The sequence below is a fragment of the Bacteroides sp. AF20-13LB genome (genome assembly GCF_003603065.1).
GTDB classification, from domain to species: Bacteria; Bacteroidota; Bacteroidia; order Bacteroidales; family Bacteroidaceae; genus Bacteroides; species Bacteroides uniformis.
The window spans coordinates 1-115,343 of sequence record NZ_QTMH01000006.1 but is presented as its reverse complement, the minus strand read 5'-3'; the positions used below and the strand labels follow the sequence as shown (position 1 = coordinate 115,343).

Here is a 115,343-nt window from a genome sequence, read left to right as displayed (position 1 = left end):
AGGGAAATGCACACACCGCCGTTTCTTCCATGTCGGGAACTTCAACGACAAGGCGGAGGCCGAAGCAGCATACAGGCATATCCCCTCCGGCTCCGTGGCTGAAATCACGAAAGCGGAACGCAAGGAAACCGTGCAGCAACCGCCGCTGCTCTACGACCTTACGGCACTCCAGAAGGACTGCAACGTGCATCTCGACCTGCCGGCGGACAAAACGCTGGACATCGCCCAGGCCCTGTACGAGAAGAAGCTGGTGTCCTATCCGAGGACGGGAAGCCGCCATATCCCGCAGGATGTCATGGCGCACATCCCGGAACTGCTGGAAAAGATTTCCGTCCTGCCGGAATTCCGGGAATACGGGAAGGCGTTCGACCTTTCCACCCTGAACACCCGCAGCGTGGACGACACGAAAGTGACCGACCATCACGCGCTGGTCACGACCGGTGTCACACCGGAGGGACTTTCCGAAGCGGAAACCGCCGTCTATACGCTGATAGCCGGACGGATGCTGGAAGCGTTCTCGCCACCCTGCGGGAAGGAGACACTGCGGATGGAGTGCCGTATCGGGGACATGGCTTTCCGCTCGAAGAGTTCCACGGTCACCAGTCCAGGCTGGCGCGGGGTGTTCGGCAGGAAAGAGGACAAGGAGGAGGACGAGGAAGGGCTGAACGACGGGGAAGCCGTCTTTGCCGTAGGGGACAGAGTCCCGGTATCGGGCCACGGACTGGTGCAGAAGAAGACCATGCCCAAGCCGCTCTATACCGAAGCCACGCTGCTTGCGGCCATGGAGACCTGCGGAAAGGACATCGCCGACGGACAGGCGCGTGAAGCCGTCAAGGATCTGGGGATCGGCACGCCCGCCACGAGAGCCGCCATCATCACCACCCTGTTCAAGAGGGACTATGTCGAGCGGAACGGGAAAAGCCTCGTGCCCACGGAAAAGGGACTTCTCCTCTACGGAGCCGTGAAAGACATGCTGGTGGCGGACGTGTCCCTGACCGGAAGCTGGGAAAACGCCCTGGCGCAGATAGAACGGCATACGCTCGACCCGGAAACGTTCATGGCGTCCATCAGGGACTATACCCGCAAGGCCACCGGGGAGATTCTGAAACTCTCCCTGCCGGCGGCTCCCGTCCGCACGTTCACCTGTCCCAAATGTAAGACGGGCCATGTCATCCTCAGGGGCAGGACGGCAAAATGCGACAATGAAGGCTGCGGCCTGCTCGTGTTCCGCAAGTTCCTGAACAAGGAACTGACGGACCAGCACCTGGAACAGCTTTTCTCTTCCGGCTCCACCCGGCTCATCAAAGGGTTCAAGGGCAAGAAAGGGATAGCCTTCGATGCGGCCCTGGCTTTTGACGCGGGTTTCAACCTGACCCTGTCGTTCCCGAAAAACGGGAACGGGAAGAAACAGAAGCGGTGAAGCCATTCCGGTTCACGGGGCGAAGGTCGCGGACCGCCTGTTTCCACCGGCAAGGCCGGGCCGCGGGCGGTTTCAGGGAAAAATCATCCTCGCCCGGAAGGGCTGCGGTATTTTTCCCGAAAGCCTTGCCCGTGGAGACGGTCCGCAGGAAGGCCCCGGAAACGGGAATGGCATTCCCTTAAAAACATGGAGATTATGAAAACGATAGAACGGATCAAGAAAATAACCGGCAACCGGTGGGCAAAGACTGCCGCACTGGCCGTCACGGCCGCCATTGTGTTCAGCTGGCTTTACTCGCACGGCATATCCCCCATATGGACCGCCGTGGCCATCGTATGTTTCAGAGGACTGTTCAGGTTCCTCTACCGGATAGCCTGTTTCCTCGTGGCTCTCGCCATCATCCTGTGCATCCTGAGTTTTCTGGTCTTCTAAGATCTGACAAAGTGGAACATAGCGGATTTTACATTTACAGTTATATAAGGAGCTGTCCAGATGAGGACGGCTCTTTTTTTATCGCCATGTCCGTTGCTCAGAAAAAATGGAAAGACAGGAATGGAAGACGCAGACATCGGCAGTCCGAGGAACTACAGGGCAAAGTTGGCGTATGCTTCTTGTCGGACGGCAAGGTCGAGCCGCAAGCGGTTTCGGAAAAAATCATCCTCGCCCGGAGGGCTGCGGTATTTTTCCCGAAAACCTTGCCTTTCCGGAAGCATTCGCCGCCGGGCCCTCGTAGTTCAACGGGCTGCCAAAGCCCGAGTATTCACAATTAAAACAATAAGGATCATGAGACAAGCGATCATCACAAGACAACCGTCACAGGCTCCGATGCGGATGCCAGTGGCAAGAAAACCCAGAGTGCAGGTGCCGGAACCGGCCATGAAGTTCCCGCCAAGAGGAAGCGGGCCGGTACATATCTCAGCCCTGCTGAACCCGATACTGGAAATCAGCCGGCATCCGGACAGGAACAGGCTGCTGGCGGAGTTTTTCAAGGACGCATGAAACCTATGTCTAATCATTTTAATACGAAAGATTATGTTCTTTACACAGTTCAACCAACTGATGACCGGAAGCGTGGACGTCACGATGGTCATCCGCAAATCAACCACGGGCATGACGGTATCCGTGCTGCCCAAGTCGAACGGTCTCAAGGACGAGGCCCAGAACCATATCGTGCCGCTGACCCTGTCCGGAACACCGGAAGAGCTTGACAACGGCTTCTTCCAGACCATCGCAAGACCCGTACAGAAAGTATCAGGCCTGCTGGCCAACATGGCAGAGTTCGAGAAGCAGGCGGACAAGGCAGCGAAAGACAGCAAGGCGGTCAAGGATATGAAAGCGAAAGAAACCAAGGAGGAGAAAGAGAAACGGGAAAAATATGAAAAACTGATGAAGAAGGCGGACGAGATGGTTGCGGCAAAGAACCACAAGGAGGCCGTGGCCGTACTCGGACAAGCCAAAGCGTATGCCAACCCTCAGCAGGTAAAGGAAATCGAGGAAAAGATCAAGGCGCAGACCGCTGAGCTCAACAAGGGCAGCCTGTTCGGCATGGAGGCCTTTGACCAACAGCCGGCTCCACAGCCGGTGTCACAGCAGCAGCCGCAACAGGTACCGCAATCCCGTCCGATACAAAGACCGGCTCCGGGAAACATTCCACAGCAGCCGCATCCGGCAAGCCAGGGACAGCAACCTGTCAGACAGCCGATACCGCCGCGACAGCCTGTACAGCAAACGTCTCCTTATCCCGGGCAACAGCCATACCACGCGCAGCCGTATCCCGGACAGGGAGGGCAATATCCGCAACCGGGCGCATACGGGCAGCATCCGGCTCCACAGCCATCGCAGCCGGTAGCATGCTTTGAGGAAAGCATGCCGCAGTACGACGGATATGCGGCGCAGGAAGACGGGCTGTCCGCTTATGGACAGGACGAGCCGGATTACAACCCGGAAGAGTATGCGGGATATCCCGACTTCCCGATGGAAATGCTGAAAGGCGGAAACAGATACCAGACTACCAACCCACAAATGTAAGATTATGGCACTCGAAGTAAAAGGAATGACACGCTCATTCAAGTTCAAGAAAGGAACGGAGTATGTGACTCTGGCTGACCCAGGCACGGATTTCACCCCGGATATGGTCATGAACTACTATTCCAACATGTACCCGGAACTGACCACGGCAACCGTGCACGGGCCACTCATCAAGGAAGATATGGTTGAGTACGAGTTCAAGACAACCATCGGAACAAAAGGATGACGGATATGGCAAAGGAAAATAAAAAAGGAAAGGAAGAATCATGCAGACTCTTAAGCGAATTTCAGATGGAGCAGCTTGCAAGGTTCATCATACAAGGAACCGGACAAGTCTACCATTACGGAACCGAAAAACGGAAAAGGATTGCGGCGCCCAGCGGTGCCGTAATCGTTTTTTGAATACGGTCTTCTCCAGCTGCGTGCCCGGATTCCTTGTAAAGGACTATGAGGGGAAACCGTTCAATATCCTGACGGAAGACAACTACGAATACCTGCTCGGCTCATACCTAAGATACGCGGAACTCACGGGGGTAAAAGCCCGGCATGTCCCCGGCAGGAATATCGGAGAAAGCATAGACCAGCTGGTCTATGACATGGAAACGCTGCTCAAGGACGATGTCGGTGTCAATATAGAACAACAGGGACAGCGCCTGTACTTTAACTTGTGGAAATGTCATGAGTGGGGAGAATATACGCTGTACTATTTCCCCGTGAAATTTGTGGAAGAACTGAACCCTGTACTGAGACGCATCGCCATATCGTTTATCAACGGTATGGCGAATGCCAACGGGATAACCACGATTCTGGACGGTGACGATACGGAAACGGTGCTTGACTGGATTGAAACGGATGACCGGGATGAACCGGAAGACGATACACGACGCAGGAATGCCATCGTCAGCTCATACAGGAACGGGAAAATCAGAAGGCTGCTGCAAAGGGTGGAAAGCACATCCTATTACAAGAACCTGCCAGCCGCCATACGGAGATATTCCCCGCAGGACGGATGGGAAGCGGTTTTGCTGGAACTGATGGAAGAGGGGCTGCAGTTCCTCTTCCCGGAAAAGCCGATCATGCGCTACTGTTATGACCCGTTCTTCGAGGAGGAACCGGATTACCGGCCGATGGATCTTGACAGGCAGATACGCATAGCTTATGACATCCATGACATTGTGACGGAAAGTCTTGAGGAACAATATAATTCCGAGAGGCTGGAGACATACGATCTGATTCCGATCACCACAATGGCCCTGTCTCCGGAAACGGACAGCCTGTTTAAAATGGAGGACGACTACCCTGAACGCTTTTTCAAATGGTCGGACAAATTCATAAACCATATATCAAATAATAAAGAAGATGGGAAAAAATGAACTTACGAATATGATACATGCCACCCTTTGTCCCCGTGCGGTACTGATAGCCTACACTTATGAAGGGGATAAAAAGTATTTCCTGGAACAGCGGTCCATTGACGGGAAAGGAAAGATGGGCGAAGGACATCCCGTAACGGTCGAGTTCATGAACGAGCTGGTACGGAACTATTCGGAGACACACGGTAGTACGCCATACGGCAGGCTGCCGTCCAATCTTCTGTATGCAGATTCCCGCAAAGGAAGCGAAAAATACATCTGGTATAATCCCCCGCAAAAACGGATGATGTATTTTGTCAGCGGCCTCGAAATCGAGAATGCGGAATACAACCTGCCGGGAATCATCTACGAAGCCAGGGAGTCGCAGCTGGACGTTTATGCCTACAAGGATGACCGGCCTGACAGGGAGACGGACCTTTATGCGGCACCTTTATTCAATGTGACAGGCTCAAGCGTATGCCTCGGTTCGGCCAGGATAGAAAAGCCACGGGACATGACTTACTTGAACCTGCTTGAATACTGGGAAAGAAAATTCTGGCTGACAGAGTTTTCCCACTTAGGGGGCCACGGGAATCCGACCAGATCAAATCTCGTGCTGGTGACAAAGGCAGCGAGGGACAAACCTTTCGACCTCGGAGAATTGAAATCATTACGAAATCTCAAACTTAAAGACATCCTGAAATGAAAAGAGTACACTACACAGACAGCTATCTCATCAACCCGCAGCATCCGGTGACGGTGAACCTCATCGGTGCGGGAGGGACAGGCTCGCAGGTGCTGACCTGCCTGGCAAGGCTTGATATAACGCTCCGGGGCCTCGGGCATCCCGGACTTTTCGTGACGCTCTATGATCCCGACATCGTGACGGAAAGCAATATCGGGCGCCAGCTCTTCAGCATTTCGGATGTGGGATTGAACAAGGCGCAATGCCTGATTACGCGGATAAACAACTTCTTCGGCAACGACTGGAAAGCCTTTCCGGACATCTATCCGGTAATACTGAAAGATACCAGGCGAGACAACCTGGCCAACATCACGATAACCTGCACGGACAACATCAAGTCACGCCTTAATCTGTGGAACATCCTGAAGGCGGTGCCGATATCGGAATACAGATCATACGACACACCCCTGTATTGGATGGATTTCGGGAACACGCAGGCATCCGGGCAGGTTGTCATGGGGACAATACCTAAAAAGATCAAACAGCCTGAATCCGGACTGTATGAGACAGTGGCTTCCCTGAAAGTCGTTACCCGTCTCGTGAAGTATGCGATGGTGAAAGAAAGCGATTCCGGTCCGAGTTGCTCTCTTGCAGAGGCCCTGGAAAAGCAGGACCTCTTCATAAATTCCACATTGGCACAGCTCGGCTGTAACATCCTTTGGAAGATGTTCCGTTACGGAATGATCGAGCACCACGGACTGTACCTTAATCTGGAAACGATGAAAGTCAATCCGATACCGATATAAACGTAGAGTGAAAATGTAAGTGAGTGCAGATGGAAGAATGTCAAATCCGTCATCTTCTATTTATATGAGAGTGTTCACAAAGTTTATTATCAACTATATTTTTTCTTTCTCAGGTAATAATTGCAAGATAAAATCCCTAAAAATAGGTATTGCCCGACAATTTCAAGCCCTACACCTTTGCAAAAGTAAAATCGAGAGCACTGTTCATTATAAATGCAAGTGCTGAAAAAAGACATACGGGGTCGTATATTGACAGTTGCCAGACAGCAATTTAAAAGGAAAGGACAATTCCATGACTTCCATGCGCGAAATAGCGGAGTTGACAGGTGTTGGCGTTGGAAACATCTACAACTACTTCACGAACAAAGATGAATTGTTCCGCAGGTGGTCTGTCCAGTTTTCCGTGCTTGGGAAGCCATGCTGCAGGAAGATCACGGTATACGGAACGAGGACATTATGATGATGCGGTTGGAAGAATATCTGAAAGCTTACATAGACGAATATGTTTCGTTGATAGACAAGTATCTTGTACTGATGGAAATCCTGCTGTTCCGCGCACAAGGTTCTTCGTTGGAACATTCTTCCATAGGGGCAATCCGAAGGTCTTGATTTTGTTATAAACTTGTCATTTTTGTTTCTTTACATAAATATAGGCTTTTTGGCCGTATTTCTGCAGAATTTATCCCCCCCCCAAAAAAAATGCCTCAGACAGCATTTATCCGCCTAGATTGACGCTGACGGAGGCTCGAACGACACTCATCCTGCCGGAGAAGCAGTGGCTGAGCCTCGGATGGGGAAAATCCGCTCCGATTGCCGTTGTCCCCCAGACGGACAGGTTTAAAGCGGATTTGGCATAATACCCAACATTGACTCCTAATATTATGCTAATTCCTGCCAATAAATGAGGAATGGCAGGAACTTTTTATTTTCGACTGTCATCGTATTGCCAAACGACAGTCGCTGTAAGCTATTCTCCAGTCAACTTTGTAAAGTCTTCATTTGTATATATGTTATTTTCCTTAAGACTGAATAACCAGAATCCCGGATAATTCTTACTGCGGGACACATATGTGCAGCTCATTACTTGCATAAACGCATCCGTTTCTCGAACCGGAAATATTCCTCCTTATACACTTCTGAATCTTGTTTGGTCTCTGGGGCTACATGGTATTTGCAGAAAAATTCCACAATGTGGAAACCGCATTTGTTCACGTAGAAGTGAATATTGCGTTTTTCGAAATAAGGTGTGACCAATTCCCACACTTCTGTTTCAGGATACATCCCTTCAATCATTTTCCATGCATGATATCCCAATCCCCGACCGTGAAACTCCGGATAAAGATAAAACAAATCCATGGAGTTGCGGTGGGTGACATCGTTTATGCGCAAAGCGACTCCTCCGGCTTTTTCGCCATTGGCGTAAATGTTGTAAACCGTTGCCTCTGGGTTGTGGAGAATCTCCATTACTTCTGCATCGGTAATAACTTCGCCATTTTCCGGTATGCCAAACTGTTCCACCACTGCTATGGATAATACGGCTTTGACATCGTTACAGAAGTTCTGTAACTCTTGCCCGGTTATGGATTGAAAAGAAATGTGCATAATTCTATTTCTGCTTTTAGTTCAACATTATCATTCGATAAGCAAAGTTAATGCTAAGTATGAGTAAATCCTATGCAATATCCGGTAAAACGATAAAAAACAAGTCTAAAATGTCTTATTCCCAAACTGAAACGGAATACATACAGACGTTTCAGTTCTGTTTTTTGACGCTTTAAGCCTGATTTAGAAGTTTTCATGCCGCCGGCATTTGGTGGAAATGGCAAAAGACGTTTATTTTGCAACTAAAAAAATGAGCAAAACGCGATACGACCATATACGCAACCGGTTGCCATTGGTGGGAGTGGTATTTATCATTACGTATCTCTTGTTCCTGCTGATAGACAAGAGTTACGCAGCATGGCTTCTTCAAAGCGATACCACGTTGGCAGATTATGTGATGGATGCGACTTGTACTTTGTTGGCCAGTTTCATATTGGTAGAATTGTCTGTTTTCTATAGCAGTTGGTCGTTCCGGCATTTGCCTTTTACACTGGCATCTTACAAAAAATTGATAGCCAATTCTTTCCTGTTGCTTTTGTTTAATAATCTGACGGCTTGGCTTTTCACTTCACTTGGGGTATGGCTTGGCGATGAAAATTCGTTTTTTCCTCAAGGACTTTACATCACCAGTGTCATCGCTACGTTTGTTTCTTTCCTTTATACAAACGCACGCTATCTGGAATCGTTTATCCTTGTGGAGAAACAGAAAAAAGAACTGGAGATAAATCTGCTCAGAGAAAAGGAACATGCGGCGCAAATGCAGTTTGAAGTATTGAAAGCTCAAATCAATCCGCATTTCATGTTCAATAACTTCAGTGTGCTTTCCGAATTGATTATGGAAGACCCGCTTCTGGCAGACAAGTTTCTGGAGAACCTTTCCAATGTCTATCGCTATGTCATTCAAAACCTGAAACATGACATCGTGGACTTGCGGGACGAAATCAAGCTCCTTTATTCTTATATTTACCTGATAAAAATACGTTACGAGGATGCTATACATATTGATATAGATGAAACGCTGGAACAGACGGCCGGGCAGATTCCGCCTATGTCTTTGCAACTGTTGGTAGAGAATGCCATCAAGCACAACCAATTCTCTGCCGACCATCCCTTGTCCATACATATTTTCCATGAAGAGCGCTACATTGTGGTGGAGAACGAGTTGCGGCCTTTGGCCTCAGAATTGGCATCAACCGGCATCGGGCATCACAACCTGACGGAGCGCTATTTCCTCCTGTGCAGGGCAACGCCGGTCATAGAGAAACGTGAAGATACTTATATCGTCAAACTCCCTATCATACACGACATACATCATGAACATATTGATTATAGAAGATGAGAAAAGAAACTACAATCGTCTGAAACGCTTGTTGGAGGAAATAGACGCGGCTTTCCACATAGAAGGACCGTTGGCCAGCATTGCCGAGTCTGTGGAGTGGTTGCAGACCCATCCCGCACCAGACTTGATATTGGCAGACATCCGCCTGTCCGACGGATTGAGTTTTGATGCTTTGCGGCAGACGGCTGTGTCTTCCCCCGTCATTTTCACCACGGCCTATGACGAATACGCTATACAGGCTTTCAAATTCAACAGTTTCGATTACCTGCTGAAACCCGTCAAAGGCGACGAACTGGCTTCTGCCATTGATAAAGTACGCCGCCAATACCTGACTGCGACCGGAGGAGAAGAGTTGCGCCAACTGCTGGAATATATGCGACAGAACAATTACCGCTACCGGGAACGCTTCTTGCTGCCATACCGTGACGGTTATGTTTCGGTACAGGTGAAAGACATCAGCCATATCGCACTGGACGAGCGAAGCACACGGCTGTATATGAACAACGGCACAGTGGAAACAGTGCGGTATTCATTGGACGAACTGGAAAAGCAGCTTAACCCCGATGAGTTTTTCCGCGCCAACCGACAGTTCCTCATCCGCATAGACAGTATATTGAGCGTAAACAACTGGTTTAACTCCAAGTTGAAGGTACACCTGAAAAAATATCCCGATGCGGAAATCATTGTAAGTCGCGAACGGGCAGCGGCACTGAAGGAGTGGCTGGACAGGTGAGAGCAAGCGGAATAAATAATCATTCCGTAGCCTCTCTTCGTTCCCGGTAATCTTTGTATTGCTCCTTGCTGAGGATGCGTTTCAATGCATCTTCGTATTCCTTACAGGAGGCTTCATATCTTGCTCTTTCCTCATCAGACATCCAGTCCTCATAACAGCACCCACCGTCATAATGGCGGCTGTCGTAATAGTCGGAACAGCACCCGTGGCGATGCCATCTTCTGCCGTATCTGCCTCTATGCCGGTACGTTTCGTGATGATAAGGGTAGTCGCCGCATTCAAGCAGCCAGACTTCATTGGCTTTTTGTAATTCCCTTTCTTGTTCATCTGTCAGCCCGTATTCGTAGGCCATGTGGGATGCCATACGTTCCGCCCGCGCTTTTACCCTTTTTTCCTGATGGGCAAAGCGGTTCTCCTGCGCCGTCAATGTTCCGGTTCCGAACAACAGGAAGGTTAAGATCAAAATCATTGTAATTCTCATAATGCTTATGGTTAAAATGTGATTATCATCAAGTAAAGTTAGCCAGAAGAGATTTCAAGCGCAATATCGGAATGCGTGAACCGGTAAAAACGCTGTGCGGAATGCAGTTTCGAAAGGATGAAGCGTGCCAAACAGAGATGCCTGTTCTCGCAAGACACATCGGGCTACAGCTTAAACGCACCTTTTCACACTTCAAGAGCATTTTTTACCATTTCATGCGTCCCGACCTTGTAAAAAGGGATTTTCGACCTTTTCTTTGCGAGAAAAAGACAACAAATATGGTAAATAAAATAGTAACAAATGCAATGAACAAGAAGATGATGTGCGTTTTCTCCGCTTTATGCATGATGTTTCTCTCCTCCTGCAAGGACGAAAAGACATCTGAAACGCATACCGCCTGTGAAGTAATGACGGTTGCCACGGGTTCAGTTGAAATCAAGGAATCTTATTCCGCCTCTATACAAGGAAGGCAGGACATTGACATCTATCCGCAAGTATCGGGACGGATTGTGAAACTTTGTATTACCGAGGGTCAACAGGTACACAAAGGGCAACTGTTGTTCATCATCGATCAAGTGCCCTATCAGGCGGCATGGCAAAAGGCGAAAGCGGATGTACGTGCCGCAGAAGCGCAGGCGAAGACCGCCCGACTGGAATGGGAAAGCAAGAAACAGTTGTTTTCCAAGCAGGTGGTATCGGAGTACGACCTTACCACCGCTCAAAATGCGTTGGACATGGCGGAAGCCACTTTGGAACAGATGAAGGCACTGGAACTGAATGCTCGCAACAATTTATCATACACCGAGGTAAGAAGCCCGGCAGACGGTGTTACAGGCACGTTGCCTTACCGCGAAGGAACACTGGTAAGTTCTTCCATGAGTACACCGTTGACAACCATTTCCGACAATTCTGAAATGTATGTCTATTTCTCCATGACGGAGAACAGCCTGCGTGCCCTGTTCCGGCAATATGGTTCGTCCGATGGGATTATCCGGCAAATGCCGCCACTTTCCCTTATGCTGAACGACGGCACACTATATACATGCCATGGACGCATCGAAAGCATAAGTGGTGTCATCAACCGGCAGACCGGTACGGTGTCCGTCCGCAGTGCCTTTCCGAATCCCGACCGTCTGTTGTTAAGCGGAGGTATTGGCAACATCATCCTTCCGCATAAGGAAGCCCAAGCCATTGTTATTCCACAAACCGCCACCACCGAATTGCAGGACAAGATACTTGCCTATAAGGTAGCGACAGATGCCCATTCAGGCAAAGCCACGGTCACATCCGTGGAATTGACTGTGGAGAAACTCAACGATGGCAAGACATATATCGTGCGTTCCGGACTCAACGCAGGAGATGTGATTGTGACCGAAGGCGCAGGACTGCTGCGGGACGGTATGCAGATAAAAGTAAAAAACAGTAAAACAGGAAAGGAGAACTAATCGTATGAATCTCAGATATTTCATAGACCGCCCGGTGCTTTCCATCGTCATTTCTGTCGTTATTGTGCTGATGGGGGTTATTTCATTATTCAGCCTTCCCGTAGAGCAATATCCCGATATCGCGCCGCCTACCATCAATGTGTTTACCAGCTATCCGGGTGCCAATGCCGAAACGGTACAGAAGGCGGTCGTCGTTCCGTTGGAAGAATCCATCAATGGAGTGGAAGACATGACCTATATCACTTCTACCGCTTCCAATAGCGGCGATGCCACCCTGAATATTTATTTCAAGCAAGGAAGTAATCCTGACATGGCAGCAGTGAATGTGCAGAACCGTGTGTCCACCGCCTTGAGTCTGTTACCTGCCGAGGTGACCAAAATCGGGGTCACAACGATGAAGCAACAGAACGCTGAACTGAAAACCTTTGCCCTTTATTCCGCAGATGGCAAATATGACCTTCAGTTCTTGAACAACTATATGAAAATTAATGTAGAGCCGCGAATCAAACGTATCGGAGGTGTGGGAAACATGATGCTTTTCGGTTCCAATTACAGTATGCGCATCTGGCTGAAACCCGATAAGATGGCACAATACAAGCTCATTCCGTCGGATGTTACCGCTGTATTGGAGAAGCAGAACATTGAAGCGGCTACCGGGGCGTTTGGAGAAAACCATGACAATGCTTTCCAATATACGATGAAATACCGCGGTCGTCATTCCACTCCCGAAGAATTCGGCGAACTGGTTATCCGCTCCTTGCCCGGCGGTGAGGTGCTCCGCCTGAAGGAAGTTGCGGACATCCAACTGGGAGATGAGGCTTACAATTATACGACCGAAATGAACGGAAAGCCTGCCGCCATGGCGTTGATTTACCAGAAGGCCGGATCCAATGCATCGGAAACCATCAACGAGATTGACAAGGTGCTCGAAGAGGTAAGCAAGGATTTGCCCGAAGGACTGGAGTTTGTTACATTGAATGATACAAACCTTTTTCTCAAAGCCTCCATCAAGGTCGTGCTCCATACGTTGCTCGAAGCCATTCTGCTGGTAGTATTGGTCGTGTACGTATTCTTGCAAGACATCCGTTCCACCTTCATACCTGCCATCAGCATTCTGGTGTCCATCGTCGGCACATTTGCCTTTATGTCGGTGGCTGGTTTCTCCATCAACCTGTTGACATTGTTTGCCTTGGTGCTTGCTATCGGTACAGTGGTAGATGATGCCATTATTGTGGTCGAAGCCGTGCAGGCCCGTTTTGATGTGGGCTATCGCTCTCCCTACATGGCTGCCAACGATGCCATGAAAGGCGTATCGTCGGCCATCCTTACTTCTACGTTGATTTTCATGGCGGTATTTATTCCCGTTTCCATGATGGGCGGCACGTCCGGCGAGTTCTACAAGCAGTTCGGCATCACTATGGCTGTGGCTGTAGGTATTTCAGCCATCAACGCATTCACGCTTTCTCCCGCACTTTGCGCCCTGATGCTTCGTCCTTACAAAGATGAACAAGGGCATGCAAAGGACAATTTTGCCGCACGCTTCCGCAAGGCATTCAATGCGGCCTTCGATGTACTTTCCGCACGCTACATGCGCTTGGTGTTGTTTTTCATCAGACGCAAATGGCTGATGTGGGGAACAATGGGGATAGCGATGCTGCTGCTTGTCTTTCTGATGCAGACCACCAAGAAAGGACTGATTCCTGACGAAGATACCGGTTCGGTCATGATCAGCATGGATACCAAACCGGGCACTTCCTTGCAGGAGAACCGGCGGGTAATGCAGGAGGTAAACAGGTATGTGGATAAAATACCGGGCATTGCATACAATGCCAATGTGACGGGATATTCATTCAACGGTTCCGGTCCGTCAATGGGCATGTTCTTCCTTTCGCTGAAGCATTGGGATGAACGGAAAGGAGAAGAACAGTCATCCCGCGCCATCATTGACAGCATCTATACCTTTGCCCCGCAAGTGCCCGATGCATCCCTATTTGCCATGGCTCCGCCCATGATTCCGGGCTACGGCATGGGCAGCGGTTTTGAACTTTATCTGCAAGACAAGCAGAGCGGTGATTTGAATCAGTTCAAGCAAGTAGCTGACAATTTTGTTGATGCCCTTAGCAAACGTCCTGAGATTGAAATGGCTTACTCTTCATTTGCTACCAATTATCCGCAATATTGGGTGGATATTGACGCAGCCCATTGCGAGCAAGCAGGTATCAGCACCAATGAAATCCTGCAAACGCTTTCCGACTACTACGGCGGAAGTTATGTTTCCAATTTCAACCGCTTCTCCAAATTGTACAGGGTGCAGATACAGGCCAGTCCCGAATACCGGGTCACGCCTGAATCGCTGAACCACATCTATGTCCGTGTGGGGGATGAAATGACTCCATTGGCCCAGTTTGTCCGCCTGACCAAGACATACGGCCCCCAGGATGTTTCGCGTTTCAACCTGTATAACTCCATTCCGGTCAGCGGTACGCCTGCCAAAGGCTATAGTTCGGGAGATGCGTTGAAAGCCATTCAGGAAACAGCAGAACAAGTATTGCCTGCCAATTATGGATATGAGTTTGGTGGCATTTCCCGTGAGGAAAGCCAGACAACCAACAACGTGGTAATTATCTTTGCTCTCTGCTTAGTACTGATTTACCTGATATTATGTGCACTGTATGAGAGTTTCCTCATCCCGTTCTCTGTCATACTTGCCGTGCCGTGCGGATTGCTGGGCAGCTTCCTGTTTGCGCAGCTGTTCGGATTGGAGAACAATATCTACATGCAGACGGGGCTTATCATGCTCATCGGGTTGTTGGCAAAAACGGCCATCCTCCAGACTGAATATGCCGTGAAGCGGCGGCAGGCAGGGATGAGCCTCGTACAAGCGGCTTACTTTGCAGCCAAAGACCGTCTGCGCCCCATCCTGATGACGGTATTGGCCATGATATTCGGCCTCCTTCCGCTGATGGCGGCTCACGGTGTCGGTGCCAATGGTTGCCGTTCGCTCGCATCCGGTGTTGTAGGTGGCATGTTGACGGGAACAGTAGCTTTACTTTTATTCGTCCCCGTGCTCTTCATCGTGTTCCAATACTGGCAAGAGAAAATAAAACCGGTACAGACCTCGAAGAAAGATGCGGATTGGGCGATACAAAGAGAATTGGAAAACCTTGAAGATAGAAAATAAAATGAAATCATTCATTTCGATATTATGTATAGGAGCAGTTTGCCTGATGGCAGGCTGTTCCATCTATAAGCCGTACATACGGCCCGAAATAAAAACTGATGTGGACAGTTTGTACCGGGATGTGGATAATCCGGACACGGTTTCCATAGCGACCCTGTCTTGGGACAAGCTATTCACCGACCCTTGCCTGCAAAAACTGATTGTGGAAGGGCTGGCACAAAATACAGACCTGCGCATCGCCCGTACAAAGGTAGAAGCTGCAGAGGCCGTACTGATGAATGCCCGGCTTTCCTATCTCCCGTCCGTATCTTTGACTCCGGAAGGCAGTATAAGCCATACAGAAGGGCAATCAGCATTGAAAACATACAATCTGGCAGCTTCTGCAAGCTGGGAAATCGACCTGTTCGGTAAAGTTACCAATGCCAAACGGGGAGCACGCGCCGCCCTTGAAGGCAGCCGTGCATACGAACAGGCCGTCCGTACCGGACTGATAGCCACGATTGCGGGCAGCTATTATACATTGCTGATGCTTGACAGGCAACTGGACATCAGCCAGCAGACTTTGGACAGTTGGGAAGAAATGGAACGGACGCTCGTTGCCTTGAAACAGTCCGGAAAGGCGAATGATGCGGCAGTGCTTCAGACACGGGCAAACCGTATGGCATTACAGGCATCCACCATATCCATCTTAAAGAATATACGCGAAACTGAAAACAGCTTGTCCGCATTGCTGGCCATGCCGTCAGGTGTCATAGAACGCAGGACATTGAATGGTCAGCATTTCCCAGACACCCTTTCAGTCGGTCTTCCCGTACAACTGCTTGCCAACCGTCCCGATGTACGACAGGCGGAATGGAATCTGGCACAAGCCTATTATGCTACCAACACCGCCCGTGCGGCATTTTATCCGAGCATTACACTTTCAGGCACTGCCGGATGGACCAACAATGCAGGCGGACTGATATCCAATCCCGGCAGTTGGCTGTTCAACGCTGTAAGTTCATTGGTGCAGCCCTTGTTCAATAGAGGAACGAATGTGGCCAACCTTCGTCAGGCAAGAGCCCGTCAGGAAGAAGCCCTGCTTTTGTTCCGGCAGTCCCTTCTGGATGCAGGCAAAGAAGTGAACAATGCCCTTAGCCGTTGGCAGACCGCGAGCATCCGCCTCAAATATGATTATGCTCAAATATCTGCCTTGCAGGAAGCAGTGCGAAAGACCGAACTATTGATGCGCCATTCTTCCGTCAATTACCTTGAAGTGCTGACCGCCCGTCAAGCCCTCTTGGAAGCCGAACTTACACAAGCACAAGATATGTTTGAGAAAATGCAGGGAGTCATCGACCTTTATCATGCCGTAGGCGGGGGCGGAAGGTGAAATTCAGGATAATCGGTGACAAAATAAAATGAAAAATGGTAAAAAGAATTGCTGATTTTCATATTGGCGAGGAACAATGAACGTTGAAGGAAAGCTGCGGGCGAAGATTACACTCGGATATATCGTGATACTTATTGTCGGAATAAGTATGGCTATACTTTTGTTACATGAACGTAAACGAATGCAACAGATAGAAACTGAAACCGAAGATATCCGTCATGTGCGTCTCGATATCAACACTGTCCACCATAGCATTGCAACACTTGCCATTTTGGGAGAGAGCATCATCGGATGGGAGAAAGCCGATAGCACACGTTACCGTGTCCTCCGCCTGCGCACCGACAGCCTGCTGCAAGCCCTGAAGCCCCATTGTCGGAACTATGTGCGCCCGGCACAGATAGACACCCTGCGTACCCTCTTGATGGAAAAGGAAACCCACCTGCTGCATCTGACAGAAATCCTTGCCCGTCAGGACGTGGCGGACAGTCTTTTGGTGAACCATCTGCCCGAAGTGGCGAAACGCGCCACGCGTGTCCGTACCGTGACGCAGAAAAAGAAAGGCATAGCCGGGGCTTTTGGCGGCAAGAAAACCGTGCAGATACTCCCCTCCGCCAAGGAACTGCACCAGTTCAGCGACAGTTTGATAGCCTTGCGACAACGGCAGACGGTGGAAATGGATGCCTACGCCGACAGCCTGCGCACCCGCAACCGGGCGTTGAACAAGGAACTAAATCGCCTCGTCAGCGACCTCGACACGAAAGCACAGACCGCCTTTACCGAACGTGAACAAAAGATAGCCGAAGCGCAGGTATTGTCCGTGCGGCTGTTCACCGCCACCATATCGGCCGCCATTGTCTTACTGTTCCTGTCCTACCTTATCATTGTTCGTGAACTGCGCCACCGTGACCGTGACCACAGGAGAATGGAAGATGCCTTAACACAGAACCGTAGTTTGTCTGACATGCGCAAAAAAATCATAATTACCCTGTCGCACGACATTCGAGGTCCACTGAACGCCATCAGCGGCAGTGCGGAACTGGCAATGGACACTAAGGATAGACGTCGGCGTAATACCTACATAGAGAACATTTTAGATGCCTCACGGCACATCCTGCGCCTTGCCAATAGCCTGCTCGATCTATCCCGACTGGACGAAGCTAAGGAAATCCTGAACCCCGTCCCGTTCAGACTTATTCCTTTCCTTGAAGGCATAGCGGATGAATATACGTGGCCTGCGAATGACAAGGGACTACTTTTCTCCAAAAGCATAAATGTTCCGAATATTACAGTTTTCGGTGATGCTGACCGTATAGAACAGATCATGGACAACCTTCTGTCAAACGCAATCAAGTTCACAAAGTCCGGTTCAGTAACTCTTTCCGCCATGTATGAAAAGGAGATGCTGACAGTCCGCATACAGGATACGGGAATAGGCATGGATAGTGCAACCGTAGAACGATTATTTCGGCCTTTTGAACGGGGCGCACCCGAAGTGGATGCCGAGGGGTTCGGGCTCGGCCTTGCGATAACTAGGGGACTTATCGGTCTGCTTAATGGAGAAATTTTCGTTTCCAGCTGTCCTGGAGAAGGTAGCTCCTTTAAAATACAGCTGCCGCTTCCCAAAACGGACAAATCGATAAAAGGCAACGATGTTTCAATTGAGGATAAACTTGTACTTCCCAATACTGTCATGGTAGTTGACGATGACCCGATACAGCTGCGCATTGTCGGGGAAATGCTGGAAAGGAACGGCGTGTCCTGCTGCAAGTGCCAGAATGCCCAGGCCGTGGTAAACGAACTGCGCCGGACCCGTTACGACATCATCTTGACAGATATACAGATGCGCGGCACGGGAGGTTTCGACCTGCTGTACCTGCTGCGGCACTCCAACATAGGCGACTCCAAAACGGTACCGATAGCTGCGATGACAGCCCGGAATGACGGGAACGACAGCCGCTATTGGGAAGCCGGCTTCTCCGGTTGTATCCGCAAGCCGTTTTCCATGAACGAACTGCTGGCGTTCCTGTCATCCATTACGGAGAAAAAGAAAGCCGTACCACCCATTTCGGCTGACTTCTCCGCATTGGCTGCCGACATCGAAGACAGGAAATGGATTCTGGAGACATTCATCAGGGAATCCCTCAAGAATAAGGCGGAGCTTCAGGAATCCCTTTCGGATATGGAAATGGATTTCGGACGGCTAAGAGAGACGCTCCACCGCATGTACCCGGTATGGGAGCAGCTGGGCATAACCCACGAACTGGAAGAATACAGTGAAATACTGCATGACGACGGCTCGGACGGGGACACAGTCCAAAGGCATACGGAGGAAATAATCGGCCGTATATGCGGACTGATTGCAGAAGCGGAAAGTCTGCTGTCGGAAATGGACAACAATAGAAAACGAAACATATAATGAAGCACAGAATACTTATCGTAGAAGACAATGTCATGCTGGCCGGCCAGCAGAAAAGGTGGCTTGAGAAGTCCGGCTACGGGGTTTCGACTACGATAGACGAGCAGGGTGCCAGGAAGCGGATAAAGTCGGAACACTTCGACCTGGTCCTTGCCGACGTGCGCTTGCCCGAGGGAAACGGGATATCCCTGCTCGAATGGCTCCGCAAAGAGAAAATCGACATCCCCTTCATCGTCATGACCGGTTATGCCTCCGTGCCCGACGCCGTGAGAGCCATCAAGCTTGGCGCGGACGACTATCTGGCAAAGCCCGTGCAGATGGATGAGCTTCTTGAATTGATCAAGGATATATTGCAGCCGAGTTCCCAGGTTTATGACAAAGACAAGAACCTTTTCCACAGGAACAGCCCGCAGATGCTTGAGGTGGAGAACCTTGCCCGGACTGTAGCCCCGTTTGACATCTCCGTGCTTATCCTCGGGCCTAACGGTGCAGGCAAGGAATCCGTCGCGCAACGCATACACTATTCCAGCGACCGCAAGGATAAGCCGCTGGTAGCGGTCAACTGCGCCGTCCTTCCCAAAGAACTGGCTGCGACACTCTTTTTCGGGCACATGAAAGGGACTTTCACCGGTGCGGACAGCAACAAGGAAGGATATTTCGACCAGGCGAAAGGCGGCACGCTGTTTCTGGACGAGATAGGCACATTGTCCCCTGAAGTGCAGGCCATGCTCCTGCGCGTCCTTCAGGAAGGGACCTATCTCCCGATCGGCGGCAACCGGGACAGGAAGGCCGACGTGCGGATAGTGGCCGCCACCAACGAGGATTTGCAGCAGGCCATCAGGGAAAAACGCTTCCGTGAGGACCTGTACCACAGGCTGTGCGAGTTTGAGATAATGATGCCTTCCCTTCATGAGTGCCCGGAAGACATCCTTCCGCTTGCGGAGCATTTCAGGAAGAAATTCTCCAAAGAGCTCAAACGGCAGACGGAAGGGTTCTCCCCCGAGGCCGGACAGCTGATGCTTTCCTACAGGTGGCCGGGCAACGTGCGTGAATTGCAGAACAAAGTCAAGAGGGCTGTGCTGATGGCCAGGCAGCCGGTGATAGAGGCGACGGAACTGAACATAAGGATGGAATCCCGGAGTACGGAAATCAATCTGTTCCCGCAGACGGAGGCGGAAGAGAAACAGTCCATACTCATGGCATTGGAGAAAAGCGGGGGACACCGCAGGAAAGCGGCCGGCATCCTGCATGTCGATCCGTCGACACTATACCGGAAAATGAAGAAATACGGCCTGCTTGACAAATGAAAAAGCCTCTTTTTCATTGTCGGGCGTAAGATATGAAGCAAAAGGCATTACAGAATGGAAGAAAATGCCTACCTTTGCACAAAGGCCGGGATTGTGTGCCGCACATGTCCCGGCCGTAACATACTGAACCGATGACGGCAAGGGCTGGAGTCCTGCCGTTTATCATACATAAGTCGCAAGACGTCTCGGATGGGAATCTGACAAATTCAAAAATACAGAGACTATTGCGTGAGGCTTATGCTATGCCTTATAGCGTGAGCCCATGCATGTTTCTGTATTGGGCTTTGTCAGAGCCTCCGTCCGAAGCTGCGTGGGTTTCACGCTACTTCATTTAAAGAGGATTAATAGACAAAGGCATGGCAAAGTTACAGGCAGTGATAGCAATGACATTGGACGGGGCCGTCCCACCGGAAGGCGAACCGTTGTTGGAGTGGGTAAAATCGGACAGGAAGGGCTTCCCGCACTGGCGGAAGCGTTCCACCATGCACCTGTTTCCCGGCTATCCCCTTGTCGAACTTATCTGTGAGAAAGACACTTCCGGACCTTCCACCGTCTTCCATGCGGAAATATACGATGAGAAAGGCGTGGAACTCCTGAGAGGGTTGTCGGTTTACCGGCTCATAGACGAGCTGGTCATCTTCCTTTTCCCTTCCGCCGGCGTTTCCCGTCTGTCCGTTTCCGCCCACTTCCCCTCGGGCAACTGGCGGCTTGTCAAATCCAGAACCTTCCGGAACGGCGTTTGTCTCCTGCATTATTGCAAGATGTTGCAATAGACCGTTGCAAGACATTGCAAATGCAATATGCCAGTCAGCCTCCATTTCGGAAGGCTGATTTTTTATTTCTATGGTATTCAGTGGTTTATGCTTTTTGAATATAATAATCTGCCGCGTTGGTCTATGATTTGGCCTTTATCATATTGAAACCTGTTGCGCAACAGTGTGAGAAACGAAGTATTCACGCACTAAAACAGAATTCAGTATGATACAAATAGACCGGGAGACATTCCAGATGATGCTCCACCAGATTATGGAACGCTTCGACAAGATAGAGGACAGGCTGGGCCGCATGAACCGGCAGACGGCCGCCCTTGAAGGCGACAAGCTGCTCGACAACCAGGACATGTGCGAACTGCTCGGCGTGACCAAGCGCACCCTTGCGCGTTACCGGCAGAAGAAGCTCGTGACCTACTACATGATTGACGGGCGTACCTATTACAAGGCATCCGAAGTACAGGAGTTCCTGAACCGGAAAGGGAAAGTGCTGCCCGCAAGAATCAAAAAGGAATTGGGTATTCAATCTTAATCAGAAGACGTATGGAAATAATATGTATAGACAAAAAGACTTTTGACGAGTTCCGGATCCGTTTCTGCGAACTTGAAAGCCGGCTTGCCCGGTTGTGCCGTTCAGGCAAGGACATGGGTTTGAAGAACTGGATGGACAACCAGGATGTATGCGACGTGCTTCACATATCGAAGAAGACATTGCAGGTGTACCGTGACAAGGGGCTTCTGCCTTTCACACGCATCAAGCACAAGATGTTCTACAAGCCTGAAGATGTGCAGAACCTGTTGGAATCAAGTTATCACCCCTTAAAAAGAAAGCCATGAGTTACCATTTCATAGAGAGGAAAGACCCTCACGTTGAAGTCCTTTTCCTGGGACTGGAGAATTTGGAAAGAATGTTGTCCGATATGGAAAAGACTCCCAAGCCGACGTTCAAGGGAGAACGTTTCCTGACGGACGAGGAACTGTCCGGCATACTCCGGATAAGCCGGCGGACCCTGCAGGAGTACCGCACGCTCGGTGTCATCCCTTATTACCTCCTTCAAGGAAAGGTGCTCTACAAGGAATCCGACATCCAGAAGATGCTGGAAGATGCCTACAAGAGATGCCGGGAAGAACAGAGGTGGGTATAGCATAAGACAGGAAAATGGAGAAACAGGCCGGGCTGCCGCTTCTCCATTTTTTTTCATCATCCGGCACGTTGCCGCCGTTTCCGCCTTTTCCCATCAAACTCTTCCTCATAAAGGAATGTTTCCCGGTTGACGGAAGAGTCCTTCAGTTTTTTCATGTCCTCCTCCACCTTTTTGTCGGTGACTTTCGCATAAATCTGCGTGGTCTCGATGCGCAGGTGTCCCATCATGCGGGCCACCGTCTCAATCGGGACACCCAATGAGAGCGTGATATGGGTACCGAAATTATGCCGGGCCTGGTGGAAGGTAAGCGGAAAGCCGTATGCTTTTCCCAGCTCCGTAACAAGTGTGAGGAAATACTTGCGGCAATAAAGGTTGAACACCTTGTCGCTGTTTCTTTGGTCTTTGTACTTCTCGATTATTTTCATCGGGATGTCCAGCAGCCGGACGGAAGACGGTGTGTCCGTCTTCTGTCTCCGATAGTGTATCCACCAAGTTCCGTCATCAGCCTGCGTGATGTCGTCCGTCTTCAGCCTTTTCAGGTCGGCAAACGCCAGTCCGGTGAATGTCGAGAAGATGAACATGTCCCTGACGAACTGAAGCTGAGGTTTCTCCACCGGAGTTTCCATCAGCTTTTTCAGGTCCTCCAGTTTCATGTGGCGGCTTTTGCGCCGGGGAAGTTCCGGGTGCAGTCGGCAATAGGGGTCCCTGCGGAGCGTTCCCTGGCTCACGGCCCGCATGGTCATCTTCTTCAGCCTGTACAGATGTTCATGTACCGTCTTGGGGCTCATGTCGCGGTCTGTGCGTAGAAAGACCTCAAAATCATCATAGAAAGCACGGTCAAGACTGCGCAATGTCACATCTTCTACACCTTTTTTCTCATGCACGAAGGCGGACAGGTGCTTGTATGACCGCATATAAGAATCGTAGGTCTCCTTGATTCGGTCAACTCCTATCCGTTTCCTGTATTCCTCGTTGTGTTCCCGGAAAAGGGCGAGCAGGGTAAGCGGCTTCTGCCCGATGCCCTTCACCGCATTCTTTACCAGTTCCGCCGTGATGAAGCCGAGGCTGTCCTTTATCCGCCTGTAATGTCCCTCAATTTCGGCGGTCAGGTCGTCTATGGCCCGATTCACGGTCACGGCGTTTGCGCTGCGGCCGTCGGCGCGTCCCTTTCCCGGGTTCCAGATGGCCGGATTGACTGATACCTTCGTGCCGATCTGCTCCCATTCGGCATCTATGCTGACCTTGCACAGCAGCTGGCAGGTCCCGTCCTTGCGGACTTTCGTACGGTTGATATAGAACAGTACCGCAAAGGTGCTGCGGTGTTTGATGTCGTTGTTCTCTGTATTCTTTTTCATATTACCAGTGTGTTTAAGTTGTTATATGACTACGGAGAAACGCTCCGCGATTCTTTCATTCAGGGCGTTCGTGTCAGAGTCTATCTTGTCGTCAGTCACTTTGGCATAAATCTGCGTGGTCTCTATCCGGCTGTGGCCGAGCATCCTGCTGACCGTTTCAAGCGGGACTCCGTGCGAGAGGGTGATCTCCGTGGCGTAGGTATGGCGCCCTGAATGGAAGACGAGCCTGCGGTCTATTCCGCAGATAACCGCAATGCGCTTCAGATAAAAATTCATTGTGCTGTTGGCATACATCGGCAACAGCCGGCCGTCCGGTGCGGTGTCGCGGTACTTTTCGATAATCCGCAGTGGAAGTTCTAGTAGAGGGATTTCAAACTCCACTCCCGTCTTTTCCCGTGAACTCCGTATCCACCATGTCCCGTCATCGGCCAGGGAAAGGTTGTCTGTCGTCAGCAGCCGCATGTCGCCATACGGGATACCGGTATAGCAGGAGAACAAGAACATGTCCCTCACATGGTACAGGGACGGATTGTGAAGCGGTGTGGTCATGATCCGGTGCAGTTCCTCGTCCGTGAGGTACTTTTGTTCCGGTTTCGGATGCACGGGTTCGTAACCGAAGAACGGGTAGGCGGTGATGATGCCGTCAGCGATGGCTTCGCCTACCACGGTCTTCAGCCGGACCGTGAGATTGATGACAGTACCCGGAGCCAAACGGCATTCGGTACGCAGATGCAGGTCATATTTCTCAATGAAGGAAAGGTCCAATGTCGAGAACGGGACATCCGATACCTTGTATTGTGACCGGATGAACCTTTCCAGATGTCTGTATGCGTTTCTATACCCTCCGAGACTTTTTGCCGTGCGGTTTATCCCGACCCGTTTCTCAAAGTTGCCGATGAACTTCACGAAATAGCCCAAGAGGGTTTCCTGCTCGGAAGCCATACCGAGTAACCGGTGCTTCACATCCTCGGCACTGACCCCATCACGCACGGCGGACAGTTCCGCATATATGCCGAGCGCTCTTGCCCGTATCTCATCCAGGCGGTTGTTGATTTCCTTAGCCGCCACGCTCTTGCCCGTAGCCCGGCCTGCCGCCCACATCTTCTGCGGCACCCTCAGCTTCATGCTGAAAGCAGACTCCGAGTATTTCCCGATGTTCAGCCTTGCCATCACGGGACAATACCCGTCGGCATCGGACTCGCTCTTTTTAAGGTAGAACGACACCTTTACATTCGTCTGATTCATAACCTTTTCCTTTCTTGCAAAATTACCGGATAAAGGTCAAATGAGAGGCATGACGAATATGGCAGAATATGGAAACAAGTCCCATGCGCAAAAGAACCGGCCCATATTTTTCCCGCTCTGCGAAAAAATGACTATCTTCGCTAACGCAAATATGCAGGGACAGCGTTCTTTACGGTGATATGACAGAGGAATCGGGAGTCCGTTTCGCGTGGATTTTCTTCCCCGAAAAAGGCAACGGATAGGTAGCAATTCATTTTCCTAACCCATCAAAAAACGGCTGATGCACTCCAATGATGGACATGGAATACAACCGCACATCACCTTTCATTTCCAACTGTTTGCATTATTCCTCCGAATTTCATCCGTATGTGGGCGAGTTAGCTTATTTTTGTCCATATTAAAAAAGATGAATAAAAACGTAAAGCGTTAATAATGAGCGAACTAATTACTAAAGTGCTATGAAAAAAGTGTCCACATGCAAATATCGGTTCGTTTTTTTGAAACGATTAATTTTATCAATTTATAATTGAGTATGAATATGAAGACACAGAACTATCGATACCTGCTATGCATGGCCGTTGCCCTGCTTGCCGCCTGCTCCGATGCCGGAAAGGGAAAAGAGTCCGAGGAAGGGGTGGCAACCGTCCTGCCAAGTGAAAGCAATGAAGTGACCGTGAAAGTCCTGAAGCGGGCGACCTTTGAGCATGAACTGGTGAGCAACGGAAAAGTAACCGCCGGTGCCATGGCGGATTTGCGTTTTGAGACTACCGGTGTAGTGGCACACATCTACGTGAAGAACGGTGACCCGGTGCGCAAAGGGCAGAAACTTGCCGAACTGGATAAGTTCCGCCTGAAGAACAAGACCGCGCAGGCCAAGGATGCCTTGGAAAAAGCGGAACTTGAGTTGCAGGATGTATTGATAGGGCAAGGCTATCCGGTGGGGGATGCCTCCAAAGTACCTGCTGACATCATGAAGCTGGCCCGCGTGAGGAGCGGTTACGACCAGAGCCTCGCCCAGTATGAGCTTGCCGCGTATGAAGAGGAACACGCCACGCTGGTTGCGCCTTTTGACGGGGTAGTGGCGAACCTGTTCTCCAAACCGTTCAACGAGGCAAGTACCTCGGAAGCCTTCTGCTCCATTATCGGCACTCAAGGTATGGAGGTGGACTTCACGGTGCTGGAAAGCGAACTGCCGTTGATAAAGAGTGGCGACAAGGTGATTGTTACCCCTTATTCGGATGCCGGCTTTAGGCAGGAGGGGCGCATCACCCAAATCAATCCTCTGGTGGATGACAAGGGGATGGTTAAGGTGAAGGCTGCCGTCAATGGCAAGGGACGGCTGTTCAGTGGGATGAACGTGAGGGTGAACGTGCACCGCTCTCTGGGCGGACAGCTTGTAATCCCGAAGAGTGCCGTGGTGTTGCGTTCGGGCAAGCAGGTGGTGTTTACCCTGAAAGACGGAAAGGCGCAGTGGAACTATGTGCAGACCGGTCTGGAGAATGCGGAAAGCTATAGTATGGCCGACGATGCCCTGAAAGAAGGCGATACGGTCATTGTGACGGGAAATGTGAATCTGGCACATGAAGCATCGGTGAAGGTGGTTGATAGATAATGAGTGATAAGTGGTAATTCAAAATTCATAGTTCAATTGATAAAGTTTTTGATACAGCGGCCTATTGCCGTACTGATGGCATTTACAGCATGCTTCATTGTCGGGCTGGTGACTTACTTCACCCTGCCGGTATCCCTGCTGCCCGATATAGCCATTCCGGAAATTACCGTGCAGGTGTCGGCGCAGAATACCTCGGCGCGTGAATTGGAGAATACGGTGGTGAAACCGCTTCGCCAGCAGCTTATCCAGGTGGCGAAACTGAAGGACATGGACAGCGAGACGCGCGATGGTGCAGGCATCATCCGCCTGGGCTTCGACTTCGGTACGAATACCGACCTTGCCTTCATAGAAGTGAACGAGAAGATTGACGCCGCCATGAACTATCTGCCCAAGGATGCCGAACGCCCGAAGGTGATAAAGGCAAGTGCGACGGACATTCCTGTCTTCTACCTCAATCTGACCCTAAAAAGCGACAGTGCATACGGCAAGGTGGACGAACGCGCGTTTCTTGATTTGTGCGAGTTTGCCGAAAATGTCATAAAGCGTCGCATCGAGCAGTTGGCGGAAGTGGCAATGGTGGATGTCACGGGTTTGGTCGAACGCCAGTTACAGATTGTGCCCGACCCGGATAAGCTTGCTGTGTTGGGGCTCTCCATTGAAGACATAGAAAACGTGCTGGCGCAAAACAACGTGGAGCCGGGCAGCATGACTGTGCGCGACGGCTACTACGAATACAACATTAAGTTCTCCACCCTGCTGCGGACAGAGGAGGACGTGAAGGGCATCCTGCTGCGAAAGGAAGGACGTATCATCCGCTTGGGAGACTTCTGCCGGGTAGAGATTGTTCCTGCCAAGGAGAAAGGTGTCTCCATGAGCAATGGCAAGCGTGCCGTTACCCTTGCCGTCATCAAGCAGGCGGACGAGAATATGGAAGACATGAAGCTTGCCATCAACAGCACGATGGACTACTTCAAGAAAGTATATCCCGACATTGATTTTAGCATCAGCCGTAACCAGACGGAGTTGCTGGACTATACCATCTCCAATCTTCAGCAAAATTTGTCGTTGGGTTTCCTGTTCATCTGCATTGTGGCGGTACTCTTCTTGGGGGATGTCAAGTCGCCGTTCATCATCGGCCTGAGCATGGTGGTGTCCATTGTAATCTGTTTCTTGTTCTTCTATCTGTTCAGGATGTCGCTCAATATAATTTCTCTGTCCGGATTGATTCTGGCGTTGGGTATGATGATTGACAGCAGCATCATTGTCACGGAAAATATTTCGCAGTACCGCGAACGGGGTTATTCGTTGAGGCGGGCTTGCGTGGCGGGTACGGGTGAGGTGGTGACGCCGATGCTGAGCTCATCCCTGACCACGGTTGCCGTGTTTGTGCCGCTGATATTTATGAGCGGCATTGCGGGAGCGCTTTTCTATGACCAGGCATTCTCTGTTACGGTGGGGCTGCTGGTTTCCTACTTCACGGGTATCATGCTGCTGCCGGTCCTCTATATGCTGGTCTACCGGACGGGGTTGCGCGGCAGGTCGTGGTTCTCCCGCATCCGCATCAACAATCCGTTGAAGGAACATACGCTGGACCGTTTTTATGATGTGGGCATCGACTGGGTATTTTCCCATAAGACGGTAAGTATCATATTCTGTGTGGTTTCTATTCCTCTTTGTGTCTTTCTGTTTTATTCCATAGCCAAGGAGCGTATGCCGCAGATAGACCAGAATGAACTGATAGTCCACGTGGAATGGAACGAAAATATACATGTGGACGAGAACCGGCATCGTGTGAATGTGCTGTTCGGACAGTTGTTGGACAAGACTGTGGAACAGACGGCTGCCATAGGCCAGCAGGACTATCTGCTGAACCGTGAGCAGGCTCTTTCTTCTTCGGAGGCGGAATTGTATTTCAAGACTTCCTCGCCTGACGGGATTGCTCCCTTGCAGAAACAGGCGGGTGAGTGGCTGACACGGGAATATCCGTTGGCGACAGTCTCCTTTTCTCCACCCGAAACCGTGTTCGAGAAGCTTTTCGTGACCGGGGAGGCCGATGTGGTGGCGGAACTTTATGCCCGCAATAAGGAGAAGGCGCCGGCGGCGGAAGAATTGCGCGGACTGGAACAACAGTTTGCGGAGCTTACGGGGACAGCGCCCGTAGGTATCGCTTTCGAGAACCAGCTCGACATAAGCATCCTGCAGGAAAGGCTGTTGCTCTATGACGTTTCGTATGACGAGCTTTACCGTACGCTGCGGACGGCATTCAAGGAGAACAGCGTAGCTATGCTCCATTCCTACCAGCAATACCTGCCTATCAGCATTGTGGGCGAGGAGCGGACAGTGAATGAGGTGCTGCAGCAGACATTGATACAGACCCGTCCGGACAGTAAGGGCGAAGTGGAGCATATTCCGCTTCGGGAGCTGGTAAAGGTGCGTCCGGCCGAGGATTTGAAAACGATTACGGCAGGACGCAACGGTGAATATATACCGTTCCGTTTCTATGAAGTGGACGATGCTCCGGAGTTGATGGAAAAGGTGAAGCGGGAGGCGGATGCCACGGGTGACTGGGATACGGCCTTTTCCGGCAGTTTCTTCTCCAACCGCCAGATGCTGGACGAGTTGGTGGTGATTCTTTTCATCTCTATCATGCTGATGTATTTCATTCTTGCCGCCCAGTTCGAAAGCTTCGTGCAGCCGCTCATCGTGCTGCTGGAAATCCCGATAGATGTGGCGTTTGCCCTGCTTCTGTTGTGGATATGCGGACATACCTTGAACCTGATGTCTGCCATCGGACTGATAGTGACGTGCGGTATCATCATCAACGACTCCATCCTGAAGCTGGATGCCATTAATGAATTACGGAGGGCTGGTATGCCGTTGCTCGAGGCCATCCACGAGGCGGGGCGCAGAAGGCTCCGGCCCATCATCATGACATCGCTCACCACCATTTTCGCTATGGTTCCGCTGCTGTTCTCGTTCGACATGGGCTCGGAGCTGCAGAAGCCGCTTTCCATAGCGATGATTGGGGCTATGTCTGTAGGAACACTGGTCAGTCTGTTCATCATCCCGTTGATATATTGGTTTATTTATAGAAAAGAAAGAGCATGAAGAAATTAAGTCTTATACTTTTGTTCAGTCTGGGAGCCCTTTCCGCTTTTGCCCAACAGCGGATAACGCTCGATTTGCAGCAGACCATTGCCCTGGCGAATGACAGTTCGCTGGAAGCCTTCCGCACCAAGAACATGTATCTGGCCGGTTATTGGGAATACCGCACCTATAAGGCAAACCGCCTTCCCAGCCTGACGCTGAACATGACTCCGGCACAGTACAACCGCGATATCACCAAGCGTTACGACTCCGAACAGGACCTTGACATCTATCGCAGCCAGCAATCCTTCTATGCATACGGCAATCTTGCCGTCAGACAGAATTTCGACTTGACGGGCGGTACGTTCTATCTGGATACGGAGCTGGGCTATATGCGGAGCTTCGGTGGAAACAAGTATACCCAGTTCACCAGTGTTCCGGTTCGTCTGGGCTACTCGCAGAGTCTGGTCGGTTACAATCCTTTCCGTTGGGAACGCAGGATTGAGCCGCTGAAGTACGAGAAGGTGAAGAAGGAGTATATCTACAATGCAGAGCGGGTGTCCGAGCAGGCCACTACCTATTTCTTTGCGCTTGCCATGGCACAGGCGGAATATGACTTGGCCAAGGACAATGCCGTCTCCACCGATACCCTCTACCGCATCGGCATGCAGCGCTTGAAAATAGCCGCCATCAGCCGTGCCGACCTGCTGACGCTGAAACTCGACGTGGTGAACGCCCGCAATACTTTGCAGAATGCCGCCAGTGCCTTGAAGCGCGCCATGTTTTCGTTGGCATCTTTCCTGAATATGGAGAAGAACACGGATATCAGGGTGTCGCTTCCGGGACGTCCGAGGGCGCTGACCATACCGGTTGATGAGGCTTTGCTGGCCGCTCAAACCAACAATCCGGAATTTCTGGGGCTTCGTCAGGAAGTGCTGGAAGCCGAGCAGACAGTAGACAAGACGAAGAAGGAATCGCGCTTCAACGCCAGCATCAACGCCAGCGTCGGCTTCAACCAGGTGGCAGAGAAATTCGGTGAAGCATACAGGCATCCCATGCAGCAGGAGATGGTGTCGGTCAGTGTCTCCATTCCACTGGTGGACTGGGGCGTGAGGAAAGGCAAATACAACATGGCGAGGAACAATCTGAACGTGGTGAAGACTTCTGCCAGGCAAAGTGAAATCAGCATTGAGGAGGAGGTTATCATGACCGTCAGCGACTTCAACGTCCAGCAAGCCCTCGTCGCCAGTGCCGAAGAGGCCCTCGACCTTGCCATCCTGGCGTATAACGAAACCCGCCAGCGCTTCATTATCGGCAAGGCAGACATCAACAGCCTGACCCTCTCGCTGAACCGCCAGCAGGAAGCGCAACGCAATTACATCTCCGCCTTGCAGGACTACTGGCTGAATTATTACAAGATACGGAAACTGACGTTGCACGACTTTGCCAGCGGATTTTCGCTGTCGGAAAAATTTGATTATAATAACTGATGAAACGAGTTTCTTCCTTCACCGTCATAGTGGCGTTTGTCTGCCTTGCTTTGGTAGGAGTGGCGTTGATACCGCTGCTCCCCGTCAAGCTGAATCCGTCACGCAGCCTGCCCGGCTTCACGGTGGGTTTCAGCATGCCTGGCACTTCGTCGCGGGTGGTGGAGATGGAAGTGACCAGCAAGCTGGAATCCATGCTGGCGCGTATCCGCGGAGTGAAGCGGCTGAACTCCACCTCGGGCAACGGCTACGGCAACATTACTGTGGAGCTGGACAAGCATGCCGATGTCGAGGCAGTCCGCTTCGAAGCTTCCACCATCATCCGGCAGACGTGGCCCCAATTGCCCGAAGGTGTCAGCTATCCCACCATTCACATGAAAGTGCCCGACGAGAACGCCTCACGCCCTTTCATGTCCTTCACACTGAATGCCCCTTCCACTCCGATATTGATTCAGCAGTATGCCGAGGAGCATATCAAGCCGCGGCTGGCAAATATTCCGGGTATCTATAAGGTGGAACTCAGCGGTGCCACGCCCATGGAGTGGAGACTGGAATATGACAGTGAACAGTTGCGCTTGCTGGGTGTGACCCTATCGGACATCAGCGAGGCAGTACAGCGGCATTACCGGAAGGAATTTCTGGGTACGCACAATGTGGATACAGGTAACGGTAGCCGGGAATGGATACGCCTGGCACTGGTGCCGGAGAGCAACTCCCTTGGTTTTAATCCTGCTGCCATCACCGTGACGGCTACCGACGGGAAACTGCTCCGCTTGGACGAACTGGTGTCGGCTGTCCGTATGGAGGAGGAGCCGCAAAGCTATTACCGCATCAATGGGCTGAATTCCGTCTATCTATCCATTACTGCGGAAGAAACTGCCAACCAGTTGCAACTGAACCGTGCCGTGATGGACGAGATGGAAGCTGTTCGGCAGGTACTTCCTGTCGGATATGAAGTGCATACCAGCTATGATGCGACCGAGTACATACGGGAAGAACTGGACAAGATTTACTTCCGTACCGGTTTGACGGTACTCATCCTGCTTGTATTCGTATGGCTCATTACTCGTAAGTTGAAATATCTTTTTCTGATAGTTACCAGCCTGGCTGTAAATATAGCGGTGGCACTTATCTTCTACTACCTCTTCGGACTTGAGATGCAGCTTTATTCGCTGGCGGGTATCACTGTCTCGCTGAATCTGGTGATAGACAGCACCATTGTCATGACCGACCACATTCTGCATCGGCGTAATCTCAAGGCCTTCCTGTCGGTGTTGGCGGCAACCCTCACTACGATGGGTGCGCTTGTTATCATTTTCTTCCTTGACGAGAAGATACGGCTCAACCTGCAGGACTTTGCAGCGGTAGTGATCATCAATCTGGCTGTTTCCTTGATGGTGGCATTGTTCTTTGTTCCGTCGATGATTGAGAAGATAGGACTGGTGAGGCGGATTACGGGGAAGAAGAGGCGTCTTGTCTTGCCGGGGCTGACGCAAACATTCAAAACAAGGTTGGGACGGATTTTCAGACGTTTCCCCGTTTATTTCTCCTGCTGTTACTCTGCTCTCATCCGTTTTCTGTGCCGTTGGCGCTGGGCTGTATGCCTGCTGTTACTGTTGGGTTTCGGTCTGCCCGTTTTTCTGTTGCCCGACAAACTGGAAGGAGGGGGAAAATGGGAAGCTGCTTACAATAAGGTATTCGGTTCGGATACCTATAAGGAGTCGGTGAAACCCGTTGTGGACAAGGCGCTGGGCGGCAGCTTGCGGCTTTTCATACAGAAGGTGTACGAAGGCAGTTACTTCACCCGTAATGAGGAGGTGGTGCTCTATGCCAACGCCAACCTTCCCAATGGCAGCACCCTCGAGCAGATGAACACTTTGATGAAACGTATGGAGACCTACCTCAGCCGGTTCAAGGAAATCAGGCAGTTTCATACTTCCATCTACAGCCCCCGGCGTGCCAGTATGCAGATTTATTTCAAGAAGGAAGCCCGGAACAGCGGTTTCCCCTATACACTGAAAGCCAATATGATAAGCAAGGCGCTGGAACTGGGAGGCGGCAGCTGGGGCATCTACGGATTGCAGGACCAGGGGTTCAGTAATGACGTCCGCGAGAGTGCCGGCTCCTACCGCATCAGGATGTACGGCTACAACTACGACGAACTCTATGAGTGGGCGGAGAAGCTGAAGGCCAAGCTGCTGACGCACCGGCGTATCAAGGAAGTGCTCATCAATTCGGAGTTCTCCTGGTGGAAGGATGACTATCAGGAATTCTACTTCAACCTGAACAAGGAGCGCATGGCGCAAGAGGGCATCGACGCGCAAGTGCTTTTCTCTGCGGTGCGCCCCATCTTTGGCAAGAATCTGGAGATTGGTTCGGTAGCGGCCGAGCAGGGGATGGAGAAAATCAAGCTCTCTTCCCGCCAGTCTGCCGAATATGACATCTGGGCAATGCAGTTCTTTCCCTATGGAGTAGGAAACGGCAAGCATTACAAACTTTCCGAACTGGCTACTGTGGAAAAGGGACAGATGCCGCAGGAGATTGCCAAAGAAAACCAGCAGTACCGCCTCTGCCTGCAATACGAATATATCGGCTCCAATGAGATGGGCAACAAGATACAGAAACGTGACCTGGAGGAGTTCAACAAACTGTTGCCGATGGGTTATACAGCCGAGTCGGACAGCAACAGTTGGTCATGGGGCGAGAAGGACAACCGCCAATACCTGCTTCTGCTGGTGGTGATAGCCATCATCTTCTTTACGACCAGCGTTCTGTTCAACTCCCTGAAGCAGCCGCTTGCCATCATCTTTGTGATTCCGGTTTCTTATATCGGGGTATTTCTTACTTTCTATTGGTTCCGGCTGAACTTCGACCAGGGCGGTTTTGCCTCGTTCGTCCTGCTGTGCGGCATCACGGTGAATGCCAGCATCTATATCCTGAACGAGTACAACAGCATCCGACGTCGTTTCCCCCGTCTTTCCGCTCTTCGTGCCTACGTCAAGGCGTGGAATGCGAAGGTCGTTCCTATTTTCCTCACGGTAGTTTCTACCATTCTGGGATTTATCCCTTTCATGATAGGTGAGGACAAGGAAGCTTTCTGGTTTCCATTGGCGGCGGGTACCATTGGCGGACTGGTGATGTCCGTCATCGGTATCTTCTTTTTCCTGCCGGTTTTTGTGCTGAAACAGCGTGATTTTCTTAGGAAATGATTACTTTTGCTCGATTTTGTTACCTGAATGGATACTTGAATTTTAAATATGGAAAGTGCGGAGTACTCTTTGGATGAGTTATTATGTCAGTCTCTTCTGTTGTTTCGTCAGTATCGGTTTTATGATGCTCCGGAATGTGGAGAAAAGGCATTCCGGATATTGGAGGAAGCCCATGTATGGATGGGGCGTACGCAAGAGTGTGTGGATATGGCGAAATGGGGGTGCGTGATAGAGTGTCTTGCGCAGAAATACTACATAGAAGATGATACGGATGCGATTCTGGAAGAAATTGATGCTGCCTTGGTTGCGCATTGGAAGAGGATAGAGAAAATCCATGCAGAAGTCACCACCGTTTATTTATGGCTGGGGTACTATTTCCTGCTACGTTTCAGAAACCGGGAATCCCGTTCCCATTCCCGTTGTAAACAGATAATGTCCAGCTTGTTGTGTGCTTTGGTCGAAATCTTCCGTAAGGTGGAGAAGGGGGGAGCCCCGACAGAAGTCTTGTCACATCTTTCGGTAGATGTTTGGGGAGAGACCGTCTGCTGGATGGAGCAGGTACATGATTCCCGTCTTTGCGAGAAGCAGTCGTCAGCTTTGCTGGCACAACTCTATAACCTGAAAAGTGTGGAGTTGGAAAAAGGTCCGGGAAAGCAGGATGCTTTGCTCCAGCAGATTCTGGAGTTTTATTGCTTTTAAGGGAAAATTATCTCTGCTTAGTTTTATCATTTCTGCTTCCACACTTCCACCTACTTCCTGCATCCCTTTATTCATCGGCATTACAAGTGCTGTGGAAGCAACTCAAAAAGGTGGAAGCAACTTTTGCTTCCACAGCGGAAATACGCCGGAAGGTAAGTTAATATCTTGTTTGTTAGTGTATTAATAGAATGTGCAGCATTTTGCAAATATCTTGTTTACACGATAAGCGTTTCGTGTAAACACGGTATTAACTTCGTAAAAGACCGTTTACCGATAGACTGCAGCTGGGCTCATAATAGGAATAAGATAGGTGCACAGTATGGGGAAACTATGAGTATAATAGGTGTTCAACGGTTATGAAGCACCTTGTTGACGGTCGTTAGTCGAGTGGTTGACGGCCGTTGGCAGAGCGCATCACGGCCGATAGGCGCTGATAACTCCGTACAGAAAATGGAAAGGAAGCCTATGTAAGGGGAAACAAGCTCTGAGCTATTTGTTTTGTTTGCCACATTTATCTTGTTTTTGTACATTGTTGAAGCGGTTTTTTGTATCTTTGAAGGGAGAGGCCGTAAAAAAGCTTATTCTCATCCAAAGTTTAATTATATATACATGGATTATGAAGCGATGTATAGTACTGTTCATAACATTCTGCTGTGCAGTTGTTTCTAATGCGTAGACAAATGGCATTGTGACTGATGGGGAAAAAGGATTGCCGTTGGCTGGTGTGAATATTTATCTCCAAAAGGATTCTGTGGGCATAGGAGTTATACGTAATGATAATCTGGTAAAGAACATGTTCATATGAAAAAACTGCTATATCTTGGACTTTTGTCCGTTTGCGTACTGTTAGGTTCTTGCGTAGAGAAGAACGTATTCAATGCTTTTGATAAGGTAGAGAGGTATATGGATGTATATTCTGACAGTGCATTGCTGCTGTTGGAGCAAATTCCTCATCCGGAGAAGCTTCGTGGAAAGCAGCGGGCAGACTATGTGCTGCTGTTGACACAAGCCCGTGATAAGAACTATCTGGATAGCATGCAGTCGGATTCGTTGATAAAGTTGGCGGTAGATTATTATAAGAATGGGGGTGATAACGTGAAAGCGGGGAAGGCATTGTTTTATTATGGCAAAGTGATGGATTTGCAGGGGAATGATACGCTGGCTATGCAAGCCTATTTGAATGCTTTGGCTAAATTGGAGAAAACGGAAGAGTATAAGCTACAAGGCTTGGCATATGAGTATATCGGTATTTTGAATGCAGATAGAAAGCTACACAAAGATGCTCTTGATAATTATCAAAGTTCGGTATATTGTTTTCAAAAGGCAGCCGATACTTTAGGGGTTATATATGCTTATCGGGATATTGCTCGTATTTATTATGTAGAACAACAATATGACAGTGTTTATAACTACATCAATAGGGCTTTGTCCTTGTGTGAAGAAAAGAAAGGATGTATCGATTTTGAACGAGTAACTCCTTCTTTGTTACAAGTAAAAGGAATTGCAAAAAGAAATGAGGGAGATTTGGAAAATGCAATAATCTTGTTGAAAACTGCGGTAGAGACTGAACAAGATAGGCATTCTATGCATCACTGTTCAATGTCATTGGGGAACATTTATTTAAATCAAAATAAGTTGGATGAGGCAAAAAGATATTTTACTTTAGCTTTGAAATCAGAAAGGCCTCGTACTCTGGCAGGGGCATACCACTATTTGTATCTGTTGGAAAAGAGGCAGAAAAAGTATGCAATGGCTCTCTATTTCAAAGAGAAGTCTGATTCGTTGTTGTCCGTTGACCTGGATGCTAAACAAGCATCTCAAATTTTGACTTTGCAACGTAAATATGAAAAAGGAAAGCTTCTTTTAGAAAAGCAACAAGTTGAACACGAAAAGAAAATACAGTTTTATTTTGGGATGGTAATCGTTTTATTTATTATCCTATTATGTCTTGTTTTGTATTTTCTTTTAAGAAAAAGATACAAAGAGATGTTCCGGAAAAATATGCAAGTAATAAAGGAGAATGAGTGCATGATTAAACGATATGTTTATGAACTTGATGTGTTGAAACAAAAAGCAGGTGAAACAGCGGAAACAAATAGAGAGAAGGTTGGTAAATTGAATCAAAAGATTTTGCTGTTGGAGAGTGAGAATAAAAAAATACGTGAAAATGTATGTGTAAATGGTGTTTATCTCTTGGATCAATTGAAGAAGGAAAAGCTGATTGTGAAGAATATGACCAAACAAGAGAAAGAACAGCTCCTTGAATACATGGATTTGATATATGGTAATTTGATTTCTCGGTTAAAGAAAGATTTTAAATTAACGAGTGGTAACCTGATATTGATAGCTTTGCTTAAAGTTGGTTTCACTACCACTGAGTTGATGTTTACTTTTGACTGCGAGATGAATTCTATTTTTACGAAAAAACGGAGATTGAGGGAGAGCTTAAATTTGGATACTACTGATAAATTGGAAGAATTTATAACTCTTTATTAGAAGAACTTCTTGCTTTTCGTCCATTAACTTAGTAGCTTTTTTTTTAGTATTTTCTTGATATATAGTTTGTTATTCTCTTTTGTGTTGTCCACTTGTACTTTCCCTAAGAAGTGATTAAATGGCTATCTTTGTTACATTCAAAACTAAAGATACTATGAAATCATTTTTTATTTTGTTAAGTTTATACTGCTTCTTTGTGGTAAATGTAGTGAATGGAAAGTCAGTAACTTTTCCTTCAAGAGTAGAAATCATCATGGATGAGGATTTTGATTTACCGGATGGTCCGGGGAATGGTCACCGTTCTATTCCTCCAGTGACTCCTTTTTTAGCATTTTTGAATGATGACCACTCCATTGACTTGGAGTTCTATCAATCTATAGGTGAGATTGAAATTGTAATTTCTCAGAATGGGGATGTTGTTTACTCTTCTACTGAGAATATTGACTCTCCAATATTGAGAAAAGTACAATTACAGAAAGGCTTAGTTGGTGATTTTTTACTTGAGATAAAAGGTTTGGATGGAGCTTATGCATTCGGTAGATTTACTATTCATTAATAATGGCTATATAGCACTATGAAACAAATCTCATTTTGCATCACTTGTATGAATCGGCTTAAACATTTACAAGAAACTTTGGAGAAGAATATTCTTGATAATTTCTTAGTAGATGAGGTCGAGTTTGTTGTGCTGGATTATAATTCGCAAGATGGATTAGAAGAATGGATTGCTCAATCTATGATGAAATATATTGAGATGGGTATTCTTGTCTATTATAGGACTACTGAACCAGCTTATTATCGACGCAGCCATAGCAGGAATATGGTTTTCAGATTGGCAGAAGGAGAAGTAGTATGCAATTTGGATGCAGATAATTACTTAGGTAGAGGGTTTGCAGAGTTTATGTTAAAAGAATTTAACAATAAAGAGCGTCTATTTTATACGAGTAATCTTTGTTATCGTGATGTTTTCGGAAGGGTCTGCTTGGAAAGAAAGGAGTTCGTTGAGGCGAGAGGATACAATGAAGTGTTTGTAGGATATGGTTTGGAAGATGTTGAATTTTTCAATCGTTTGTTGTGTAGAGGGCTTGTGCAGGAAATTTTTAATCAGAAGGAATTTTATAATGTTTTGATGCATGCAGATGAAGAGCGGATAGCACAAGAGTTTTTGTTGAAGAAGTTGCAGAGTGTCTATCTGGATTATATAAATCCCTACTCTACGAGAGTATTGATGTTGTATAAAGGACAACGTTTTGGCATAGGAGTGATACAGAACAATATTGCAATGAATTATAATCATCCGGATGAATCAGACATGCTAAAACAATGTATAGGGGATAAATATCGACTTGTGATAAAAGGAGAATGGAAAGAAGGAATATGGGATGAGATGGAGAACGGAATTCGACTGAATTTTAAAGATGAGGAAATGATACTTAGAAACAAATCTAATTGTTTGTATGATTTTAATCATCAATATTATAAAGTTAAAGATGCGAATCTGATAGTGGTAATTGTCATGGGTGTAACAGAGGCTATAAACTATCTGAAGATGAAAAAAATGGATAATGATTGTAAAACGGTAAATCCGAATGGGTTCGGACAAGGGATTGTATATCGGAATTTTGATTATACTAATAAAATACTCTTGGCATAATATGAAACAGAATTATACGTTGATGGGAGGAAAAGCGTGGTGTTGTTTTTCTGTTTTTTATTCTCGAAAAGCGTGGGGAAGCCTCTTGACTGAGGTTGTCTCATTCTATCGTGAGTTCCAAAGTTTGTTTCATTATTTTGTGGCTTATTTCTCTGAACAACAAGGAGAACATATCAAAGTCACTTTTTCGTTTGATATTGAGAATATGGTTGAAATACAGGAAAGGGTCGATACTCATTTTTTACTTTTCTTGAATCAAAATCCGTCAGTCCATCCTAAACAGTTCCCTTTCGGAGAAGATTTGTGGTGCTTTTATCCTAACAATTCTTTGGTCTGGAATCAGTATAAGATACAATATCCGGATTTAGATTTATTGCTGGATAAACAATTTACACTTTGCCTTTCCGGATTTTTGAGTGATACTTATGTGGGAGGCAAAAAGCAAATGGAGGGAGAGAACTTTAATTTGCTGGAGCAAATACAACAAAAAGTGTTTACAGAACAAAATGGGATTAGGCTTGCCAAATGGGGATGTTTGATAGAATGTTTAGCTCAAAAGTCTTTGATAGAGATGGATGTGGATGAACAACTTACAGATGTGGATGAATTCTTGATAGCTTTGTGGCAAGAGATGAAAGTGCCTTATATGGGTACATTTCAGTTCTTATTGTGGGTAGGAGATTATTTTCTATTTCGTTTCTATGACGAGAATTCTTTGTTTCGCTCTCGGACTTCTTGGATGTTGGAGCAAATAGTATTAGGTGTTGAACGGCTTTTCTGTCAGTTTGAGTATAGAGTGAGGTCTGTTGAACCATTGTTTTTATTTCCAGTTGATGTTTGGCGAGATTTAGGTGAATGGTTACTGTGTGTGGAGAAAGTTTGTATATGTGAGTCGGTAAAAAATGTATTAGCTAAGTTATATGCTTTACCTGAAATGGAGTTTTTGTTACATTGTAATTTCCCAAAGAATACTTTGCGTTGGAAATATCGTGAAATAATATTTGTGGATAAATAATAGAGATAGTTTTATGCTATACATAAATTGAATGTTTAATTAAAATTTTGATGACAATGAAAAAGTTAGGTAAGATTAAATTGGATCAGCTTAATAAAGCTGAACTCAGTGAAAAGGAGTTGAATCGCCTTTTGGGAGGAGAAAACTGTTGTTTGTGTGCTTGCGCTGGACCGTCTGGACCGGTTGACAACTTTAATGCAAATGTTGCAGGTAGTCTGTACTCTCCATCGTGGACTGGCGGTACTCATGGATCACATAGCATGTAGGAATAGTAGTAAATAATACAAGTTTGATGTTTTTTATTCTTTCCTTGTTTATAGGAGAATAAAAATTGTATTTTGCAACTGTTTGAATTGTGAAGTAAGTAATTTGTACCGTTATTTTGGAAGTAGTGGAAGTGCATGATATGTGTGTTTTCTACTACTTTCAGAATGAGGTATATTGATGATTGTATTTATGAAAAATTGTTTTTTACTGATAGCTATTGCTTCATTCTTATTAGGATGTAGTGGCAATAAAAAGGAGAATACTTTGCAAGATGAAGAGGGTACTCCAGTTATTAATCTATCATCAGACAATGTGTCTAAGGTTGCTTTACTACCATTGAGCGAAGCTGCTGCGAAAGTGGAGATTGTTTCGTTGGAGGTGACGGACGAATCTCTAATAGGAGAAATTACTAAAATGAAGGTGACTGATTCTGACATCTGGGTGAAACATTATAAAGACAATCATGTCCTCCGATTTTCACGTTCCGGAAAGTTCTTGAATAAGGTAGGCAAAGTTGGACAAGGACCGGAAGAATATATCAGAATGGCTGATTTCTTCGTGGACGAGAACACCAAAGAAGTATATATCCAGACGACAATAGTTGGAGTTAAAGTCTATGATTATGAAGGCAATTATAAGCGGACAGCTGCAAAAACATCTCCGGATGATGTATTTATGACAATGTATTTCCAATTTGCATTGTATGATAACAAGTTCTTTATAGCTCAAAATCTGGCATTTATCAATAAACCGACACCAAAAGATTCGGTATGGTCTTTTGCATGGGTTGATAGTACTTACCAGAAAAAAAAGATATTCAAAAATCCGGCACATATCGGGCGTGAAGAGGAAATTATGAAGAACGGAATTAATTTCCAGCAGTTTGTTAACTATTGGTTAGAACCTTTTACCAGTATAGATACCTATGGCAATCAGTTGACCTTGAAATATCCGGATACCGATACGATTTATCGTTATGACAGCCCTGCGAATGAGTTGGTACCTCAATATATCATTTCAACCCATGAAGAAAAAGGTGATTATGGGGCGACTCATGTTTGGTTTAGGGAAAGAAGCGCTTTCGATTATTTTTCCATATATTCTTATTATCCGAGTAAGGATAATATCTATCTGCTGTGCAGTAAGGGGGAAACCATTTATACTTATTGTTATGGCAAACAGACTGGAAAAGTGAAAGTAAAAGAGCGAAAATCCGAGATTACGGAACGAATGCTGGGTAATCACACCCTTCGTAGGCTGGAAGGTGCTAAGTACTTTATCTTGGATAATGATTTGTGTGGAGGGTCGTTCCATGTAGATTATCGTTCACAAGGAAAGTATTGGATAGATGTACTTATTCCGAACAGTGAAGACAACTGGATAGATATAGACGAGATGAGAACTTCTGACGTAAAGGATGAATCTCTAAAAGCAAAATTCATCCATACTTTGGAGAATGTAGAGGAAGAGAGTAATCCGATATTGGTAATTGCTACATTAAAATAGTAAATGATGGATAAGTCTTTTTTGATAACTACTGGGAATCAGCATCAATATGTATATTCGGATGCTTTGTGCTATTTTCTTTATGTGCCGGAAGAAATGGCAACTGTAATGGAACATATGGATGCATCACTTGTTGATAGAACAAATTATTACGAACGTAAACTGAAATTTCTGAAAGAACATTGTTTTTTTGAAAAGAGAGAGGTAACATTTCAAACAGATTATAGTGAAGAATTGGTAAAACGAAACCTTGCAGGGTTGCGGCAATTATTGATTGAAGTAACTGATAGGTGTAATTTGGAATGTAAGTATTGTGGTTATGGTGAATTTTATTCTAATTATGACCGGCGAGAAACAGGTGACCAGTCTTTTGAAAACGTAAAACTATTGGTAGATTATTTGACTAAACTATGGTGTTCTGATTATAATGTTTCTCATAAAAATGAGATTACAATTGGATTTTATGGCGGAGAACCTCTGCTGAATATGAAACTGGTGAAGGAAACAATTGCCTATATTGAGAGTTTGAATTTGCCTTCTTTGATTTTTAATTACAATACAACCACGAATGCTATGCTACTGGACCGGTATATGGACTATTTGGTGGAAAAGAATTTTAGTATTCTGATTAGTTTGGACGGGAATGAGGTGCAATCTGCTTATCGGGTAGATAAGCATGGAAATTCGTCTTTCTCACGTGTAGTCAGAAACGTAAAGAAACTGCAAGAAACCTATCCGGATTATTTTGAAAAGAAAGTAAATTTCAACTCTGTATTGCATAACTTGAATTCTGTTGCAGAATGTTATTATTCCATCAAAGAACTGTTTGGGAAGAATCCTCGTATGGCGCAGCTAAATACTACTGGGCTTATTCCGGAACGTGTTGAAGAGTTTTCTAAAATGTTTAATGATAGAGTGAGGAGCTTTGATGAAGCAGTGCAACACGAGGATTTGAAGTATACTTTCATTAAGGATGGCAGCCGTTCCGTGAGCTATCATTCGATGTTGATGCGATATGGTGGTAATCGTTATGCTACTTATTTGGATTTGTTTGATACGGGGTGGGAAGACCGATACATTCCCACAGGCACTTGTCGCCCTTTTGAACGCAAATTATTTTTGACAGTTCGTGGAAAAATTCTTCCATGCGAAAAGATTGGACAAGAACATGCTATTGGATATCTGAAGGATGGAAAACTGAATTTGGACTGTGCAGCTGTAGCTAAATATTATAGTTCGATGTACGAAAAGGTAGTAAAAAGCTGTCGACACTGTTATTTAAAAAGGAGCTGCGGTCAGTGCTTGTTTTTGTTGAAGGAAAAGAATGGGCAATTGATATGTCCCGGCATACAAACGGATGCTAAGTTGAAAGAGGAGTTTGGGATTTTTTTAACGTATGCTGAGAATTATCCGAATCATTATGAGGAGTTGTTATCTTCTATTGTAGTCGATTAATTGAAAAAGGAGTAAATGCAATGAATTATTTATTTTATTTGGAGCCTTATGCGTTTTTGTTGCGTAGTAATGACAAAACAGTAGTTTATAATACTCTGAATGCAACTTATTTGATTTGTCCTGATTATCCGATTGTACAGTTGATTATTGAACAGTGGCAAAATCCGACGAATGGGTATAGTGTTTTGTTGGATAAGGAAATGATGGAAAACGAAGTTGTAAGACATTTTGTTGAGGCTGTAAGAGAATTGTTTTCGGGTGATTGTATAGAATATGACGGGAAATTTCCTAAGCCTTATATCTTTCAGCCAACTTTGTTCTTGAATTCAGATATACGTGTCAAAGATGAGGAAAAAAAAGCCTCTTTGGGAAATCGTGTTATGGAAAACCTTAATGAAGTAAATCTGTATTTACCGGCAACGTGTGAGTTGGAGTGTCCGGCTTGTACTTCTTACTTCCATCAAATAAATCACTGTACTGTTCACTCCGGTGATGGACTGAAAACAGACGATTATCGTCGATTAATACGCCAATTCTTGATGAATGGCATTAAACGGATTAATATATTTGCAGGAGGAAATCCGAATAAAAATAGCTATGTTAGGCAATTGCTTCCTGACATGGAAAAATCAAAGGTAGATGTGCATTTGTATTTGGATAATACATTCTTGTGTAGTGAATATGAAGAATTGGTGCAACAGACCAAATGTGTTTTAGAAGTTTTAGTCCATGCTGAAGGTTTTGGTAATCAGCTGACTGAAGATATGCAGAAGTTCCCGTACGATAGAGTGAAGTGGAATTTGATAGTATCCAATGAATCTGATATGGAACGTATAGAAAAAATGGAGATACCTGCAGAAACGGTAGTTCAAATAAAACCTTTTTATACAGCGGAAAATAAAGATTTCTTTAGAGAGTATGTCTACTTGGATATGCAAGATATATTGGCTGCCCCTATTGATAGAAAAACGATATTTAGGCATCGGACTTTGAATGATAATTTTTTCGGTAAGTTAACAATTTATCCTTCGGGAGAAGTCTATGCCAATGTGAATTGCAGTGTATTAGGAAATATACAAGATTCATCTTTAAAGGAACTTCTCTATAAAGAAATAACAGAAGGAAATGCTTGGCTTAGAATTAGAGGCAATGAAAAACCTTGTAACCAATGTGTTAATAGGGATTTATGTCCCTCTATCTCTAATTATGAGCTGGTGATAGGAAAAAACAATTTATGTAATATACCAATTGAATAAGTGGACGTATTCCCATATTATCGTCAGCTTGATGCCATGGATTGTGGTCCTACTTGCCTACGTATGATAGCTAAGTTTTATGGTAAGAGCTATTCTTTGCAGACTTTGCGTGCCCGTTCTTTTATTTCTCGCAATGGTGTTTCCATGTTAGGCATCAGCGATGCCGCTGAGTCTATTGGTTTCAGAACGTCCGGAGTTCGTGTCTCTTTTGAACAATTGGCGGAAGATGTTCCTCTGCCTTGCATTTTGCATTGGAATCAGAGTCATTTTGTGGTTTGCTATGATGTTAAGAAAAAGAAAGGGCAATACTCGTTTAGAATAGCAGACCCTGCAACTCAGTTGGTTACGTATAATGAACTGGAATTGAAGCGATGCTGGTTAGCTACCAAATCGGACGGAGAAGAGAAGGGGACTGCACTTGCACTGGAACCCACTCCTGACTTTTATAATGGTGAGGGAGAACCGGAACTGAAAGAAAGAGGGTTGCGTTTTTTCTTCCGTTATCTGACTCCCTATAGGAAAGAGTTGTTTCAGCTGATATTGGGCATGTTGGTGGTGAGCTTACTTCAGCTTATCCTACCTTTTCTTACGCAAGCCTTGGTGGATGTGGGTATCAGTGACGGAAATTTGAGCTTTATTACCTTAGTGCTGGTTGCGCAGATTATAATCTCGGTATCACAACTATCGGTAGAGTTTATCCGTAGCTGGATATTGTTGCATGTGAATACGCGTATATCCATCTCCCTTATTTCGGACTTTTTGGCAAAGTTGATGAAGTTGCCGCTTCATTTTTTTGATACGAAGATGGTGGGAGACATTATACAGCGCATTGGTGACCATGACCGTATAAAGAATTTTCTGACAGGTTCTTCTATTAGTACGCTCTTTTCCTTTGTCAGTTTTTTCATCTTTGCTATTGTACTTGCTTACTACAATTTGGTGGTATTGGGAATCTTTCTTTTAGGTAACAGCTTGTATATTGCCTGGATACTTGCTTTTATGAAATATCGCCGTGAATTGGATATCCGTCGGTTTGCACAAGCAGCCGGAGAGCAGAGTAACCTTGTGCAGATGGTGACCGCTATGCAGGAAATAAAGTTGAATAACTGCGAGACACAGAAGCGCTGGCAGTGGGAGCGTATTCAGGTGAAACTGTTTAAAATCAGCGTAAAAGGGTTGGCTTTGGGGCAAGTACAACAAGTAGGTTCTGTATTTTTCAATCAGACCACGAATATTATAATCTCGTTTATTGCGGCAAAGGCGGTGGTGGAAGGGGAGATGACACTGGGTATGATGATGTCTCTGACTTATATCATCGGTCAGCTCAGTGCGCCGGTCTCTTCTTTTATAGGATTTGCGCAGCAGTTTCAGGACGCCAAGATAAGTCTGGAACGGCTGAATGAGGTACATGGGAAACCGGATGAGGAGCAGGATATTGCTTCCAAATTGTCCGTTTTGCCTGAGAGACGGGATATAAAGATGGAAAATGTGTGCTTCAGTTACGATGGAGCGGATAGAGACTATGTGCTGGATAATGTCTCTTTAGTGATTCCCGAACATAAAGTGACAGCTATTGTAGGTGCGAGCGGGAGTGGAAAGACTACTCTGGTGAAACTGATGCTTGGTTTCTATTCGCCCAATAAGGGGGCTGTGAAGGTGGGTGATGCTTCGTTAGAGAACATAAATCCCCACTTGTGGCGTGCCAAGACGGGAGCCGTGATGCAAGATGGTTTTATCTTTTCGGAAACCATTGCGCAGAATATTGTTGTGGGAGAGGAGCAGGTTGATGTGGAGCGGCTACGTCACGCCGTGACGGTGGCCAATATCCGTGATTTTATAGATTCTCTTCCATTGGGATATAACACCAAAATCGGTATGGAGGGGAATGGTATCAGCCAAGGGCAGAAACAACGTTTGCTGATAGCACGTGCTGTGTATAAAAATCCGGAATTTCTTTTCTTCGACGAAGCCACCAATGCCTTGGATGCAAATAATGAAAAAGAGATTATGGAACATCTGCATGAATTCTATAAAGGAAAAACCGTGGTGGTAGTGGCGCATAGGCTCAGCACGGTGAAGGATGCCGATAAGATTGTGGTGCTGGATAAGGGATGCATTGTGGAGGAAGGTACCCATCGGGAACTGACGGAGCGGAAAGGACTATATTACCGGCTGGTTAAGAACCAGTTGGAATTGGGTAGTTAATGAATGGAGGAAGAAAAGAAATATAAAGATATAGAACTCCGCAGTGAAGAAGTGCAGGAGGTGATGAACCATATCTCTCCCTGGGTAGTGAGGTGTGGAATCACTGTCTTGGCGTTGATTTTGCTGATGATACTGGTTGGTTGTTGGATATTCAGGTATCCGGACACCTTGGCGGCAGAGGTGACTCTGGCTACGGAAGAGCCTCCCGCCTTTGTGCTGTCACATGCTACGGGGAAGCTGGATACACTTTATGTGAAGAATGGGAGTCTGGTGAGTACGGATGCGGATTTAGGAGTGATTGGCAATGCTGCGTCTTCTGAAGATGTGCGTTTTCTTAAGAAATGGATGAAGGCATGGGAAACGCAGGATTATGATTGGCAGAAAGGAGTGGAGCTTTTTATCGGCAGGCGCTGGCAGTTGGGGGAACTGCAATCGGCTTTTGCAGCTTTCATTACTTCACTTACAGAATATGCACGTTTTATGGAGTTGGACTATTACGCTCGGAAACTTCGTTTTCAGGAAAAACAACTGGGTGGACAACGCTCCTATCTTCGGTTGGCAGAGCGGGAATATGAGTTGATTGATAAGGATATAAAGCTTGCCGAAAGTATGTATACCCGTGATTCTATTCTATATGTGCGTAAGGCTATGATTGCTGCGGAATTTGAGGAGTCTGGAAGCAGATATTTGCAAAGTTTGCGTTCTAAAGAAGAGGTACGTATGAGTTTGCTTCAGGCAGAAATGCAGTTGGTACAACATGAGGAAAATATGTTGGATATACGTAAGCAAGCATACGATGAGGAACAGAGTCGCCGGACTGATTTAAAGAATGCCATAGAGCAGTTAGCCGCGCAATTGAGTGCATGGGAGCACTCTTATTTATTGAAAAGTCCGGTCAGGGGGAAGGTTACTTTTATGACGGTTTGGAGTCGTAACCAGAATGTGAAAGCCGGTGAAACGGTTTTCACGATTCAGCCATCCGACAGTTCAAGGGTGTTAGGTAAGGCTCTACTTCCTTTGCAGGGTTCGGGTAAGGTACATGTGGGACAGCGGGTGCATATACGTCTGAATAATTATCCCGACCAGGAGTTTGGCTATGTAAAAGGGCAGGTCGCAAGTATCTCTCCTGCTCCAACGGAAGAGGGAATGTATATAGTAGAAATAACTTTGCCTGACGGCATGCAGACCAACTACGGCAAACAGCTGCCTGTTTCGCGTGAGTTGAAAGGTACGGCAGACATTATCCTTGCTGACAAGAATGTATTGGAAAGGTTGTTGGCTCCGTTGAGGAAAGTGGTGGAATATGAAAAATGAAGTACTTATTCCGTCGTCTTCCCCCTTGCATCCAAATACCCTCTTTTAAACATATCCACGAACAGAAAGAATAGTGATAAGAGCAGTGGCCCGAAGATGACACCCATGAATCCGAAAAGGGACAAGCCGATTACAACTCCGAAGACAGTGATAAGCGGATGAATGTCTGCCATTTTCTTCTGGATGATGAAGCGTATCAGGTTGTCGAGCTGTGAAATGACTGCACCGCCATAGATGGCCAGGCCGATAGCTTGAACCCAGTTGCCTATCAATGCCATGTAGACAGCTATCGGAAACCATACCAGCGCTGTTCCTACCATTGGGATGATGCTGGCGAAGCAGGTCAGGAAACCGGCGAACAAGATGTTGGGAGCACCGAAGATCCAGTAGCCTATCATGGCTACTCCTCCTTGTATGACGGCGAGTAAGGGGATGCCGATGGCATTGGAGCGGACAATCATGTTGATTTCGTGGATGACGTTTTGTGTATTGTCATCGTTGAACGGCAATAGGTCGTTGACGTACTGTTCCATCTTTTTGCCCCCTATCAGCATGAAGTAGAGTACAAAGACCAGTACGAAGATGTTGACGGCAAAACTGCTGATACCTCCCATGATGGCTTGCCCGATGCGGGGAAGAATTGAAATGACGTATGCCACCGTGTCTTTCCCCAAGATATAGTAGCCGGTTTTGGCTTTAATGATGTTGGCCGCTTCTTCGAAAGGAGCTATAATGGCTTGCGGGTCCAGATTGATGTTTTGAAGATTGACCACAGCCAGCCATACCACCAGCCCAAGCGGAACCAGAAAGCAAAGAATTGCCTCTGCCGTAATGAGGGTGGCAGCTATGCTGCGCTTCATTTTCCGCTTGTCGGAAAGATACATCATCTGCTTTCTCACCAGGATATAGATAGTCAAGGCTCCCAGCAGACCGCCCATGAATGGGGCTATTTGTCTGAAAAGAATGATTCCCAGCCCGATAATGATGGCTATCAGCGAATATTTCCAATATTGCTCTTTTGTGCTCATAAAGTTCCTGTATTTCTTAGTAAAGAAACATAAAAGAAGTTGAAAAGGTTTGGAAATTGTGGCCGGAATTCAATATTTATCCTTCGTCCAGCCAGCCTAACCCCTGGCGTATGATTTCCGGCTCCCCATTGGTGCAATCCACTACGGTAGAGCCTTCCGTACCGCCGATACCGCCGTCTATTACCAAATCGACAATATCACCGAATTTCTCGTCAATCAGTTCCGGGTCTGTGCAGTATTCAATGTCCTCATTGTCCTCATGCGGCAATGTAGTTGTCATGATGGGAGCATCCAGCAGGCGGGCTATTTCCTGAATGATGGAATTGTCCGGCATACGGATGCCGACCTCCTTACGGTTACGGAATATCTTGGGCAGGCGGGTGGTGCCGTTCAGAATGAAGGTGAAAGCTCCGGGCAGATTACGCTTCATCAACTTGAAGGTGCTGTTGTCCACTTTGGCGTATTCGCTGACCTTGCTCAAGTCGTAGCAGATGATGGAAAGATTGTTCTTCTTGGGGTCGATATTTTTAAGACGGCAGATACGTTCGATGGCTCGTTCCTTCAGTCCGTGGCAGCCGATGGCATACATGGTGTCGGTAGGGTAGATAAGGATACCTCCGTCATTCAGTAGGTCGACCACCTGCTGCAGGTCGGCGGGATTGTTATTTTTTTCATAAAGTTTCAGAAGCATGGCAGAAATGGATTTGAGTTTTATATTACATGCAAAAATAGATAATAATCGGCTTATAAACAAGCAATTCACCTTTTTAGCATCTCTTTCTCCAGTTTCTTTATCTTCTTCCAGGCCTCTTTGAATTTGGGACAGAGGGTGACGGCTTTCTCATAGTTTTTCATGGCCGCCTCCTTCATGTCATGCTTCAGGCATTCGTCACCCATAAGGATGTATTCGCGGGCATACTTCACGAGGGCTTTCTCTTTCTCCAATGCTGCTTGCTTCAGTGCACGGTTTTCCTCTTTCAGACGGTTGATGATGTTCAGCTTCCGGCGGATGAGGCGCTGCACGTTGGGCTTCTCGATGTCGTAGCGGGAATGGATGGCTTTGAAAAACTCATCCAGGAAAGTGCCGAAGTCCCCTTTGTCGAAGGCTTTGGCGGCGGCAACGTATTGAACGTCTGCCTGTGCTTGCTTCAAGGCACGGTCGATGGCGGTGCGGTTGTTGAAGCGTTCGGAGAAGCTGACAATCTCCGGACGCACGAATACATCGGCACGGCTGATGGGCTTTTTCAGCTGGATACCTTCCAGCGAGGTGCAGCGGCTGAGGGCTACGTATGCCTGCCCACCGGCAAACACGCCGCCGGTAAAGTCGATGACTACCCGGCTGAAGGTCAGCCCTTGGCTCTTGTGGACGGTGATGGCCCATGCCAGGCGCACGGGATATTGTGTAAAGGTTCCCAGTTCTTCCTCTTCAATCTGTTTCTTTTCTTCGTTGTATTTGTAGCGGATGTTTCGCCACGACTCTCGTTTGACGTCACATTCCTTGCCGTCGTCGGTGATGACGTAGAGGGTCTCTTCAATAGGGTCGAAGCCGCTGATGACGCCGATGGTGCCGTTCACCCAGCGGCGGTCGAAGTCATTCTTGATGAAGATGATTTGTGCGCCCGGTTTCAGTACCAGTTCCTGCGAGGTGGGGAGGCTGCTTTCGGGAAAGTCTCCCATGATTTCGCCGTAGAAGGTGACCGGGTCACCGGGAAGTTCCGCCAGTTTCTTGTCGTTGATGTAGTCCACATTGTCACGGCGGGTGGCGAGGGTGATGTACATGTCGGCTTCCGATTGCTCTATTTGGGTGCCATAGCGGGTGTTGAGCAGCTGAAGTTCGGTAGAGCCGACGGTATTGTTGCGGATGTGGTCCAGCACATGGATGAACTTGCTGTCTGTTTGACGGTATACTTTCTGCAGTTCGATGGAGACAAGGTCTATCTGGCCGAATACCCTGGCAGAGAAGAAATAAGGGGTAGGGTAGAATCGGTTCAGTATCTCCCGTTCATCTCCTTTGACGACGGGTTCCAACTGGAACACATCGCCCACCAATAATATCTGTTTGCCGCCGAAGGGTTCGCGCAGGTTGCGGGAATAGACGCGCAGGATGCGGTCTACGGCGTCGATGATGTCGGCGCGTACCATGGAAATCTCGTCGATGATGACCAGTTCCAGTTCTTCCAGTAGTTTGCGGTGGGGTTTGGTGTATTTGAAAAATTCGTGGATGCGTCCCCGTTGAAGGCTGAAGTTCGGGTCATCGGGCAGCAGGGGGTAGAAAGGCAGTTTGAAGAAGCTGTGCAGGGTACTGCCTCCGGCATTGATGGCGGCTATGCCGGTAGGGGCAAGCACTACATGCTTTTTCTTCGTATTCGCGCAGATATATTTCAGGAAGGTCGATTTGCCCGTACCTGCTTTGCCCGTCAGGAATACGGACTGACGGGTATACTGAATGAGGTTCAAGGCATCTTGAAACTCTTTGTTTTGTGTATCGGGAACGAAGCTCAAAAGATTTCAGATTTATGATGGATTCCCGACTATGCCGAAATATTTCAGGGCGTTGGCGATGCCGTCTTCATCAACAGAAGTGGTTGTGTAGTTACTGGCAGCTTTTACGTCGTTATTGGCATTGCCCATGGCTACACCGATACCGGCATGGCGCAACATGCTGATGTCATTTCCTCCGTCGCCGAAGGCCATGGTCTCTTCCAGCTTGATGCCGAAGTGGCGGATAATCTGGTCGATACCGTTTTGCTTGGTGTTTCCTTTGGCTGTCACGTCTACGAAGGCAGGATGCCAGCGGCCCATCTCGCAGTGGGGGACGGAGGGCAGGATGATTGCTTCTTCCTCGGCGTTGATAAAGGGAGTCAGCTGGAAGAAGGCTTTGTCGGCATGGCTGTCGGTATAGGGCTTTGCTTCGATGGGGTCCACTTTCAATTGGTGATGGAAGATTTCCTCCACTACTTCGCCGGGCTGGTTCACGCAGATGTCGTGCTCTCCCACCAGGATGCATGGGATGTTGCGTTCGTGGCAGAAAGCTGTCAAGGCATCCACTTCCGCTGTCGGTATGGGGCTTTTGTAGATAACGGTGTCTTCTACAAAGCAATAGGCGCCGTTCATCGTGATGTAGCCGTCTATCAGATTCCGTTCCTGCAAGGCGGACAAGTTGTTGATGATGACGCGCGGACGTCCGGTAGAAATGAAGATATGTATGCCTTTGGCCTTGGCAGCAGTCAACGCTTCAATAGTGGAAACGGGAATTTCGTGGGTCTTGAAGCTGACCAAGGTTCCGTCGATGTCAAAAAACAGAGCTTTTATCATAAGGGGTTCTTTTATCTTGTGCGCGAAATTACTTAAAAAAGCGAAGATATTTCGTACTTTTGCGCACAAATAAATGATAAATAACAAATGAAGAAACATTCTTTGAAAGATTGGATGATAGCGGTGCGTCCGTGGTCATTCCCCGCCTCTTCGATGCCGGTGGTGGTGACGTTGGCATATCTGTATTGGATGCGGCAGGACATAAACTGGGTGAACGGTATCTGGGCATTGTTGAACATCATTGTGTTTCACGCTGCCGGGAATACCTGGAGCGATTATTTTGACTATAAGCATAAGGTCGATGCAAGGGATACCTTTGGCGCCAAGACCTTGACCGACGGGATGTTTGCTCCGCGCGAGATATATGGCTTGTCGATGGCATTGCTGGCAGTTGCCCTTGTTGCGGGTGTCGGCCTGCTGTGGCGTACGGGGTTGCCGTTGCTGTACATCGGTATAGGCGGCGCGGCTTGCTCGTTGCTTTATCCGCCGCTCAAGTATCGTGCGTTGGGCGATGTCGTCATCTTTTTGGCGTATGCCTTGCTGCCGACGTTGGGTACCTGCTATGTGGCTACGGGAGTAGTTGACTGGAATGTCTTGTGGATAGCTCTGCCGGTGGGACTGATTACGGTGGCCATTCTGCATGCCAATAATACACGGGATATGCGTACCGATGCCCGTGCCGAGATTCAGACACTGGCCATGAAGCTGGGAGGAAAGGCGTCGATGTACGTTTATTGTGCCGAAGTCCTTTTTCCTTTTGGCTGGATAGCCGGCTTGATAGCTGCGGGAACTCTTCCTCTATGGACTCTGCTGGTGATGCCGGCACTGGTTCCTGCCATAGGCAATGTACGGGTGGTGTCCCGTTTTCCCGGAAAGGGGGAAGGTGCCATAGCCGGTCTGGATGAGATGACGGCAAAACTCCAGTTGTTGTTCAGTCTGCTGTTCACGTTGTCGTTCGTTGTAGCCGGTCTGTTGTCATGAAGAAACTGATTTTTACCATTCTGCTGGCTGCCGTGCTGTGGACGGTCATGTTTTCGCCTTGGACGGCTCCTTTCGTGAATTTCTGGTGGATGATGACCGGTTCTGCGCTCACGCTGTCCGTGTTTGCCACCTTGTTCAATCCCGGCTGGTGGCGGGAGGTGAAGTGGAGCTTGCCGAATGTCTTGCTGGGAGTGGGCATTGCCGTTGCTTTGTGGGGCGTTTTCTGGTTGGGAGATAAGGTGTCATCTTGGATGTTCGATTTTGCCCGTCCGCAGGTGGACTCCATTTATGGGATGAAAGAGGGAGAGTCTCCTTGGCTGCTGGCAGCATTGCTGCTGTTGCTGATAGGGCCGGCGGAAGAGATTTTCTGGCGCGGCTATGTGCAACGCACGCTTTCCAAACGCTGGAATCCGAATGCGGGTTTTGTGGTGGCTACTTTGATTTATGCACTGGTGCATGCCGGTTCCTGCAACTTCATGCTGGTCATGGCGGCTCTGGTGGTGGGGGCGGCATGGGGGGCGCTTTACCGTTTCTTTCCGAACCGCTTTGCCGCTATTATCTTGTCTCATGCAGTGTGGGATGTGGCGGTATTTATATTTTTCCCGATATGATTATTGTTTACAAAAATAAGGTGGCGGTAATGGGTCGTATAAAAACAAGACAAATTGATGCGTTGAATTATAAAAAAGCAAGCATATGACTTACAATTTTGATGAAGTAATAGAGCGCCGTGGTACCGACTCCGTGAAATGGGACGGTGTGAAGAGTGTATGGGGACGCGATGACCTCCTCCCCATGTGGGTGGCGGATATGGATTTCCGCACGCCCCCGTTTGTGATGGAAGCCTTGCGGAAGCGTCTTGAACATGAAGTGCTGGGCTATACGTCTGCGTGTGAGGAATGGTATACTTCCATTTGTAGCTGGCTCAGTCGTCGCCACGGTTGGGACGTCACTCGCGAGATGCTGACTTTTGTACCCGGCATTGTCCGCGGTCAAGCCTTCGCATTGCAATGCTTCACCAATCCCGGCGACCGGGTAATGGTGATGACTCCCGTTTATCATCCCTTCTTCCTGGTGACGCAACGCATGAAGCGCGAAGTGGTTTACTCTCCGCTCGACCTGAAAGACGGACAGTATCAGATTGACTTTGAGCGTTTCCGTAAGGATATACAAGGATGCAAAGTATTGATTCTCTGCAATCCCCATAACCCGGGCGGGCGTGTATGGACGGTGGACGAATTACGCCGGATTGCTGATATTTGTACGGAAAGCCATACGTTTGTCATCTCCGATGAAATTCATGCCGACTTGACTCTGCCACCTTACAAACACCATCCTTTTGCTACTGTTTCGGGGGCTGCCGCGCAGAATTCCCTCACCTTCATGGCACCCAGCAAAACATTCAATATGCCGGGATTGGGAAGTTCGTACGCCATTATCCTCAATGAGGACATCCGCCACCGTTTTCAGGAGTTCATGGAAGCGGGCGAGTTCAGCGAAGGGCACATGTTGGCCTATATCGGTGCGGCTGCTGCCTATATGCATGGTGAGGAATGGTTGGAACAGCTGCTGGACTATATAAAGGGCAATATCGATTTCACGGAGAACTACCTGCGCGAGCATATTCCGGGCATCGGCATGATACGTCCGCAGGCTTCTTACCTGATTTATCTGGACTGCCGGGGATTGGGGCTGACTCAGGAGGAACTGGTGAGACTATTTGTGGACAAGGCACACCTGGCACTGAATGACGGCACCATGTTCGGTGAACCGGGTAAGGGATTTATGCGGCTGAATATCGGCTGCCCGCGTTCGGTGTTGGAGCAGGCGCTGAAGCAACTGGAAACTGCGGTTGCAGACAAATGATAGAAAAAACTATATCTCCTATATTATGAATAGATTACCTTTCCTTGGACTATTGTTTGCGTTGCTGTGCCTTGTTGCCTGCCGGCAGATGAATGAGGCACATCTGTTACATCTGGCAGAAAAGCAGGTGAATATGAATGTGGACAGCGTGTATGCCTTGCTGGTACAGATAGAGAGGCCATCGCAACTTTCGGATGAGGAGAGGCTGTTGTATGGATGGCTGAATGCTTATGTGCACTATAAGCGGCACAACTCGATGGCGGAAGATTCCTTGATATTGCCTGCTTCCGATTATTACGTCTTCCGCAACGACACGGCGAAGAATCTGTTTTCCTATCAGTTGAAAGCCTGGTACTGGTATTGGCTGAAAGAGCACGAACGGTGTATAGCTGCCATTGACAGTGGCGTAGCTTTGGCCAAGGCGCTGCAGGACACGGGAAGAATGGCTGATATGCTGATTGATAAGGCATACTGGTATGTGTATGTCTGGAAAGATTATGAGAAAGCGATAGAAACTTTCCGTACCGCCATAGCTTTGGACGCAAGAGCCGGAAGCTTCTTCTCTATGGGAATTGCCATGGGGCTGAACAAGAATGATTCTGCATCCTATTACATGGAGCGCAGCATAGAACTGGCAGTGGAGGCAGGAGATACCAGTAAGATAGTGCATTATTTGCGTAACTATGCCCAGATGCAGGCTTACTCTTTTGATGAACCTTCCGGTGCAATAACTACTATTCGTCGTATGGAGCAGTATGTCATCGACCCGGTGCAGCTGCGTATGGGAGATCTGGTGAAAGTGGAAGTGTTCTTGAAAGAAGGGTTGCTTGATTCGGCGGAATACTATTTGAATAAGGAGAGGAAACGTGGCGAGGGTCGGAACCGGTTTCTGACGGAAGAGAATATGGTGGCGGTATATAGGGCACTGATAGATTATACACGTCACCGTACGTTTGATGTGCTGGACGTGGCGCGCTATAATGATTCTGTTGCCAATGCTCTTACTGCGTTGCAGAGTACCGTCCGGCGTAAGGACGAGTCGAAGGAGACGCTTTCGCAAGCCAACTTGATTCTGACGGTGGAACGGAAGCAGGCACAGTTGAATTTGTTGCTGGCACTGTTGGTACTGGTGCTTGCAGGTGGCGGTGTGTCCCTTTATATCCGTAACCGGCGTAATAGGCTGATTGAAGCGGAAGAACGGGCGGAAACACTGACCCGGTTGCTGGAAGATGCGACCAGGAACCAGTCGAAAGGGGAAGACGGGCAGTTTTTTCGGAAAATACTGTTGCAGCAATTAGGCATGATACGGCTGGTGGCTAAACAACCTACCTCACAGAATCAGGAGCTGCTTCGCCGCATTTCCGGTATTACCAGCCATGAACTGCCGGTAGAGAGTTTGCTGGTATGGGAGGACTTGTATCCTATCATAGACCGGATTTATGATAACTTCTACACAAAGATGGACAGCTGTTTTGGCGATGTGCTCATTGACAAAGAAAAGCAGCTTTGCTGCCTGCTCTGTGCGGACTTCTCGACGAAGGAGATTAGTGTGGTGACACAACAGAGCATTCCTACCATTTACCAGCGAAAGACGAATATCCGCAAGAAACTGGGGATGGGGGAGAAGGAAGGCATCGTAGAGTTTATAGGCAGCATATAGACCGGAAAAGGCATAATATAGACTTTTGTAAAATTAAAGTGTTGATATGTAGTGATTTGTAGTTTTGGGATATAGACTTTTTATTCCTCGATATAGACCGTTTGAGGCATGTTTTACCCCTACCTTTGTATCAGCGAAATACAAGGTGTGAAATATTGAAATCAAACGCATGATGAAAGAAAAACTACTGAACAACGTTAGAAAAAGAGTGATGGTATGGGTGGCCTTGGCAAGTATGGCAACTCTGCTTCCTGCTCAGACTTACCGGCTTTCCGGTTGTGTGCAGGACGAGAACCGCCAACCGGTAGAGGTGGCGAATGTGCTGCTGAAGCAGGCAAAAGACAGTACCTATATTACCGGTATGCTGACCGACACACAAGGTTGTTTTTCCTTTGACCAGCCACTGGGAGAATACTTGTTGCATATTACCCTTATCGGCAGCGAAGACCTCTACGTTCCCGTTGTGCTGCAAGGAAACAAAAACGTTGGCGAATTGACATTGAAATCTTCTTCCGCCTTGCTGGACGAAGTGACCGTTACGGCCGCGCGTCCCGTTATCAAGCGTCTGGTGGATAGGGTAGTGTTCGATGCACATAATACCATAGCCTCTGCCGGAGGCAGTGCACTCGACCTTCTGCGTGAAGTGCCCGGTCTGCAGGTTGGACAAAACAGTATTGGTATTATAGGTAAAGGGGGTATCAAGGTTTATATCAACGACCGTGAGACGAAGCTGTCGGGAGATGAACTGATAGATTACCTCCGTTCCTATGACGCCTCCCAGATACTGAAGGTGGAGGTGATTACCACGCCTCCGTCCAAATATGATGCCGCCGGAAATGCAGGCATCATCAATATTCGCTTGAAGTCACGTCCCAAAGATTACGTGGGTGGTACGGCTTCCGCTTCCTACAGCGCTGGTGAAAAGGACAATTACGGATATGGCGGGGTAAGCCTGAACCTCAGCAAGGGGCGCGTGTCATCCTTCCTCAACGGGGGTACTACGCAGGGCAACTATGAGACGCGTGAGAAGAATTACCGCTATTTTCCGCAGAACACCTGGAACAGCCGTGCCGACTACACCAATTACATGAATAGCTTCTACCTTCAGGGAGGTGTGGACGTATCGTTGGAACGGGACTGGACTGTAGGTATGCAGGCCATCTATAATCACAGTGCTCCCAAACCGGGCAACGCCCTTTCATGGACGGAAGTTTACGATGCCTCTACCGCCGTATTGGATTCTTTGCTGTACTCCAACAGTGACAAGGATACCAGTTCCGACCGCCTCAATCTGAATTTTCATACCGATAAGGTCTGGGATGACAAAGGCAAGAAAATGACTTGGGATGTGGATTACCTGCGTGACAACCGGGACGAAAATATGGGCTTTCTCTCGAAAACCCTCCTGCCTGACGGTACGGAGATTCCGGGCACAAACTTCGATTACAACTATCTGCAACATCGCAAGGTAGATGTAGTCTCCTCCGCTCTTGATTTCATCCTTCCTTTTGAAAAGTACAAGATAACGGCAGGTGCCAAGGTCTCCTTTACCAACACTCGCAACGGTATCAATTACGATACATCGGACCCTACGCTGGTGCAGGATGATTATTTCCGTTACAAGGAGCAAATCTATGCCTTATATGCTGATTATAGCCGTGAATTTTCCGAACGTTTTTCCATGCAGTTGGGCTTGCGTATGGAGCACACCCGCACTACCGGTATTTCCGAAGCGAAGGATACGGAGGACAAGCACGACTATACGCGCTTGTTCCCTACTGTCTATCTGCTTTATTCGCCTACAGACGGGCATGCGCTGAACTTCAGTTTCTCCAACCGCATCTCCCGTCCGTCACAGAATATGGTCAATCCTTTTCCGTTCTATCAGAACAAGTACACTTACGCTTGCGGTCGTGAAGACTTGAAACCCAGTTATACTTACAATGCCGAACTGGGATATACGTTGAAGAATAACTTCAATGTTTCTGCCTATTATTCTTATTCGGACGATGTCTTCTTCCAGGTTGTGGACTTGGATGCTGAAACGAATGTGACCTCTTTCCTTTGGGAGAATTTCATGCAGACGCATGCTTTCGGGCTTAACAATTCATACACTTTCCGTACCAAATGGCTACAAACTTACGCCCAGCATGGAGTGAGCTATCGCCGGACCACCTCCAGCGCTGCCACCACCTCTCCCGAGGAGAAAGGGTGGGCTTATAACGCCAGCCTGCGCAACACTTTCTTCTTCAATGAAAAGAAGACTCTTCTGGCCACGTTGTCCGGTTCCTATTCTTCCCGTCAGTATCAGGGCATCTATCTGATGAGCCCCACTTACAGCGTCAGTGCAGGTATGCTTTATCGGTTGTTGAACAATAAGCTCAGCCTCAGCCTGAATGTCAACAATTTGTTTGTCAGCCATTCCAAATTGGAAACCATGTCCAACGGGTTGAAGATAATTGCCGACAATCAGTTTGCCTTTGCCAGTTTCCGTATCGGTGTATCCTATACTTTCGGTGGTGATATACGTAGTAAGGGTCAGCGGAACAGTAACGAGGATATTCAGAGGAGGCTATAATAAGAAGTTTATTGCGTGTTGGCAATTGGAAGAAAATATTTATCTTTGTGATACAAGCGATTGTAACAACGATTAATATAAAACCATGATGAAACAGAAACTTCTTTGCCTTTTGCCATTCTTCCTATTGTCGGGATGTGGACAGGCTACTTACAAGAATGCATCTCTGCCGGCAGAAGAGCGTGCCGGACTTTTGCTGAAGGAACTGACGCTCGAAGAGAAGGTGTCCTTGATGATGGACAGTTCCAAACCAGTGGAACGTCTGGGCATCAAGCCCTATAACTGGTGGAATGAAGCGTTGCATGGAGTGGCGCGTGCCGGGCTGGCCACAGTGTTTCCCCAACCGATTGGTATGGCGGCATCCTTCTCGCCGGAGACTGTATACGAGGTATTTACTGCTGTTTCTGATGAGGCCCGTGCCAAGAATGCCTACTATACATCCCAGGAAAGCCATGAACGCTATCAAGGATTGACGATGTGGACTCCTACAGTGAATATCTATCGCGACCCCCGCTGGGGAAGGGGTATAGAGACTTATGGGGAAGACCCTTATCTGACCAGCCGTATGGGTGTGATGGTTGTAAAAGGTTTGCAGGGTACGAACGATGGAAAATATGACAAGCTGCATGCTTGTGCCAAGCACTTTGCCGTACACTCCGGTCCGGAATGGAACCGCCATGAGTTTAATGCGGAAAATATCAAGCCCCGTGATTTGTATGAAACTTATCTTCCTCCTTTCGAGGCTTTGGTGAAAGAAGGAAAAGTGAAGGAGGTGATGTGTGCCTACAACCGTTTTGAGGGCGATCCTTGCTGCGGTAGCGACCGCCTACTGATGCAGATTTTGCGCGATGAGTGGGGATTTGACGGTATTGTCCTTTCGGACTGTGGAGCTATTGCCGATTTTTACAGAGACTATGGTCATAAGACGCATCCTGATGCAGAGTCCGCTTCGGCAGTTGCGGTGCTGAGTGGAACTGACTTGGAGTGCGGTTCGAGTTACGAGGCCCTGGTAGAAGCGGTGAAGCAGGGAAAGATTGATGAAAAAGCAGTGGATGTAGCAGTCAAGCGTCTTTTGACGGCTCGCTTTGCCTTGGGTGAAATGGACGAGCCGGAGAAGGTGTCCTGGACTGGCATTCCTTTTTCTGTGGTGGCTTCTGCCGGACACGATTCTCTGGCGCTCGACATGGCGCGCAAGTCAATGACACTGCTTATGAACAAGGATAATACCTTGCCGTTGAAGCGTGGAGGGCTGACTATAGCCGTGATGGGTCCGAATGCCAATGATTCTGTGATGCAGTGGGGAAATTATAACGGTATGCCTCCGCACACAGTTACCATTCTGGACGGAATTAGAAAAGCTTTGGGGAGTGATGATCGGCTTATTTATGAACAAGGCTGCGGATGGGTGGAGAGAGCTCAGATACAGAGCGTCTTCAACCGTTGCAAGACTGCCGACGGGAAACCCGGATTTACTGCACGCTACTGGAATAACGTGACTCGTGACGGTGAGCCAGTCACTACTGCCCAAGTGACCACTCCTTTCCATTTCTGTACATCCGGTGCCACGGTTTTTGCTCCGGGTGTGAACCTTACCGACTTCTCGGCTACCTACAACAGCGTATTCACTCCCGACCAGTCGGGAGAGGTGGTCTTTGACATCTATGCTTATGGCTCAGGGAGATTGCGGATAAATGGGGAGGAAGTGAGAGGATTCTCCAATCAGCACGGTGGGCAGAAGAGTGCTTATACTTTGCAGGTACAAGCAGGAAAAACGTATGACGTTGAATTGGATTTTGAATATTTCCGTAGCGATGCACAGCTGAACTTTGACCTTGGATTTAAGAATGAAGTGGATGTGAGGAAATCTGTGGAGCGTGTAAAGGATGCTGATGTCGTGGTCTTTGTGGGAGGAGTCTCTCCGAACCTCGAAGGCGAGGAGATGGGTGTTGAGCTTCCCGGATTCAGAGGAGGCGACCGTACTGATATTGAGTTGCCTGCTGTCCAGCGGGAACTGATTGCCGCTTTGCACCATGCCGGTAAAAAGGTGGTGTTGGTGAACTGTTCAGGTTCTCCTATCGGCTTGGAGCCGGAAACCGGGAGGTGTGGAGCTATCCTGCAGGCATGGTATCCCGGTCAGGCAGGCGGTACGGCTGTAGCTGAAGTCTTGTTCGGTGATTACAATCCGGCAGGACGCTTGCCGGTAACCTTCTACCGTAATGTGTCACAGCTTCCAGATTTTGAGGATTATAATATGACGGGCCGGACTTACCGTTACATGACCCAGGAACCGCTTTTCCCCTTCGGTCATGGATTGAGCTATACCTCTTTCAGCTATGGCGCTGTGGTGCTTGGTTCGGATGATATAAAGTCCGGTGAGAAATTGAGATTGAGTGTCCCCGTAACCAATACCGGCAAATGTGACGGTGAAGAGGTTGTGCAGGTCTATTTGAAGAAAAACGATGATGTCGAAGGACCGAGCAAGGCATTGCGTGCTTTCAAGCGGGTACATATCCCGGCAGGAAAGACGGTCGATGTAGAGTTTGATTTGGGTGATAAAGAGTTGGTGTGGTGGAATCCGCAAAGCAATGCCATGTGCGTTTCCGAAGGCAGCTATGAACTGATGGTGGGCGGTAGCTCGCAAACTGCTGATTTGCTGCGCCGGTCTTTTGTCATTCAGTCTTGATACATCACTGACAGAGTCAAAAAAAGTTTTCCGCTTGAGGGTGAGTTATGACCCTCAAGCGGAATTTTTATATACTGGGAATACATGTTCTTAATAATCCTTAATACTATATGTTAACTCCCTTGTTTCTTTGTACTTCTCTAATTTTAATTGATATATTTGTGATATCGTTATGATATCAATTAAATTTATAGAATATGGAAACAAAAGAGTGTAGTTTCAGTGGTTTCAAGATGAATGGCTTTCTGGCCTTGTTCCTTCATTTGGTAGTGCTTACGGCGGTGATAATCTTTGGGTTTCTCATTTCTGTGCCTACCTTGATCCTTTCGGTGTGTCTGTGTCTGGTATGGTTCATTATGTTTGCCGGCTATATGGAGCTGGAACCGAACGAGGCGCGTGCCATGGTGTTCTTTGGCAAGTACAAGGGAACATTCAAAGAGACCGGCTTTTTCTGGGTAAACCCTTTCCTTAATAAGAAGAAGCTTTCGCTTCGTGCACGCAACCTGGATGTGGAGCCGATAAAGGTGAACGATAAGATTGGTAATCCTATTCTTATAGGACTGGTATTGGTGTGGAAGCTGAAGGACACCTATAAAGCCATGTTTGAGATTGATTCACAAACAATGGCTGCATCCGCTCCGACAGCGGGTAATGCGAACCAGGTCAGTCTTGGCAATGCGGTGGCCAACCGTATGAATGCGTTCGAGAATTTCGTCATGATACAGAGTGATGCCGCTCTTCGCCAGGTTGCTGGTCAGTATGCCTATGATGATAATGAGGCTGATACGGAAGAGTTGACACTTCGTTCGGGCGGTGAGGAAATCAATGAACAGCTGGAGCAGAAATTGAATGAACGCCTGGCCATGGCAGGTATGGAAGTGGTGGAAGCGCGTATCAACTATCTGGCATATGCGCCCGAAATTGCCGCTGTGATGCTGCGTCGCCAGCAAGCATCTGCCATTATTACGGCACGCGAGAAGATTGTGGAAGGGGCAGTCTCTATGGTAAAAATGGCGCTCCATAAACTTTCTGAAGAAGAAATTGTTGAACTGGACGAAGACAAGAAAGCAGCAATGGTCAGCAATCTGTTGGTAGTGCTTTGTGCGGACGAGGCTGCCCAACCGGTAGTCAATACGGGAACGTTGAACCATTGATAAAGGATACGGATGAAAGAGATGGGAGGCATAGGACGGTGGGCTCTTATACTGCTCTTGCTGGGCAATGTATATGGGGGCTTTGCACAAGATGCGAATACTGCGCGCGCGCAGCACATTTATGAATTGTTTGTGGCAGGGCAAGGTGACAGCATCCATGCGGCATTGAACCGGGAGTTGCAGGAGAAACTGGCTCCGGCACTCTTCAATGATTCTTTCCGGCAAGCAGAGAAAATGTTTGGTAAATCCATATCAAAAGGAGAATGGAAGACCGATTCTGCCCAGGGAATTACTATCTATTATTCCGATGTGGAATTTGAACGTTATAATCTCCGCTTTCTAGTGGCTTTTGATGCTGACGGGGCACTGAATACAATCCGGCTAGTCCCTGCACCTGCTGTTAGCACTGCCCAACCGGTAGCCTATGATAAGACAAAAATGGATGAAAGGGATATTACGCTGGGAGCCGACGGCTACAAGCTTCCCGGAACGTTGACTTTGCCCAAGAGGGCAGTCGGTTCGGATGTATGCAGGGTTCCTTGTGTTATTCTGGTACATGGTTCCGGTCCTCACGACCGTGACGAGACGATAGGTCCCAACAAGCCTTTCCGTGACCTGGCCTGGGGATTGGCGGAACGCGGCATTGCCGTCGTCCGCTATGAAAAACGGACAAAAGCATATGGTGCGGCTTGCGTTCCTGCCGGTCGCGAACTCGATTATGATACTGAGGCCGTGGACGATGCCGTTGCCATAGTGGAGCAGGTAAGAGCTTTGCCCGAGCTGGCTCCTGACAGTGTGTATGTGTTGGGGCACAGCCTGGGAGGTACATTGGCTCCCCGTATTGCCGGGCGTTCGAAAGGTTTGGCAGGTATCATTATCCTTGCCGGACTGGCGAGACCGCTTGAAGATGCTCTTGAGGAACAGTTTTATTATACCTCTTCTTTGACGGATTCTTCAGTCAATGTAAAGGCTCAACTTGATGAACTGAAACAACAGTTGGTGAATGTCAAAAAGCTTGGTACCGAAGAGTTCGATGAGGCAATTCCCTTACCGTTGGGGCAGCCCCGCTCCTATTGGCTGTTTGCCAACGCTTACAAACCAGTGGAGGTTGCCGCTAAACTAAAGCTGCCCATATTTGTTCTTCAAGGGGAGAGAGATTATCAAGTGACTATGGAAGACTTCGGTTTATGGCGTTCCGGTCTGTTGCATTGTAAGAATGCGTACTTCAAATCTTATCCGAAATTGAATCACTTGTTGCAGGAAGGCAGCGGCAAGGCGACTCCGTTTGAGTATAGCCATGCTTCGCCCGTCCCGGCATATGTTATGGATGACATTGCCTCCTTCGTGCGGGGCAAGCAGAATACTCTTTGATTGGTACTTGGTTATATCAAAGTAACTTCAATCATAAATCGTAAATTGTTAAATAGTAAATAAATAGTGGCTAAAAAAGAAACTTCAACCAAAAGCTTTGTCCTCCGTGTGGATGCTGCAACGATGGATGCCATTGAAAAATGGGCAGCCGACGAGTTCCGTAGTACCAATGGACAGCTTCAGTGGATTATCGCTGAAGCATTGCGGAAGAGTGGGCGGATGAAGAAGTCCAAGAATCCTCCTCCGTCTGAAGAGAAAGCAAAGGAGGATTAGTAATAACAGATTCTAAATCGTAGATAATATGATTAATCTTGGTCCTTATTCCGGCAAGAATTGCCCTAATGTCCGTTTCCAACCCACTGTGCTTGACCGTATTCTGGAAGGTACGGCCCTGCTTATCGTGCTCGTTACGTGAATTAGCATTTTAATAGTTCTTTTACCATTTATCCTCCTTTTTCATCTTTATTTGTTGTTATAAATCTGCCATTACCTACTAATGGTTACTCTTTCTCTTCTTTTCGCAATTTTTAGGTATTGTTCTCCTTTTTAACTACCTCTACCTTTGCTCCCAACAAAAATTAAGATAAAAGATGAGAAAATTAACTGGCTTATTCGTTTTATGTTTTTTGCTTTCTGCCAATGCTTTGCAGGCTGCTGAACCTGAAAAAGTTACTTCTGCAGCAGAGAGTACGGAGATTTCAACAGACAAAGAGAAAAAGGAAAAAGTAGCGAATGATGGCGACAACTACAAGAAATTCCGTTTCGGTGGATACGGAGAAATGGTTGCAAGTTTTAAGGATTATGGTATTAACCGTTTCTATGGTGCGCCTGAAGGCAATCCAGACAAACATAGGAATACAATTTCTATACCCCGTTTCGTGTTGGCTCTGGATTACAAGTTCAATTCCAAATGGATACTCGGTGCTGAAATCGAGTTTGAATCCGGTGGTACGGGTACTGCTTATGAACTTGAGAATACGGAAAACGGTGAGTATGAAACGGAGGTGGAAAAGGGTGGCGAAGTGGCTATCGAGCAATTCCACATTACCCGTTTAATTGTTCCACAATTCAACATACGTGCCGGTCACATCATTGTCCCGGTAGGATTGACCAACGCCCATCATGAACCAATCAATTTCTTTGGAACTTATCGGCCGGAAGGAGAGACAACCATCCTTCCTTCTACGTGGCATGAAAACGGACTCGAGTTTTTTGGTTCTTTTGGAAAAGGATATGCCAGCTTTGATTATCAGGCCATGATAGTGGCCGGTCTGAATGCCAATGGCTTTGACCGTAACACCTGGATAGCAAGTGGCAAACAAGGCATCTTTGAAGAAGACAACTTTACTTCACCGGGCTATGTGGCTCGTCTGGACTATAAGGGGGTTCCGGGGTTGCGTATAGGTGCTTCGTTCTATTACTGCGCTGATGCCGGTTCCAATTCTGACAAAGCGGATACTTATTCGTCTACCGGTAAGATTCCGGTAAGAATTTATACGGCAGATGCCCAATACCGTAATAAATATGTGGTTGCCCGTGCCAATATGGTATACGGAAATTTGGGTAATTCAGCGAAGCTTAGTGAGGCAAATACCAAATTGTCGAATAAATCTCCTTACAGCCGTATAACCCCCATTGCAAAGAATGTAGTCAGTTATGCAGCCGAGGCCGGTTTGAATATCAGCGCTTTCTTCAAAGGAAACAGGAAAGTTCCGGTTATCTACCCCTTTGCACGTTATGAATATTATAATCCGCAAGAAAAGGGAGAGGCCAGCCAGATAATGGAGAAACGTTGTCAGGTAAGCATGTGGACTGCTGGATTGAATTGGTATGCCTTGCCTAATCTGGTGGTAAAGGCTGACTACACTACCCGCCAAATCGGAACAAACAAGGTTTTTGGAACTGGCAAGTATAATAGTGAAAATGAGTTTTCGATTGGTATTGCCTATATCGGTTGGTTTGTCAAGAAGTAGATGAATAGTAATCAATTAATTTTATACAGATGAGGAAAAATTTCTTTTATGCGGCAGCTTTGGTATTAGGGCTGGCATTTACGGCTACTGCTTGTAGCGATGATGATGACAACAGTACAGTTAATCCTGCTGACATTGAGTATAACTCGGAGAATGCGGCAAGTTGGCACAACTACATGAGAAATGTGGCGGCTTTGTTGAAGGCAGATGCCACCAATCTTTATGATTCTTGGAATACGAGTTATAAGGGTGGGGCAAGTTTTGCAACTTCCTTCAAAGCTCATAATGGTGCCTATAACTTTTCAAGTGCCTGGAACTGTATAGAGCAGGTTATCGACGGTTGTGTTGAAATCTCCAATGAGGTAGGTGAGACGAAGATTGGTGATCCATATAATAAATATATGGCAAACAATGTTACAGAGGCCCTCTATGCTGTTGAGTCATGGTATAGCTGGCATTCCCGTGATGATTATACCAATAATATTTACTCAATCCGCAATGCCTATTACGGCTCTTTGGACGGTAAGGTGAGCGACAAGTCAATTTCAAAATTGGTGGCTGGAGTCAATGCGGAGTTGGATATGAAAGTGTCGGCAGCTATCACTACGGCAGCATCGGCTATTCAGGCTATTCCCCAACCTTTCCGTAATAATATCAACAGTCAGGAAACGGTAGCGGCTATCAAGGCTTGTGAAGAACTGGAAAGTGTATTGGATAAGGAGTTGAAACCTTATATCAGGGACAATAGCACCATTAACAGCAATGAAGCACTTGACCCGATTGTTGAAAATTATGTCAATGTTGTGGTTTTGCCTACCTATAAGGATTTGAAGGAGAAGAATAGTACGCTGTATGACGCTGTGGTGGCTCTTGCCAACAATCCCTCTAACAGTGCTTTTGAGACGGCATGCAATGCTTGGATAACAGCCCGTGAACCTTGGGAGGAAAGTGAGGCGTTCCTATTTGGGCCGGTGGATGAGCTGGGACTTGACCCGAATATGGATAGTTGGCCTTTGGACCAGAACGCCATTGTCCAGATTCTGAATTCCCAGAAATGGGGCGATTTGGAATGGAGCGAGGGTGATGATGATGCAAAAGTTGAATCTGCCCAAAATGTACGCGGATTCCATACTTTGGAATTCCTGCTTTTCAAGGATGGCAAGCCTCGTACAGTTAAATAAGAATTATTTATAAACAATACTCAAGAAGTAAAGGGGAGGATTTGGAGAATCCTGCCTTTACTTCTTTGGCATGTTTGGATATGCCATTATTAAAAAGTAGATAAAGATGATGAATCGTTTAATGAGATATTCATGTCTTCTCCTTTGTTTGTCGGCAGGTTTGACTGCTTGTGATGATGATGGGATTGACGTGTTGGATATAGAGATTCCTGAAGGATACGCTCTGTCTGCCGGAACGTCCACAATCTTCATGAATTCATCTAAGGCCTATGATTCACCGGCAGACTGGGTGTCGGGTGTTTACAACAGTCGCTTTAATGATGGTGACGGGCTTTACGATGATGTGCGTACGAGTAGCAATGGCATGGGAGGTGGTCTTGGCCCGGTCTATGCGGGGTATTCTTGTGGCAGTTGTCATCGTAATGCCGGCCGTACCAAACCGACGCTGTGGAGTGAAGGTGGATCGGGTAGTTACGGGTTTTCCTCGATGCTGGTTTATATAAGCCGCAAGAATGGTGCGTTTTTTCAGGATTATGGTCGTGTCCTCCATGACCAGGCAATTTATGGAGTGAAACCGGAGGGGAAGCTTTCTGTGGAGTATACTTATGAGACTTTTACCTTTCCCGACGGAGAGAAGTATGAACTTTGCAGACCGGCTTATTCCATATCCGAATGGTATGCTGACAGTATAAAGCCTGAAGATATGTTCTGTACGGTGCGTATCCCGTTGAGACATGTCGGTATGGGGCAAATGATGGCTTTGGAACCTACGGAGATTGAAGCGCTTGCTGCAAAAAGTAATTATCCGGAGTATGGTATAAGTGGCCGTTGCAATTACATTACCGAACGTGGTGTGAGAAGCTTGGGGCTGTCGGGAAATAAGGCTCAACATGCGGATTTGACTGTTGAACTTGGTTTTTCAAGTGATATGGGTGTTACCAATAGCCGCTATCCGGAAGAGATATGCGAGGGGCAGTCCCAGGTGAATCAAGGCAGCATGATGGGGCTTTCTTATGCCCAGTTGGATGTTTCTACAGAAGATATGGAAGATGTTGACTTGTATATGCAGAGTCTTGGTGTTCCTGCACGGCGTAATGTGAATGACCCGCAGGTGATAAGGGGAGAACAGAATTTCTATAAAGCCAAGTGCCATCTTTGCCATGTCACCACGTTGCATACCAAGCCTCGGGGCTCCGTGCTGTTGAACGGTACCCGTTTGCCATGGTTGGGAAGTCAGACAATTCACCCCTATTCGGATTTTTTGCTGCATGATATGGGCTCCGAAATTATGGGAGTCGGTCTGAATGACAACTATGTAAGTGGGTTGGCGCGTGGCAATGAATGGCGCACTACTCCGCTTTGGGGTATCGGGCTTCAGGAAAAGGTAAACGGACATACCTACTTCTTGCACGATGGTCGTGCTCGCAATCTTGTTGAAGCCATAATGTGGCATGGGGGAGAGGGAGAAGCATCGAAAAATCTCTTTAAGAACATGAGTAAGGATGACCGTGATGCCCTGATTGTATTTTTAAATTCACTTTAGAACTAATAAGCTTTATATAAAAAGTAATTATGAAGAAATTTTTATATGTCGCCATGCTGGCTGTTTTGCCTTTGACCGCTATGGCGCAACATGAGGAAGATACGGAGAATGGTGTAGTGTCATTGGCCGGAAGAGAAGGTTTTACCATTGAAACAAAGAAAGGTGATTTTGTTTTCAAGCCTTATCTGTTGGTACAAACGAGTGCTAATTTCAATTGGTATGATGATGAAGGCTTGGATAAGGCTTATAACCAAGATAATATTGCCAATTCGGGTTTTTCCATTCCTTATGCCGTACTTGGCTTTACTGGCAAGGCTTTTGGAAAAGTAGCTTTCAATCTGTCCATCAATGCTGCTGCAAGTGGAGGAGCGCTGTTACAGCAGGCGTGGTTTGATGTACAGCTGAAAAAACAATTTGCGATTCGTGTCGGAAAGTTCAAGACTCCATTTTCGCATGCCTATCTGACAACTCTTGGCGAAACACTGCTTCCCCAGTTGCCGGTTTCTCTGACGTCTTCTGTAATTTTGCCTTATTCGTTGAATGCCGTGACGCCTAATATCGGTACGGGATTTGACCTGGGTGTTGAAATTCACGGTCTGGTGGCAGATAAGTTCGGTTATGAAGTCGGCTTGTTCAATGGAACCGGAGCTTCCGTGAATACAGCTTCAAAGACGATGAGTGATGACTGGCATATCCCTTCATTGCTGTATGCCGGACGTCTGACTTATATGCCCAAGGGGGTGATGCCTTCCACACAAGGTAATCCTAACCGTTTGAACGAGGATAAGATATTATTCGGTCTTTCGGGTTCTATCAATGTGGAGAGTGAAAATGAGAGTACCAATGATACCCGTGTGGGGTTGGAATTTGCCATGTTGAAGAACAAGCTCTATCTGGCGGCTGAAGCTTATTATATGAATGTAGGTTTCACCAAACGGCAAAAGATAAATGAATCGTATAGCTTTTTAGGCGGTTATGTGCAAGGTGGTTACTTTGTCGCTCCCCGCCTACAGCTTGCCGCACGCTACGATATCTTCAATCGTAACGGTACGGATGACGACGGTTTCCTGAATATGCCTGCTGTAGGTATGAATTACTTTTTCAGAGGATGCAACCTGAAATTGCAGGCAATGTATCAGTATGTAGCCCGTTGGGGACACGACACGCAGCTCGACCGTGATAATGATAATTTAGGTCTGGCCACTCACTCTGCCACGGTGATGCTTCAATATACATTCTAAATGAAGTCAGGAAAGGATTCGTCTATGAAAAAATACATTCTTTTCTTTTTTCTGCCCGTGCTTCTTATAGGTCTGCATGCATGCGATGAGGGGAGAATTTATGAGAATGCCGTAGTGGCCACGGGTGAAGGACGCACAGTGAAGATGACAGGCCGGATTAGTGGTGTGGATAAGTGGTCGGGCGACTATAGTGTGGTAGTGGCAGGATTTGATGATGAAAGCGATTATGCCATTGTTTCAAAGGTTGTTCCGGCATCCGAATCGGATAATGATGAAATCCAGTTGACAATGTCCGGCATAACGGATGAGGTGACAACTGTCGAGCTATGTGTAATCAATAAGTTGAGGAAGCGCATTGTCAGTTTGGTGGCAATGGAATGTACTGAAATCGCTGATACTATACTTATGGATGCAGGAACAGTTGATGCAAGTATGTACAATGCCATTCAACAAAAAATATTCAATGCCACTTGTACGGCTTGCCATGGTCTTAGCACCACTCCGGGTGGTGGCTTGAATCTGCTGGAAGGACATAGCCATGCTGATCTGGTCAACCGGGCTTCAACGACGGTGGACGGTAAAATGAGGGTTATGCCCGGCAATGCGTCAGAAAGTGTCTTGCATCTCATATTGGGTACGGACATCAGCTCGGATTGGCGTATAGACCATTCTCAGATGATAACCTCATCTGATATGCAGTCTTTGATTGGCAACTGGATTGACGATGGTGCACAGCCGTAATAATGATGGGCCTTACTGGTAATACCGGTACTTTTTTGAACAACAACGACTAATTGATATTTAATATGAAAAATAAACAACAACAAACTAATCAATTGGAGAATACCTTAACCGAAATCTTTAAATATGAGGTAGAAGCGGGTGTTTCGGAATATCATGTAATGATTCATGCCACCAGACCGGAAGCGACTTATGAAGAACAGCTGAATGCGGTGGTCGACACTTACTGCCAACTACGTGAAAGTGAGCTACAAGGTGCTGTTGCCATCTTTAAACGCTACTTTCTAAGTGACGCCGCCAATCAGGCAGATATGCTACTGGCGCTTTCGGCAGAATGTTCGGATTGTGCACTCTCCGTGGTAGAGCAGCCGCCGTTGAACGGTACAAAGATTGCACTGTGGGTCTATCTGCAGAAAGGTGTGGAAACACAGGTACTTCATAACGGATTGTTCGAAGTGAGACATGGCGCCTACCGTCACCTTTGGGGAGGCGGCTCTTTCAATCGTGCCGCCAATTCGGAATACCAGACCCGTCTGCTGTTGAATGACTATGTGATGCAGCTGATGGAACAGGGCTGCAAGCTGGCTGATAATTGCATACGTACCTGGTTCTTTGTACAGAACGTGGATGTGAATTATACCGGAGTGGTGAAGGCGCGTAATGAGGTGTTTGTTACCCAGGACTTGACGGAGAAGACTCATTATATTTCCAGTACCGGTATCGGTGGCCGTCATGCCGACCCAAAAGTGACGGTTCAGATGGATACTTATGCTGTAGATGGTTTGAAATCTGAACAAATTCACTACCTTTACGCACCGACACATCTGAATCCCACATACGAATACGGTGTGAGTTTCGAGCGAGGTACGTATGTGGATTATGGCGACCGTCGCCAGGTGTTTATTTCGGGTACTGCGAGCATCAATAATAAAGGTGAGGTGGTATATCCCGGGGACATTCGCAAGCAGACGGAACGTATGTGGGAGAATGTGGAGGCTTTGTTGAAAGAGGCTGGCTGTACGTTTGATGATTTAGGACAGATGATTGTTTATCTGCGGGATGTTGCTGACTATACCGTGGTCAAAGGAATGTATGACGAGCGTTTTCCGGATACTCCGAGAGTGTTTGTATATGCTCCCGTATGTCGTCCGGGTTGGCTGATAGAGATGGAATGTATGGGAGTCAAGTCTTTAGAAAACAAGGAGTTTGCTCCATATTGATTTTTTACTTTTAATTGATAGCTCTTAATTGAAAAAGTTTCTCATAGCTGTTTATGGTTGTTTGCTGCTCTTACTTGCTGCAACTACGTTTGTAGAGCAGACATACAGTACGGATTTTGTAGAAAAGCATGTTTATCATACGATTTGGTTCTGTTGTTTGTGGGGAGCCCTTGCTGCGATGACTGTTGTTGTGCTTGTAAGACAGCGGTTGTGGCGGCGTCTCCCGACGTTGTTGTTGCATGGCTCCTTCCTCGTGATTTTGGCGGGAGCCATGACTACGTTTCTTTGTGGCCGAAAAGGATATGTGCATCTTACTGTCGGCAGTGAGGTGAACTGCTTTTTGGAACAAGACGGCAGGCAGGTTGTAGAGTTACCGTTCACCTTACGTCTGGACAGTTTCCGGATTGAGTACTATCCGGGTACGGATGCTCCTGCAGATTATATCAGCTATATTCACGGTGAGACGCCCGTCTCCATGAACCGTATTCTTTCACGGCAGGGGTTTCGCTTTTATCAGTCTTCCTTTGATGAGGATATGCAGGGGAGCTGGCTGGCAGTGAATTATGACCCGTGGGGGATAGGGATTACCTATAGTGGATACCTCTTGTTAGGTGTCTCCATGCTCTGGATGCTGGTCAGCCGGGGCGGAGAGTTCCGCAGGCTGCTGAGGCATCCGTTGTTGAAGAAGGGAGGAATGTTTGTTCTATTGTTGCTGTGTCTGGGAAGTGGGGTACATGCGCAGAAGAGAAGCCTTCCGGCACTGGCACGCAAGCAGGCGGATAGTCTTGCCCGTAAGCAGGTGATTTATAATGACCGTGTGGTTCCTTTCAATACCCTTGCGCGCGATTTTGTACTGAAACTGACGGGAAAATCGTCTTATGGAGGCATGACGCCGGAGCAGGTGATTGGCGGATGGCTTCTGCGTCCGGAGGTTTGGCAGAATGAGCCGATGATTTATATCAAAAACGAGGCACTCCGTCGCCTGCTTCATTTGGAGACACCCTATGCATGTCTGGCTGATTTGTTCGACGGTGAGAAGTATCGCTTGCAGAAGTTCTGGAAGGGGAAGCAAGACCATCATCAGAAAATGACTTCTCTGGAAAAGGCCATTGTAGAGGCGGATGAAAAGGTGGGACTGATTTTGATGCTCCAAAATGGTACATTGATTCGTCCTTTGCCGGAAGACGGGAGTGTGGAGCCTGTTTCCGATACTAAAATACAAGCCGAATTGCTGTATAACCGTATTCCTTTCAGCAAATTGCTGTTCATGTTCAACCTTACGGTGGGGATGCTGGCTTTCTTCCGTCTGCTGTATCGCGGCCTGCGCCGTTCGTCGGCATTGTCAGACTCTTCCGGTAGGATTGTAGCGCTCTCTTTCTCTTCGCGTTTGGCAGATACTTTTTTCCCGTTTTCTCTTTATGCGGCGTTTCTCTTTCAGCTCTTCGGGTATGGTCTGAGGTGGTACATCGGCGGGCGTATCCCGTTGGGTAATGGATACGAAACGATGCAGTTCATGGCATTGTGTGCGCTGTTCCTGGCTTGTCTGTTTCGGCGGCGCTTCCCGTTTATGGTGCCTTTCGGTTTTTTGCTGTCCGGTTTTGCCTTACTGGTGTCCTATTTGGGACAGATGAATCCCCAAATCACTCCCTTGATGCCCGTGCTCGTTTCTCCGTGGCTCAGTACGCATGTGTCGTTGATAATGATGTCTTATGCTTTGTTTGCCTTTATGATGCTGAACGGCATACTGGCATTGTGTCTTCGCCGTTCAGCCCGGATGTTGATGCTGCTCAGCCGATTGCTGCTTTATCCCGCCGTTTTCTTTTTGGGAGCCGGCATTTTTCTGGGTGCGGTTTGGGCCAATGCTTCTTGGGGGCGTTATTGGGCTTGGGACCCGAAGGAAGTATGGGCGCTGATTACCTTTATGGTTTATGGAGCGGCGTTCCATGCGCGCAGCCTGCGCATTTTCCGCAGTCCGTTATTCTTCCATATCTATATGATTGTTGCCTTTCTGACAGTCCTGATGACCTATTTCGGGGTGAACTACATCCTTGGAGGAATGCACAGCTATGCCAATGCCTGATTTGTGGGTGGTTCTACCTATTTATGATGACAGACTTGTTTTATTATACCTAATTTAAGTGATTGCGTACTGTCTGCCGATGCCTTATCTTTGCAACATCAGATTTGAATGAATTAGTTAGTCATAATTACGTAACCACTTTTATGAAGATAAAAGGATCCCCGCTTCCCGATGTGATATCGTGAAGCGGGGATTTGTGTATGGCGTGACGGATACTGTGGGTAAGGTTGGATAAGGATACTTGTGGGGCATAAAGAGTCATAGGATGGGGAGGGATGACATAGGGGATGAGCTTTGTCTTCAAGCACAAGATAAACCTTAATCAATAGGCAGAGGGCTTTTCCCGTATGGAGGAGCATACTTTTGCAAGGGATTCATCCGGTTTTTCCCTATAGGCCGCAGCGGGTAGGGAAACGGTTGCCGGAAGAATCTTATAGAGAGTCCTTGATGTCGCTCAATTCTACCAGCTTGTTGACAATAGCGTAGATGGTGAGCCCTGCCGGAGAATGTATCTGCAGTTTGCGTGCAATGTTACGGCGATGGGTAATGACGGTATGGATGGAGAGGTAGAGTTTGTCGGCGATGGCTTTGTTGGTCATGCCCTTCACAACGCAGGTGATGATTTCCTTTTCGCGCTGGCTCAGGGTTTCTTGTTCGCTGTCTTTTTCCTCTTCCTCCTCGGTGTGTAGCAAGTGGTTGATTTTGGAGGCGATGACATCTACGTCATCGCACATGGCGAAGTTCTCGTCATATTCCTTCAATATGTTGTTGTCGATGACGGAGCATACCATAGCAATGTACTTGATACCGGATTTTCCGTGTTCTGCCTTGAAGGCGGGCAGGTCGAACCAGCCACCGAAAGTGGGGTTGATGATGATAATGTCTGCCGGATGCATGTGAATGTAGTTCTGCAGCGATTCCGGAGAAGAAACCTCAATAGGGTGTGCATTCAAGTTGGGAATACGCTTCAAAACAGCCGTCAGGCCACTCCGGATGATGACCGAAGTTTCTGCAATGACAATCTTCAAAGAAGTATTATTGTTCATTTTTCAGTTTCCTTTCTATTTGCGCTACGGCGGGAACAAACATATAATCTTCTACCTGGCAGTGGGTGGCAAGGTCTTGTTCGCAGTTGAATATATCGAACAAGACCGCATTCAGGAGATTGTTGTTCTCCTTTTCCGGGTAGTATTTGATGATGATGTTCTTCAGCTCTTTCAGTTTGGTATCTATCTGATTATGTTTGCTGGCAAAAGTGGCAATGTTGTATTCATCCGATAGGTTGCCTTGGAGTAATTGCTCTACATAGGTGAATACGGCCTGGTTTTCATATTCCATGTGGCGGCGTACCTCCTTGGCATATTCATCGAAGAACTTCAGGATGAGGTAGGCTACATCGTTTGTACTGGAACAATCGATGGCTTCGATGAGTTTGCGGCGGATGGCCGGCAGGTTGAAGTCGAGGAAATATGTGTGGGCACGCTTCAGATAATCCATAAGGGCGGGAATGGAAAAATCACTTTCATTGCCGCTGTAAGAGTATTGTTCTTCGCTGATAAAGTTGGCTACGGCGAGGAATGTAGGGCAATCGACGCCTTGTGCTTCGCAGACGTCCTTCACGCTCTTGTCTCCGAATCCTAATGACAGTCCGAAGCGGCTCATCACCATTAATAAGGAGTAATTGTCACAGATGAGGTCGCTCATCTTGTCCGTGGAGCGGTACTTATGTTGCTCATTCATTGTATGTTATTGTTTTTAATTCTCTGATTCGTGCGCAAAGTAACGGCTTTTATCCGAGAACTGCAATCACTATTAGTAGGTATTTTGCTTGTCGGGAGACGGTTGGAGACTGGTGTTTGCCGAATAAACTAAAAGCTTTAGTTTTATTTAACGAGAGAAATTAGTTTTTGAACTAAATAATTTAGTTATTTGCGGAAAACAAAGAATGTTATGAAAGGATTGACTGCAAAAGAAGAAGAAATCATGGGCTTTTTCTGGGAAAAGGGACCCTTGTTTGTGAAGGAAATGCTGGCATTCTATGAAGAGCCGAAACCACATTTCAATACTTTGTCCACCATTGTGAGAGGATTGGAGGATAAGGGATTCCTGAGCCATCATACGTACGGCAACACGTATCAGTATTATGCGGTGGTCAGCGAGGAGGATTTTCGCAAGCGGACACTGAAGAACGTTATCAGCAAATATTTCAATAATTCCTATCTCAGCGCAGTGTCGTCTCTGGTGAAGGAAGAGGATATATCCCTGGAAGAACTGAAGCAGTTGATACAAGACGTGGAAAAGGGAAGGGACTGAGATTGTTGAGACTCTAATAACTCTGGCTTATGAAAAACATCGGATTGGTTTGTTTGCTGCTGGTAAGTATTTGCTGCGGATTGCAGGCAAAGAAAATCGTAAAGGTACCCTATTTCATGGCATGCAATACGCGTAGCATTGAAGTGGAGCAAGTGACGCTTGGAAAAGATACGACCTGGCTGGCGGTGAGGCTTTATGGCATGCAGGGCGATAGGGTCAGGATTGATTCGACAGCTGTGTTGCGGGCATCCGGAAAGGATTACGGATATTTGGGAAATACCGGTTTTGCCAGGGATGAATGGACGCATATTCCCGCTTCCGGTGAAATGACTGCTGTTTTGAAGTTTAGTCCGCTTCCGATGGATACTGAGAGCTTTGATTTTGTAGAGACACCGGACAGTGATGAAGGATGGGTAATTTATGGTATACAGCTCAACGGAGAGAAACCTCGGGTGGATATTCCCGAACGTTTGCGGAATAAGAAACCGGATGAGGTTTTGCCATTGCCCGGACCGGAATTGAATATGGGAAAGACTGTCATAAAGGGGCAGATATTGGGGTATAAACCGGAGTATGGAGTGACGTTACGCTACTATGACTCGCCTTGGTTCTTCATGTATTTCACCGGTAAGGACTTGAAGATAGCGGAGGATGGCACGTTCCGTTATGAGACAGAGGTGCTGTTGCCGAGCGGTGCTACGCTGTGGATATCCCGTTCGAAAATAGAATTGTTTCTCGTTCCGGGTGGAGAACTGGATGTCACAATCAATCTGCCTGAAATATTCTATTCGCAAAGCCGTCTTTTAAGCCGGAAAAGGGATGGTGTAACGGACAACTGTGTTTGGTTTGAAGGAGACTATGCCGGTCTGAATACCGAGTTGCTGCGGTTCGGTGAAATGAAAAGCTTATCGGGAGCTGATGATTTTTATGCAGATATTTGTGGGATGACTCCGCAGGCATATAAAAAGTATCTGTTCAGGCATTATGAAGATATGCAAAAGAAACTTGTAAAAAACAAGGATATGAGCCAGGCTTGCCGTACTTATATTCGGGCAAATCTGGATATGAATCTGTTCAGCCTTATCTATAATTACAAGAGTAACCTTAGTTATGCCCCGATGCTTTCGGGCAGGAAGGGGGTGAAAAGGGCGGACATGACGGTGGACAGTACCTCATACTTCAAGGAAATACTGCAACTGGATATTCTGCATACCCCCGAACAGAAATATTACAATTATTATACGGACTTTGTGAAGACCGCTACCGGAAATTTCCGGGATAAGTTTGTGCAAGACCCTCTTTGGCCGGACATGCTTCTTGCCGGGCGTGCTTCCCGTAATCTGAGCAAGTACATGCCTTTGACTGAGGAAGAGCGTCGGACGGTGGACAGCATCGCTTCTCCCGACCTCAGGCAATTGTTCCTGATGAGAAACGGGAGGATTGAAGCCGAACTGAAATCAGAGTTGGAAGCTACTAAGGGAAAGACCGGATATAAGATTGTTGAGGTGGAAAAGGAGGTAGCGGCAGACAGTTTGTTGCAGGTCATTACTCGTCCTTATCGTGGCAAGATGGTACTGGTGGATATGTGGAACACCTGGTGTGGTCCTTGTATGCGGGCCATGAAAAGCCTGAAACCGTTGAAAGAGGAGCTGAAAGAGGTGGTTTATCTATATATTGTCGACGAAACATCTCCTGAAGGAAAATGGAAAGTAATGATACCGGATATACCCGGTATTCACTGTCGCATTAGCAATGAGCAAAGTACGGCATTGGCAAAGCTGTACGAATATCCGGGTATCCCGACCTATTTCGTCGTGAACCGTGAAGGAGATATTTCCTACAAAGCAACCGGATTTCCCGGAGTGGAGATGCTACGGAATGAACTGACCAAGTAACTGTAAATAGTAAATCGTAAATCCCTAAATAGTAAATAATTCCATGGGTCTGTTTTTTGTTTATATACTCAAATCTTCTGTTTGCCTGGCGATATTCTATTTGTTTTATCGCTTGTTGCTGGCACGCGAGACGTTTCATCGTTTCAACCGTTTTTCATTGTTGGGCATTTTGCTGTTGTCCTGCCTATTGCCTTTGGTAGAGGTAAGTGTGAAGCAGGAGACGGAAGTGCACCAGACGATGCTGACATTGGAGCAGTTGCTGATGATGGCAGATGCAGTGAATGCCACTGAGGCCGGAGCAAGGGCTGAAACGGCAACAGTCACCTGGATACAAGTGGCGCTGCTTGTCTATCTGGCAGGAATCGTTTTCTTTGCCTTCCGCAACGTATATTCGTTGGTACGGTTACTGATGTTGCTGAAATCGGGTAAAAAAGAGGATATCGGCAGCTACTTACCGGGCAGGAAAGAGCGCGTTACTTTGATTGTACACAACTGTGACATCGCTCCGTTCAGTTGGATGGGATATATTGTCATTTCACGGAAAGACTTGGAGGAGAACGGACGGGAAATCCTTATCCACGAGCTTGCCCATATCCATAACCGCCATTCCTGGGACTTGCTGGTGGCTGATGTCTGCATTTTCTTTCAGTGGTTCAATCCGGCATCATGGCTCCTGAAGCAGGAATTGCAGAATATCCATGAGTTTGAAGCGGATGAAACGGTGATAAAGGAGGGTGTGGATGCAAAACAGTATCAACTATTATTAATAAAAAAAGCTGTCGGCACAAGGCTCTACTCTATGGCCAACAGCTTTAATCACAGTAAACTTAAAAAACGTATCACTATGATGTTAAAAGAAAAATCAAGCCCGTGGGCACGTTTGAAGTATCTTTATGTACTTCCGGTAGCTGCCATTGCAGTGACAGCTTTTGCCCGTCCCGAAGTCTCCGATAAAGTGGAGAAGATTTCAAGCGTCAAAGTTAACGATTTGGCTGCAATTGTAGAAACAAAAGTGGCGGAAAGTGCAGGTGACACTACGAAGCCTGCCGATGTGAAGTATGTACCGGCGGAAGTCCGCAAGCAGTTGAAGGGAACTTCGGTCTTCGAGGTGGCAGAGGAGATGCCGGAATTTCCCGGCGGCGGAATGAGTGCTTTCATGGATTATATCAAGACGAATATGCGTTATCCGGCATCTGCCAAAGAGAACGGTACGCAGGGACGGGTCACTGTCCAGTTTGTGGTGGATGAAGATGGAAGCATCAAGGACTCCAAGGTGCTCCGTTCTGTGGATAAGGATATGGATGCCGAGGCGCTGCGATTGATAAACACTATGCCGAAGTGGAAGCCGGGGAGACAGAAGGGGCAGCCGGTGGCTGTGAAATTTACGGTGCCGGTGATGTTCAGGCTGGACGACGACAAACTTGAAAAAACTTCTTCTGCCAATGGTATTACAGTTGAAGGATATGCAGGTAATGGGAAAGAGCCATTGTATATTGTGGATGGAAAAGAGGTGACGCCATCTGTCATGAGTGCATTGAATCCTGATAAGATAGAACGTGTAACGGTTTTGAAAGATAAATCTGCCACGGATTTATATGGAGAAGAGGGACAGAATGGCGTTGTTCTGATAACCCTGAAACAAGGAACTCCGGGTATGGTTATCCGCCGGGGTAATGAGGTGGCAGAGAATGCTAAAGTACAGCATAAGAGTAGTCTTGATTTAATAAAGACTGTCTATATTGATGGAGAAAAGGTTGACTTGGGTGCTAAAACTATCGATGATTTAATACCTGCCGAGAATATTGAGGGCATTGAGGTGAAGAAAGAGGCAGGTGGAAAAGGTGAGATTTACATCACTACTAAAAAAACTAAAGCTGTAGAAAAGACCATTGCCAAAGGCAATATGAAAGTGGAAGGCAAAGTGGTGGATGAGCAGGGTGAGCCTGTTATCGGTGCGGCTGTTCTGATAGAAGGTACCACTACGGGAAGCGTTACCGATGTCAATGGCAATTTTGTCCTTTCTGTACCTTCTAAGGATGCTGTATTGGTTGTTTCGTATATAGGCATGGCTACCGGCAAAGTGAAGGTGCAGCCCAAGCTTACGATTACGCTGAAAAGTGAATAGTCTCTAACAACTATGATAAGGAAAATTCTCTCTTTGTTTCTGATTCTGGTAGCTGTGGGGGCAGGGCTTTGCTCTGCCCAGACAGCCGGTAAGAAATATTATTTGGTGGGCGGGCTTTTCTTCGAAGGCATGCCGCCTGGTGTGGGTTCGGACAACGTGGCGGCTTTCATAATACATGAGGACGGCGCGAGACACGAGGTTACGGAACTCCGCTTGCGCAAGGGCATTGTGCTGTCTGAGGAGGTGAGAGAATATGCTACTCCTGCCGACGAGGTGCCTGGTGCGGAAGCTTTCTTGATGAGTTACCGTGGAGGAACGGGGAAGAAGTTGCCGATAGGCGGTGCCGTACAGACTTTGAAGAAGGAAGAATGGATAGGAAAGGCTTTTCCGGAATTCAAAGTGAAAGACACAGAAGGACAGGAATGGAGCAAGGCCGATGTGACGGGACGTCCTATGGTCTTGAACTTCTGGTATACCGGCTGTGGTCCTTGTATCCGTGAAATGTCGGAGCTGAACAAATGGATAGAAGTCTATCCTGATGTAACCTATCTTGCTACGACTTTTGACAGTGCTGTACAAATAAAGAAAATTGTAGAGAGCCGTCCTTTCCTCTTTACCCAGATAGCCGATGACTTGTTTTTCTTCGAGACCTTTCATGTGAGTGGTATGCCGGTCACTATACTGGTGGATAAGAAAGGCATTATCCGTCATATAGAACAAGGTACTGGAACTGCGAAACTTCGGTATATGCAGGATAAGTTGCAGAAACTTGTCAGCGAATAATTCTTTCCTGATGAATAGGGGATAAGGATTTCAGAGGATTTCTTTTGCCCTTTCACAGATTATCATACCTTTGCGAATATAAATCTAAGGAAGGCAAGGTTATGATAAAACATCTTTTTTTAATATGGGGACTGCTTGCGGCACTCACTGCTGAGCCGGTTCTGGCTTGTACATCTGCCGTCGTTTCTGGAAAGGTTACTCCTGACGGCCGTCCGTTGCTATGGAAAAACCGTGATACGGACTATCTGCGAAATCATGTTGCTTATATAAAAGGGGAGAAGTATAACTTCATTGCCGATGTGAATAGTGCTAACTTTCCTGCCTTGAAAGAGGCATGGATGGGTACAAACTCCGTTGGTTTTGCCTTGATGAACACCCAATCCTACAATCTGGTGGAAGTGAAAGATGGGGAAGAACGGGGGGCAGCCAACGGGAGGATTATCTACCGTGCCTTGGAGGTTTGTGCCACGGTGGAGGATTTCTGCCATTTCCTCGATACCATTTCCAAGCCCAGCTTGATAGAGGCCAATTTTGGCGTAATCGACGCTCAAGGCGCTGCCGCCATGTTTGAGGTGGATTATTATAAATATACGATGTATGATGCCAATAATCCCAAAGATGCTCCTTACGGCTACATTGCCCGTACCAACTTCTCTTTTGCCGGTGAAGTGAATCGGGGGGCGGGTTATGTGCGCTATATGGAGGCAGACCGGGTACTGATGAGAGCTTCTGCAATGGGGGGAATTACGCCGCAGGGTATCTTCAATGATCTTTCACGTTCGTTTCGCAATGGCATGCTCGATATTGATTTGAAGAGCGGGAAGTTTAATCGCCCGCAAGGTTCCGGTTGGTTTGTCGACCAGGATTTTATTCCCCGTAACAGCACTTCTTGTTCCATTGTGGTGCAGGGCGTAAAACCGGGTGAGAAGGCGGAACTTACTACGATGTGGACAATGCTGGGATATCCTCCTACGGGTATTGCCGTGCCGCTTTGGGTGAAGGATGCGGATAGACTTCTGCCTCCGATGGTATGTTGGGACAAGGCGTGTGTCGCCGCTCCGCTCAGTGATTGGTCACTCCGGCTTTCCAACAATGTCTTTTGTTACAATCAGGGGATGGGAACCAATCGTTATCTGAATTGGGAAAAACTGTACAATATGGAGAATAATGGCTATATGCAGCAGCTTGTTACGGTAGAGGCAGAGGTGTTTCGCCGTACATGCCTATTGTTGGACAGCTGGAGACAGCAAGGAAGCATTGATTCTCAAGAAATGCAGAAGCTTTATCAAGATGTGGAAGCACTTGTCCGAAAGGCTTATACGCCTTTGATGGAACAATGACAGTATTCCAGTATTTCCCCTTCCTGCTCCGGGTGGAACCAGTGGATTTCCTCGTCTCGTTTGAACCAGGTCATTTGCTTACGGGAATAGATGCGTGAGTTCTGCTTTATCTTTTCGATGGCAAAGGGTAATGTCCATTCACCATCCAGGTACTTGAATATTTCTTTGTAGCCTACTGTATTTAGGGAATTTAGACTTTTATGCGGGTAGACCATGCGCGCTTCTTCCACTAAACCCTCTTCCACCATTTGGTCCACCCGGCAGTTGATGCGTTCATAAAGCTCTTCCCGGTTACGTGTTAATCCTATTTTGATGATACGGAAGGGGCGTTCTTTCTTTTGTTGAGTGCGGAAGGAAGTGTAGGCCTTTCCCGTCATGTAGCAGATTTCCAAAGCATGGACTACGCGTTTGGGATTCTTCAAATCTACTATTTTGTAATATTCCGGATCCAACAGCTTAAGTTCCGCACAAAGTCTTTCCAGACCTTCTGTTTCGTATTTGTGCAGCATGAGCTGGCGTGTATCGGCATCTACGGTCGGAATGTCGTCAATTCCTTTACAGACTGCATCTACATACATCATTGAGCCTCCGGTCAGCAGTACGGTGTTATGCTTTGTAAACAGGTCTTCCAGCAGCTTCATCACTTCCGCTTCGTATTGGGCGGCACTGTAATAGTCTGTCAGCTTCAGGGTACCGACGAAGTGATGCTGTACCCGTTGCAGTTGCTCCGGTGTAGGGGCAGCCGTGCCTATCTTTAAATCTGCATAGAGTTGTCTCGAATCGGCCGAGACGATACAAGTATGGAAATGTTCTGCCAATCGGAGGCTGAGCTCTGTTTTGCCTACTCCGGTGGGACCGATAAGTACGATTAGGGTGTGCATGCGGGTAAAAAAATAGGCACGGATTACGCGGATTACACGGAATATTCAATAACAACCGTGTGTTTCCGTGTAATCCGTGCCTAAAAGAAATCTGTATGGTATGTCTGTTTAATATTTCTCTTCTTCAAAGGAGTTTCCGGCTTCGTCCAAACCGCCGAAACCCTCTTTGTCGAAATCTTCCATATCGAAGTCCTGGTCGCCGTAAAAGTTTTCGTCCAAATCAAGGGAACCGCCAGCAGCTGCCATCTCTTCAAAATCAATGGTCTGCTTGGGAGCTTCACCTGCCTTCTTGGTGCATTTGGCTCCTTTCATTTCCTTTCCGGTAATGATTTCAGAAAGCTCGATGAAGAAGCAGCGCTCAGTCATATAATCGAATACATAGAGAAGTTTCTGCTTCTCGTCTTCAACCAGTTCGCTCAACTGGGTCTCTTTCATCACCCAACTGTCCATTTCCGGATTGTCATCCATTTCTTCCAGCGTAATTTCTTTCTCTTTCTCCCAGTCATCATCGCAAATGAAGAAAGAAGTCATCTGGTCGTTAGTGTAGCCTGCCGACTTTAGAATCGCTTCATGGAAGTCATAAAAGGTAGCTTCCGGGTCTATCTGTATTTCTCTGACAAAATCGTCCACCTCATCAGAGATGATTGTAAATCTGTAGATCATGATGATTTATAATTTATGATTTCTGACTTTGTGTAAATCATACGTTTTTCATTTTCCTGCGGGGATAATGCCGCGGGCTGATTCACGTATAAAGTTTACGATATAGCTTATTTCCGGTGTCATTTCCATTTCATCCTCGATTTTCTTCAAGGCATCCGTATTGTTCAGACCGCCTTGATAGATAATACGATAGGCATCATGGATTTTCTCAATGGTCTCGTTGGAGAAGCCACGGCGGCGTAACCCTACCACATTGATTCCCGCATAGCAGATAGGCTCGCGTCCGGCAATGATGTACGGCGGGATGTCCTTGCTGAAACGGCATCCGCCTTGTATCATTCCATAACCGCCCACATGGCAGAATTGGTGCATCAGTACATTGGCACTGATGATGGAATAATCGTCGATGACAATTTCACCCGCCATTTTTGTAGAGTTGCCAATGATACAGCTGTTGCCTATCAGAGCATCGTGGGCCACGTGTACACTTTCCATCAGGAGATTGTTGTTGCCGACGATGGTTCTGCCTTTGGCAGCTGTACCGCGGTTGACAGTTACGTTTTCACGTATGATATTGTTGTCTCCGATTTCAGCAGTGCTTTCCTCCCCTCTGAACTTTAAATCCTGGGGAATGGCACCGATAACGGCTCCCGGGAAAATGGTGTTTCCATTGCCGATGCGTGCACCATACAGAATGTTGACATTTGCCATAATCTTGTTGTTATCACCGATTACCACATTCTTGTCAATGAAAACAAAAGGAGCAATCTCTACGTTTTCCCCGATTTTGGCTTCGGGATGAATATACGCTAAGGGACTTATCATATTATTTACGATTTAGCTATTTACGATTTACGATTGAGAATACTTGCGATTTACTGTATATACGATTTTATCCGAATGTGATAATTCTCACGAGTAATTTGAATCGTAAATCGTAAATAGTCTAATCGTAAATTTTATTATTTGTTCTTAACTATTTGCGCCATAAACTCTGCTTCGCAGACAACTTTTTCGCCTACAAACACATAGCCTTTCATGGTAGAGATGCCGCGGCGTATGGGGGCCATCAGCTCTACACGGAAGATGAGGGTATCTCCAGGTACCACTTTCTGGCGGAATTTCACACCGTCAATCTTCATGAAGTAGGTGGAGTAACGTTCCGGTTCATCCACTGAATTCAGTACAAGCAAACCTCCCGTCTGTGCCATTGCCTCTATCTGCAACACACCGGGCATTACGGGTTCCTGCGGGAAGTGTCCCTGAAAGAAAGGTTCGTTGGAAGTTACGTTCTTGACACCTACAATGTAGTTGGCACCTATTTCTATGACTTTGTCCACCAATTGCATCGGGTAACGGTGAGGCAGAAGTTCGCGGATGCGGTTTACATCCATAATCGGTTCGCGGTTGCAGTCGTAGGTAGGGGCTTGTATTTCGTGCAAACGGATTTCCTTGCGCATCTGGCGGGCGAACTTATTGTTGATAGTGTGTCCCGGGCGGGTAGCGATGATACGGCCCTTGATGGGCTTGCCTATCAAGGCCAGGTCACCGATGACATCAAGTAACTTGTGGCGGGCGCATTCATTGGGCCACACCAAAGGTTTGTGGTTGATATATCCCAATTGTTTGGCGTCCATATGAGGAACACCCATCACGTCGGCCAGCTTGTCATAGTTCTCCTGGGACATTTCGCGTTCGTAAATAACAATCGCATTGTCAAGGTCGCCGCCCTTGATAAGACCGGCTTGCAGCAACGGCTCAATTTCGCGTACAAACACGAAAGTACGGCTTGCGGCGATTTCATCCTTGAACTTCGTCATGTCCTCCAGCGTTGCAAACTGGTTGGGGAGGATGTTGGAATCGTATGATACCAATACATTCAAGCTGAAGTTCTCGTCCGGCAACACGATGATGGAAGAGCCAGTTGTTTCGTCACGGAATTCAATTTTGGACTTGATGATATAGAAATCTTTTACGGCATTTTGTTCTACAGTGCCTACGCGCTCTATTTCGTTGACATAATATTGGGCGCTTCCGTCCAGAATGGGAAATTCCGGTCCGTTTACCTGTATCAAGCAGTTATCGATACCCAATGCATAGAGGGCTGCCATACCATGCTCCACTGTGCTCACCTTTACTCCGTTTTTGGAGATTACAGTTCCACGGGTAGTTTCGGATACGTTGTCTGCAACGGCATCGAAGGTAGGCTGTCCTTCCAAGTCAATACGTTGGATTTTGTATCCATGGTTATCCGGAGCAGGATTGAAAGTAACGGTTAGGTCAAGTCCCGTATGAAGACCTTTTCCACTAAGCGAAAAGCTATCTTTTAGAGTCTTTTGTTTTAACATTGGTTACTTATTTAATTGTTGTTTAAGTTCATTCAATTCTTTGCGGAGCTGGCGCAGTTCCACTTGCATTTCCGGCAAACTTCTTTGTGCGATGGATGCCTTGAAATATTGTTTCAGCTCCATAGGAGGGGTACCGATAAGCTGGCTACCGTCCTTTATGCTACTGGGAACACCAGACTGTGCGCCAAGGTTCACTTTGTTGCCAATATGAATATGACCTGCAATGCCTACCTGCCCGCCGAACATGCACCATTCTCCTATCTTGGTAGAACCTGCTACACCTACTTGCGCCGCCATTACGGTGTGGGAGCCTATTTCATCATTGTGTGCCACCTGAATCAAATTATCCAGTTTCACACCGCTATGTACGATGGTGGCTCCCATAGTAGCACGGTCCACACACGTGTTGGCACCGATTTCCACATGGTCTTCCAGGATAGTGATACCTATTTGCGGTATTTTTTCATAGCCCTCGGAAGTGGGGGCGAAGCCGAAACCGTCTGCACCGATAACGCAACCGGAGTGCAGGATGCAGTGGTTTCCTACTCGGCAATCGTGGTAGATGGTGGAGTTAGCGTAAATAATACAGTCATTGCCCACTTTGGCACCGCTGCCAATCGTGACGTGCGGATGAATGACCGTATTGTCTCCCACCTCTGCGTATTCGCCAATGCAGGCAAAAGGCGCAATGTAAACATCCTTGCCAATTTTAGCTGTCTCGGCAACAAAGGCCAGAGAGTCAATTCCCACCCGCTTTGGCTTGCTTTGCTCATAAAGATTTAGCAATTTAGCAAGACTTTCATACGCATTGTCCACTTTAATCAGGGTGGCTTTCACTTCTTGTTCCGGAACAAAGTCCTTGTTTACCAGAACAATGCTTGATTGGGTTTCGTATATGTAGGGGGTATATTTGGGGTTGGATAGAAAGGAGATGGCTCCCGGTATTCCCTCTTCGATTTTCGCAAAGGTGTGAACGGTAGCATTCTCGTCTCCAACAATTTCTCCTTGGATAAATGTTGCAATTTGTTTAGCAGAGAACTCCATGTCTTATTCTTGTTAGATGGTTTCAAAACGCAAATAACGGACTTTTTTTTTATATTTCCTTGTCCTGAGGTGAATATTTTATACTTATCTATGCAAACGTTGGTAGCATAAGTAGTACTTTTTTACTTTCTTGGACAGAAGAGAGATATTGAGCATATCCGATGCTTCGGCAATATTCTTGATGCTGCCGTCGTTGTAGAGGATGTCAATACTGTCATCTGCCTCGTCGTACATATTCTTCTCGATGCTGGGGGTAGAGATGAAATATCTCGCTTCGGAGAGAGGGATGTTCAGTTGTTCACTGATTTGCAAAGTTAGTTCTTTTTTCCGTTCCTCACTAATAGGTTCGGTAGAAATCTCGACTTTGAAGATGTTTCGGTTAATCATGCTGGCGCTCAGGGTGGACAAAACCTTGTCCGAATGGCGGCTCCATACCTTGAGGGCAGTCCAGATGTCATTATCGTCCAACTGAATGAAATTCTCCAAACATTCGGGATTGTTGTAGAATGCCTCCCGGCTGATGTCGTTGTATAGAAAGAATTTCAAGGCGGGTGAGGCAAAGAGGTCTATGCCGCGACTTGCCAGTTCCTTGGCGCGGAGCAGGGTGCTAATCAGCATTTTCTCGTAGGCAACGGAGGTTTTGTGCAGATAGACTTGCCAGTACATCAGGCGGCGGGCGGTGAGGAAGTTCTCAATAGAATAGATGCCTTTGGACTCTACTACCAGGTGGTCATCCTTTACATCCAGCATCTTGATAATGCGGGCGGAGCCAATGTTGCCTTCGGTCACTCCGGTATAGAAGCTGTCGCGGCGCAGGTAGTCCAGGCGGTCCATATCCAGTTGCCCGCTTACCAGTTGGTGCAGGAAGCGCTTGGGGTATTCATCCTTGAAAATTTGAATGGCGAGTGTCAACTGTCCGTTCATTTCCTTGTTGATACGTTCCATCAGCATCAAGGAGATGTCTTCGTGGGAGACGCCCTGCACGATGGTATTTTCCAGTACGTGGGAGAAGGGTCCGTGGCCGATGTCGTGCATCAGGATAGCGGCTTCCACAGCTTCGGCTTCGCTGTCGAAGATAAAGTTTCCTTTGGTGGCAAGTTGCTGGATGGCCTCACTCATTAGGTAGAAGGCTCCCAAAGAGTGTTGGAACCGTGTATGCTGCGCACCGGGATATACGACAGAGGACAACCCCAGTTGCTTGATACGGTTTAGACGTTGCAAAAGGGGATGTCGTACAACATCGTACAACAACCCCTTTGGTATGTTGATGAACCCGAAGACAGGGTCGTTGATAATCTTTCTTTCGAACATTAAGCGTTAGTCGTTAATCACTTTTTTCAACTCTTCCGCCATCTGTGCCTGCACTTCTTGGGCTGCTTTTCGGCTGGCGGCGGCGAAGTTCTCTGTCTTGTCCACGTAGATGATGCCACGGCTGGAGTTGACAATCAGGCCGCAAGTCTTGTTCATGCCATACTTGCAGACTTCTTCCAGGGAGCCGCCTTGTGCGCCTACGCCGGGAACCAATAGGAAGTGTTCGGGAACAATCTTGCGGATATCTTCGAAGGCGCGGCCTTGTGTGGCGCCTACTACGTACATCATCTGTTCGTCACTGGCCCACTCCTGGGATTTGCGGAGCACTTTTTCGAAGAGGCGTTCGCCGTTGGTGTCTTCCGTCAGCTGGAAGTCGTGCGAGCCTTTGTTACTGGTCAACGCAAGCAGGATTACCCATTTGCCTTCGTACGTAAGGAACGGGGTCACACTGTCTTCGCCCATGTAGGGAGCTACGGTTACGGAATCTATATCCAGCTCTTCGAAGAAGGTACGGGCATACATGGCAGAGGTGTTCCCGATGTCACCGCGTTTGGCGTCGGCGATGATGAATTGGTCGGGATAGTTCTGCTTGATGTAGTTTACGGTTTTCTCGAAAGCTATCCAGCCTTTCACGCCCATGCTCTCATAAAATGCCAGATTGGGCTTGTAGGCGATGCAGAGGTCGGCAGTAGCGTCGATGATGGCTTTGTTGAAAGCGAATATAGGGTCTTCCTCTTTCAGAAGATGTTCGGGTATTTTCTTGATGTCGGTGTCAAGACCTACGCAAAGGAATGACTTCTTGCGCTTGATGTTCTCGAATAATTGCTGTTTGTTCATATTATTTTTTAGTTACGGGTTACTTATCACTGCCTTACAGTTCGCTCTCTTTCAGTCTTTCTGCATTTTCCGCCACAATCAGGTGGTCGATGCAGTCTTGGATGTCTCCGTCCATGAAGGCGGCGAGATTGTAGATGGTGTAGTTGATGCGGTGGTCCGTGATGCGTCCTTGCGGATAGTTGTAGGTGCGTATCTTGGCGGAGCGGTCGCCAGTACTGACCATCGTCTTACGCTTGGAGGCGATGTCGTCGATGTACTTCTGGTGTTCCTTGTCGTAGATGAAGGTACGCAAGCGCGAGAGGGCGCGTTCCTTGTTCTTGGGCTGGTCGCGCGTCTCGGTACATTCGATGAGGATTTCTTCGACTATGCCTGTGTTGGGATTTTTCCAGTTGTAGCGCAGGCGCACGCCGGATTCCACCTTGTTCACGTTCTGACCGCCGGCACCACCGCTTCGGAAGGTGTCCCACTTGATTTCACCTTCGTTGATAACTACGTCGAACTCTTCGGCTTCGGGAAGCACGGCTACGCTGGCAGCTGAGGTGTGTACCCGTCCTTGCGTTTCTGTGGCCGGTACGCGCTGCACGCGGTGCACGCCCGATTCATATTTCAGTGTGCCGTATACATTGTCGCCCGTCACGGAGCAGACAATTTCCTTGAAACCGCCGGCTGCACCTTCGTTGGCGCTGGATATCTCCATTCTCCATCCCTTGGATTCGCAGTACTTGGTGTACATGCGGAAGAGGTCGCCGGCAAAGATTGCCGCTTCGTCACCACCCGTGCCGCCACGAATTTCGAGGATGGCATTACGGCTGTCCTGCGGGTCGGCGGGGACAAGCAGCAGCTTTATCTGCTCTTCCAGTTCCGGTTGGCGGTTTTGGCAGGCATCCAGCTCTTCGCGTGCCATTTCGCGCATCTCCTGGTCTGTTTCGTTGGCGATGATTTCTTTGGCTTCTTCTATGCCACGCAGTACTTGCATGTACTCTTTGCGGGCATTCATCAGGTCGCCCAGTTCTTTATATTCTTTGGTGAGCTTGACGTAACGCTTCTGGTCCGCAATCACTGCCGGGTCTGTAATCAAGGTCGACACTTCTTCGAAGCGGGCGACAAGCCCTTCCAGCTTTTCGAGTATGGTATTGTTGTCTGCCATATATTTAATACTTGAACTCTCCGAATTCACTCTTGATAATCAGTTCTTTCTTGTCGCTTTCTTCCACGCGGCCTATAATCTGTGCATCGATGTTGAAACTCTTCGAAATAGCAATCACCTCTTCTGCATGTTCGGGAGAGAGGTACACTTCCAGGCGATGTCCCATATTGAACACCTTGTACATTTCGCTCCAGTCCGTATCGCTCTGCTCCTTGATGGTCTTGAACAACGGTGGAACGGGGAAGAGATTGTCTTTGATGACACGGCAGTTGTCTCCCACAAAGTGCAGTACCTTGGTTTGTGCGCCGCCCGAGCAGTGTACCATACCGTGGATTTGGGGACGGAGCGCATCGAGCAGTTTCTTTACTACCGGTGCGTAGGTGCGGGTAGGGGAAAGTACCAGCTTTCCTGCATCCAGCGGACTGTCTTCGACACTGTCTGTCAGTTTTAGCTTGCCACTGTATACCAGTTCTTCGGGTACAGCCTTGTCATAGCTTTCAGGGTATTTCTCTGCCAGGTATTTGGAGAATACATCGTGGCGTGCGCTGGTCAGTCCGTTACTGCCCATACCGCCATTGTATTCTTTCTCATAAGTAGCCTTTCCGTAAGATGCCAGACCAACAATCACATCGCCCGGACGGATATTGGCATTGTCTATAACATCTGAGCGCTTCATGCGGCAGGTCACTGTCGAGTCTACGATAATGGTACGTACAAGGTCGCCCACGTCGGCTGTTTCGCCACCGGTGGCATAAACGCCTACGCCCATCTCGCGGAGTTCGGCAAGCAGTTCGTCCGTACCGTTGATGATGGCTGAAATTACTTCGCCGGGGATGAGAAGTTTATTACGTCCGATGGTAGAGGATACCAGAATGTTGTCTACCGCACCCACACAAAGCAGGTCGTCGATGTTCATAATCAGTGCATCTTGTGCAATGCCTTTCCACACACCCAGGTCGCCGGTTTCCTTCCAGTACATATAGGCAAGACTGGATTTGGTGCCTGCTCCATCGGCATGCATAATGTTGCAATACTCCGGGTTACCGCCCAAAATGTCGGGGATAATTTTGCAGAAAGCCTGCGGGAAAATACCTTTGTCGATGTTCTTGATGGCGTTGTGCACATCTTCCTTAGATGCGCTGACGCCTCGCATCATGTATCGTTGATTACTCATGAGATAATAGGTTTGTTCAATTGAATGTGCAAAGATACATCTAATCTTCTACAACACAAAGCGAGGCACAAAGTTTCTCGCCTTTGTGCCTCGCTATAGAGTTGTGTATTTATCAGAATTGTACCTGGGGAGCTTGTTCCGCTCCTTCTGCCGCTTCGAAATAAGCTCGTTTCTCAAAACCGAAGAGACCGGCAAGGATATTTTTGGGGAAACGGCGAATGGCTGTATTGAAGTTCTTGGCTGCATTGTTGAAGTTGGTCCGTGCTACGTTGATACGGTTTTCCGTACCTTCCAGCTGTGCCTGCAGTTCCAAGAAATTCTGATTTGCTTTCAAGTCCGGATAGTTTTCTGTGATGGCAAGCAATTTACCGAGGGCAGAAGTCACCGCACCTTGTGCTTTCTGATATTCAGCCAGCTTTTCCGGAGTAAGGTCTGCAGCATCCACTTTGATTTGAGTGGCTTTGCTGCGGGCTTCTACTACACCTTCCAGTGTTTCCTTCTCGTGCGTGGCATATCCTTTCACGGTATTCACCAAGTTCGGAATCAGGTCGGCACGGCGTTGGTATTGGGTTTCTACGTTCGACCATTGTCCGCTGACATTTTCGTCCATGGTTACGAGTCCGTTATAGCCGGTTACACCCCAAATGGCGAGAAGAGCTATAACAACGATAATGATAATGGTTGATTTCTTCATACTTTTCATTTTTAGGCCTCACCTCCGATTCCTCTCCGATAGAGAGAGGGGAGGAGGGGAAGGCAGTTATTAATCATTTAATTATATTCTATGTAAACGTTTTATTTTCTTCCAGTATCCTCGAAGGTGTGTCAAAACGGTTGATGGCGCACAGATGACACATACTCGGCGTTAGAACCGGGAACCGGCTCCACCGCCACCTCCCATACCGCCTCCGAAGCTACCACCGCTGAAGCCTCCTCCGCCACTTCCGCCGAAGAGACCTCCACCACCGAAGATGACCGGACCACCTCCGCCTCCTCCCCGGTAGTTTTCATCGTATGACTGCTGGCGGCGCACTACTTTATGTCCGCAATTGCGGCAGGTGTAGGTCACATCTTCCGTTTTCACTCCATTGCGGCGTGAGATGAGTATGCTGCTGCTACGTTGCAATTTATGTTGTCCGCAGTTGGGGCATTTGTTGGCAGCGCGTTGGGCAAGGATGCCTATAATAGATGCCACTGCGAGGAAACCGATAAGTCCCAGTAGGATACCTCCTACGGAGAGGTCATCCTCCTCTTCCGTGTCATTCACCATAGTGCCGTCAAGACGTGAACAGACCGCCTTTACACCCGCGACCATTCCGGCATCCCAATTACCGTCTTTTAGATAGGGAATCATATATTTGGTCTGTATGCGTTTGCAGATGGCGTCAGGCAGGTCCCCTTCCAAACCGTATCCCGTATAAAACTGGATGCAGCGTTGATCGGTTACCAGCAGAATGACCAGACCGTTGTTTTTCTCTTTTTTCCCTACTCCCCATTCATTGAGCAGCCGGTGTGAGAAATCAAAACAGTCTTCTTGTCCGATGGAGGGAACAACGGCAACTACCGTTTCAATACCCGTCTGCTGCTCCAATGCGTAGAGCATGCGGTCTATGTCGGCACATGCCTCTTTGGATAAGATGTCGGCAGGGTTGCAGACATAACCCGTCTTGTCCTGAAGGTGTACTTTAGGAATGTTCTTAGTGGTGTAGACTTCTTGTGCCTGCAAGGATATGAACAAGCACAGGAAGAATGCTATGGAAATAAATCGTTTCATATTACCAATGTTTGTTGCGGCGAAGATAGGAAAAATCACGTCAATGTATGTATTTCCCTACGAATTTCTTTACATGCTCGGTGTATTCCTGCGGATAATCCTTGTAAGACATGGCATGTGTGGCACCGGGTACAATCCATAATTCTTTGGGTTCGGGCTTGGCTTCATAGAGGGGATAAACCATCCACGTCGGTACAAAGGTGTCGGCATCACCGTGGATGAAGAGCATCGGCAAAGTACATTTCTTTACTTGCTCCAGGGCAGAAGCTTCGCGGAAATCCCATCCGTACTCCTGCCGGCAAAGCCAGCTTGCAGTATGCAGTAGGGGGAAAGAGGGCAGTCCGAACTGTTCTTTCAACTCCCCGCGAAACTCATCCCATACGCTTGTGTAACCGCAGTCTTCCACAAAACACTTGATGAATGGCTGTTGGTATTGTCCGTGTTCCACTTCGCCGGATACCATCATGGTGGTGGCGGCTCCCATGGAGATGCCGTGTACTACCATCTTTGTACTGCGGGACGCTATGCTGTCCGTATGGCTGCGTCCGAAAAGCTCATCGGCGGTTTCGGTCCATTGCAACACGTCGAGCCGGTCTTTCCAGCCCATCTGTACATGGTTTCCTTCGCTCATCCCGTGTCCGTAAAGGTCGGGCAGCAGGATATTGAAGCCCATCTCCTTGCTGTACAAATAACCTATCATCAGCATGCGCACGGCGTTGTCCGTATATCCATGTACGATGACTGCCGTTTTGTCGGTAGGGCGGGCAGCGGCAACATAGAGCGCATGCAGCGTCTCTCCATGGTCGTTCTCAATGTAGAAGTCCTTCAATGCTCCTACGGTCACCAAACTGTCTACCCACGGTTGCAGTTCGGGATATTGCTCGAACATGAAGTTGTAGGATTCGGCAATGTTGCGACTGCGTGTGATAAGGCCTTCGGGTTTCAGAGCATGCCCCAGCATATAGTACCCTCCGCACAGTACTACGGTGCAGAGGGCAGCCAGACCGAGAATCGAATATTTTATGGTTTTCTTCATTATTTATTCCAAATTTCCCATGCAGCAAAGGCTTGCAGCAGTAACATTTCCAGACCGTTCTTAGTGACGGCTCCTTGTGCCTGGCCTTTCTTCATGAAAAGGGTTTCGTTTGGATTATATAACAAATCATAGAGCAAATGGTTGGGAGTCAGTAGTTCGTAAGGAATATTGGGACAGAAATCCACTTTGGGATACATGCCTACTGGGGTACAGTTGACAATCACTGTGTACTCTTGCATGATTTCCGGTGTCAGTTCTTCGTATGTGAGGTATTTATCCTCTTTCTTGGCGCGTGATACGAAGGTACTTTTTATACCCAGGTTCTCCAGCCCGCGATATACGGCTTTCGATGCACCGCCGGTACCCAAAATCAGGGCTTTCTTGTGTTGTGGTTGCAAAAGTGGTTCTATGGATTGTGTAAATCCTATGATGTCGGAGTTGTAGCCAACCAGTTTCACTTTGCCTTTGGAAAGGCGGATAATCTTAATGACATTGACGGCGCCTATCTTGGCTGTGTCTTTGTCCAGTTCGTCCAGGTAGGGGATGACTTGCTCCTTGTAAGGGATAGTCACATTCAGTCCACAGAGGTTGGGATTTTCCTCGATAACTTCCATGAAATCCTCGATACGTGGAATTTCGAAATTTACATATTCTGCATCAATATTTTCTGCCTTGAATTTCTCATTGAAATATCCGATAGAAAAGGAATGTTTCAACGGGTAACCTATTAAACCGTATTTCTGCATAATATTTTAGTTATTGATTGAACTATATTCGTTTGTTTATGGAGTACATTATTGGTCGGAAGTAGTTGAGGAGGTGATTACCGGTTCTTTGATGATAACAAAACCTCCGAATTGCAATCCGTTATCTTTTCCGTTCAAACAGAACTTTCTGTCGAATACGGGTTTATTTTTTGATTTCCAGATCAGTTTGCTAGAGAAGGTGATGACGTCTTGAGTACCATCGTTCCAGTCTATTATCACTTTTTCGTTATCGAATGTATCGTCGCCATTGAATTCTCCAAAAGTGAGAAAGTATTTGCCAGTTTCAAATTTCATTGTTTGCAGACCGTTGAAGTGTGCAAGGTAAGCTTTGGTTTGGCTTATTGGAACGTCCTTTTCATATATTTTTCCATTATAGATTGCCTTGATTCCTTGCTTGGCAATGTTGCCGGGAGTTTCAGGATTCAACAAATCATTACCTTGAGCATCTTGTACTGCGATATGCAGTTCGATAGGAGCAAAATCCCATATCATATCATCACTTCCCGAATCATCGCAAGCTGTGAAACCGGCAACGCAAAGGAGGGAAATAAATAATAAATAGAGGGTGTGTGTAGCTTTCATAAGGTCTCTTTTTTATATAAGTTTCTTCTTTTTATTTAGTTGCCACATAAAGTGTACATATCCCGAAAGTCAGCCGCTTGAAGTGCACTTCGCTGAAGCCTGCCTTGCGGATTACCTCCTGCATCACTTCTCCCTGCGGGAAGGCGCGAATACTTTCCGGTAGATAGGTGTAGGCGCTGTTGTCTTTCGAAATACATTTACCGAGCAGGGGGATGACAACTTTGGAGTAGATGGTGAACAACTGTTTCATCGGGAAGCGGTCTGGTGTGGAGAGCTCCAGTATGACGAGATGTCCGCCGGTCTTTAGTACGCGGCACATCTCGGACAGTCCCTTGTCCAGCCCTTCGAAGTTGCGGATGCCGAACGCTACGGTCACGGCGTCGAAGCTTTCGTCGGCAAACGAGAGGGAGGTGCAGTCCTCCCGGACAAATGAAATCTTGTTCGAGAGGTGCGCCTGCTTTACTTTTTCACGTCCCACGTTCATCATGCCTTCCGAGATGTCGGTGCCAATCAGGCTATCGGGTTGCAGTTCGCGGCATGCAAGGATGGCGAAATCGCCGGTGCCGGTAGCTACGTCCATAATACGCCGGGGGCGGAAAGGACGTAGGTACTTGATTGCTTTCCTACGCCAGCTGCGGTCGATGCCCATGGATAGGGTGTGATTCAGCTTGTCGTAGGCAGGAGCGATGTTGTCGAACATTTCTTCCACTTGTTCGCTCTTCTTGCCGTCATTACCGTAGGGCTTGATGTGTTCTTGGGGATAGTCCATTTACTTTAAATATTCGGTTACATTCTTTTCAATGCGTTCGGCAATGTTGCTGGTATCTTCCTTTACAAACTTCTCGCCGGTGATGTGTTCGTACAGTTCGATGTAACGTTCGCTGATTGAAGTAACGATTTCGTCGGTCATTTCCGGTACCTGCTGTCCTTCCTTGCCTTGGAAACCGTTGTCCATCAGCCATTCGCGTACAAACTCCTTGGAGAGTTGCTTTTGCGGTTCGCCGTTGGCAAAACGTTCTTCGTAGCCTTCGGAGTAGAAGTAGCGGCTGGAGTCGGGCGTATGGATTTCGTCCATCAGGTAAATCTTGCCGTCGTGCTTGCCGAATTCGTATTTGGTGTCTACCAGAATCAATCCGCGTTCCGCTGCAATCTCGGTACCGCGTTTGAAGAGGGCCATGGTGTATTGCTCCAATACGGCATATTCTTCGGGTGTGGCAAGACCTTGTGCCAGGATTTCTTCTTTGGAGATGTCGGCATCGTGTTCGCCAATCTCGGCTTTAGTGGTCGGGGTGATGATGGGTTCAGGGAATTTCTGGTTTTCCTTCATCCCTTCGGGCAACTTCACGCCGCAGATTTCACGTACACCGCTCTTGTAGGCACGCCATGCGCTGCCACAGAGGTAACCGCGTACAATCATTTCTACGGGGAATCCTTCACACATCACACCTACCGTCACCATCGGATCGGGTGTAGCCATTTTCCAGTTGGGGCAGATGTCGGTTGTGGCATCCAGGAATTTTGCTGCAATCTGGTTCAACATTTGTCCTTTGAAGGGAATACCTTTCGGCAATACTACGTCAAAGGCTGAGATGCGGTCGGTAGCTACCATGACCAACTTTTCACCATTGATGTTGTACACATCACGAACTTTTCCGTGGTACACGCTTTTCTGTCCGGGAAAGTTAAATTCAGTTGCTGTTAATGCTTTCATCTTTGTAATATTTACGATTTTGAGAATTTACTGTTTCTGTTCAATCTTACTATCGGCTTGTTCGGCTTTGCGTCGTTCACGCTCCGCTTTCGCTTCCTTGTCGAACTTCTCGTAGGCCTCCACAATCTGAGTTACCAACTTATGGCGTACGATGTCTTTCTTGTTCAGCTCCACGAAACTGATGCCTTTTACGCCTTTCAGAATCTTCAGTGCCTGCACCAGACCGGAAGTCTGGGAAGAAGGCAAGTCAATCTGCGTCATGTCTCCCGTGACAATCATCTTGGTGTTCATGCCCATGCGGGTGAGGAACATCTTGATTTGCTGGGTGGTCGTGTTCTGCGCTTCATCCAGAATGACGACGGCATCGTTCAGTGTGCGTCCGCGCATAAAGGCGAGGGGGGCAATCTGGATGATGTTCAGCTCCATATACTCTTTCAGCTTGGCGGCAGGTATCATGTCCTGCAGGGCGTCATAGAGTGGTTGCAGATACGGGTCTATCTTGTCCTTCATGTCGCCGGGCAGGAAACCGAGCTTTTCTCCGGCTTCTACGGCAGGGCGGCTGAGGATGATTTTCTTTATCTCCTTATTCTTTAGTGCCCGCACGGCAAGCGCGATGGCTGTATAGGTCTTTCCTGAACCGGCGGGACCGATGGCAAACAGCATGTCATTCTTGGCAAATGCCTCTACCAGCTTCAGCTGGTTCTCGCTGCGCGGGATAATCGGCTTTCCGGTTACGCTGAATACAATGACATTGCCCGATTTTTCCGCTTGCGGGGCATTGCCTTTGATGATGTCTATAATGACCTCTTCTTTCAAAGAGTTGTATTCGGCACAGTATTTCTCCAGCTTGGTAATGTTCTCCTCGAATGCACACATTTCCTCCTCATCACCCAATACTTTGATGACATTGCCGCGGGCAACGATGCGAAGCTTGGGATACAAGGCCTTTATCAGCTGCATGTTGGCGTTGTTTACGCCATAAAATATTACCGGGTCAATATCTTCAAGAACAATCAGTTTTTCTATCATTGATATGTTTTAAAGTTCAATTCGTTCTTTTAGTGAAACGTTCTGCAAATGTAGTGAAACGTTTGGATACTTAAACAGTTCCATTGGGTATTTTTTTTGCAGTGGCTTCGGGTAGATTGTCGGTAATTGTTGCACGACGATGCCGTTTCCTTTTTTTGAGCATCCGATACGTTGTCGGTTCAGCGTCTGTTCCTTCATGTTGAAGATAATATTGGGGTCGAAGTGCTGCCCGTTGACGCGTGTCTCGAAGTGCAGATGCTCAGTAGAGGCGCGTCCGGTGCGTCCGGTCAGTGCGATGGGCTGTCCGGCTTTGACTGTGTCGCCACAATGTACAAGGTTTTTGAAGTTGTGGCTGTATATCGTTTCCAGTCCGAAGTCATGGCGTACGACGACGACATTGCCGTAGGCGCTATAAGGCTTGGACATCCGTACTACGCCGTTGAAGGCACTCCGTATGGTGTCTTTGGCGTAGGTCTTGATGTCTATGCCACTGTGGCGTCCCCGCCCCCGTCCGTAAGGGGAGATGACTTTTCCTCCAGGCAGGGGAAAGGAGTATTCCGTGTCCGGAATGTCCTCCAAAGGTAGCTCTATCAGTTCTCTTTGCGAAAACAGTCCCGGAGTGGCAACGCGGATATGGTTGGTTTCCATGGTGGAAAAGACCGTTTTCTTCCCTTGTGCCGTGGCACCAAGGGCTATGAGCAGGAGAGGGACAAGAATACGGATTCTCATTTATTCAAAATATTGTATAGTCCCACTGGTAGAGGAAGCATATTTCTCCAACAGTTCCAATATCATTTCGGCTGCTTCTTTCAGACCTTCCTGCCCGTTGTAGCCGTTGACAATGGCAAGGATATGGCGGGTTTCAAGTTTCATCTTGGTGCGTTCGTGGTCGCTGGTCGGGGTACCGATACCGCCTATACGGTCGCGGTAGACGGGCAGCCCTTCTATGTTCAGCATGCCGCGGCCTATACCCTCGAACAATTCCTCGGCACGTCCTATGCCCAGCTCAAGGTCGGTCCCTTGTATCTCGTCGGCATCAAATCCGCCGATAGAGTGGCCCGTACGTAGGGAGACAAGGTTGATAAGGTCTACCAACGTATCTATCTGATAGAGTTCCAATCCGCGCAGCAGTCGCCGTCTCAGTGCTTCGGCCGAGGGACGGTAGCGGCTGGGGTCCTTGCCGCAACGTTTGTAGGCTTCGCGGGTGGCGGCAATGACGGGTTGGTACTTGATGCTGTCCGTGGTTTCACGGGCTCTTAGCTCTTGGGTGAAAGTTGCGATTTCCTGCCACAACCCTTCGCAATATGGGGTATTTGTCACTTCGGCAAATACGGCTGCACCGCGGAATTCGGGGCAATTCTGCTTGATTTCTTTAGAAAGTGTGATATGATACATTAATGCAATCCGTTTGAATGGGTTAACATGATTCCCGACAATATCCTTCCGGATTTGATACCCATCCGGCGTGCCGAGAAAAACTCTTCATATTGGGTAAAAGTACATATATTGGCTGTCTCCACTTGTGCGGAAGGTACTCCGAAGTCCAGTAGTTGCAGTCGGTTGGCAGCCCATAGGTCGATATGGTATTTGTGGGTGGCGGGTTTCCATTCGGAGATGTAATCCATCTGGAAACCGTTCTTGCGGAATGCTTCATAGACTTCGTCGCCTACCTCGAAGGCGGAAAGGGAGATGCCGGGGCCGATGCAGGCTATCACTTCTTTGCCCTCTGTGCCATAGCGGGCACGCATCTTGTCGAGTGTGTGGCCGAGGATGTAATTCACAGTGCCGCGCCATCCGGCATGAACAGCGGCTATCACGGCATTCTTCCGGTCGTAGAGCAGGATGGGAATGCAGTCTGCCGTAGAGATGCAGATGCAGCAGCCCGGTTCACGGGTTATCAGTGCATCAATGCCCTGCAACATGGAGTGGCGTTCTTCTGCTGTTGCATGCAGATAAGTTCCGTCAATGACAAGTGCCTTTGTCCCGTGGGTCTGAAACGGGATGACCAGTTCTTGGGGGCGTTGGGGCAGGGAAGAACATACTATTTCCTGGTTGCGGCGTACAGCTTCGGCTTCGTCTCCCGTGTAAGGTGTACAGTTGAGGGAGGCATAGTTACCTTGGCTGCATCCACCGTGGCGGGTGGTTACAAAACAAGAAATGCCGGGATATGAGGCAAGCAGCTCATATCCCAACATTTTCCTATCTTCTGTAAGAGGAATCATTTTTTATCTTCCTCCCAATCTTCTTCGTATTCAAAGTCCTCGAGGTCCTCTATGTCCTCGTCGTCATTGACGTATTCATAGCTGAGGTCCTCGTCCTCACCCTCTTCTTTCAATTCTTCCTGCAGGTGGCTGAGGTCTTTGGCGCGATGGGCAATGCTGTCCACTTTGCCTTCTATCTTATTACTTTCCTTGTTCAGCTCTTCCCAAAGGATGTCTTTCAGCGTAGAGATGCCCATGCCGGAGACAGCAGAGATGAATATATGCGGAATCCCTTCGGGCAGTGTCGGCTCTATCTCGTCCATCAGTTCCTGGTCGAGCATGTCGCATTTGGTGACGGCAAGCACTCTCTGTTTGTCCAGCATTTCGGGGTTGAAAGTGCGAAGCTCGTTCAACAGGATTTCGTATTCCTTACGGATGTCGTCACTGTCGGCAGGCACCATGAACAGCAACAATGAGTTGCGCTCGATGTGGCGCAGGAAACGCAATCCTAAGCCTTTGCCGGCACTGGCTCCTTCGATGATGCCGGGAATGTCCGCCATCACAAACGATTTGCTGTCGCGATAGGACACGATGCCCAGATTGGGTTCCAGCGTTGTAAACGGATAATTGGCGATTTTGGGCTTCGCCGCAGAAACGGATGCCAGTAAAGTGGATTTTCCTGCATTGGGGAAACCTACCAGACCGACGTCTGCCAGCAGCTTCAGTTCCATGATTACCGTCAACTCCTGCATCGGTTCGCCCGGTTGTGCAAAGCGGGGAGCCTGGCGTGTGGCGGTTTTGAAGTGCCAGTTGCCTAGACCTCCGCGTCCACCTTTCAGCAAGATGACTTCTTGTTCGTGCTCGGTGACGTCGCAGATATATTCACCCGTTTCGGCGTTGTACACCACCGTGCCGCAGGGCACTTCAATCACCTTGTCCGCTCCGTCTTTTCCGAAGCTCCGGTTCTTGGAGCCGGATTCTCCGTGTCCTGCCAGGATGTGGCGGTCGTACTTCAGATGGAGCAGCGTCCAGTAGTTGCGGTTACCGCGCAAGATGACATGGCCTCCTCGTCCTCCGTCACCTCCGTCGGGGCCTCCGTTGGGTATGTATTTCTCACGCCGCATATGCGTAGAACCTCGTCCGCCCTTTCCGGAGCGGCAATATATTTTTACGTAGTCAACAAAATTCGATTCAGCCATATTCTGTTTTATTGTTATTTCACTGCGTCAATAGCCTTGCAAACATCGGCAAAGATTTCTTCCAATACGCCGAAGCCCTGGATGTGTTGGTATTTGCCGTCCTGCTTGTACCAGTCAATCAGCGGAGCTGTCTGTGAGTGGTAAACCACCAGACGCTTCTTGATTGTCTCTTCATTGTCGTCTGCACGTCCTGATTCTTGTCCGCGCTTGATGAGGCGCTTCATCAGTTCTTCTTCGGGCACGTCGAGGTCGAGCATCACGCTGACTTCCTGTCCGCGTTCGGCGAGCATCTTCTTTAATGCTTCAGCCTGGGCGATTGTTCTGGGGAAGCCGTCGAAAATCACGCCTTTGCTATCCTTGAAGCTGTCGAATACGCTTGCCAGAATATCAATCATCAACTCATCGGGAATCAACTGGCCCTGGTCGATATAACCTTTAGCAGTCTTGCCCAGTTCTGTACCGTTTTTCATTTCAGCACGGAGCACGTCTCCGGTAGAGATGTGGTTGATGCCATACTTTTCTACAATCTTTTCACTTTGTGTTCCCTTACCTGAACCGGGAGCACCAAAAATTACAATGTTCAACATTTGCTTAGTTATTATTTAATGATTTACTATATTATGTCTGTATCAGTCTACTACAGTATAAATGTCGGGATAGTTGCGCCCGAAGCCGTCATAATCCAACCCGTAGCCCACGATGAAGTCGTTCGGAATATTCATGGCCACATATTCTATGTTTAAATCAACTTTCAGCTTATCAGGTTTCACCAGTAGGGAGGCAATATGAATCTCCCTGGGACCGCGAGTGCCGAGGGTGTCCAGTAAGCGTTGCATGGTGAGTCCCGTATCTACTATGTCCTCTACAATGACCACTGTACGGTCTGTGAGGTCTTCATTGATGCCTATTACTTCCTTAATTACCCCGGTAGAGGATACTCCTTGATAAGATGCCAATTTGACAAACGAAATTTCGCAGGGAATCGTGATTCGTTTCAGCAAATCGGCGGTAAACATGAACGAACCGTTCAGTACGCTGAGGAATAGAGGATTCTTTCCTGCCAGGTCGCGGTTGATTTCGTTCGCTACACGGGTTACTTCTTTCAGTATGTCCTGCTCCTTGATGGAGACTGTGAACATCTTGTCTTTTATTTGTATGGTATCCATAGATGGGATGTTTTTAGAAAGTTGCCGCAAAAATACGATTTTTATTCCACTCCATGCATCATCTTCTGTAATTTCTTTGAAAGCAGGAAGAGGATAAGCGATGCCGTGGCAGACATGACGACGAACACCATGAAGAAATCGTACATCGTCTCGATGCGATAGCCCAGTAGCGTCTTTACCTTTCCGGCTTCGGGGTAGAGCCCGCTCAGCGTGCCTGCAAACTTATTGGCAGTGGCGGTGGAGAGGTACCATATCCCCATCATCAGCGAGGCGAAGCGGATGGGCGTGAGCTTGTTCACCATGGAGAGCCCGATGGGCGAGAGGCAGATTTCGCCCATGGTATGGATGAAGTAGAGCCCCGTCAGCCAGATGAGACTCACCTTGATGCCCGGCTGAACATCTTTCACCCCAAAGCAGATGACGAGATAGCCCAGTGAAAGCAGTAGCAAGCCGATGGCTTGCTTGGTGGGCGAGGCGGGCTCCATGCCCCGTTTGCCCAGGGCGCCCCATACGCCCGGCATGATGGCGGCAAGTATCACCACAAAGAAGGGGTTGAAGGACTGAATCCAGGAGGCGGGCATTTCCCACCCCAGGATGACGCGGTCGGTCTGCTCGGAGGCGAAAAGCGTGAGCGAGGCGCCTGCCTGCTCGTAGGCCGCCCAGAAGAAAATGACGAAGAAGGCGATGATGTAGATGACGAAGATGCGGTCGCGCTCCGTCTTGGTGAGTGAGCCTTCCAGCAGGATGCTGACGGGAAACACGATGCAGGCGGTGAAGATGCCGATGCTTATCCAATCGCTCCCGAAACACCAGTAGAAGAAACCGGCAAGCGCGATGGCGAGCAGGGCGAGCAGCAGGTAGTTGCGCATGGGCCGTCCGTTGGCGTGGGCACTCTTCCGGGCGGTGTTGTCTGCCTGGGACCGCTCCTTGCGGGCGTCGGGGATAATGCCGAGGGGCTTGCCATCGGGGCCGATGAGGTACTTGTTTTTCTGGGTTTCGAAGAGGACGACCGTCAGCACGGTGACGATGGCGGCAATGAGGAAGCCCCATCGGAAGTCGTGAGGGTTGCCCGTCTCGCCAAAATAGCCGCAGACCAGCGGGGCGAGGAAGGAACCCACGTTGACACCCATATAGAAGATGGTGTAGGCGGAATCCAGCCGTTTGTCACCCGGCTCGTAGAGCTGCCCCACCAGGGAGGAGACGGTGGGCTTGAAGCAGCCGTTGCCCAATATAAGGAAAGTCAGTCCGCCGTACATCAGCCAATGCGAAAGCTCACGCGCCTCCAGCATCGAGGCGCTGGCAAACATCAGGAACTGGCCGACTGCCATCATCATGGCCCCCCAGAAGACGGAACGGCGGATGCCCCAGTATTTGTCGGCGATGTAGCCTCCGATTAAGGGCGTCAGGTACACCAGTCCGGTGTAGCTGCCGTAGATGGAGGCGGCGTGCTCCTTGTCGAAAAGGAGTGCCTGGGTGAGGAACAGAATGAAGATGGCACGCATGCCGTAGTAGCTGAAACGCTCTGCCGTGCTGGTGGCGAAGATAAGGTAAAGACCTTTCGGGTGTCGGGATGTACTCATTGAATATGCTTTTATTGTTTTGGCTTTTATTATATGTTGAGGGTACAAAATTAGTCATTATTTTGCGTAAGTTAATGGGTATAATTAGAAACTTGCCGACAAGCCTGCGGGAACTTGCCGACAAGCTTGTGCAAACTTATCCGTAAGCCTACGCAAACTTAAAACAGAATTTCTGTTTCTGTAAATAAAGCTTTTGTTTATAGAAATAGAGCTTTTGTTTCTAAGAATAAAGGCTTTGTTCTAAGAATCCTTTGCATTGAAGACAACTTTTCCTTACGGAGCAGATATTTTTTCCCGGGGGGCAAAGCAACTTGATAAAAAACGTCTTCTCTTTGTACAGTTGAAATCAAAGCCCTATCTTTGCTCTACGATTTTAAGATAATCCTATTATGAAGATATTTCCTACTACAAGCATCAAGCAACTGGATGCAGATACCATAGAGAATGAACCGATTGCCTCCATCGACTTGATGGAACGTGCCTCACGCGCATTGGCCCGTGCCATTGCCGAGCGTTGGGAGCCGGACACGCCGCTCACCGTTTTTGCCGGACCGGGGAACAACGGTGGCGATGCGCTTGCCCTGGCGCGACTGCTGGCCGGGAAGGGCTACCGGCTCGAGGTGTATCTCTTCAATACGAAAGGGACGCTTTCGCCGGACTGCGAGACGAACAAGGAGCGGCTGGCCGACGTGCCGGGTGTGGACTTCCACGAAGTGACCACCCAGTTTGTACCTCCCGTGCTGACGGCAGACCATGTGGTGATAGACGGCCTCTTCGGCAGCGGTCTGAACAAGGCTCTGAGCGGCGGTTTTGCAGCCGTAGTGAAGTACATCAACGCTTCGCCCGCCACGGTGGTGTCCATCGATATCCCATCGGGACTGATGGGTGAGGACAACACCTACAACGTACATACGAATATCGTCCGTGCCCATCTGACGCTGAGCCTGCAACTGCCGAAACTGGCATTTCTCTTTGCCGAGAACGAGCCGTATGTGGGCGAATGGCAGTTGCTGGACATCGGGCTCAGCGAGGATGCCATCCATGACATGGAAACGGACTTCCGCTTGCTGGAGCATGAAGACGTGTCTGCCCTGCTGAAGCCGCGCAGCCGGTTTGCCCATAAGGGGAACTTCGGCCGCGCACTGCTGATAGCCGGTTCGCAGGGGATGGCGGGGGCCTCGGTGCTGGCTGCGCGTGCGTGTCTGCGTTCAGGTGTGGGGCTGCTGACGGTACATGTGCCGTTCTGCAACAACTTCATTGTGCAGACTTCCGTGCCCGAAGCCATGACGGAGCTGGATATCAGCGACACCTGCTTTGCCGCCGCTACCGATACGGACGATTACCAGGCCGTGGCGATAGGCCCGGGACTGGGAAAGGCGGCGGAGACCGAGGCGGCTCTGCTGGAGCAGATAGAGACATGCCAGACTCCGATGGTGGTGGATGCTGATGCCCTGAACTTGCTGGGCGAGAAGCGTAACTATATAGGGCGTCTGCCCAAAGGGAGTATTCTGACTCCGCACCCCAAGGAGCTGGAGCGTCTTGTAGGCAAATGCCAGAATTCGTACGAGCGCCTGATGAAGGCTCGTGAGCTGGCGAAGAGCGCCGGAGTGCACATCATCTTGAAAGGCGCTTATTCTGCCATTGTCACTCCTGCCGGGAAATGTTTTTTCAACCCTACCGGCAATCCGGGTATGGCAACGGGAGGCAGCGGTGATGTGCTGACCGGAGTGGTGCTTGCCTTGCTTGCCCAAGGCTATGAGCCGGAGAAGGCTGCCTGCCTGGCCACGTATGTGCACGGACTGGCGGGAGATGTTGCCTGCAAGAAGCAGGGGGCAGTGGGGATGACGGTGGGGGATATAGTTGCCTGCCTGCCGCTAGCGTGGAAGATGCTGGAAGAATAAGGAGAGAAGTGTAATTTGGATGGCTTGTCATGTCAACAGAAATAAGATATTTTGAAAACAGAAAAGATTGGCGGAAGTGGCTGGCTGACAATTTCGATACTGCCGATGGAGTCTGGTTTGTGTTTCCTACTAAATCTTCAAGCGAGAAAAGTATTGTATATAATGACGCTGTTGAAGAGGCCCTTTGTTTCGGGTGGATTGACAGCACGATAAAGTCACTTGACAAAGAACATAAAATTCAGCGTTTCACGCCCAGGAATCCTAAAAGTACCTATTCGCAAGCCAACAAAGAAAGGTTGAAATGGTTGCTGGAGCATAAAATGATACATCTTGAATTTGAGGATAAAATACGAACTGTCTTGTCGGTTCCTTTTGTTTTTCCAAATGATATAATCGACAGATTGAAAGAGGATGAAAGAATATGGAAGAATTATCAGAGTTTCTCTGACCCCTATAAACGTATCCGAATCGCATACATTGAAGCGGCGAGGAAACGACCGGAAGAATTTGAAAGGCGATTAAATAACTTTATCTGTAAAACGAAAGAGAACAAAATAATAATAGGGTTTGGCGGGATTGAAAAATACTATTAACGCTAATTCTTTTCCGCTTATTTCTCTCTTGTCGTAATGTGGAAGCATCCTTGCTTCAACTCGTACTTGATGTAGCATTTATCGGCTTTCCGCAGGTCACGGAGCACTTCCGAAAGAACCAGTTTTAAGGTATCTGCGCTGACATCCTGCAAAGGACGTCCATCCTCGTCTTCTATTTTCTGAAAGCGCTTCCAACTGACATCGAATGTCGTTCCGTAAAAATGTGCCGAGTTTGGAGAAGCATTGCCGTTACGGCGGCGCAGGCGTTTTACGTCGTCTTGGGTGCGGAGTACGGAAGTCACAATTATCTTGTTTGGATTCAGCCCCTTGGCGGTCAGTGAATCAAGGAAGTTGTGTCCGATGGTGTCCAGCAGGCTGGCGGCGCCCGGAATGAGATAAGGGATGGAATGCGTCAGTGAATCCACGGCATAGAGCTCGTTTGTCGTGATAGGTTGCAGTTGCTCTCTCATCTTTTCTGCTTCCTCGCGGGATGAAAGTACACGTATGCCGATGGCTTGGGCTACATTGAGATGTTTCTCATTCAAGTCTCCGAACGAGCGTTTGTAGCTGACAACGCCCCGAATGTTGCGCGGTTCGTTCAACTTGAGCGACATGTCTTTCTTCTTGCAGCCGGCAAAGGTGAATGTTGCGGCAGCTGCGACAATTATCAGTATAGGTAGGATTCTGGAAGAATATCTCATCTTATAAATGTACTATGTCTGTGAAAAATCTGCGTTAATCTGTGTAATCTGTGGTGAAAACCTTGCAAAGATAATTCAAACCTTCTTAAGTTTGCACTATCTTTGCACACAAAAAAGACCGTGCAACGATATTTTATATACCTGGCTTATGATGGCACTGCTTATCACGGCTGGCAAATCCAGCCGAATGGAGTGAGTGTGCAGGAGTGTTTGATGAAGGCGCTGAGTACCTTGCTGCGTCGTGAGGTGGAAGTCGTGGGAGCGGGGCGTACCGATGCCGGGGTGCATGCCTCACTGATGGTAGCTCACTTTGACAGTGATTCTCCTCTGGACACTGTTTTTATGACGGATAAGCTGAATCGTCTGCTTCCTCCCGATATTTCCGTATACCGCTTGCGGGCCGTGAAGTCCGATGCACATGCCCGCTTTGATGCTACGGCGCGTATGTATAAATATTATGTCACTACCGCCAAGTCTCCTTTCAACCGCCAATATCGCTGCCGTCTGTTCCAAACGCCGGACTTTGAGCGGATGAATGAGGCTGCCCAAACCTTGTTTGACTATACGGACTTTACCAGCTTCAGCAAACTCCATACGGATGTCAAAACCAATAATTGCAAGATTATGCATGCCGCCTGGACCCGGGTAGACGATGTGACTTGGGTATTCACCATCCAGGCCGACCGGTTCCTGCGGAACATGGTACGTGCCATTGTCGGCACTCTGCTCGAAGTGGGTCGCGGAAAACTTTCTGTTGAAGGTTTCCGACGCGTCGTCGAACAGACGGACCGTTGCCAGGCAGGAACTTCCGTTCCCGGAAATGCATTGTTTCTGGTGGACGTAGCCTATCCGGAAACTACTTTTCTAGAATAAAAGAGGGATGTACTACAAAAACGTAGGCCCCTCCCTTTAATTTTTAATTCTTAATTTTTAATTGACTCTATGTGGTTATTACTTGCTTTCCTCTCTGCTGCCTTATTGGGATTTTACGATGTCTTCAAGAAGAAGTCGCTTCGTGACAATGCCGTACTGCCGGTGCTTTTCCTGAACACGCTGTTCTCGAGCCTGATATTTCTTCCTTTCATTCTGGTATCTGCCTTTGCGCCGTCGGTGTTGGGAGGTACGATGTTTGATGTTCCCGTGGTGGGGTGGGAGGTGCATAAGTTCATTATTGTCAAGTCGTTTATCGTGCTCTCTTCCTGGATATTCGGTTATTTCGGGATGAAGCATCTGCCGCTGACCATCGTGGGACCGATTAATGCGACGCGTCCCGTAATGGTGCTTGTAGGTGCCATGGTTGTGTTTGGCGAACGCTTGAACCTTTATCAATGGATTGGCGTGCTGCTTGCCATAGTGTCCTTCTTCATGCTGAGCCGTTCGGGCAAGAAAGAGGGAATCGACTTCAAGCATAACAAATGGATTCTTTTCATCGTGCTGGCTGCCGTTGCCGGAGCTGTCAGCGGGCTGTATGACAAATATCTGATGAAGCAGCTCAACCCGATGCTGGTGCAGTCGTGGTATAATGTCTACCAAGTCTTTATCATGTGCCCCATCATCCTGCTGTTGTGGTACCCCAAGCGAAAAGAAAGTACCCCGTTTCGTTGGGACTGGACCATTATCTGTATCTCCATTTTCCTTTGTGCGGCAGACTTTGTCTATTTTTATGCCCTGAGCTATGAGGACTCTATGATTTCCATCGTTTCGATGGTGCGTCGTGGAAGCGTTGTTGTTTCCTTCCTTTTCGGTGCGCTTTTCTTCCGTGAAAAGAATTTAAAAAGCAAGGCTGTCGACCTCATTTTGGTGTTGATTGGAATGTTCTTCCTATATTTGGGGAGTAAATAAACAAGAGATATATGGCAGAAGACCTATATATAAATGCTGGTAGCAAGACAGAGAAATATCGCGCTTTGCTTCCTCAACTGAAAAATCTGCTGGCAGGTGAAGATGACTTGATAGCCAATCTGGCGAATGTTTCGGCGGCGCTGAAAGAGACTTTCCATTTCTTTTGGGTAGGCTTCTATTTGGTGAAGGGTGAAGAATTGGTGTTAGGACCTTTCCAGGGACCGATAGCTTGTACGCGCATCAGGAAAGGCCGTGGTGTTTGCGGCACGGCATGGGATAGAGCCGAGACGTTGGTTGTGCCCGATGTGGATGCATTTCCCGGACATATAGCCTGCAGCTCGCTGTCGCGTTCGGAGATCGTGGTTCCGCTGAAGCGTGAGGACGGTGAAGTGTGGGGAGTATTGGATATTGACAGTGACGATTTGGGCGGTTTTGATGAAACAGATGCCCGTTTCCTTGAAGAAATGATTAAAATGTTATGATAAGAAAACTGAGTGCTTTTTTGATTTTGGCTTTCATCGGATGGGGGTATTTGCAGGCCCAGGAAGCCAAGACGTGTTTTAAGAATATGCCGGATTCTATATGTCCGTTGCTTAGCGCCGTGAACCGTGCGGATTTTATAGACTTTCTGGAAAGTAAGATGAAAGCTGAGGTGACCAACAGCTTTGGTGGTAAATCGGAAATGACGGAACTTTCTCCAGACTATATACATGTGAAGATGACGCCCCAGAGCTCGTGGCAGATGAAGCTCTTGCCTGTCAACGACAGCACGAAAGTGGTTTGTGTGGTATCTACGGTTTGTGCTCCGGCTTGCGACAGCCATGTCAAGTTCTATACGACAGACTGGAAGGAGCTGGTTGCTTCGTCCTACCTGCCGGCATTGCCCGTTCTGGATGATTTTATCGCTGAGGCCGCGGATACGGTGGATGTCTATGAGTATCAGGATGCCCGTCGCCAGGCCGACATGCTGCTGATGAAAGCGGACCTTTCTGCGAAGGATGCCACGTTGGCATTCACTTTTACCACGACCGATTACATGGGTAAAGAAGCGGCGGAGAAACTGAAACCGTTTGTCCGCCGTCCTATTGTTTATACTTGGAATCAAGGGAAGTTCGAGAAATCCTCTACTTCACTTTGATTCTGTCGAATCCCTCTCCATAGACTCCGATGACTGCACTTTGTGATACAAAGGCATTGGGGTCTATGTCTTTTATGAGCCGGAAAATGATGGTGGACTCCCGCTTCTTGGCCAGCACGAACAGCATTTTTATCTCTTTTCCCGTATAGAAGCCCGAGGCGTTGATGACCGTTGCACCTCTGTGAGGATATACCTGGATGTGCTTGGCTATCTCCTCATATTTATCGCTGATAATAAAGAATTGTACGGACTGGCGGGCACTGTTCACCACTTGGTCGAGCACGAAGCTGCATATGTATAGAGTAACGTAGCCATACACCACCTTTTCCCAATCTTTTAGAACAAAGTAACTGGACGAGATGATGATAAGGTCACATATCAACATGACTCTGCCCAGCGTGATGTCGCGGTACTTGTTGATTACGGCGGCAATGATGTCCGTGCCGCCAGTACTGCCGTTGTTGGAAAAGGCGATGCCGATGCCGCTACCGCAGAAGGAGGCACCGATGACACAAGCCATGAAAGGCTGGTCGTGCAGGAGGACAACACCCTCGGTCAGTTTCTGGATAATGGAAAGGAAAAAGGTCAGGGTGAATACGGCAAAGATTGTCTTTACGCTGAACTTCCATCCCAACACACGTAGGGCAAGCAATAGAAGCAGAAAATTGATGGCGAAGTACGTATATTGGACGGGAAATCCAGTGGCAAAATATACGATGGATGCAATGCCCGGTACGCCACCGGTAGTAATATCGTTGGGAAGCAGGAAGACTGTCCAGCCGATACCATATAAGACCATACCCAGGGCAATCATCAGATAATCCCGCAGTTCGCGCATGGTGTTCTGTCGGGAGGGAACATTTACTATTGTTTTCATTATAATTTTATGTGGTTGTGAAAATGCGGGGACAAAGATACAAAAGATATCATTTGTTTGTTTGAGTATAAGATTGATATTTATATTTTGATGTTACTATGAGTTTTAACATACAATAGCTTGCTTTGATAAAATAATTATCTATATTCGCTTTTATAATTAACGGTGATTATTGACTTAGATGACTATGAAACCACTTTACCAAGATCTGCCATTCCCAATAGACAGTCATATACATTATTATATAGAAGACTTGCCGCACTTCATTGTACCTTGGCATTATCATCCGGCCATAGAGATAATGTATATAACTAGAGGTATAGGAACCCGTTTTGTTGGGGATTGCATAGAACAGTATGAGGAGGGGGATGTATGTATGATTGGCCCTAATCTCCCTCATGAATGGCGTAATGATGATGCTTATTTTGATAAGGAGTCTGGTTTGCGTGCTACGTGTATCTGTCTGTTCTTTAAACGTGAGATATTTGATCCGAATTTTATCAGATTACCAGAAATGAATAATATTCGTGATTTGATAGAGAGATCACGGCGTGGACTGAAGTTTACCGGAAAATCGAAATTAGAGATAACCCGGTTTATAAGGAGTTCGGTGAATGATGTAGGGGTTCGGAAGGTAACGAATCTTTTAACACTTCTTGAGCTGATGGCCACATCGACTGAGTATGAGTTACTGGCCTCAGTGGGATTTACGAATTCTGTAAATTCAGAAGATTTTGAGAGATTTAATAAGGTATACAAGTTTCTCGTCAAGAACTTTGCGACTTCCATTAGGTTGGAAGAAGTTTCGACTTTGGTTGGATTGACCCCGACAGCTTTTTGCCGTTATTTCAAGGAGAGGACCAAGAAAACCTTTGTAGAATATCTGAACGAAATGCGTATCGGTTATTCGAAAAAACTATTACTGGAAAACAAAATGAAGATTTCTACTATCAGTGGGGAAGTCGGATTCCCTAACTTATCTAATTTTATATCCCAATTTAAAAAAGTGACAGGAATGTCCCCGTCGCAGTTCCAAAAGCAGTTTGGAGTAAAGGCTAAACAAGCCATTTGATTCTACTATTTTATCATTGAATATTTGGTGGTTAGAGCCTTGGTTTTCTACTTTTTTTGCAAGGTTTTATCCATTTGCTGCGAATAATGGTAAAATACCATAATTATCGGAAAATATAGAGGAAAGAGCGAGTTCCATATCAGCGTACTTTTGCAATATAAGATTTTAAAAGTATGATGCTGATGAATGATAAGAGAACAAATGAGTCGCCTTTGCTCTTTATAAAGGATTCTTTGATCGGTGAAAATGTGAAGAGGAGTTTGAAGACTTTGGCTGATTTACGAGGTGTTTTTCATAATTGTGAGGCTTATGAACAGATGTCTCCTGATACTTTATTGTATGAGGTGACTTGTCATCTGCCGGTTGAAGAAGGAACGCCAGGGGGACTCTATTTCGGAATCACGAGAATTTATCCAGGTAAGGTTGGTGATGAGTATTTCATGACCAAAGGACATTTTCATGCCAATATGAATCGTGGGGAGTACTATTGGGGAGTGGAAGGTGAAGGCAGATTGATTATGATGGATCAGAACCGAAGGGTTTGGAGTGAGCGGATGTTTCCGGGTAGTCTTCATTATATACCTGGAGGGGTGGCCCATCGTGTGGCAAATATAGGATATTCTGTTCTGTCATTCGCTGCTTGTTGGCCTTCGGACGCAGGACATGATTATCAAGTGATTTTGGAGAACGGGTTTTCTGCATCTTTACAGTGTGTGAATGGCAATCCCCAATTGATAGAAATATGAATATGAAGTATATCATAGCTGTAGATTTGGGAGGAACCATTACAAAAGTCGGTCTCTTACGCAATGGAGAACTGGTAGACTATGTAAAAATGCCTTCTCGTCAAGATTTGGATATGACAGCAAGTTTGCCGGAGATTGAAAATGCAATTGATTTCCTGCTAAATTCAAATGGTGTGAAGCGCCTCTTTGGAGTGGGTATAGCTTTTCCAGGGCTAGTAAATAATAAAAAAAGCATTATTATATCTACGAATGAAAAATATGATGATGGAGTGGAGCTTGATTTGGATAGATGGGCGGATGAACATTGGGGAGCCCCCTTTTACATTGATAATGACGCACGGCTTGCAGCAATTGGAGAATGGCAATATGGGAGCGGCAGAGGATATGATAGCGTTGTTATGATGACTATTGGTACGGGCATAGGATCGGGAGTCATTATGAATGGTGAGGTAATGTATGGAAAGCACTTTCAAGCAGGTTCGTTGGGTGGCCATTTTGTAGTAGACTACAAAGGAAGGTTATGCTCTTGTGGAAACAAGGGGTGTGTGGAGGCTTTGTCCTCTTCATTCTTCCTTCATAAAATTATAAAGGATCATGCTTGCCTGTCTCCTTCGTTTAAAATGTCATCTCAGAATTATGATTTTAAAGAAATCTTCCAATTGGCGGAACAAGGAAATAGAGACGCGTTATTGGTACGAAATGAATGCATTGAAATATGGGGAGCTGCTGTTATAAATTTTATTCATGCTTATGATCCTGAAGTGGTGATACTTGGAGGGGGAATCATGAATAGCCATAAAGTGATAGTGCCTTATATCGAGGAACGGGTGTCAAAGTTTGCCTGGACTCCGAGTGCAAAAGTATCTGTGGTAGTTTCTAGCTTGGGAGATTATGCAGCTTTGTATGGTTTGGAATATTGTTTAAGAAAAAAGATAAAAGATGAAGTATTTGGAAAATCCAGTGTAAGCTGCCCCCTAAAACCAAGCGATTCTGCCCCCTTGTGCTAAA

At 47.7% G+C, this 115,343-nt stretch carries 102 protein-coding genes and 1 pseudogene (1 of these 103 running past the window's edge); 67 read left to right on the top strand and 36 right to left on the bottom strand.

The genetic code is table 11. The features are described 5' to 3' along the window. From DWX62_RS08400 to DWX62_RS22470, 11 genes and pseudogenes are all read left to right on the top strand, one after another. Positions 1-1,420: the 3' portion of a type IA DNA topoisomerase gene (locus DWX62_RS08400; RefSeq protein ID WP_120172726.1), read on the top strand. Its footprint begins 683 nt before the window's first position; 1,420 of the gene's 2,103 nt are visible here — the last part of the coding sequence; the start codon falls outside the window, past its left edge; the stop codon is at positions 1,418-1,420. 195 nt (positions 1,421-1,615) lie between these two features. Further along, complete coding sequence (locus tag DWX62_RS08395) at positions 1,616-1,852, top strand: hypothetical protein (RefSeq protein ID WP_087340210.1); 237 nt, start codon at positions 1,616-1,618, stop codon at positions 1,850-1,852. A gap of 351 nt (positions 1,853-2,203) precedes the next feature. Beyond that, entirely contained in the window at positions 2,204-2,419 is a 216-nt protein-coding gene (locus DWX62_RS08385; RefSeq protein WP_087340212.1) for a hypothetical protein, read from the top strand. Between the two features lie 33 nt (positions 2,420-2,452). Continuing rightward, complete coding sequence (locus tag DWX62_RS08380; protein ID WP_120172725.1) at positions 2,453-3,448, top strand: PRTRC system protein E; 996 nt, start codon at positions 2,453-2,455, stop codon at positions 3,446-3,448. Positions 3,449-3,452: 4 nt separating this feature from the next. Further along, positions 3,453-3,674: a PRTRC system protein C gene (locus DWX62_RS08375; RefSeq protein ID WP_087340170.1), complete on the top strand. Its 222-nt coding sequence runs from the start codon at positions 3,453-3,455 to the stop codon at positions 3,672-3,674. Between the two features lie 5 nt (positions 3,675-3,679). Beyond that, positions 3,680-3,850, top strand: a complete 171-nt coding sequence (locus tag DWX62_RS22235) for a hypothetical protein (protein WP_243636256.1) — start codon at positions 3,680-3,682, stop codon at positions 3,848-3,850. After that, the gene (locus DWX62_RS08370; protein ID WP_243636255.1) at positions 3,847-4,821 is read left to right on the top strand and encodes a hypothetical protein; all 975 of its coding nucleotides are present in this window, start codon (positions 3,847-3,849) and stop codon (positions 4,819-4,821) included. Before DWX62_RS22235 ends, DWX62_RS08370 begins: the two co-directional genes overlap by 4 nt. Then, a complete protein-coding gene (locus tag DWX62_RS08365) occupies positions 4,808-5,506 on the top strand; it encodes a prokaryotic E2 ligase family D protein (protein WP_120172723.1) in 699 nt (232 codons plus the stop codon). The genes DWX62_RS08370 and DWX62_RS08365 overlap by 14 nt, the downstream gene beginning before the upstream one ends. Then, positions 5,503-6,291 carry a PRTRC system ThiF family protein gene (locus tag DWX62_RS08360; protein WP_120172722.1) on the top strand — a complete coding sequence of 263 codons (789 nt, stop codon included), beginning with the start codon at positions 5,503-5,505 and terminating at the stop codon, positions 6,289-6,291. Before DWX62_RS08365 ends, DWX62_RS08360 begins: the two co-directional genes overlap by 4 nt. 213 nt (positions 6,292-6,504) lie before the next feature. Continuing rightward, a pseudogene (locus DWX62_RS22525) lies at positions 6,505-6,867 on the top strand (helix-turn-helix domain-containing protein); the annotation flags it as partial. Positions 6,868-7,019: 152 nt separating this feature from the next. Continuing rightward, complete coding sequence (locus DWX62_RS22470) at positions 7,020-7,148, top strand: hypothetical protein (RefSeq protein WP_279387156.1); 129 nt, start codon at positions 7,020-7,022, stop codon at positions 7,146-7,148. 223 nt (positions 7,149-7,371) lie between these two features. Here DWX62_RS22470 and DWX62_RS08350 read toward each other — a convergent pair whose 3' ends face one another. After that, entirely contained in the window at positions 7,372-7,893 is a 522-nt protein-coding gene (locus DWX62_RS08350) for a GNAT family N-acetyltransferase (protein WP_120172721.1), read from the bottom strand. Positions 7,894-8,143: 250 nt separating this feature from the next. Between DWX62_RS08350 and DWX62_RS08345 the strand changes: the two genes are divergently transcribed. Further along, positions 8,144-9,232 (top strand): histidine kinase, encoded by a 1,089-nt coding sequence (locus tag DWX62_RS08345; protein ID WP_120172720.1) that lies wholly within the window; start codon positions 8,144-8,146, stop codon positions 9,230-9,232. Continuing rightward, complete coding sequence (locus DWX62_RS08340; protein ID WP_120172719.1) at positions 9,207-9,965, top strand: LytTR family DNA-binding domain-containing protein; 759 nt, start codon at positions 9,207-9,209, stop codon at positions 9,963-9,965. The genes DWX62_RS08345 and DWX62_RS08340 overlap by 26 nt, the downstream gene beginning before the upstream one ends. A 19-nt stretch (positions 9,966-9,984) precedes the next feature. On the opposite strand, the gene DWX62_RS08335 is transcribed toward DWX62_RS08340, so the two are convergent. Further along, positions 9,985-10,434 carry a DUF4890 domain-containing protein gene (locus DWX62_RS08335; RefSeq protein WP_165859004.1) on the bottom strand — a complete coding sequence of 150 codons (450 nt, stop codon included), beginning with the start codon at positions 10,432-10,434 and terminating at the stop codon, positions 9,985-9,987. A gap of 419 nt (positions 10,435-10,853) precedes the next feature. Here DWX62_RS08335 and DWX62_RS08330 point away from each other — a divergent pair, with 419 nt between their 5' ends. The 9 genes from DWX62_RS08330 (at position 10,854) to DWX62_RS08290 (ending at position 22,082) form a co-directional block, all read left to right on the top strand. After that, complete coding sequence (locus DWX62_RS08330) at positions 10,854-11,891, top strand: efflux RND transporter periplasmic adaptor subunit (protein ID WP_120172761.1); 1,038 nt, start codon at positions 10,854-10,856, stop codon at positions 11,889-11,891. 4 nt (positions 11,892-11,895) lie between these two features. Continuing rightward, entirely contained in the window at positions 11,896-15,072 is a 3,177-nt protein-coding gene (locus DWX62_RS08325) for an efflux RND transporter permease subunit (protein WP_120172717.1), read from the top strand. Between the two features lies 1 nt (position 15,073). Then, positions 15,074-16,444: an efflux transporter outer membrane subunit gene (locus DWX62_RS08320; protein WP_120172716.1), complete on the top strand. Its 1,371-nt coding sequence runs from the start codon at positions 15,074-15,076 to the stop codon at positions 16,442-16,444. Between the two features lie 181 nt (positions 16,445-16,625). Continuing rightward, positions 16,626-18,860, top strand: a complete 2,235-nt coding sequence (locus DWX62_RS08315) for a hybrid sensor histidine kinase/response regulator (RefSeq protein WP_243636253.1) — start codon at positions 16,626-16,628, stop codon at positions 18,858-18,860. Further along, positions 18,860-20,167: a sigma-54 dependent transcriptional regulator gene (locus DWX62_RS08310; RefSeq protein ID WP_120172715.1), complete on the top strand. Its 1,308-nt coding sequence runs from the start codon at positions 18,860-18,862 to the stop codon at positions 20,165-20,167. The genes DWX62_RS08315 and DWX62_RS08310 overlap by 1 nt, the downstream gene beginning before the upstream one ends. A 356-nt stretch (positions 20,168-20,523) precedes the next feature. Further along, positions 20,524-20,940 carry a hypothetical protein gene (locus tag DWX62_RS08305; RefSeq protein ID WP_120172714.1) on the top strand — a complete coding sequence of 139 codons (417 nt, stop codon included), beginning with the start codon at positions 20,524-20,526 and terminating at the stop codon, positions 20,938-20,940. A 205-nt stretch (positions 20,941-21,145) separates the two neighbouring features. Then, a complete protein-coding gene (locus DWX62_RS08300; RefSeq protein ID WP_120172713.1) occupies positions 21,146-21,469 on the top strand; it encodes a helix-turn-helix domain-containing protein in 324 nt (107 codons plus the stop codon). Between the two features lie 11 nt (positions 21,470-21,480). Further along, positions 21,481-21,774, top strand: a complete 294-nt coding sequence (locus tag DWX62_RS08295; protein ID WP_087339891.1) for a helix-turn-helix domain-containing protein — start codon at positions 21,481-21,483, stop codon at positions 21,772-21,774. Continuing rightward, positions 21,771-22,082: a helix-turn-helix domain-containing protein gene (locus tag DWX62_RS08290; RefSeq protein WP_120172712.1), complete on the top strand. Its 312-nt coding sequence runs from the start codon at positions 21,771-21,773 to the stop codon at positions 22,080-22,082. Before DWX62_RS08295 ends, DWX62_RS08290 begins: the two co-directional genes overlap by 4 nt. Positions 22,083-22,138: 56 nt before the next feature. Here DWX62_RS08290 and DWX62_RS08285 read toward each other — a convergent pair whose 3' ends face one another. Both DWX62_RS08285 and DWX62_RS08280 read right to left on the bottom strand, forming a co-directional pair. Then, positions 22,139-23,437, bottom strand: a complete 1,299-nt coding sequence (locus tag DWX62_RS08285) for a site-specific integrase (protein ID WP_120172711.1) — start codon at positions 23,435-23,437, stop codon at positions 22,139-22,141. Positions 23,438-23,458: 21 nt separating this feature from the next. Continuing rightward, positions 23,459-24,682, bottom strand: coding sequence for a site-specific integrase (locus tag DWX62_RS08280; protein WP_120172710.1), 1,224 nt, complete (start codon positions 24,680-24,682; stop codon positions 23,459-23,461). Between the two features lie 538 nt (positions 24,683-25,220). On the opposite strand from DWX62_RS08280, the gene DWX62_RS08275 reads away from it, so the two are divergent. From DWX62_RS08275 to DWX62_RS08200, 15 genes are all read left to right on the top strand, one after another. Next, positions 25,221-26,294, top strand: a complete 1,074-nt coding sequence (locus DWX62_RS08275; protein WP_034529001.1) for an efflux RND transporter periplasmic adaptor subunit — start codon at positions 25,221-25,223, stop codon at positions 26,292-26,294. A gap of 36 nt (positions 26,295-26,330) precedes the next feature. Beyond that, entirely contained in the window at positions 26,331-29,402 is a 3,072-nt protein-coding gene (locus DWX62_RS08270) for an efflux RND transporter permease subunit (protein ID WP_009037131.1), read from the top strand. Beyond that, positions 29,399-30,871, top strand: a complete 1,473-nt coding sequence (locus DWX62_RS08265) for a TolC family protein (protein ID WP_009037130.1) — start codon at positions 29,399-29,401, stop codon at positions 30,869-30,871. The genes DWX62_RS08270 and DWX62_RS08265 overlap by 4 nt, the downstream gene beginning before the upstream one ends. Further along, entirely contained in the window at positions 30,871-34,077 is a 3,207-nt protein-coding gene (locus DWX62_RS08260; protein WP_009037129.1) for an efflux RND transporter permease subunit, read from the top strand. Before DWX62_RS08265 ends, DWX62_RS08260 begins: the two co-directional genes overlap by 1 nt. 48 nt (positions 34,078-34,125) lie before the next feature. Next, positions 34,126-34,776, top strand: coding sequence for a hypothetical protein (locus DWX62_RS08255; RefSeq protein WP_005823861.1), 651 nt, complete (start codon positions 34,126-34,128; stop codon positions 34,774-34,776). A gap of 801 nt (positions 34,777-35,577) precedes the next feature. After that, positions 35,578-37,272: a hypothetical protein gene (locus tag DWX62_RS08245; protein WP_005823853.1), complete on the top strand. Its 1,695-nt coding sequence runs from the start codon at positions 35,578-35,580 to the stop codon at positions 37,270-37,272. A 154-nt stretch (positions 37,273-37,426) separates the two neighbouring features. Next, positions 37,427-37,828, top strand: coding sequence for a DUF3244 domain-containing protein (locus DWX62_RS08240; RefSeq protein ID WP_151877010.1), 402 nt, complete (start codon positions 37,427-37,429; stop codon positions 37,826-37,828). 18 nt (positions 37,829-37,846) lie between these two features. Beyond that, the gene (locus tag DWX62_RS08235) at positions 37,847-38,926 is read left to right on the top strand and encodes a glycosyltransferase family A protein (protein WP_005835286.1); all 1,080 of its coding nucleotides are present in this window, start codon (positions 37,847-37,849) and stop codon (positions 38,924-38,926) included. 1 nt (position 38,927) lies between these two features. Beyond that, positions 38,928-39,941, top strand: coding sequence for a hypothetical protein (locus DWX62_RS08230; protein ID WP_005823848.1), 1,014 nt, complete (start codon positions 38,928-38,930; stop codon positions 39,939-39,941). A gap of 50 nt (positions 39,942-39,991) precedes the next feature. Continuing rightward, positions 39,992-40,207, top strand: a complete 216-nt coding sequence (locus tag DWX62_RS08225) for a TIGR04149 family rSAM-modified RiPP (protein WP_306795041.1) — start codon at positions 39,992-39,994, stop codon at positions 40,205-40,207. A 190-nt stretch (positions 40,208-40,397) separates the two neighbouring features. Beyond that, positions 40,398-41,714: a 6-bladed beta-propeller gene (locus DWX62_RS08220; RefSeq protein ID WP_009037127.1), complete on the top strand. Its 1,317-nt coding sequence runs from the start codon at positions 40,398-40,400 to the stop codon at positions 41,712-41,714. A 3-nt stretch (positions 41,715-41,717) separates the two neighbouring features. Beyond that, a complete protein-coding gene (locus DWX62_RS08215; RefSeq protein WP_051009014.1) occupies positions 41,718-43,169 on the top strand; it encodes a radical SAM peptide maturase in 1,452 nt (483 codons plus the stop codon). Positions 43,170-43,189: 20 nt separating this feature from the next. Beyond that, positions 43,190-44,425 carry a TIGR04150 pseudo-rSAM protein gene (locus DWX62_RS08210; protein WP_005823840.1) on the top strand — a complete coding sequence of 412 codons (1,236 nt, stop codon included), beginning with the start codon at positions 43,190-43,192 and terminating at the stop codon, positions 44,423-44,425. Continuing rightward, the gene (locus DWX62_RS08205) at positions 44,426-46,630 is read left to right on the top strand and encodes a peptidase domain-containing ABC transporter (protein ID WP_120137774.1); all 2,205 of its coding nucleotides are present in this window, start codon (positions 44,426-44,428) and stop codon (positions 46,628-46,630) included. A 3-nt stretch (positions 46,631-46,633) separates the two neighbouring features. Further along, positions 46,634-47,944: an HlyD family efflux transporter periplasmic adaptor subunit gene (locus tag DWX62_RS08200; protein ID WP_120137773.1), complete on the top strand. Its 1,311-nt coding sequence runs from the start codon at positions 46,634-46,636 to the stop codon at positions 47,942-47,944. A 5-nt stretch (positions 47,945-47,949) separates the two neighbouring features. On the opposite strand, the gene DWX62_RS08195 is transcribed toward DWX62_RS08200, so the two are convergent. The 4 genes from DWX62_RS08195 to DWX62_RS08180 all read right to left on the bottom strand — a co-directional run bounded on the left by DWX62_RS08195 (position 47,950) and on the right by DWX62_RS08180 (position 52,287). Next, the gene (locus tag DWX62_RS08195; RefSeq protein WP_005823830.1) at positions 47,950-48,972 is read right to left on the bottom strand and encodes an AI-2E family transporter; all 1,023 of its coding nucleotides are present in this window, start codon (positions 48,970-48,972) and stop codon (positions 47,950-47,952) included. 76 nt (positions 48,973-49,048) lie between these two features. Next, positions 49,049-49,663 (bottom strand): L-threonylcarbamoyladenylate synthase, encoded by a 615-nt coding sequence (locus DWX62_RS08190; protein WP_005835297.1) that lies wholly within the window; start codon positions 49,661-49,663, stop codon positions 49,049-49,051. 68 nt (positions 49,664-49,731) lie between these two features. Further along, positions 49,732-51,474: an AAA family ATPase gene (locus DWX62_RS08185; RefSeq protein ID WP_009037121.1), complete on the bottom strand. Its 1,743-nt coding sequence runs from the start codon at positions 51,472-51,474 to the stop codon at positions 49,732-49,734. Positions 51,475-51,486: 12 nt separating this feature from the next. Beyond that, the gene (locus DWX62_RS08180) at positions 51,487-52,287 is read right to left on the bottom strand and encodes a Cof-type HAD-IIB family hydrolase (protein WP_005835301.1); all 801 of its coding nucleotides are present in this window, start codon (positions 52,285-52,287) and stop codon (positions 51,487-51,489) included. Positions 52,288-52,374: 87 nt separating this feature from the next. On the opposite strand from DWX62_RS08180, the gene DWX62_RS08175 reads away from it, so the two are divergent. The 16 genes from DWX62_RS08175 to ccsA all read left to right on the top strand — a co-directional run bounded on the left by DWX62_RS08175 (position 52,375) and on the right by ccsA (position 74,559). Beyond that, a complete protein-coding gene (locus tag DWX62_RS08175) occupies positions 52,375-53,268 on the top strand; it encodes a prenyltransferase (RefSeq protein ID WP_120172709.1) in 894 nt (297 codons plus the stop codon). Next, on the top strand, positions 53,265-53,879 hold the full coding sequence (locus DWX62_RS08170; RefSeq protein ID WP_120172708.1) for a CPBP family intramembrane glutamic endopeptidase: 615 nt from the start codon (positions 53,265-53,267) through the stop codon (positions 53,877-53,879). Before DWX62_RS08175 ends, DWX62_RS08170 begins: the two co-directional genes overlap by 4 nt. Positions 53,880-53,964: 85 nt before the next feature. Continuing rightward, positions 53,965-55,134, top strand: coding sequence for a MalY/PatB family protein (locus DWX62_RS08165; protein ID WP_005835307.1), 1,170 nt, complete (start codon positions 53,965-53,967; stop codon positions 55,132-55,134). Positions 55,135-55,159: 25 nt separating this feature from the next. Then, positions 55,160-56,794, top strand: coding sequence for a hypothetical protein (locus DWX62_RS08160; RefSeq protein WP_120172707.1), 1,635 nt, complete (start codon positions 55,160-55,162; stop codon positions 56,792-56,794). A 172-nt stretch (positions 56,795-56,966) separates the two neighbouring features. Beyond that, positions 56,967-59,372 carry a TonB-dependent receptor gene (locus DWX62_RS08155; RefSeq protein WP_057097281.1) on the top strand — a complete coding sequence of 802 codons (2,406 nt, stop codon included), beginning with the start codon at positions 56,967-56,969 and terminating at the stop codon, positions 59,370-59,372. An 88-nt stretch (positions 59,373-59,460) separates the two neighbouring features. After that, positions 59,461-62,055, top strand: a complete 2,595-nt coding sequence (xyl3A, locus tag DWX62_RS08150) for a xylan 1,4-beta-xylosidase (protein WP_120172759.1) — start codon at positions 59,461-59,463, stop codon at positions 62,053-62,055. 197 nt (positions 62,056-62,252) lie between these two features. After that, a complete protein-coding gene (locus DWX62_RS08145) occupies positions 62,253-63,209 on the top strand; it encodes an SPFH domain-containing protein (RefSeq protein ID WP_005823806.1) in 957 nt (318 codons plus the stop codon). Positions 63,210-63,221: 12 nt separating this feature from the next. Further along, on the top strand, positions 63,222-64,580 hold the full coding sequence (locus tag DWX62_RS08140; protein WP_005823804.1) for an alpha/beta fold hydrolase: 1,359 nt from the start codon (positions 63,222-63,224) through the stop codon (positions 64,578-64,580). Positions 64,581-64,646: 66 nt separating this feature from the next. Beyond that, a complete protein-coding gene (locus tag DWX62_RS08135) occupies positions 64,647-64,853 on the top strand; it encodes a hypothetical protein (RefSeq protein ID WP_005823802.1) in 207 nt (68 codons plus the stop codon). A 317-nt stretch (positions 64,854-65,170) separates the two neighbouring features. After that, the gene (locus tag DWX62_RS08130; protein WP_005823799.1) at positions 65,171-66,553 is read left to right on the top strand and encodes a hypothetical protein; all 1,383 of its coding nucleotides are present in this window, start codon (positions 65,171-65,173) and stop codon (positions 66,551-66,553) included. 29 nt (positions 66,554-66,582) lie between these two features. After that, complete coding sequence (locus DWX62_RS08125) at positions 66,583-67,734, top strand: imelysin family protein (RefSeq protein ID WP_005823798.1); 1,152 nt, start codon at positions 66,583-66,585, stop codon at positions 67,732-67,734. 109 nt (positions 67,735-67,843) lie between these two features. After that, on the top strand, positions 67,844-69,277 hold the full coding sequence (locus DWX62_RS08120; RefSeq protein WP_085931069.1) for a di-heme oxidoredictase family protein: 1,434 nt from the start codon (positions 67,844-67,846) through the stop codon (positions 69,275-69,277). 29 nt (positions 69,278-69,306) lie between these two features. After that, positions 69,307-70,518, top strand: coding sequence for a porin (locus DWX62_RS08115; protein ID WP_005823796.1), 1,212 nt, complete (start codon positions 69,307-69,309; stop codon positions 70,516-70,518). A 24-nt stretch (positions 70,519-70,542) separates the two neighbouring features. After that, positions 70,543-71,259 (top strand): hypothetical protein, encoded by a 717-nt coding sequence (locus tag DWX62_RS08110; RefSeq protein ID WP_008665536.1) that lies wholly within the window; start codon positions 70,543-70,545, stop codon positions 71,257-71,259. Between the two features lie 65 nt (positions 71,260-71,324). Continuing rightward, positions 71,325-72,479, top strand: a complete 1,155-nt coding sequence (locus DWX62_RS08105; protein ID WP_005823794.1) for a Rid family hydrolase — start codon at positions 71,325-71,327, stop codon at positions 72,477-72,479. A 28-nt stretch (positions 72,480-72,507) separates the two neighbouring features. After that, positions 72,508-74,559 (top strand): cytochrome c biogenesis protein CcsA, encoded by a 2,052-nt coding sequence (gene ccsA / locus DWX62_RS08100; RefSeq protein WP_120172706.1) that lies wholly within the window; start codon positions 72,508-72,510, stop codon positions 74,557-74,559. A 431-nt stretch (positions 74,560-74,990) separates the two neighbouring features. Here ccsA and DWX62_RS08095 read toward each other — a convergent pair whose 3' ends face one another. Both DWX62_RS08095 and DWX62_RS08090 read right to left on the bottom strand, forming a co-directional pair. After that, positions 74,991-75,605, bottom strand: a complete 615-nt coding sequence (locus tag DWX62_RS08095; protein ID WP_005823789.1) for a LuxR C-terminal-related transcriptional regulator — start codon at positions 75,603-75,605, stop codon at positions 74,991-74,993. Continuing rightward, a complete protein-coding gene (locus DWX62_RS08090) occupies positions 75,595-76,299 on the bottom strand; it encodes a hemerythrin domain-containing protein (protein WP_008665531.1) in 705 nt (234 codons plus the stop codon). Before DWX62_RS08090 ends, DWX62_RS08095 begins: the two co-directional genes overlap by 11 nt. Positions 76,300-76,509: 210 nt before the next feature. Between DWX62_RS08090 and DWX62_RS08085 the strand changes: the two genes are divergently transcribed. The 5 genes from DWX62_RS08085 (at position 76,510) to DWX62_RS08065 (ending at position 83,015) form a co-directional block, all read left to right on the top strand. Then, the gene (locus DWX62_RS08085; protein WP_005823785.1) at positions 76,510-76,872 is read left to right on the top strand and encodes a BlaI/MecI/CopY family transcriptional regulator; all 363 of its coding nucleotides are present in this window, start codon (positions 76,510-76,512) and stop codon (positions 76,870-76,872) included. A gap of 29 nt (positions 76,873-76,901) precedes the next feature. Continuing rightward, positions 76,902-78,767: a TlpA disulfide reductase family protein gene (locus DWX62_RS08080; RefSeq protein ID WP_005823784.1), complete on the top strand. Its 1,866-nt coding sequence runs from the start codon at positions 76,902-76,904 to the stop codon at positions 78,765-78,767. Between the two features lie 43 nt (positions 78,768-78,810). Further along, positions 78,811-80,892, top strand: coding sequence for a M56 family metallopeptidase (locus DWX62_RS08075; protein WP_120172705.1), 2,082 nt, complete (start codon positions 78,811-78,813; stop codon positions 80,890-80,892). Positions 80,893-80,904: 12 nt separating this feature from the next. Next, positions 80,905-81,675, top strand: coding sequence for a TlpA disulfide reductase family protein (locus DWX62_RS08070; protein WP_022401726.1), 771 nt, complete (start codon positions 80,905-80,907; stop codon positions 81,673-81,675). Positions 81,676-81,776: 101 nt separating this feature from the next. Further along, complete coding sequence (locus tag DWX62_RS08065; protein ID WP_117887397.1) at positions 81,777-83,015, top strand: hypothetical protein; 1,239 nt, start codon at positions 81,777-81,779, stop codon at positions 83,013-83,015. On the opposite strand, the gene miaA is transcribed toward DWX62_RS08065, so the two are convergent. The 24 genes from miaA to DWX62_RS07945 form a co-directional block, all read right to left on the bottom strand. Then, on the bottom strand, positions 82,991-83,896 hold the full coding sequence (gene miaA, locus DWX62_RS08060) for a tRNA (adenosine(37)-N6)-dimethylallyltransferase MiaA (RefSeq protein WP_005823716.1): 906 nt from the start codon (positions 83,894-83,896) through the stop codon (positions 82,991-82,993). The two genes, DWX62_RS08065 and miaA, sit on opposite strands and share 25 nt — an antisense overlap. Positions 83,897-84,004: 108 nt before the next feature. After that, a complete protein-coding gene (locus tag DWX62_RS08055) occupies positions 84,005-84,559 on the bottom strand; it encodes a hypothetical protein (protein WP_005823714.1) in 555 nt (184 codons plus the stop codon). 48 nt (positions 84,560-84,607) lie between these two features. Continuing rightward, positions 84,608-85,384 (bottom strand): acyl-ACP--UDP-N-acetylglucosamine O-acyltransferase, encoded by a 777-nt coding sequence (gene lpxA, locus DWX62_RS08050; RefSeq protein WP_005823711.1) that lies wholly within the window; start codon positions 85,382-85,384, stop codon positions 84,608-84,610. A 137-nt stretch (positions 85,385-85,521) separates the two neighbouring features. After that, positions 85,522-86,907, bottom strand: a complete 1,386-nt coding sequence (locus DWX62_RS08045) for a bifunctional UDP-3-O-[3-hydroxymyristoyl] N-acetylglucosamine deacetylase/3-hydroxyacyl-ACP dehydratase (protein ID WP_005823709.1) — start codon at positions 86,905-86,907, stop codon at positions 85,522-85,524. A gap of 3 nt (positions 86,908-86,910) precedes the next feature. After that, positions 86,911-87,951 (bottom strand): UDP-3-O-(3-hydroxymyristoyl)glucosamine N-acyltransferase, encoded by a 1,041-nt coding sequence (lpxD, locus tag DWX62_RS08040; RefSeq protein WP_005835349.1) that lies wholly within the window; start codon positions 87,949-87,951, stop codon positions 86,911-86,913. 84 nt (positions 87,952-88,035) lie between these two features. After that, positions 88,036-89,262 (bottom strand): HD domain-containing protein, encoded by a 1,227-nt coding sequence (locus DWX62_RS08035; RefSeq protein ID WP_120172704.1) that lies wholly within the window; start codon positions 89,260-89,262, stop codon positions 88,036-88,038. A 6-nt stretch (positions 89,263-89,268) separates the two neighbouring features. Then, complete coding sequence (gene pyrF, locus DWX62_RS08030) at positions 89,269-90,099, bottom strand: orotidine-5'-phosphate decarboxylase (protein ID WP_005835353.1); 831 nt, start codon at positions 90,097-90,099, stop codon at positions 89,269-89,271. A gap of 34 nt (positions 90,100-90,133) precedes the next feature. Beyond that, positions 90,134-91,246, bottom strand: coding sequence for a peptide chain release factor 1 (prfA, locus tag DWX62_RS08025; protein WP_120172703.1), 1,113 nt, complete (start codon positions 91,244-91,246; stop codon positions 90,134-90,136). Between the two features lie 4 nt (positions 91,247-91,250). Further along, the gene (locus tag DWX62_RS08020; RefSeq protein ID WP_120172702.1) at positions 91,251-92,420 is read right to left on the bottom strand and encodes an AIR synthase-related protein; all 1,170 of its coding nucleotides are present in this window, start codon (positions 92,418-92,420) and stop codon (positions 91,251-91,253) included. A gap of 112 nt (positions 92,421-92,532) precedes the next feature. Continuing rightward, positions 92,533-93,114, bottom strand: coding sequence for a LemA family protein (locus DWX62_RS08015; RefSeq protein ID WP_005835359.1), 582 nt, complete (start codon positions 93,112-93,114; stop codon positions 92,533-92,535). A gap of 171 nt (positions 93,115-93,285) precedes the next feature. Beyond that, entirely contained in the window at positions 93,286-94,194 is a 909-nt protein-coding gene (locus DWX62_RS08010; RefSeq protein ID WP_120172701.1) for a TPM domain-containing protein, read from the bottom strand. A 40-nt stretch (positions 94,195-94,234) separates the two neighbouring features. After that, positions 94,235-95,230: an alpha/beta fold hydrolase gene (locus DWX62_RS08005; protein ID WP_120172700.1), complete on the bottom strand. Its 996-nt coding sequence runs from the start codon at positions 95,228-95,230 to the stop codon at positions 94,235-94,237. Then, positions 95,230-95,976, bottom strand: a complete 747-nt coding sequence (locus tag DWX62_RS08000; protein ID WP_117588964.1) for a shikimate dehydrogenase — start codon at positions 95,974-95,976, stop codon at positions 95,230-95,232. Before DWX62_RS08000 ends, DWX62_RS08005 begins: the two co-directional genes overlap by 1 nt. A 48-nt stretch (positions 95,977-96,024) precedes the next feature. Beyond that, a complete protein-coding gene (locus DWX62_RS07995) occupies positions 96,025-96,579 on the bottom strand; it encodes a hypothetical protein (RefSeq protein WP_016272588.1) in 555 nt (184 codons plus the stop codon). A gap of 31 nt (positions 96,580-96,610) precedes the next feature. Further along, positions 96,611-97,348, bottom strand: a complete 738-nt coding sequence (ubiE, locus tag DWX62_RS07990; protein WP_005823685.1) for a bifunctional demethylmenaquinone methyltransferase/2-methoxy-6-polyprenyl-1,4-benzoquinol methylase UbiE — start codon at positions 97,346-97,348, stop codon at positions 96,611-96,613. Continuing rightward, positions 97,349-98,290 (bottom strand): phosphoribosylaminoimidazolesuccinocarboxamide synthase, encoded by a 942-nt coding sequence (locus DWX62_RS07985; RefSeq protein WP_005823683.1) that lies wholly within the window; start codon positions 98,288-98,290, stop codon positions 97,349-97,351. It abuts the gene before it with no gap. A 27-nt stretch (positions 98,291-98,317) separates the two neighbouring features. Beyond that, positions 98,318-99,319 carry a PhoH family protein gene (locus DWX62_RS07980; RefSeq protein WP_005823681.1) on the bottom strand — a complete coding sequence of 334 codons (1,002 nt, stop codon included), beginning with the start codon at positions 99,317-99,319 and terminating at the stop codon, positions 98,318-98,320. 9 nt (positions 99,320-99,328) lie between these two features. Next, positions 99,329-100,048, bottom strand: coding sequence for a M23 family metallopeptidase (locus DWX62_RS07975; protein WP_005823679.1), 720 nt, complete (start codon positions 100,046-100,048; stop codon positions 99,329-99,331). After that, positions 100,049-100,714: a phenylalanine--tRNA ligase beta subunit-related protein gene (locus DWX62_RS07970; RefSeq protein WP_005823677.1), complete on the bottom strand. Its 666-nt coding sequence runs from the start codon at positions 100,712-100,714 to the stop codon at positions 100,049-100,051. Next, on the bottom strand, positions 100,714-101,541 hold the full coding sequence (gene pgeF, locus DWX62_RS07965; RefSeq protein ID WP_009037100.1) for a peptidoglycan editing factor PgeF: 828 nt from the start codon (positions 101,539-101,541) through the stop codon (positions 100,714-100,716). The genes DWX62_RS07970 and pgeF overlap by 1 nt, the downstream gene beginning before the upstream one ends. Then, entirely contained in the window at positions 101,538-102,719 is a 1,182-nt protein-coding gene (obgE, locus tag DWX62_RS07960) for a GTPase ObgE (RefSeq protein ID WP_005823673.1), read from the bottom strand. The genes pgeF and obgE overlap by 4 nt, the downstream gene beginning before the upstream one ends. A 14-nt stretch (positions 102,720-102,733) precedes the next feature. After that, on the bottom strand, positions 102,734-103,306 hold the full coding sequence (locus DWX62_RS07955) for an adenylate kinase (RefSeq protein WP_005823672.1): 573 nt from the start codon (positions 103,304-103,306) through the stop codon (positions 102,734-102,736). Positions 103,307-103,348: 42 nt separating this feature from the next. Further along, complete coding sequence (hpt, locus tag DWX62_RS07950) at positions 103,349-103,885, bottom strand: hypoxanthine phosphoribosyltransferase (protein WP_005823670.1); 537 nt, start codon at positions 103,883-103,885, stop codon at positions 103,349-103,351. A gap of 41 nt (positions 103,886-103,926) precedes the next feature. Beyond that, entirely contained in the window at positions 103,927-105,465 is a 1,539-nt protein-coding gene (locus DWX62_RS07945; RefSeq protein WP_120172699.1) for a peptide MFS transporter, read from the bottom strand. A 389-nt stretch (positions 105,466-105,854) separates the two neighbouring features. Here DWX62_RS07945 and DWX62_RS07940 point away from each other — a divergent pair, with 389 nt between their 5' ends. Together DWX62_RS07940 and DWX62_RS07935 are read left to right on the top strand one after the other, a co-directional pair. Continuing rightward, a complete protein-coding gene (locus tag DWX62_RS07940) occupies positions 105,855-107,366 on the top strand; it encodes an NAD(P)H-hydrate dehydratase (RefSeq protein WP_120172698.1) in 1,512 nt (503 codons plus the stop codon). Between the two features lie 29 nt (positions 107,367-107,395). Beyond that, the gene (locus DWX62_RS07935) at positions 107,396-107,959 is read left to right on the top strand and encodes a YdeI/OmpD-associated family protein (RefSeq protein WP_005823665.1); all 564 of its coding nucleotides are present in this window, start codon (positions 107,396-107,398) and stop codon (positions 107,957-107,959) included. Positions 107,960-107,976: 17 nt separating this feature from the next. Here the strand turns inward: DWX62_RS07935 and DWX62_RS07930 are convergent, their stop codons facing one another. After that, positions 107,977-108,660 carry a DUF5715 family protein gene (locus DWX62_RS07930; RefSeq protein WP_005823664.1) on the bottom strand — a complete coding sequence of 228 codons (684 nt, stop codon included), beginning with the start codon at positions 108,658-108,660 and terminating at the stop codon, positions 107,977-107,979. A gap of 120 nt (positions 108,661-108,780) precedes the next feature. Here DWX62_RS07930 and truA point away from each other — a divergent pair, with 120 nt between their 5' ends. The 4 genes from truA (at position 108,781) to DWX62_RS07910 (ending at position 111,640) form a co-directional block, all read left to right on the top strand. After that, a complete protein-coding gene (truA, locus tag DWX62_RS07925) occupies positions 108,781-109,533 on the top strand; it encodes a tRNA pseudouridine(38-40) synthase TruA (protein ID WP_120172758.1) in 753 nt (250 codons plus the stop codon). A 69-nt stretch (positions 109,534-109,602) separates the two neighbouring features. Continuing rightward, entirely contained in the window at positions 109,603-110,502 is a 900-nt protein-coding gene (locus tag DWX62_RS07920; RefSeq protein WP_087332973.1) for a DMT family transporter, read from the top strand. A gap of 11 nt (positions 110,503-110,513) precedes the next feature. Next, entirely contained in the window at positions 110,514-110,984 is a 471-nt protein-coding gene (locus DWX62_RS07915) for a GAF domain-containing protein (RefSeq protein ID WP_005823659.1), read from the top strand. Further along, on the top strand, positions 110,981-111,640 hold the full coding sequence (locus tag DWX62_RS07910) for a DUF3256 family protein (RefSeq protein ID WP_120172697.1): 660 nt from the start codon (positions 110,981-110,983) through the stop codon (positions 111,638-111,640). The genes DWX62_RS07915 and DWX62_RS07910 overlap by 4 nt, the downstream gene beginning before the upstream one ends. On the opposite strand, the gene DWX62_RS07905 is transcribed toward DWX62_RS07910, so the two are convergent. Next, positions 111,627-112,517: a YitT family protein gene (locus tag DWX62_RS07905; protein ID WP_005823655.1), complete on the bottom strand. Its 891-nt coding sequence runs from the start codon at positions 112,515-112,517 to the stop codon at positions 111,627-111,629. The two genes, DWX62_RS07910 and DWX62_RS07905, sit on opposite strands and share 14 nt — an antisense overlap. A gap of 187 nt (positions 112,518-112,704) precedes the next feature. On the opposite strand from DWX62_RS07905, the gene DWX62_RS07900 reads away from it, so the two are divergent. From DWX62_RS07900 to DWX62_RS07890, 3 genes are all read left to right on the top strand, one after another. After that, positions 112,705-113,589 carry an AraC family transcriptional regulator gene (locus DWX62_RS07900; RefSeq protein ID WP_009037084.1) on the top strand — a complete coding sequence of 295 codons (885 nt, stop codon included), beginning with the start codon at positions 112,705-112,707 and terminating at the stop codon, positions 113,587-113,589. Between the two features lie 182 nt (positions 113,590-113,771). Next, positions 113,772-114,335 (top strand): glucose-6-phosphate isomerase family protein, encoded by a 564-nt coding sequence (locus DWX62_RS07895; protein WP_009037083.1) that lies wholly within the window; start codon positions 113,772-113,774, stop codon positions 114,333-114,335. Then, positions 114,332-115,342 carry an ROK family protein gene (locus tag DWX62_RS07890; RefSeq protein WP_120172696.1) on the top strand — a complete coding sequence of 337 codons (1,011 nt, stop codon included), beginning with the start codon at positions 114,332-114,334 and terminating at the stop codon, positions 115,340-115,342. Before DWX62_RS07895 ends, DWX62_RS07890 begins: the two co-directional genes overlap by 4 nt. Position 115,343: the final 1 nt, after the last annotated feature.

Coding starts and splice junctions, on each gene's coding strand:
- DWX62_RS08395 (WP_087340210.1), top strand. CDS start 1,616: ATGAAAACGATAGAACGGATCAAGAAAATAACCGGCAACCGGTGGGCA.
- DWX62_RS08385 (WP_087340212.1), top strand. CDS start 2,204: ATGAGACAAGCGATCATCACAAGACAACCGTCACAGGCTCCGATGCGG.
- DWX62_RS08380 (WP_120172725.1), top strand. CDS start 2,453: ATGTTCTTTACACAGTTCAACCAACTGATGACCGGAAGCGTGGACGTC.
- DWX62_RS08375 (WP_087340170.1), top strand. CDS start 3,453: ATGGCACTCGAAGTAAAAGGAATGACACGCTCATTCAAGTTCAAGAAA.
- DWX62_RS22235 (WP_243636256.1), top strand. CDS start 3,680: ATGGCAAAGGAAAATAAAAAAGGAAAGGAAGAATCATGCAGACTCTTA.
- DWX62_RS08365 (WP_120172723.1), top strand. CDS start 4,808: ATGGGAAAAAATGAACTTACGAATATGATACATGCCACCCTTTGTCCC.
- DWX62_RS08360 (WP_120172722.1), top strand. CDS start 5,503: ATGAAAAGAGTACACTACACAGACAGCTATCTCATCAACCCGCAGCAT.
- DWX62_RS08350 (WP_120172721.1), bottom strand. CDS start 7,893: ATGCACATTTCTTTTCAATCCATAACCGGGCAAGAGTTACAGAACTTC.
- DWX62_RS08345 (WP_120172720.1), top strand. CDS start 8,144: ATGAGCAAAACGCGATACGACCATATACGCAACCGGTTGCCATTGGTG.
- DWX62_RS08340 (WP_120172719.1), top strand. CDS start 9,207: ATGAACATATTGATTATAGAAGATGAGAAAAGAAACTACAATCGTCTG.
- DWX62_RS08335 (WP_165859004.1), bottom strand. CDS start 10,434: ATGATTTTGATCTTAACCTTCCTGTTGTTCGGAACCGGAACATTGACG.
- DWX62_RS08330 (WP_120172761.1), top strand. CDS start 10,854: ATGACGGTTGCCACGGGTTCAGTTGAAATCAAGGAATCTTATTCCGCC.
- DWX62_RS08325 (WP_120172717.1), top strand. CDS start 11,896: ATGAATCTCAGATATTTCATAGACCGCCCGGTGCTTTCCATCGTCATT.
- DWX62_RS08320 (WP_120172716.1), top strand. CDS start 15,074: ATGAAATCATTCATTTCGATATTATGTATAGGAGCAGTTTGCCTGATG.
- DWX62_RS08315 (WP_243636253.1), top strand. CDS start 16,626: ATGCAACAGATAGAAACTGAAACCGAAGATATCCGTCATGTGCGTCTC.
- DWX62_RS08310 (WP_120172715.1), top strand. CDS start 18,860: ATGAAGCACAGAATACTTATCGTAGAAGACAATGTCATGCTGGCCGGC.
- DWX62_RS08305 (WP_120172714.1), top strand. CDS start 20,524: ATGGCAAAGTTACAGGCAGTGATAGCAATGACATTGGACGGGGCCGTC.
- DWX62_RS08300 (WP_120172713.1), top strand. CDS start 21,146: ATGATACAAATAGACCGGGAGACATTCCAGATGATGCTCCACCAGATT.
- DWX62_RS08295 (WP_087339891.1), top strand. CDS start 21,481: ATGGAAATAATATGTATAGACAAAAAGACTTTTGACGAGTTCCGGATC.
- DWX62_RS08290 (WP_120172712.1), top strand. CDS start 21,771: ATGAGTTACCATTTCATAGAGAGGAAAGACCCTCACGTTGAAGTCCTT.
- DWX62_RS08285 (WP_120172711.1), bottom strand. CDS start 23,437: ATGAAAAAGAATACAGAGAACAACGACATCAAACACCGCAGCACCTTT.
- DWX62_RS08280 (WP_120172710.1), bottom strand. CDS start 24,682: ATGAATCAGACGAATGTAAAGGTGTCGTTCTACCTTAAAAAGAGCGAG.
- DWX62_RS08275 (WP_034529001.1), top strand. CDS start 25,221: ATGAAGACACAGAACTATCGATACCTGCTATGCATGGCCGTTGCCCTG.
- DWX62_RS08265 (WP_009037130.1), top strand. CDS start 29,399: ATGAAGAAATTAAGTCTTATACTTTTGTTCAGTCTGGGAGCCCTTTCC.
- DWX62_RS08260 (WP_009037129.1), top strand. CDS start 30,871: ATGAAACGAGTTTCTTCCTTCACCGTCATAGTGGCGTTTGTCTGCCTT.
- DWX62_RS08255 (WP_005823861.1), top strand. CDS start 34,126: ATGGAAAGTGCGGAGTACTCTTTGGATGAGTTATTATGTCAGTCTCTT.
- DWX62_RS08245 (WP_005823853.1), top strand. CDS start 35,578: ATGAAAAAACTGCTATATCTTGGACTTTTGTCCGTTTGCGTACTGTTA.
- DWX62_RS08240 (WP_151877010.1), top strand. CDS start 37,427: ATGAAATCATTTTTTATTTTGTTAAGTTTATACTGCTTCTTTGTGGTA.
- DWX62_RS08235 (WP_005835286.1), top strand. CDS start 37,847: ATGAAACAAATCTCATTTTGCATCACTTGTATGAATCGGCTTAAACAT.
- DWX62_RS08230 (WP_005823848.1), top strand. CDS start 38,928: ATGAAACAGAATTATACGTTGATGGGAGGAAAAGCGTGGTGTTGTTTT.
- DWX62_RS08225 (WP_306795041.1), top strand. CDS start 39,992: ATGACAATGAAAAAGTTAGGTAAGATTAAATTGGATCAGCTTAATAAA.
- DWX62_RS08220 (WP_009037127.1), top strand. CDS start 40,398: ATGAAAAATTGTTTTTTACTGATAGCTATTGCTTCATTCTTATTAGGA.
- DWX62_RS08215 (WP_051009014.1), top strand. CDS start 41,718: ATGATGGATAAGTCTTTTTTGATAACTACTGGGAATCAGCATCAATAT.
- DWX62_RS08210 (WP_005823840.1), top strand. CDS start 43,190: ATGAATTATTTATTTTATTTGGAGCCTTATGCGTTTTTGTTGCGTAGT.
- DWX62_RS08200 (WP_120137773.1), top strand. CDS start 46,634: ATGGAGGAAGAAAAGAAATATAAAGATATAGAACTCCGCAGTGAAGAA.
- DWX62_RS08195 (WP_005823830.1), bottom strand. CDS start 48,972: ATGAGCACAAAAGAGCAATATTGGAAATATTCGCTGATAGCCATCATT.
- DWX62_RS08190 (WP_005835297.1), bottom strand. CDS start 49,663: ATGCTTCTGAAACTTTATGAAAAAAATAACAATCCCGCCGACCTGCAG.
- DWX62_RS08180 (WP_005835301.1), bottom strand. CDS start 52,287: ATGATAAAAGCTCTGTTTTTTGACATCGACGGAACCTTGGTCAGCTTC.
- DWX62_RS08175 (WP_120172709.1), top strand. CDS start 52,375: ATGAAGAAACATTCTTTGAAAGATTGGATGATAGCGGTGCGTCCGTGG.
- DWX62_RS08170 (WP_120172708.1), top strand. CDS start 53,265: ATGAAGAAACTGATTTTTACCATTCTGCTGGCTGCCGTGCTGTGGACG.
- DWX62_RS08165 (WP_005835307.1), top strand. CDS start 53,965: ATGACTTACAATTTTGATGAAGTAATAGAGCGCCGTGGTACCGACTCC.
- DWX62_RS08160 (WP_120172707.1), top strand. CDS start 55,160: ATGAATAGATTACCTTTCCTTGGACTATTGTTTGCGTTGCTGTGCCTT.
- DWX62_RS08155 (WP_057097281.1), top strand. CDS start 56,967: ATGAAAGAAAAACTACTGAACAACGTTAGAAAAAGAGTGATGGTATGG.
- xyl3A (WP_120172759.1), top strand. CDS start 59,461: ATGAAACAGAAACTTCTTTGCCTTTTGCCATTCTTCCTATTGTCGGGA.
- DWX62_RS08145 (WP_005823806.1), top strand. CDS start 62,253: ATGGAAACAAAAGAGTGTAGTTTCAGTGGTTTCAAGATGAATGGCTTT.
- DWX62_RS08140 (WP_005823804.1), top strand. CDS start 63,222: ATGAAAGAGATGGGAGGCATAGGACGGTGGGCTCTTATACTGCTCTTG.
- DWX62_RS08130 (WP_005823799.1), top strand. CDS start 65,171: ATGAGAAAATTAACTGGCTTATTCGTTTTATGTTTTTTGCTTTCTGCC.
- DWX62_RS08125 (WP_005823798.1), top strand. CDS start 66,583: ATGAGGAAAAATTTCTTTTATGCGGCAGCTTTGGTATTAGGGCTGGCA.
- DWX62_RS08120 (WP_085931069.1), top strand. CDS start 67,844: ATGAATCGTTTAATGAGATATTCATGTCTTCTCCTTTGTTTGTCGGCA.
- DWX62_RS08115 (WP_005823796.1), top strand. CDS start 69,307: ATGAAGAAATTTTTATATGTCGCCATGCTGGCTGTTTTGCCTTTGACC.
- DWX62_RS08110 (WP_008665536.1), top strand. CDS start 70,543: ATGAAAAAATACATTCTTTTCTTTTTTCTGCCCGTGCTTCTTATAGGT.
- DWX62_RS08105 (WP_005823794.1), top strand. CDS start 71,325: ATGAAAAATAAACAACAACAAACTAATCAATTGGAGAATACCTTAACC.
- DWX62_RS08095 (WP_005823789.1), bottom strand. CDS start 75,605: ATGAACAATAATACTTCTTTGAAGATTGTCATTGCAGAAACTTCGGTC.
- DWX62_RS08090 (WP_008665531.1), bottom strand. CDS start 76,299: ATGAATGAGCAACATAAGTACCGCTCCACGGACAAGATGAGCGACCTC.
- DWX62_RS08085 (WP_005823785.1), top strand. CDS start 76,510: ATGAAAGGATTGACTGCAAAAGAAGAAGAAATCATGGGCTTTTTCTGG.
- DWX62_RS08080 (WP_005823784.1), top strand. CDS start 76,902: ATGAAAAACATCGGATTGGTTTGTTTGCTGCTGGTAAGTATTTGCTGC.
- DWX62_RS08075 (WP_120172705.1), top strand. CDS start 78,811: ATGGGTCTGTTTTTTGTTTATATACTCAAATCTTCTGTTTGCCTGGCG.
- DWX62_RS08070 (WP_022401726.1), top strand. CDS start 80,905: ATGATAAGGAAAATTCTCTCTTTGTTTCTGATTCTGGTAGCTGTGGGG.
- DWX62_RS08065 (WP_117887397.1), top strand. CDS start 81,777: ATGATAAAACATCTTTTTTTAATATGGGGACTGCTTGCGGCACTCACT.
- miaA (WP_005823716.1), bottom strand. CDS start 83,896: ATGCACACCCTAATCGTACTTATCGGTCCCACCGGAGTAGGCAAAACA.
- DWX62_RS08055 (WP_005823714.1), bottom strand. CDS start 84,559: ATGATCTACAGATTTACAATCATCTCTGATGAGGTGGACGATTTTGTC.
- lpxA (WP_005823711.1), bottom strand. CDS start 85,384: ATGATAAGTCCCTTAGCGTATATTCATCCCGAAGCCAAAATCGGGGAA.
- DWX62_RS08045 (WP_005823709.1), bottom strand. CDS start 86,907: ATGTTAAAACAAAAGACTCTAAAAGATAGCTTTTCGCTTAGTGGAAAA.
- lpxD (WP_005835349.1), bottom strand. CDS start 87,951: ATGGAGTTCTCTGCTAAACAAATTGCAACATTTATCCAAGGAGAAATT.
- DWX62_RS08035 (WP_120172704.1), bottom strand. CDS start 89,262: ATGTTCGAAAGAAAGATTATCAACGACCCTGTCTTCGGGTTCATCAAC.
- pyrF (WP_005835353.1), bottom strand. CDS start 90,099: ATGAACAAACAGCAATTATTCGAGAACATCAAGCGCAAGAAGTCATTC.
- prfA (WP_120172703.1), bottom strand. CDS start 91,246: ATGGCAGACAACAATACCATACTCGAAAAGCTGGAAGGGCTTGTCGCC.
- DWX62_RS08020 (WP_120172702.1), bottom strand. CDS start 92,420: ATGAGTAATCAACGATACATGATGCGAGGCGTCAGCGCATCTAAGGAA.
- DWX62_RS08015 (WP_005835359.1), bottom strand. CDS start 93,114: ATGAAGAAATCAACCATTATCATTATCGTTGTTATAGCTCTTCTCGCC.
- DWX62_RS08010 (WP_120172701.1), bottom strand. CDS start 94,194: ATGAAACGATTTATTTCCATAGCATTCTTCCTGTGCTTGTTCATATCC.
- DWX62_RS08005 (WP_120172700.1), bottom strand. CDS start 95,230: ATGAAGAAAACCATAAAATATTCGATTCTCGGTCTGGCTGCCCTCTGC.
- DWX62_RS08000 (WP_117588964.1), bottom strand. CDS start 95,976: ATGCAGAAATACGGTTTAATAGGTTACCCGTTGAAACATTCCTTTTCT.
- DWX62_RS07995 (WP_016272588.1), bottom strand. CDS start 96,579: ATGAAAGCTACACACACCCTCTATTTATTATTTATTTCCCTCCTTTGC.
- ubiE (WP_005823685.1), bottom strand. CDS start 97,348: ATGGACTATCCCCAAGAACACATCAAGCCCTACGGTAATGACGGCAAG.
- DWX62_RS07985 (WP_005823683.1), bottom strand. CDS start 98,290: ATGAAAGCATTAACAGCAACTGAATTTAACTTTCCCGGACAGAAAAGC.
- DWX62_RS07980 (WP_005823681.1), bottom strand. CDS start 99,319: ATGATAGAAAAACTGATTGTTCTTGAAGATATTGACCCGGTAATATTT.
- DWX62_RS07975 (WP_005823679.1), bottom strand. CDS start 100,048: ATGAGAATCCGTATTCTTGTCCCTCTCCTGCTCATAGCCCTTGGTGCC.
- DWX62_RS07970 (WP_005823677.1), bottom strand. CDS start 100,714: ATGTATCATATCACACTTTCTAAAGAAATCAAGCAGAATTGCCCCGAA.
- pgeF (WP_009037100.1), bottom strand. CDS start 101,541: ATGATTCCTCTTACAGAAGATAGGAAAATGTTGGGATATGAGCTGCTT.
- obgE (WP_005823673.1), bottom strand. CDS start 102,719: ATGGCTGAATCGAATTTTGTTGACTACGTAAAAATATATTGCCGCTCC.
- DWX62_RS07955 (WP_005823672.1), bottom strand. CDS start 103,306: ATGTTGAACATTGTAATTTTTGGTGCTCCCGGTTCAGGTAAGGGAACA.
- hpt (WP_005823670.1), bottom strand. CDS start 103,885: ATGGATACCATACAAATAAAAGACAAGATGTTCACAGTCTCCATCAAG.
- DWX62_RS07945 (WP_120172699.1), bottom strand. CDS start 105,465: ATGAGTACATCCCGACACCCGAAAGGTCTTTACCTTATCTTCGCCACC.
- DWX62_RS07940 (WP_120172698.1), top strand. CDS start 105,855: ATGAAGATATTTCCTACTACAAGCATCAAGCAACTGGATGCAGATACC.
- DWX62_RS07935 (WP_005823665.1), top strand. CDS start 107,396: ATGTCAACAGAAATAAGATATTTTGAAAACAGAAAAGATTGGCGGAAG.
- DWX62_RS07930 (WP_005823664.1), bottom strand. CDS start 108,660: ATGAGATATTCTTCCAGAATCCTACCTATACTGATAATTGTCGCAGCT.
- DWX62_RS07920 (WP_087332973.1), top strand. CDS start 109,603: ATGTGGTTATTACTTGCTTTCCTCTCTGCTGCCTTATTGGGATTTTAC.
- DWX62_RS07915 (WP_005823659.1), top strand. CDS start 110,514: ATGGCAGAAGACCTATATATAAATGCTGGTAGCAAGACAGAGAAATAT.
- DWX62_RS07910 (WP_120172697.1), top strand. CDS start 110,981: ATGATAAGAAAACTGAGTGCTTTTTTGATTTTGGCTTTCATCGGATGG.
- DWX62_RS07905 (WP_005823655.1), bottom strand. CDS start 112,517: ATGAAAACAATAGTAAATGTTCCCTCCCGACAGAACACCATGCGCGAA.
- DWX62_RS07900 (WP_009037084.1), top strand. CDS start 112,705: ATGAAACCACTTTACCAAGATCTGCCATTCCCAATAGACAGTCATATA.
- DWX62_RS07895 (WP_009037083.1), top strand. CDS start 113,772: ATGAATGATAAGAGAACAAATGAGTCGCCTTTGCTCTTTATAAAGGAT.
- DWX62_RS07890 (WP_120172696.1), top strand. CDS start 114,332: ATGAATATGAAGTATATCATAGCTGTAGATTTGGGAGGAACCATTACA.